This is a genomic window from Lacihabitans soyangensis (assembly GCF_024343775.1).
In the GTDB taxonomy this organism is placed as follows: Bacteria; Bacteroidota; Bacteroidia; order Cytophagales; family Spirosomataceae; genus Leadbetterella; species Leadbetterella soyangensis.
On sequence record NZ_RJUF01000174.1, the window covers coordinates 1 to 115,343 of the forward strand.

The following is a 115,343-nucleotide window of genomic DNA, read 5'->3' on the forward strand; positions in this document are numbered from 1 at the left end:
CATCCTTGCAAAACTTCGGACTGCCATCCTCTTCCTTCTTACCACTTCGCTTTTGGGCCAACTCCTCAGGCAGCCATGCCGTACAAATCTCTATATGATGCTCCGCCAACTTCGCAGCTGCCATCTTACCAGGGGCATCTATATCAGGCACATTAATCACCCGCCACGCCATTTCGGCCAACTTCTTATAAGGAAAATACTCCGGCGTTATATGCTCCCCATTCGCCCAGACAGGGAAATACCCCAACGCCGCCATATTCAACGCATCACTCCCACCCGTCGCCACCAACACCTCAGGCAGCTTATTCGGCTCATGTCCCGCATCGTAGGCCTCCTGCAGCATCTTCGCCACAAACCCATCATGCTCTTCCGGATTAATCCCCAACCTATCCATAATCTCCGCATCATTCGGCAGATCATCATACGCCGCCTTCACCTGCTCCAGCCCAAACAAATAATTCTTCGGCACCACCCCCTCATAAAAAAACCGCTGCTTCCCATACGGCTCATAAAACTTATAAGCCGTAGGCTTCTCAAAATCCCCTCCTTCCAAAGGAGGGGTGCCCGAAGGGCGGGGTGGTTTGCGTGAGCTATTGCCGCCCCCTATATGCCACACAAACATCGGATACGTCTCCGTAGCCTTAAACACATGCTTCACCTTCTGCCCCGTCTTCTTATCAATACTCACCAAACTATGCCAAGCCAACGGCCTAAACCCATACTTCAAACAAACCTCCTTAGCCCGCTCAAACGCCACAGCATCCTTCCCCGTGCCCTTGTCACCCTGAGCCTGTCGAAGGGCCGCTTCACCCTTCCCATTCCCCCCACCGGGGGTTAGGGGGCTTCTCCCCATCCACTCCCACACATGCTTAGCAAAAATCCCCTTCAGTGCTGCCATCTCAAAATCATCCAGATACCCCCACTCACGCTTCTTCACTTCCACGTCTTCCAGACCTTCCGTTATCTTCTCATACTCATAGCTGCGGCTAGCCTTGCCATTCTCTACCAGGTTAAAGTGCTGGCATATCCACTTGCAGGCGTTAGAGTAATCCAGATTCTCAAACTCCATCACCACATCAAACGCACTCCAAGTCTTATCCGAGGAGCCCCAGTCACGAATCACCCACTCCGTGCCCGCCTCATTCTTCTGCAGGCCCAGGCTAGGGTTATTCTCGACCTTCAGGTGGTCGCACTTAAACTTATAGGCATAATTCCGCACGCCATTACTAGCCTCACTCACCTTCGCCAGTATCACATCCAGACCCATGTCCGTCTGTTCCAAAATCTCCTCTCTGCTAAGACCCATATATTTATTTTCCAGAAAAACTCGTAATCAATTTTTTTATAATCCCATGTCAGGCTGAGCCTGTCGAAGCCACTTCACTACTGTCAATTAGAGCGTAGTTGAAGCCCCCATCAATCCTCAAAAGCCGACCTAATAATCCCAATCAAAATCGACAAAAACACCACCGCAAAAAACAACCCCACACAAAACGCAAAAGGCTCTGCAGTCAAAAAGAAATGAATAATCTTCTTCATAAAATCTCTATTAAGGTTAAAAAAATCAATCCTCCTGTCAGGCTGAGCTCCGTTTACCCCGAGCTTGTCGAGGGGTCGAAGCCCCAATCCGCTCCCCGCCTGGTGCCTGAGCGTAGTCGAAGGCAAGGAGGGGCTGGGGGTGGTTCCGGGGTGGTTAAAAAGGCAACTCTACCTTTTTGCCCGACTCAAACTCCACCAAAGTTCCCGTATGTCCATATTTTCCCAAAAGCTCCTCCAAATCCTTCGCAAAAGCTTCCGCAATCTCCACCTTGCGTGTCATCCTAGTACTTTTCTCAAACTCAATATCAAACACCCCACTTATCTGATAAATAGGCTTAGTACTACAAGTACTCGTTCTAAAAAAACCATCAATTATTAGCATCTCTATTTGTTATTTGTGTTTGAAAAATCAATCCCATGTCAGGCTGAGCTCCGTTTACCCCGAGCTTGTCGAGGGGTCGAAGCCCCGCCCTCCAACTAACTCCCCCACCGGGGTCCGGGGGGCTGGATTAAACTCCCCCACCGGGGGCCGGGGGGCAATACACCTGCACCTTATCACACACAGTACACTGCCATTTCGGCTTCTTACTCTCCTTCAGTGCAGGTTTCCCAATATTCGTCTTCATATCCTCCGTTACCTGCACCGGGTTCACCGACCCACATCGGTTACAAGCACACCTATCAAACTTCACCTCCAGTTGGCTATCATCAGCCACTACATCATTCCTTTTCATAAATCCTTAAGTTTTTCGTCAACCTCTTTAATATTTTCCTTACAAAGCTTTACCACAGATCCCCTGAACTCATCAAACATCGAATGACTGTCAGACAGCGTAAAGTCTTGCCTACCAGCCCCCTGTTTAGAAAAAGTAATTATATCACTCTGTGCAACCCTCTCCACTATAGATGCAAGCCTTTCCCTCTCCTCCATCAGCACCTTTACCTTGTCAAAATTCTCCGCTTTCATACCTCATTTTCTATTTTTAAGTGCGTATTCATAAGTCTCCAAAAACAACCTTTTTTGGTAAGCAAAATCCGATTCAGTACTGAATCCCTTTGAAAAACCATGCAACTCTTCACGCACCTTCCACTCATCTTCAAGCTCAGCTTTATCAGCAGCCTTGGTCTCTTTCGAAAAAGGAAAACCAAACCCAAACTTCTCCGCTATCACCTTCATCACCCCATCCTCTATAGCCTTATACTCAGGCATATTTCGCTTAATCGGCCTCGGCAAATCCATCAAATATGCCTCACTAGAATCATGCATCAGAGCCTCCAAAATATCCCCCTTTGTTCTCCAAGCCACATTCCTGCTATGCTGGGCCACAGTGTAGAATATTGGAAAATGCCCACCCCATCTCGGTATCATACTCAGTGCATGAGCTATATCCTCTATCACAAACATCTCAGGCTTAGGCTCAAACACATCCACATAAATCCCGCTAATCGTCTTAATCGTCCGTTCCGTATACAGCTTATCCATACTTTTATCATTTAAAAATTCCAAAAATCAATCTCACATGGTCAGGCTGAGCCTGTCGAAGCCCCGCCATCCAAGTCACTACCCCACGGGGGCGGTCCGACGTTTCGGGCTGGGGGGCTAAAAAAACACCCACACCATCACCCAAAACATCACCACTATCAGCGTCACCACCCCCCAGCTCCTTAGCCTCGTGGTGGCCTTTTCCAGCAGCCAATCCAGTGCATCCACCTTCACCAAAAACCAGAAGATCAACCACGTCAACCCAAAAGCCTTCAAAAAACTCCATATCCAAATCCCCACCGCCATCATTGCTTATTATTCTCTTGATCGATAACCTTGACCGTACTCATCCACGAATCCAAATCTTTTGGATTTAATTGTGTTCCCCCACCGGGGGCTAGGGGGCTTCCGGGGGCCACAGGGCTAAACCTCTTCACCGTCTCCACCAAATACCCAATCTGGTTCAAGCAATCATCCACAGGATCATGTTTCGTACCCTCAAATTTCCACTCCCTCTTCACCTCAGGCAGCAAACTCACTATCGTCCGCACATCACGCTCAATCCGTGGATTCCAAGGTGTGTGATAGCCAAATCCATCAAAATACTCCTTCAACAACACCAAATCAAAACTCGACCCATTGCCCCAAACACCAGTTTTTTCACCCATCACATCCGCAAAAAAATTCATCATCTCTGACAAAATCGTACCAGACATATTAGTAGGTACTGAAGCATTTAAAGCCTTAGCAAACACAATCTTATCTTGCTCATTCCACCATTTTACCGTCTCAGGCTCTATCACAAACCCCTTCGCTACACTCTCCGCCAAAGGAATCTTAAACACTCCTTTCTTACCAATCTCGCCCTTCCAGTTCCATTCTACCAAAGCCACGCTAAGTATCACCGCACCCGGCTTAGTACCCAGCGTCTCCAAATCCACGATCAATTGATCATACATACTTTTATCTATTTAAAAATTTAACTTTTTCAACTCCCCTCCTGGTGCCTGAGCGTAGTGGGCGGCATTCCGTTCGAAGGCTGGGGGTGGGGCTTAACTCCCCTCCTGGTGCCTGAGCGAAGTCGAAGGCCGGGGCTGAGCCTACCTCCCAATCCTAAACATCCTCCAAGCCTTCGAAATACGCTCTCTCTCCGCCACTGGGCAGTACTTCCAGTAATCCATATAGCTCACCCCACAGCTCTCTGCAGCCTCCTTCACAAAATACCCCTTCTCCACCTTCTCCCTAATCATCGGCAAGGCATCTATCACCGCCTTCTGCACCTCCAGCACCGTTCTATCTCGCTTTTTCATCACCTTCCAAGGCAATGAACCAACACCACCAACACCATCAGCCCAACCACCAGTCCCGGCATCAACTCCTCAAAAAACACCTCCATCGCCTCCTTCAAGCCACTGTCCACACTCCCGCCAACACGCAGCTTCCAGTTCAATACCCTAGCTATTCGTCTCATACATTATATTTTCTTCTGTACGCTCCCCACCGATTCTCAACAAAAATCCTATCCTTAGTACTCCTATTCCTTATCAAGCCATGAGCTATTTGCTCAACCACAATAAGTCGTTCCTCAACTTCCTTGCATTCAGCCTCAGCCTTCTCTCGGTCAGCCTGAGCTTGTCGAAGGCCAGTCCTAGCAGCAGCCTCATTAAACTCTCCCGCTATATTCAGCCCCAACAACACCACAAAAGCCAACCACTCACCCACCTCCAGCTTCCCAAAGCCCAAGCCCCACACGCTCAAACCCACAAAAATCAGCACATACCACAGCACCGAAACCTTCCCATCCCTATCCAGCCTATTCCACATAATTATTATAATTTTAAATTCAAATTTTATCTCTCCCCTCCCTGCTGGGGAGGGGTCGGGGGTGGGGCTGATGGTCACATCTCCCACTGCACCGCATACCCAAACTCCCTCCTTAGCCTGCTCAAACTCTTACTATCCTTAGCCGCCAAACTATGCTTCAGATACACCGTCCTATTCTTCGTCACCAGCCTAAACCCCTCCTTCCTAATCACATAATGCAGCCTATACCTAGCCCTATTCTCCTTCTCCGAAAACACCCCTTTATACATTTGCTAAAAAATAAATTACATCCCTTATAAATCAATCCCGATAAACTCCCCCACCGGGGGTCGGGGGCTAACTCCCCCACCGGGGGCTGGGGGGCTTGGCTAAAACCTATTCAGCACATCCCCACACTTCCTATACTCATCCAAATACCTCGACTTCGCCGACGTCTCGTCCGAAAAATACCGCTCCACCACCAGCCACATCATAGCCTTCACCACACCCTTCACAAAGCTGCTCTGGTCATCACGCATCCACACCAAATACTCCACACTCAGCCCCTTGCTAATCCTAATAGCATGTGCAATCCTCGAAACTACTCCCCCTCCTTTCAAAGGAGGGGGCTGTGGGGTGGTAACCATCTGCCTCTCTATCACCATCCTTACCTCCTTCACATAAGCCATACTATTATCAGCCAGCGTGTCCAACGCCCACATAATCACCGCCTTATCCTGCAAAGACAGTCTCCTTCCAACCTGCCCGCTATTAGCAGAGCCTCCATGCATCTTTTCCATAAAAATTATTGATTAATTATCTACTCTTGTCACCCTGAGCTCCGCCCGCACTGAGCTTGTCGAATAATGTCACCCTGAGCTTGTCGAATAATGTCACCCTAAGCTTGTCGAAGGGCCGCCATCCAAGTCAATTCCCCCACTGGGGGTTAGGGGGCTTTATCCCCCATCCTATTCTTATAATCCCACCACCACATCCAAGTCACCGTACTAATCATAAAAATGATAAGCCCACTCACAATCATCGTAGCTCCCACATTAGCACTTGGGTCTTCCACCACCGCCTTCATACAACCATCATCCATTCTTTGGGCAGCTGCCGGGGCCATCGTCAGCCCCAGCAACATTCCCCACACCACTACCAACACCACAGTTTCACTCACTAGCTTCTTTCTGGTCAAACGCTTACTCACCTTCGCCTCCGACTCCACCAACTTCTCCAAAGCCCTTGCCACCCTAACAGTCACACCAAGTCCACCACGGCTTTCCTTCACATTCTTAGCAGCCCAATATCCTTCAGTAGTTTTAAAAAACTCATCATGCTCACCAAGTTGCTTCGACAACCCCCTGGTACTACTCATTTGACCCAAAAGCACCTCAACCTTACTCCTCCATTCCTTCACATCAAGATCATTAGGTGAATTCCCTTTAAAATCACGTAATTCTACTCTTGCCTTTGTCATAATTACCCGTTAATTTTACCCGTTATAAATACCTGTTACAAATATATATTACGATAACGGAATAATCCATACGATTACGGAAAAAAATTACGTAAAATAGATAATTTAGAACTATTATAAATAATGATACCCAAAAAAATAAGAATAATTGCGTCAGAAGTATTTAAAAATCAGGCAGATATGGCCAAAAAACTTGAAGTAGGCGGCAGCCGAATAAGTGAAGCCATCAACGGCAAAACAAAATACTTAAATGGTGAAGTAATAGAAAAACTCATCATGATCTACAAGATAGACCCTGTCTGGTTATTCACCGATGACGATGAGCCATTACGTTATCGTAACGATGAAAATCAAAAACCAGAACCCAAATACTACGAAGCAGTAGAAAAAATAAACACTTTGCAGGAAGAACTCATAAAATATCAGAAAAAAGACATCGAAAACCTAAAAAATGCTCCTGTACTTCCTAACAACACCTAATTAACACCCAAACCTATCACCATTAAATCAAAAAAAAACAGGCATAAATACCCGTTTATAGTGACAAAAAAATGACAAACCAACCCCAAAATGACAACCCAAAACCCAAAAATGACAAACCCCAAAACCCCTAACCCCCTAATAATCAAGCATCCAGTTTCAAAATATCAATAAACATACAAATCTCTTCTTCGTCACGTTAACAAATTGAATAGCAGATAGTTGACAAACTTTCTGCTATTTTTTTTGAACTGCGAGATTCCCGATTATAAATTCAAGATTCAATGCCGTTTAGTTAAGTACAAATACTAAGTCCCTCTTCTGTGGAGAGGGATTTAGGGTGAGGTTTTAGAGTAAAAAAAAACTTAACTAAATGACATTGATTCAAGATTATTAAAGAAATCCCACCGAATTTTTCAACCATCTAGTACCTTCTTCTAAATCTTTTCTTGTGATACGACTGCGGATTAGCCACATTGAAGCATTTTAATGGACTACCTGGAAGCCTTTGATATAGTGGGATAAAAGCCCCGGCATATACAGATAAACCTCTTGGATTGAAGGTATTTATCCAACCTGTAATGTTATCAGAGCCAAAAAATAATCCATAATAACGAAATGCAACACCTATATTCAGGTTTTTATAATTGTTTTCTAAGCCAACAGGAATTGAAATTTCCATACTTTTCTTCTCATATCTTGGTGTAATAGAAACACCCGAATAATTAACAATTCCTCTTCTAGTTGCATTTAAGAGGGATTGACGCCAGTTTAGGTTAATATAATAGTTTTCTTTTAAATGATAATCGAATGTAAAAATACTGGTGGCTGGCATTAAAATCATGAAAGAGTTGGTATTTGCATTTGCAGAGCCAAATATTGAATTGGTGGTGGCTATTACACGCTCAAAACCCCTGAATTTCTGATACGTTTGCGGTAGTATAACATTATTTGAATTGAAAAGAGCATTTGTTTCTACATTGGAGCTAAACTTCATAAAACCCAGATCAATTACAGAGAACCCAATTTTATAAAGGTATTTGTTCTTAGTAGGATCTACGAATCTCCTTCCGTTATTATTTCTTGAAAAAGATTGAATTTCAGGCCTGTACTCATAAATTATGCCCAAATCTCCTCCAAACCCCACACCGTTGCCCTTAAATTGGAGCATCTGTCCCGTAAAGTTGGAAGCTTCTAATGAATTAAAACTTGAGGCATCTGTAAAAGTAGCCTGAGCATTTTTAATGTCAACATCTTGCCTTGTGTTATCTTGCGTATTTTGTAAAATGGTGAAATCAAAATTGTCGGATTGAATATGGTTGTAATTGCTACTGACGTAGTATTTGGCCGAAACTCCAATCTTTATAAATTTGGCATCGTCCTCTATTATTACCTTACCTATGGTGCCGTAGAATTCATTTATGAAGCTAGAATTGAGGTTGCCGTGAGTATTGGGGTATGTATTTCCGATTAATTCCGCCGAACGCGTTCCTTTTACTATTACTTTGCCAATTTCTTCAGAGGTCCTACTCAAAGAATTCATAAATCTGTACCTAACTCCACCTGCGATTCCCAAACCCCATTTTTTTACATCAAAACCAACAGATGGCCCTCGTAATTCGCCATTGGCATAAATTGATAAGTCCTTACCTCTTTCGGATGTTTTGAGGTAACTTGGTCTCCAAACTACCTTGCTCCCATCCGCATTTCTGTATTTATAAGGTGTGGTACGAGTCACAAAGCTTAGTAATGAAAATGGAGCATTCCAACGAACGAAATTGTTCTGAAAATCTATACCTACAGCTGAGAGATTTATAAAAACACTGTGACGCGTATCTACGACATTTGCTGGATTGGTTGGAATAGCGTTTGTACCAATGTAATTGCTCCCAGTGATTCCCGAAAAATTTTGAGAAAAAACACTATGGCTTAATAAAATGAAAACGTAAATTTTGTACTTTAAGGGCATCAATGCTATTTAGGCGATTTTTTTTACAAAAATATCACTATTTGTATAGTTTCTTACCATATTTTACCAAAGAAAAAATGAACAGTAATTTTAGCGACTACCAAACCAATCAGTTCTACGATGAGTTGATGGGTACTTCAAACCTTCCGCACAAGGGAATCGAGATGGTATATGATTATTTCAATGACTTGAGCATAGACGAGCTACGATCGAGGCAAAAAAATCTTGAAACTGCCATGATAAATATGGGCATAACTTTCAATGTGTACTCTGAGGAAGGTGGAACCGAACGAATTATCCCGATTGATATTATTCCAAGAATTATAAAGGCAAAAGAATGGACAAGGCTTGAAAAAGGATTAAAACAAAGGATTTTCGCTCTAAATGAATTCCTTAAAGATATTTATTCTGATCAAAAAATCCTGAAAGACAAAATTATTCCGTCTGATGTGATTTTTAGCAGTAAAGGATTTATTAAAGAATGTATGGACATTAGACCCCTCAAGGACGTTTATATACACATTACCGGTACAGACCTCATCAGAAACGATAAAGGGGAGTTTGTGATTCTTGAAGATAACCTTAGATGTCCGTCGGGTGTTTCGTACATGCTTCAAGGTCGCGAATTATCAAAACAAGGACTCTCTAAACTGATTTCAAAAGCCAAAGTAAGATCAATAAGCGAATATACTGAAAAGCTTTTCGATGTATTAAAGTACGTTTCGGGCAAATCAGACCCCACAATTGCAGTTTTAACTCCCGGAATTTATAACTCAGCCTATTACGAACATTCGTATTTGGCTCAACAAATGGGCGTAGAATTGGTAGACTACCGAGATTTGGTTGTAGAAAACGACCTGTTAAAAATGAGAACCACAAAAGGCCTCAAAACCGTAGATGTGCTATACAGAAGGCTAGATGACGTTTTCATCGACCCAAAAACTTTCAATCCAAACTCATTGATAGGTATTCCAAATTTGTTCAAAGCCTACAAAAAAGGAAATCTTGGTCTAGCAAACGCACTTGGCACAGGTGTGGCTGACGACAAGGTAGTTTACGCTTATGTACCGAAAATTATCAAATACTACCTCAACGAAGAACCAATACTTTCCAATGTAGAGACTTTTCTCTGCGAAGAACCGAAAAGTATGAAATACGTTCTTGAAAATATAGAAAAATTGGTGGTAAAAGAAGCCAACGAAGCTGGTGGGTACGGAATGCTTATTGGACCAAAATCAACCCTAGAAGAGCAAGATATTTTTAGAAAGAGAATTAAGGCCAATCCGAGGAATTACATTGCCCAACCAACTATTTCTTTATCAACAGCCCCGTGTTTAGTTGGTGATAGCATAGAAGGCAGACACGTGGATTTGAGGCCTTACATTTTGTTTGGTGAAGAAATATATGTAACGCCAGGAGGTTTGACACGAGTTGCACTAAAAAAAGGTTCCCTCGTGGTTAACTCCTCGCAGGGTGGCGGCAGTAAAGACACTTGGGTATTGAAGGAATAGAATGCTTTTTTATTGAAATGCTTTTTTGTAATTTTGTAAAAAAAAAAAAATAAATGTCGAAATCTGAAATAAAAACTGGTCTATTAATAGGCACTTTGATAATACTCGCGGCAGTCTCTAGATTAGTGGATCACCCGATGAATTTCACACCAATGACCGCCATATTGTTGTTTAGCACGGCATATATTTCAAACAAATGGTTAAAGTTGGTTTTCCCATTTGCCACCATATTGTTTACTGATATCGTCCTTGAGTCTGTAACTGGCTATGGATTTCACTCGGGCTCGGCCGTGGTTTACTTGGGATATGCATTGATTTTTGCAGTTGGATACATACTTCTTGAAAAAGTTAATTTTGGTAGAACTTTAGTTGCTATCGTACTTTCTTCAACGGTATTTTTTCTCTTAACAAACTTTGCATTTTTCTATACCGAAAGCGTTACGCCTAATCCAGCAGTAGGATCCTATCCGCACAATATGACTGGTATTTTGGCTTCTTATCAGGCTGGTTTACCTTTCTTTAAAAATATGTTAGTTGGCGATTTAGCATTTACTTCTATCATTTTTGCCATTTATTACGCTGTAAAGCACTTCGGTTTATTCGAAGAAGCAAAAAATTAATTTAGAAATTATTTTTACTCAAGGGTATTTATTTTCAATAGATACCCTTTTTTATTTACAAAAATTCATGTTGTTAGAGAATATTACATTTTCGGTCTCAAAGTCAAACTCAGCTGCATTTGAGGCCTGGATAAAGGGGGAAATCGAAGACATTAGGATTTGGGTGGAAGACATACATTCTTATAAATTACTCACAGAAATTGACCCTGAGAGTTCGAACTACTCCATCCAGTTTACTTTCAGCACTAAGGAACAGTTTGATGTTTTCAAACAATTGCATTTTGATGTTTTATTATCGAAGGCCCAAAACAAATTTTTGGGTGAAATACTACATTTCAATACCCTTCTTCAAAAATTTTAGTCAAAAATAGGCCAGTCGACCTTCAGCACAAACGAACGCGGCATAGCCAAATAATACGGCGAGGTGTAAAAACCTTGATAGCGAAAACCTTGGTTGGCATGAATTAATTTGAAGGCCAATCTGACCTTATTTATCTGAAAAGAAATGTAAGGATCCACCGTAGCCACTCCCCATACTTTAAAATCATCCTGCAAGTAAAACTGATTCAGAAGTGGTGAGTACGCATCTGCTGTGTATTTTGATTTAAAAAACACATCAGCTCCAAAATATATTTTCAGCACTTTAGCATAAGTAAAATTGCTTTCTAAATGGGTGTAATTTATCAATGTAGGCAATTTGTAAATTTCTTTTGCATTTTGAATATTGAGTATGAACTGATTAGTTGCCCTAAATTTAGCTTTATTGATTCCGACATTCAATATCAAATTGGTGATATTTATGACCGTTTCGGTTTGTACGGGTTTTAGTTTTTGGTCCAAGTATACATAATTTCCAAGAAGTGTGTTAGCAATCTCTGGCCTAAAACTGATAGATTTGAATCTGAGATTATAACCTGCATTGATATGGGTTGTCGACAAACCTTTAAAGTTATTGTTCCAACTCAAAACACCATTATCAAAGTTATCATAAAACAAAGCAACAGGGATGACAGACTGATAGAAAGTACCTTCCAAACCTTTGAAAGATAGCTTTGCATTCAACAAGAAATTCTTCAAGCTCGCAGAGAATTCAGCATCTGCATTGAGGAAATTAGAAGAATCTTTGAAGTAGTAACCAAGTGAACCACCCAAAAAAGTTTCGCTTTTTAGCTTCGTTGTAAATCTTTCAGAAAACTTATTGTCTAATCTATAAAATCGTTGCCTGGCGTGAAGAAGATAATTAAAACCTCTGTATCGGCCCTTAAAGCCCACTTTATTTGATAAAACTCCAAATGTAAAGTTCTGTATCAATGAGTCGCTAGCTAAGCTCACGATGTCAATGTTGTAGCTTGCTTGCAAGGAATTTTCAGCAAAGACGGGATCAACGAAGGTGTATTTTTGGTGTTCGTAATCCAAAGTATGAAATACCTGAAAACCACTACGAAGCATCATTTGCTGATAAACATGTACATTATTGAGACGTTCGTTGTTATAAACACCATCAGTAAACTGCGAGTCATAAAATCTCCTGTAATTACTTCTCAGGTCTTTGATATCTATCGAAAGACTGTCTTTTACCAAAATCCCACCTTGTTCTATCTGCTTGTGGTTGAAATGATAGAAGGTGGCGAGCAAAGTATATTTTTTATTTTTAGAAAGATAATTGGTTGAAAGGTCGTAATTCCAATGATCCACCAATTTTTGCTCCGAATTTGTGGCATCTATTTGCTTTGAAGAGTTGTATTTAGAAATATTAAGGGTAAAATTTAGTCTTGGATTGACGTTTTGACTATGGGTAAAGTCCAAACGAGTGTGACCAAATGAGCCTTGCATATAGAAAAGGTTGGTGTAAGGCGAACGTGTGTTATAATATCTAAAATTGGCCGGATTTGGTGCGTATAAATTGAAGGTATTAAAGCCCAATTTTGTGGCGGGATCTGTTTGTTCTTCAAAAAGTATTGATTTTGAGGAAGTTCCAATATTCCCCAAATCTTGATAAAGCCAGTTCCTTTCGTTCAAAATATCAGTTTTATAAAACTTATCCAGAAGCGTATCAGGGCTATATTGGGTATCAAAATTTTTAAGAATATCCTTTTCTAACCTGTATTTCACGGTCTTTGGGCCATAAACCTGTTTGGTGGAATCGTCCAGGATTTGAGCCAAAATATTGAAACTGATAAGGAAAAAGACAGCACTTAAAGTGAAAAACCGCATATTGGATGAAATACTGATTCAAAATACAAATAACGTCATTTTATGGCAATTAGGTAAATCAAAGAACAGCCAAAATGAGTTTTTTAAATGATTCTTCTTCAAATAACTCAACTTTTTGCCTCGAAACAAAGAATTTTGGCAATTCTAAACTAGAAAGCAAAGGTTTAATTTTTACGAAATCTTTTTCAGAACAAACAAAATTATAATCGGTAAATTCTGAAATTATTAGCTGCAGTTCGGATTTCTTAAAATTATGATGATCCTTGAATTCAAAGTGTTTCAATATATTAAAATCTTTTTCAAGACCTTTTCTAAATCCACTATTATTTGCCAATCCAGAAATTAAAACAACCTTCGAGTGTGGATCTAGTAATGTATTTTCTGAATTATTAGGAATTTGAGATTTGAAACTTGCAAAATATATTGGGATATTCTTCGAGCAGTAGGGTGCAATTTTTCCCCTGATCTCATTTTTTTGAGTCCCCGAAATGGCTTCCGGACATTTTGTAACAATCACTATATCAGCTCTTTTCGCTCCGTATCTTGATTCCCTGAGCATACCTGTAGGCAAAACATAATCATCATAAAATGGCCGATTGTAGTCACAAAGTAGCAAGTTTAATTTCGGTTTTATGTATCTGTGCTGAAAAACATCATCAAAAAGAACAATTTCCAAGTCTTTAACAGCATTTACGGCTTTGCTGTAACCTACAACCCTATTTTCACAGACAAAGAAATTCGCCTCAGGATTCATCCTCGAAAGCATAAAAGGCTCATCACCCACCTTTTCAGGGCTGGTGTTAGTATCTATTGAAATATAACCTTTGGTTTTTCTACCATATCCACGGCTTATGACGCCTATTTTTTGTTTTGACAAAATGGATATCAGATAGTCAATTATTGGAGTTTTGCCCGTTCCGCCCACTGTGAGATTTCCAACGCCAATGGTGGGCAAGGGTGGTTCGAAGCTCGGTAAAATCTTTATGTCAAACAAAAGATTCCTCAAACTTGTAATACCTTTGTACAAAAGCGAAAACGGAAATAACAAATACTTTAAAAACTGCAACATAGATGGCTTTGAAGGCTCAATATTACAAACATACGCTAAATTTTAGATTTGATGCGGGTACTTCTCGTGGAGTTTTGAAAAATAAAGATTCTTACTTTATCAAAATATTTGATGAAAACACGCCAGAAATATTTGGATTAGGTGAGGCGGGACCTTTGGAAGGTCTTAGCCTGGATTTTGGAAATCTAGCGGAAAACAAAATTCAAGAAATCACAAATCACATTAATTCAGGCATTTACAAAAATCTTGATGATTTAGAACTCGACTTAACGAATTTCTCTAGTGTCAAATTTGCACTTGAAACAGCCATTTTAGACCTTAAGAATGGTGGCAAAAGAAAGATTTTCTCAAATGGTTTCTTCGAAAAATCAGAGAGAATCAAAATAAACGGTTTGGTATGGATGGGCAACAAGGATTTTATGAAAAAACAGATTGTTGAAAAACTTGATGCGGGTTTTGACACTATCAAACTTAAAATCGGTGCAATAGATTTTAATGAAGAAATGGAATTGTTAAGATATATAAGGAAACAGTTTTCAGTATCTGAAATTTCCTTAAGAGTTGACGCCAACGGTGCTTTTTCACCCGTAGAAGCATTAGACAAACTAAAAAAACTTTCTGAATTCGAAATTCACAGTATAGAGCAGCCAATAAAAACCAATCAATGGGAGGAAATGGCGAATTTATGCGAAAAAACTCCTGTTTCTATAGCTTTAGATGAAGAACTAATCGAAAATTTCTCATCGAAAGAAACCCTTCTCAAAACCATAAAACCACAATATATCATTTTGAAACCGAGTTTAATGGGCGGAATTTCAGGTTCTTCAGAATGGATTAAAACAGCTGAGAGCTTAGGAATAGATTGGTGGATGACTTCTGCTTTAGAATCAAACGTAGGTCTGAATGCCATTTGTCAGTTCGCAGCTACTTTCAAAAACGATTTGCCTCAAGGCTTAGGTACTGGAAAACTGTATGAAAATAACTTCGATTCGCCGTTAGAAATTAAATCAGGGGAGATCTATTATAATCAAAACACCGAGTGGAATTTGGATTATTTCAAAACCAATTAGTCCCTTTTACCAACATTTTCTGAGTCTCTGCCTCTTTGGTAGAAGGTTTTACCTCAAAATTGTAGTCCCAGTCGGCGTGTGGTGGTAAACTCATCAAAATGGACTCAGTTCGGCCGTTGGTTTCAAGACCAAATTTTGTACCTCTGTCCCAGACCAAATTAAACTCAGCATATCTTCCCCGACGGATCAACTGCCACTTTTTCTCTTCCGAAGTATAAGCTTTTGAGTAGTTGGAGTGCATCAATTCAGTGTATATAGGAGCAAAAGACTCTCCTACCGATTTTGAAAAGGCAAATATTTCGTCTTTGGTATGTGTGGTCTTGGTTTGCGGTATCTCAACGTTAGGTTTCAAGTAATCATAGAAAATTCCACCGATTCCCCGGGTTTCGTTGCGATGTTGAATATAAAAATAATCATCTGCCCAATTTTTAAAGGCCTCGTAGTATTTTTCGTCATGAGTATCGCAAGCCGCTTTGAGCTTTTCATGAAACCATTTAGCTTGTTTCATGTCAATGTAATGTGGCGTAAGGTCAATTCCACCACCAAACCAAGATTGGCCATCCGAAAGCTCAAAATACCTCACATTCATGTGTATAATGGGCACAAAAGGGTTTTCGGGGTGCATAACAATAGAAACTCCAGTTGCAAAAAAATCAAGATTCTCCTTTACCTTCAGCATGGTTTTTAAAGACGTAGAAATTTGGCCCTCTACCGCCGAAAAATTCACCCCGCCCTTTTCTATTATTCTTCCTTTGTTCATTATTCTGGTACGTCCACCACCACCAGTTGCATGAGTCCAATTGTCTTCTTTGAAGCGACCTTTATCGTCAGTTGTTTCAATACTTTTGCAGATTTTATCCTGCAAATTTTTAAAGTATTCGGATATTTCTTCTTTCATAAATTTTCTTTTGGAAAAGTAAAAATATAGGATTCAGTCTAAATTCCTATACCTTTTACTTAATTTTGCAACTCATTTTTTTTATTTATATGGATTTCAATCAGTTAATACGTCCTCATATTTTAAAATTACAACCCTATGCTTCAGCCAGAGACGAATATTCGGGCAAAGAGGGTACTTTCCTAGATGCCAACGAAAACCCTTTTTCGTCTGTATCTGGCGAAAATTTCAACCGTTACCCTGACCCTTATCAGTGGGAAATAAAAAACAAACTTTCAGTTTTGAAAGGAGTAAGTCCTGAATCTATTTTCTTGGGAAATGGATCGGATGAGCCCATAGATTTGTTGATTAAGGCTGTTTGTGAGCCTTTGCAAAACAATATCGTCATTATGCCACCGACTTATGGTATGTACAAAGTTTGTGCTGATATTCAACAAGTCTACGTACAGCAAGCTCCTTTGTCTGAGGCCTTTGATATTGATTTAGATAACGTATTCGATGCCATTAACTCAGCCACCAAAATGATTTGGATTTGTTCCCCAAACAATCCGAGTGGCAATTTGGTCAATCGAGACGCTATCTATCAAATACTTAAAGCATTTCCAGAGAAATTGGTGATTGTGGATGAGGCGTACATAGATTTTGCAGACTCCCTATCGTTTATAACCGAATTGCAGAATTTTGAAAACTTGGTGGTGTTACAAACTTTCTCAAAAGCTTGGGGAATGGCTGGACTAAGATTAGGCGTGGCCTATTGTAATCCATTTATTATCAAAATTTTAAATAAAATTAAATATCCTTACAATCTAAATATCCTTACTCAGCAGAAACTGGTTGAGGCTTTAGAAAAAGTCGCAGAGAAGAATGAGTTTGTTGAGAAAATCAATCAATTAAGAGTTGAATTGGCTTCTGAATTATTGAAAATATCCTCTGTCGTTAAAATTTACCCTTCAGACTCCAACATGCTCTTGGTTAAATTCAAAGAAGCCAAAAAATTGTTTGATTATTTATTAAGTCAAAAAGTTATCGTAAGAGATAGATCAAATGTTGTACTTTGCGAAGATTGTCTGAGGTTATCGATTGGAACAAAAGAGGAAAACGAAATTCTCTTAAATGCTATTAAAAGTTCCGTTTGATAATAAAAGGCTCTTAAGAAACAAAACCTTGAAGGTCGCTCTTCAAGGTTTTTTTGTGGAGAAGATGGGGCTCGAACCCACGACCTCTTGACTGCCAGTCAAGCACTCTAGCCAACTGAGCTACATCCCCGTTTCGGTTGCAAATATATATGCAAGCATTCAAACTTCAAAACTTTACCACCCAGGTACCATAAAATTAAATCCTGTAATCACGGGCTGTTTCCTTCCGTTATACACCGGAACTGCCAAATATGGCTCCACCACCAAGTAGCCTAAAACATTGATTCTTAGGCTTAAGCCAGTAGTGAAAATAGGAGAAGTTTTGAACGAAATGGTATTATTACCAAACGATTCGTAGGGATAAGTCTGCCCTATTTTTTTTTGTTTAGACCAAACTAAACCTCCATCTACGAAGAAATTGAGGTCAGATGGTAAAAATTGAAACGGAATTAAGGCCAATTTTTCAGGTCCAGTGAAAGGAATTCTAGCTTCGAAGTTGGCCACAGCCATTTGCTCGCCTTGCAAGTTTTCTTGAGTGATAAAGCCTTGCTGTTTAGAGAGTGCATTACCCCAAAAACCATGCATATACCATGGGAAACCAATATAAAGCGGATTGATTTGATTCAAAAGCTCAATATTTCTCGGATTTAATCGGCCTTCGTACATAAATCTACCTGCCAATGTAAGCGGCTTTATGAATTTATACTTTCTAAAATCCAAAAGCACAGAATTATAACTTGCCGTACCGAAATATTTAGCCAATTCAATTCTATATCGATAACCATTCAAAGGAGCTACAGTGCCAAAAGTAGTGTTATCACCTACAAAAGCTGTGTATAACTGAGCCAAATTGAATTTGTTATAGCCTAACTCTTTTGCATTTAATTTAGTAGGTCGACCACTTTGATAAGCATTAAAATCGTATACGAAACCATCAGAACCAACTCCTATCTCCCCAAACTGCGGATATTCTTTTACATTAAATGAGTACCAATTACTCGAAAGTCCAAATTCAAGTCTTGTGCTTTTACTAAACGGACGAAAAACAAATCCAGAAACTTGATCAATAAAAATCCGAGCAATTCTTTGGTTGACATCAGCTGTATAATAGTTCAAACCATTAGCCGTTCCCAGCGTATCTTTTATTTTAAAGTTAGTGTCTCCAAAAAATCTGTAAGGAATGTGAGAGGCTGATAATCCAAATTGAAGTGGATTCTTTTGGTTCATATAAAATAATTGCCCTCCAAAATCTTGAATTTCACCATTGAGTGCCACCGTTCCCATCAATTGGTTATTATTGAGCATATCGCCAAAGAGAGCCGTTATACCCCCACCCATTCCAGTTCCAAATCTTGAAGTACTCACTCCCAAACCTGAATTAGCTAAATATTCTAGCTTAAAATTTGGTTTGTATTTCTGTTCTTTTGTGGCAAGAAATTCTAAGTTTTTTGGGTAAATTCTGTTTCTAAGATTATTATTTACAATGTCTGAACCTGAAAGGATTTTACCTGGTACCAATAAATCTGCCGCCTCTTGGTTATTTTGCTCAACCTTTTGATTCAAGAAATGAGTTTCATTGGCAATTATGATGTTGTAATCGCCTTTGTTAAAATAGTTGTAAGCTATCTCTCCTGTTCTTGATGCTACCGATATAGCTGGAGAATACATCGTAATTCCACTTATACCTGTAAAATAATTCGTCATTTTGGTGAGTGAATTATCAGTTAAATTGATTTTGTATAAATCTTTAAAACCATCAGGTGAACTTATGAAATATAGGCTATTACCGACTGATGAAACCTGTGGATTCATATTATCTGCGTTTGTGAATAATGGTAATGTTGAGATTTGCTTTGTAGTCAAGTCGAGACTTGAAATCTTGAAATTCTCCTGCTCCAACCTTGCTTTATATCCACCCCTATCGCTCACAAAATATATTTTCTGTCCGTCAGGTGCCCAAGTAGGCTGGATATCAGAATATTCATCGTTGGTGAGATTGGTCGTTTCACCGCTTCTAAAATTAAGACTGTAGATATCAGAAATGCCCTGTTTTAACCCCGAAAATACGACCTGAGTGCCGTCGGGCGACCAAGAAGGATTTGAAAAAGCTTCCACATTTTCAGGGGAATATTCTCTTTTCTCCCCGGTAATGATATCAATCACCATAAGTTTATTTTTCGCCTTAGACTGAATTACAACAGCAAATTTTCGACTATCAGGCGACCACGTTCCTGATGTTTCTATGAAACTGTAAGAATCCACATGAGCTCCAAAAGAAGTACTTTCAATTTTTCTGAGAGTTTTTCCATTGGTGGCATCTGCAATGAAAATATCGAGAGATATCACGTTTTTAGATGAAATGTAGGCCAAATACTTACCGTCTGGGCTAATTGCTGGTGAGATATTCATGTCCTCTCCCTTTTTAGAAGCCCCTAGAATTTTTCCTCTGATTTCGGTTTCTTTTCCTTGCTTTTGCGTCGTATAATATTGAATTAAATCATTTTTGAATTTAATCGAAAACGTTTCAGAATCCATTTTAAAAGACCTAATAAAGGCCTTTTCAAGACCATATATTGCAGTTTCTTTAAAAAGTGGCCTGATAATATCGTCACCATAATTGGCCGTCACATAGGCCCAAAAAACTTGACCCCAGCGATAAGGAAAATATTTATATTGTTTGACTTCTAAATCCTTGATGCTCGGAATGTCATTATTCAGCACGGCATCACGCATCCACATGCTCGTGTGCGGGTCTTTACGTCCAATGGACATGTACTCTGCCAAACCTTCAACCATAAACAAAGGAAGATTACCAATATTGGCTAGTGTAGTGGAATCACTTCCGTAAGTCATAGTTTGGTACTGAAAGGCATGGACCAGTTCGTGGCCCAAAACATGATCCGTTTGGCGTTTGGTAAACATCATGGGCATAACAACTCGCGTTCTAAGTCCCTCTGTTACACCGCCTGTACCCTCGCCTATCTCTCCCCCAATAGTCGTAGTTTCTTGAAAGTCGGGATGCGTATTATATAGAATAATTGGATTGGGCTTGATAAATGCAAGCTTAAATACTTCTTGATGCATTTTATACCAATATTCACTATTTTTAATGAATTCTTGGGCTGGAGTTGGTTCTTTGAAGTAATTATATAGCTGAAAGTGAGTACTTTCTAAAACTTTGAAGTTATTGGTCTTATTTCGTGGTTTATTCTGGCCGAAATACTGTGATTGGCCGAAGGAATTGGCTCCTAAAAAACAAAAAATTACACCTAAGGTAATGTTTCTAAGCATACTGTTAGAGAGACTTTCAATAATAACGTAAAAATCAAATCTGTGGTCTAGTAACCTTTACAAATTTAGACTTCCAATATTTAGAAAGCAAATTGTCCTCTCTAACACCAGCCGAGGTTGAGGCATGTAGAAAATAAATTTCCTCACGGTTTTCAATTCTTGAGATAATGCCTGTATGGTTTATTCTGCCACTATTGACCTTAAAATAAACCAGATCGCCTATTTTTATTTCGTCTTCTTTGATTTCTTCAAAAAACTCTGCTTGTTTGTAAGAAACCCGAGGACTTTCTTCTCCTATTTCTTTAAAAGCAGTAAAAATGAGTCCTGAGCAGTCCATTCCCTCTTTTGTAGTGCCCCCAAATTTGTATGGCGTTCCGAGGTAATTTTGGCATTTATTAACCAGTATCTTGTTGATGTGATTGCTAGAATGAGTTGTTGATTTTCTGCATGAGGCAAAAAAAACAGAAAGAACCAATACATAAAGCAGTTTTTTCATTTCACAAGGCGTTCTATTTGCTGAATTAAGGCACGACCCTCATCACCAGAGGGTTCTTCTACCTTATCAGAAATAATTGTGCCAGTTTTGTCAATCAAGATGTAATTTGGTAATTTATCTGTAAAATAATCTTTTCTAAGTTCTTGGTTTTCAAAACCATTGAGATGTTTTCCTAAGGGTTTGTTCTTTTCCAAAAAAGTCCTAAAGTCATCCTTGTTTTCCATGTTGATAAATACCAAAACCAGATTATTCTGCTCTCTAAAGTAGTTTTCAACTATTTTGAGATTTTGGAAATCTTCCACACATGGGCCACACCAAGATGCATAAAAGCCCAGCATTACGTTTTTGCCGCGGAAGTCCTTAAGCGAAATTAAATTTCCTTTCTCATCGGGTAGAATAAATGACTTCGCCTCTTTTCCAATTTTCAAGTTTTCAAATTTGCCTAACTTTTCTATCAAGAAATTGGTGTAAGTGGCATTTTTAGAAAATTCTTTGTAGGACGCCACCAGGAGTTTGGTTTCTTCACTCGCACCAAAATTATCCAAATAGTTCAATATTTTGTTGGCTAAAATCCTCTCCATTAATTGTTTCTCTACTAAATCTTTTTCTACAAAATAGCTTTTAATAGATTCATACTCTAACATGATAGACTGATTGTACTTTTGGCCGATTTTGTTATGGTTTTCCAGCAGAGTCTCTACAAAATACCCAAACTCGTAGGATTTGGTCTGCGTTTTGGCTTGAAAAGTCTTTAATTGGAATCTTTGAAATTCAGCCTCAGTGAAGTTTTTGTGATAATTCAAAAAACCAAGTTCTAGAAAACTGTATTTTCCGTATAAATCGGCCCTTTGTAGTGAATAAAAATCCTCTGAAACTTTACCTCTATATGTGGTAAGCAAAGCAATTTGTTCGTCATAGAGATATTTGGTCAGGTCAAAGTACCCTTTTCTCGAAATTTTCTTGAGTTTTTCTAATTCATAATCCCAGTCTTTCTCCAGTTCAAACTTTTTCTTTTGTTCCAAGAGATAAAGCCATTTTTCAGAACCTTTTCCAGTGAGTTTTAAGGTGTTTTCAAAATCTTGATAATCAGAACTTAAAGTAATATCGTCGTTCGGCTCAATTTTCCATAGAAAATAACCTTCATCACCAATGTTCAGGTCACAATAGGCTATGTCCTCCAATGCGATCTCGGAATAAAAACTACCTTTTTTGTCAACTTTAAGCTCCAACTCAAGTGGATTTTCTACCCAATTTCTATAAATAGTTAATGATATTTTGGGTTCACTAAAATTCTTAATGTTTCCTGAGAACTTAAAGAAAGTTTGTCCAGAAACGCCTAAAGAGGCCAATAAAGAGAGAATAGTAAAGAAGATAAAACCTTTTTTCTTCATTTTATGATTTTAGATTCTGGTACACTTCCAGCATAATTCCGTCTTTTAATCCCAAATCTGGCACAAACATTTTGGTTGATTTAGCCCATTTCATAGCAGAAAAATAAATTTCACTGGCATATTCTATGACATCTGCCCTGTCAGGATTCATTTTGAGTTTGTTTATCTTTTCTTCTATACTAAACTGACTCAAATATTCTCGAGCTTCCTCAAGCCTTTTTATGTCTGCCAGGCCATTTTCGTCTTTCTCTAAAAACTCAAACAACTTCGAAATATTGCCTCCTGTTCCAATTGCAATCACATCTGTACGATTATGCACGTTTTCTTGAATCCATGCGTGCATTTTTTTCCAAACATCTTTGTTGACCTTCCCTTCCATAAGTCGTACAGAACCAATTTTGAAAGATTGAGAAGTCTCTTTTACTTTTCCGTTGTAAAGATTAAGCTCGGTACTACCACCACCAACGTCAATGTGCAAATAAGTTTTATTGTCTTCCAACTCATGGACAATGACATTATTGATCATCTCGGCCTCCTTTTCACCAGAAATCAAGTTGATGGTCATACCAAGTTCGAGTTTTACCCTTTCGCAGATATTTAGGCCATTTTCTGCTTCTCTAAGGGCCGAAGTTGCACAAATGAGATAAGCATCCACCTCATGCAATTCCATCAGTAATTTATAAACGGTCAAGAGTTTTTTGATTCTTGCCTCGCTCTCGTAGTGTATTTTACCAGATGAAAAAACGTCGTGGCCAAGTCTGAGTGCAAATCTTACATATTCTATTTTCTTAAATGAAATTTTCCCTTCGTCGTTCAAAACCGAGGAAATTTGCATTCGGGCTGCGTTGGAACCAATATCAATGGCGGCTATCTTCATTTAAAACTTTTTTATTTCAATTGCAAAAATATGTATATTTTTGGAATACATTACCTCAAAGCAAATATTGAAGACACTCGCAAAGATTATTTCTACGGTTGGCAATCCCCTCTCCTTGGCCTTATTTTTTGGTTTTTATCTATTTTATTTGGAAAAGGATAATCCAGCCCAAAGGAATTTACCATTGGTTTTTATGCTTTCGGTGGTTATTCCGATTGCTGTTTATGTAGGTTATAATGTTAGAAAGAAGAAATTCGCCGATTATGACGTCTCTGACAGAAACAAGCGAAAAGGAGTTTACAAGGTGCTCATAACTGTATTTTTGATACTAAATGTAATATTTTATGCATTCAATTTTGACATTAAAGGTAAGCTATTAGTTACCACCTTTCTTCTGCATTCGTTGAGTAGCTATTTTATAAATCAACGAATAAAGATTTCTATGCATACCAGCTATAATTTTTTGTTTTCTTTTTTATTTTATCCTATCAATCCCCAAATCAGTATAGTTTTATTTTTGTTCGGTTTTTTGAATGCTTGGTCTCGCTTGGCCTTGTCTAGACACAAAACCATTGAGGTGGTTCTGGGTTTCATCACTGGTATACTTATCGGCGGTTTGTATTTGTATGTTTTTAAACTTTTTGTATGATAAATTTTAATGTTGAAACTGAGGGTTTCAAAGTGCTCGATATACGTAAGAAAAAATCTTGGTTGAAAGACCTAGTAAAAGAACAGGGCTTCAAATTGGGTGAGTTAAATTACATATTTTTAAACGACGAAGGCCTTCATAAAATCAACTTGGAGTATCTTAACCATGATACTTACACCGATATTATTACTTTTGATAATTCAGAAGATGAAAGCATGATTGAAGGCGATATCTTCGTGAGTGTTGAAAGAATTGCCGAAAATGCGAAGAAATTCAAAGTAGATTTTGAGTCTGAACTCACAAGAGTAATGGCTCATGGCGTACTTCACCTTTGTGGATTTCTCGACAAAAAGCCAGCAGATGTAAAGCTCATGCGTGAAATGGAGGATAAATATGTAACTAAGTATGGCGAATTTTAACATTGATTTAGATAAATCTATTACCTACGATGCCATAGTGATTGGCTCAGGTATATCCGGCGGTTGGGCTGCAAAAGAGCTTTGCGAAAAAGGCTTGAAAACACTTGTTCTTGAGAGGGGAAGAGATGTAAAGCACGTTTCAGATTATCCAACAGCCATGGCCAATCCATGGGATTTGCCACATAGAGGTCGAGAAACGTTTTTAGAGAAGGATAAAAACCCAATCGTGAATAAATGCTACGCATACGATGAGGCCACTCAGCATTTTTTTGTAAAAGACGATGAACATCCATACGTCCAAGAAAAACCATTTGACTGGATTCGTGGCTACCAAGTGGGGGGAAAATCCTTAATATGGGCGAGACAAACCCAAAGAATGTCCGATGCAGAATTTGAAGGCCCTGCGAGAGATGGTTTTGCTATAGATTGGCCTATCCGATACAAAGATTTGGCTCCTTGGTACAGCCACGTGGAGCGTTTTGCGGGTATTAGTGGCAACAAAGACGGAATTCCAACTTTGCCGGATGGTGAATTCCTGAAACCTTGGGAACTAAATTGTGTAGAAAAGCACATTAAAGAGAGAATTGAACAAAAATATAAGGATCGACAGGTTATTATTGGTAGGTGTGCTCACTTAACAGAGCCAAATCAAATCCACCTCGACCAAGGTCGCGGTAAATGCCAAGCAAGACATTTGTGTTACAGAGGTTGTCCTTATGGTGGTTATTTTTCTTCCAATTCATCTACACTTCCATGGGCTGCCAAAACAGGAAATTTAACACTAAGGCCTGATTCTGTGGTTGATTCGATTATTTATGATGAAAAAACACAAAAGGCTTCAGGTGTAAAAGTTATTGATTCCCAAACCAAAGAGGAGCATATTTTTAAAGCAAAAATCATTTTCTTAAATGCCGCTTGTTTAAATTCTAATTTGGTTCTTTTAAACTCAGTATCAAATCGATTTCCGAATGGTTTGGGCAATGATTCAGGAGTTTTGGGAAAATATATTGCTTTCCACCAATACCGTGGTCAAGGTTCCGCCACCTACGAAGGTTTTGAAAATCAATATTATTTTGGCAGAAGGCCGACTACCGCATTCATGCCCAACTTCCGTAATCTTCATAAACAAGAAATGGATTTTCAAAGAGGTTACATGGTGGCTTTTTCGGCTAGTAGAGGTCAAGGAATGCTCACTGAGGAGGATTTTGGAGCCAAATTCAAAGAGAATAAAACCAAACCAGGGCCTTGGGGCATTTATATTCAGATGCAAGGCGAATCAATTCCTAGAGAAAGTAATTATGTAAAACTTTCTGATAAAAAAGATGCTTGTGGCATTCCACAACTAGCTATAGATATTGATTATCATGAAAATGACCTTAAAATGACCAAGGATTTTATGACTACTGCTGAAGAAATGCTGAATTTGGCTGGTTGCAAAAACGTCAACATGTTCGATAGTAAGCAAAATCCAGGATTGGATATTCATGAAATGGGCGGTGCAAGAATGGGAAAAGACCCAAAACAGTCGATTTTGAACGAATGGAATCAAGTTCATGCCTGTAAAAATGTATTCGTGACAGACGGTGCGGCTATGACTTCGATAGGCAACCAAAATCCGTCACTTACTTTTATGGCTTTGACAGCTCGGGCGGCAAATTATGCGATGGATGCTTTAAAAAGGCAGGATTTATGATTCTTTCACACACCCAAAACCTCATGTGACTCTATCCTTTACAATAATTAGTAGTCTTTAAACAAACTTATTCCGCATAAAACCGTTTTTTAATAAATTGATTGGGATAAAAATGGGTAAAAATCTTATCGGGTTCGTAGTATTATCAATATTTCTAAGTTCATGTTTCAAAAAATATATTGTTACTGAAAAAGAAATCAGGCAACATTACGACACTCTGTCCTTTAAGCCGAATTACAAAATACAGAAAGGACTTGATTATAAGTTATATACAGCCACTTTCGGAGTAGATACGCTACAACCCATCTTGTTTATTCATGGTGCTCCGGGTCGTTGGGAAGGTTTTAGAAAGCAGCTGGATGATATAAGCTTTCACTCAAAATACCACCTTTTGGCACCCGATAGACCTGGATATGGATTTTCTTATTTCAAGAAAAAACACAAAAAAGTAAGCATTGAAAAGCAAGCTGAGCTTCTCGAAAAAACTTTAGAACTCAATAAGTCGGGTCAGAAACCAATCATTGTCAGCAGAAGTTATGGAGCACCCATAGGGGCATATATGGTGGCACAAAATCCTGAAAAATACGAAAAACTCATCATGATGGCTCCCGCAATTGATCCGGAAGCGGAGAAGTTTTTTAAGTTTTCGAAATACGGAAAATGGCCTGTTCTGCGATGGTTCATACCTAACAGATTCGTGACCGCTACTGATGAAAAATATGACCATATCAAAGAACTAAGGCGAATAGAGCCTATTTGGGAGAAAATTAAAATCCCGACTGTAGTGATGTATGGTGGAAAAGATTGGGTTGTAACTCCTGAAAATTTCGAGTATGCAAAGCGAAAAATTGGAATGGATTCGACCAAAAAGTATATTTTTATACCAGAAGCAGGCCATAGAATCAGCAGGTCTCATGCTGAATTGCTCAAACAAGAAATTGTGAATTAGATATTATGCAACGCTTTCAACTGACCTTGTTCACAGACAAAAATCAATCTACTGATATTGAGGAAATACGAAAAAAATACAATCCTCTACAACATAAGCTGATTGACAGTCATATCACATTATGCAGAGAAGACGAACTTTTAGACTTGAATCAACTAAAAATTAACCTTCAAAACTTAAAATTTAAGCCGCTCAAACTTCAGTTTGGTAGTCCGTTAAGGTTTTCTGATGGAAAAGGAGTTTATTTGCCAGTTTCGGATGAAGTTGAATCGTTTCATACATTGAGAAAAAGTATTCTGAAGGGAATAATTGATTACCCAAGAGAACATGAGCCTCACTTGACTTTAATGCATCCGAGGAATTCCACATGTACAGACAAGATATTTCAAGAAATCAAGGATTTTTCTCTGCCCACATATCTGATTTTTCAAAAAATAAGCCTGATTCAACAATTAAACGGTGAAAGATGGTCGATCATAGAAGAGTTTGTCCTGAATTCAAACAGATAATAACTTGATATAATTCATTGTAAATCAAACAAATCAGAGATATTTAGGTTAAAAATAAATCCATTATATTATATTTGATAAAACGATTTACAAATGAAAACTATCCTCGCCATTCTGTTTTTCAGTTGCAGTACCTCTTTCGGGCAAGAAATGAAAGAGATCGTTAAAAGTATATATTTTGGTGGCGGAAGATATCATATCGATCAAAATCAAGCCCAGCAATTGGCTGATTTGGTAAAAAGTATTAAAAATTTAGAGTATTACGAGATAAATATCATGAGCCACACCGATCCCATTGGTGGAAGAGAATTCAATGAATATTTGAGTAGAATGCGGAGCCAATCCGCAATAGAATTACTAAAAACGCTCGATATTCCACAAGAAAAAATCAGATTTAAAGACTTTGCGTTTGATGCTCCCGCATACGACAATAACACATGGGAAGGCCGAGCTCGAAACCGACGAGTCGATATTCAGTTTAAACCGATTGTGTTTTGAATAAAAAAATCAGCAGTTTTATTGGTTTGAAACTACAACAAAACACAAAAAACCGAGACAGTTCACTATCTCGATTTCTTTCTATTAGCCTTGGCATTTATTTAACTTCAGGAATTTCAACTATCTCATTGTCCATATTTTCGCCATGAATTAATTCCTTGGTATCCCACAGATACTTAAAAATAGTAACAGCTTGATTGATTCTCTTGATTTTTTCCTCGGCATGAAAATCTGAATATTCTGACAGCTTTTCTTTCATTTCATCAGCAGCAGCTAAAAACACCTGCTGTTCTGCTTCTGATTTGTACATAAACTCCACATTTGAATTTTTGTAAGTATGTATCACTCCTTTAAAAACTTCCCAAGGATTTTCTGATACCGAAATTTTAGATTTTTCAAAATTATTTGCTGCAAAAGATTGGAATCCCGCAAAACTTAAACCTAAAATAATAACGAATGATGTTGCTAATTTTTTCATGATGTAATTGTTTTTAATTGATTATTTGCTTCTTTGACCTTAGAAACAGCTTGAGGTTTAATGCCTGATAATCAACTTTCTACCAAATACATCTTTTAATCTACCAATCGGCAATTATTCTCTATGCTTATTATTTTGACTTGGGTTTAATTTCTTTCTTACCAAATTCAGACCTAAGTACTTTAATAGTATTTACTACCTTTTTCGGAAAAAAGAAGTAAAGATTTGTCTTGATGTGAACTCAAGTGCTATACAATTCACAATATTAAGACTTACGAATGTTCAATTTTGGAGAGAGAGTATAATATCTATTTGTATAAAATAATGAAAGTTGAAAAAATGCAAGCAGAATATTCGGTTGAGGCTACCCTTAGACCGAATCCGATGGCGGAGTTCAATTTGAAATCAATTTTAATTTAAATTGAAAATATTTTTTTTACAAATATTCAACCATTAAACAGAATTTCTGGAATGCAAATTGGACACACTTGTCATTTTTGAAAAATAAACAAAAAACAGCCATGAAAATTTACTAATTTTGCGTTAAATCTGATGAAACTTTAGAAATGGATAACGATTTTTTGCCCAAAATAGGAATCACAATCGGCGATATAAATGGCATAGGCCCAGAAGTACTTTTAAAAGCCCTTGCTACACAAAGAGTAAACAAAATATGTAACCCAATCATATATGGCTCAGGTAAACATCTTGCCAAATACAAGCAATTTGTGGATTTACATCAATGGCAATATGTGACCATTAACGAACCAAAGCAGGCTAATCAAAGAAACTCGAACTTAATTAATTGTGGTAAAGGTGAGTTTTTCGACATTCAATTAGGGAAACTAGACCCAAAAGCAGGTCAGCTAGCTTTTGAATGCCTAAAGAGAGCCACTGAGGATCTAAAAAAAGGAGAAATTGATGGTCTGGTAACAGCACCAATATCTAAAGAAAACATTCAAAGTGAAACCTTTAAGTTTCCAGGTCATACCGAATATTTGGCAAAAGAATTTGAAAAAAAGCAAGTTTTGATGTTCATGATCTCTGAAGACATCAGAATAGGTGTTGTGACAGGTCATATTCCGATTGATTTGGTCAAAAAGACTCTTTCAAAAGAGCTAATTACAACCAAACTCAAAATAATGATAGAGTCATTGAAGATTGACTTTGGCATTTCAAAGCCTAAAATTGCTGTTCTGGGGCTTAATCCGCATGCAGGTGAAAACGGTCTTCTGGGTGATGAAGAAATAAATATCATAAACCCTGTCATTGAGGAATTTAAGAAACAAGGAAATTTGGTGATGGGACCATTCCCGACGGACGGATTCTTTGCTACCGGAAACTTCAAAAAATTCGATGGAATTTTGGCCATGTACCACGACCAAGGCCTTACGCCTTTCAAAATGTTAGCCTTTGATACCGGTGTCAATTTTACGGCAGGTATAATGGGCATCCGAACATCTCCAGATCATGGAACCGGCTTTGATATTGCTGGCAAAAACATAGCAGATGCTAACTCTATGCTTCACGCTATTTATGCGGCGGTAGATATCTCCAAAAAAAGAAAGGAATACATAGAGCTAGAATCTAATGCACTAAAACACCAAAAAATAGATATCGATAGCCTCAGAAAAGAGAAAAACTAACCTACAATATCTATATTTTCCAATGGACTTCTGAGAGTTTCCATTTTCACTTTTACAAATTGATTGTAAACCGTGGTAGTTTGAATATTACTGTGACCCAGTATTTTCTGTAGGATATGCACGTCCATTCCCATTTCCAAAGAATGCACCGCAAAACTATGCCTTAGAGTGTTCAATGTTGCATGCTTGTCCAGACCAGCATCAGTTAAGGCTTTTTGGAAAAACAATTGAATGTTACGAGCCGAATAGTACCCTTCACCTCCAGAACCTGGGAAGAATATTTTTTTAGGATTGTGTTTCAGCTTATATTTTTCAATGTGCCAGTTGAGATTCGGCGAAAGCCTCAATACTCTGGTACGTTTGGCATTTTCGTTCTTAATCGTAATAGTGTTATTTTCGGTATCAACATCCTCTACCTCAAGATTGATTATTTCATTGACTTTCAAGCCATTATTATATACAAACATCAATAAAAGTTTATGTTTGATATTTTTCACTGCATTAAATAATTGAAACAATTCATCATGTGATAGCACATCAATCACCTGATCTTCCTTTATTTTTCCAGTAGACTTAAGATTAAGTTTTTTACTGAAAATAACCTCATAAAAAAGCTTGATGGCCTTACCAGACTGTATAGCATCGTGCTTAGAATTCTTATTATTTGATAATCCCAGAAGATAATTAGAGATAAGTTCGTCCGTAATTTTGCTTTGAGGATAGTCTCTGAAATGGTTATAAAAAACAAAAATGGCGTTTCGATAAGCAGCGATTGTGGCCGAATTATATTTTCCTTTTTTTAGATGCTCAGTAAATCGTTCAATTAAATGCGTCACTTGTAAAGAGAATATTTATAATGTTTTACTTTTGATGTCAAATTTACATTTTTTTTCTTAAAAACTTCGCTATTTCGTTTCATGTTATTAATTTTTATCGGAATATATCTGTTTATCACCATTTTAATTGGTTGGTATTCCTCCAAATTTGTTAAGAATTCTCAGGATTATGTCCTTGCCGGTAGAAAAATGCCCACCTTCGTGGTTGCCTCAGGATTGTTTGCTACATGGTTTGGTTCAGAGACGGTCATGGGTGCGAGTTCGGAGTTTCTTAGCCATGGTTTAATTGGCGTCATTGAAGATCCTTTTGGAGCGTCTTTATGTCTATTGCTCATAGGTTTATTCTTTGCAAGACCTCTTTATAAACTTAAACTGTATACATTCAGTGATTACTTCGGTTTGAGATTTGGCAAAAAAGTAGAAGTCATTTCTGCTTTTTTCATGATTCCCTCCTATTTCAGTTGGATTGCTGCACAGTTAATTGCCCTAGCCATTATATTACAAGCCATTTCTGGGCTGCCCTTTGTTTTGGGAGTACTTCTGTGTGCTTCAATAGTGTTATTTTACACATTTATTGGAGGTATGTGGTCAATTTCTATTACAGATACTATTCAAACGATGATAATAATAGGCGGTTTAATTTATCTAAGCTATTTTTTTTATACACAATCTGGCGGATTGGATGTCTTAAAATCAAACATTCCAAAAGATTTTTTCAGGATAATTCCTAAAGAAAACAATACCAACTCATGGCTTTTATATTTTTCGGCGTGGATAACAATAGGTTGGGGTTCCATTCCACAACAAGATGTGTTTCAAAGAGTATTATCTGCCAAGTCAGAGAATTCAGCTGTCAAAGGCTCGGTAATTTCGGCCTTCATGTACCTAACTGTCGCATTCTTACCTTTGTCGGTTGTGCTTTTCGGTTCTATTTCTCATCCAGAACTATTAAAAGCTGACAATCAAATGTTTATTCCGCAATTAGTATTAGCTCATTCTAATCTTTTTGTACAAATTCTCTTCTTTGGGGCTTTAATTTCAGCCATTTTAAGTACTTGCAGTGCTGCTATTTTAGCACCAGCAACAGTTGTGGCCGAAAACATTATAAAACCCTATTTTGGCCATTCATTAAAAGATCAAGATTTGTTAAAAATCATGCGGTATTCTACCATCGTTATCACCATCATCGCCGTTTCGATGACATTTGTAAAAACCAACATTTATGAATTAGTGGGCGAGGCATCTGCTTTGAGTTTGGTGGCACTTTTTGTGCCATTGGCTGCAGGTCTTTATTGGAAAAATGCCAATAAATTAGGTGCAATTTTATCTATGATTTTCGGTACAATTTCTTGGCTAATAGCACTAAATATCGATTTGGGAGTTCCTCCAGCGGTTTTTGGATTTATGACTAGCTTACTGGCCATGGTTTTGGGGAGTCTGTTGTCAAAAGCTTAGACCTTTGGCAACATGCCAGCCACCCGTCCAAGCAGCTTGAAAGTTAAATCCACCTGTAACTGCATCTATGTTTAAAATTTCCCCAGCAAAGAACAAGTTTTCATATTTTTTTGAGGCAAAAGTTTCAGGGTCTATTTCTGAAAGGTCTATTCCTCCTGCAGTGACGAATTCTTCTTTAAAAGTGCTTTTCCCATTGACTTCGTATTTTGCTGAAAGGAGATTTTCAGCTAAAGCCTGAAAATGCTTTTTGCCCGTCTCGGCCCATTTTTGATGCTCAGATATTCCGGCTTTTTCACAAATGTATTTCCAAAATCTAGCCGTAAGACCAAACATCGGATTAGCCAAAACATTTCTCTTTGGGTTTATTTCAAGATTTAGCCTGAATTCATTCAAAACCTTGTCTTTCTGTAATTCAGGAAGCCAATTTACGTCAATCCTAAAAGCATAATCTTTGGCTTTCAGTTCTAAAGCGGCCCAAGCCGAGAGCTTTAAAATGGCTGGACCGGATAATCCCCAATGTGTAATGAGTAAAGGACCAGACTGCTCAAACGTAGAATTAAGAATTTTGACCGAGCAAGCTGGGAAACTTACTCCTTGTAAATCGTTAAGTTTTTCGTCTTTAATATTGAAGGTAAAAAGCGACGGAGCTTGTGGTGCTATTCTAAAATTCAAATGGGTTAGAATCTCCCAAATTCTTTTGTCGCTTCCTGTGGCTATGAGCAGATTCTTTGCAACAAAAGTCTTCTCCGAATTGGTGGAAACCTCCCAAAAACTTCCATTTTTAACAATATTCTCCACTCTTTCTGAAGTAAAGAGCTTGATTGACTTAGATTCATACAAAAAGCAATCAATAATGGTTTGAGAAGAATTACTTTCTGGAAATACCCTGCCATCTTTCTCTGTTTTGAGTCGAATTCCCCGTTTTTCAAACCAAGTAAAAACATCTTTAGATCCAAACCTCTGGAATGGTTCTAGCAAAAACTCATGACCTCGGGGATAATTTCTTATTAACTCTATAGGCTCGGTGATGGCATTTGTTACATTACATCTCCCTCCTCCCGATACTTTTACTTTTTGCAAAACCTCACGGTTTTTTTCTAAAATAGCAACTTTTATATTGGGAAAATTCTGAGCTGCATTGATAGCCGCAAAATAGCCTGCTGCACCACCACCTATTACAAGAAAATCAAATTCAAGCATTAATATTTACTTCACGTACTTAGTATGAAGAGTTTCTCTTTCTTCGCGAAGCAATTTAATCAAATTTTCAATTTCAGGAACGGTTTTTCCATATTCAAATGTCACTTTCTTGGTTTTGTCATCGGCGGTTGTTATTTCTATCCATTCAGAACCTCCATCAGCACAGTCTGGGCAACCATAAACCTCATCAAGCTTAAAAAACTTCTCGACTTCAATCAAATTACCGATTTTGTCTAATTTTTCTTTGGTAAGAATTTCATTATAAGCGTATTCCTTGTTTTCCAATACGCCTGTTTCAAAATTACGCTCTTTGACTAAAAACTCCACATTTTGGCCTTTAATGGTCATTTCAGCATGACATTTACCTATACAAAAACCAAAACTCTGCCCAGACTTAATTGTTACGGTGGACAAATCTGTGCTTGATTTTGGATTAAGGTCAATAAAACCACAAGAAGAAACCAAAAATGTTGATAATAATTGAATCAATGTATTTTTCATGAGATGTTCATTTTATAATTTAATATCTGTCAGGCGATTGCAATTTTCTTCAAAAATAAAGCCTTCTGAGAAACTTGTTTTCGAGAAAATCTTCTGATTTTTGTAATGAAGACCAAAAATAAAAACAAATAGTTGGAATGACCGCCAAACAAATTCAATATACGAGTGAAACACTCAAACTTAGATCATCTCAAATCACAAAAACGGTAGAATTATTGCTAGACGGTGCCACAGTGCCTTTTATAGCCAGATATAGAAAAGAAGTAACGGAAAGCCTCGACGAGGTAGAAATATTAGATATAAAGAAGCTTCATGAAAAATTCATAGAAGCCGATAAAAGACGCGAGGCCATTCTGAAATCGATCCAAGAACAAGGAAAACTAACGCCTGAGCTCGAAAAATCCTTAAAGAACGCTCTATTTGTAAACGAATTAGAAGATATTTATCTGCCATACAAGCAAAAAAAGAAAACCAGAGCCACCATAGCCATTGAGAACGGTTTAGAACCGCTTGCAAAGATTATTTTTGGCCAGAAAGACCGAGATATAGAAAATATTGCAAAAAAGTACGTTTCTGACAAAGTTAAAAATACGTCTGAAGCACTGGCTGGAGCGAGAGACATCATAGCAGAATGGATAAATGAAGACATAAATGCCCGAAATAAGATAAGAACTGTCTTTGAAAAAAGCGGAATATTGACCTCAAAACTAAAAAAAGGAAAAGAAACTGAAGCAGCAAAATACAAAGACTATTTCGACTATTCAGAAGCAGGCAAAAGCATCCCTTCACACAGATATTTGGCCATAAAAAGAGGCGAAGAAGAGGGATTTTTGAAAGTGAGTATTGATATCGAGCTTGATTATGCGATTGATTTGCTAGAAAGAATTTATTTACAAGGCTTTACAGAACCTAAACAGCAAGTCGGCTTGGCCATAGAAGTTTCACTGAAAAGACTTCTATTACCCAGCTTAGAGAAAGAGTTTGACAATAAGCTGAAAGAAAAAGCCGACTTGGCGGCGATTCAGATATTTACAGGAAATTTACGACAATTGCTACTTTCAGCACCGTTGGGCCAAAAAAGGGTTTTGTCGATTGACCCGGGAATTCGGACAGGTTGCAAAACAGTGGTGTTGAATGAATTAGGTGATTTAATAGAAGATTTGGTCATTTTTCCACAAACAAAACAGCAAGAATCGGCTGCAATAGTAAGATCATTAATTGAAAAACATAAAATTGAGGCCATTGCCATCGGAAATGGTACTGCAAGCAGAGAGACTGAAAGTTTTGTAAAAAATGCACTGTCGAGCTTTGAAAAAGGAAAATCGGTGATGACAGTGGTGGTTTCTGAGCAAGGGGCATCGATTTACTCAGCTTCTGATATAGCTAGGGAAGAGTTTCCAAATAAAGATTTGACGGTAAGAGGAGCAGTTTCTATCGGAAGAAGATTGATGGATCCTTTGGCAGAATTGGTAAAAATCGATCCTAAATCTATAGGAGTAGGACAATATCAGCACGATGTGGACCAAAAAAACCTAAAAGAGTCCTTAGACGTGACCGTAGAATCTTGCGTTAACTTGGTAGGTGTAGAATTGAATACAGCGAGTAAACATTTGTTGAGTTATGTGTCGGGGATTGGACCTTCAATCGCCCAGAACATCATTGATTACAGAACTAAAAATGGTAAATTCAATAGTAGAAAAGAGCTAAAACTTGTACCTAGGCTCGGTGAAAAGGCATTTGAACAGGCAGCAGGATTTCTTCGGATTCATGGAGCAGAAAATCCGCTAGATAACTCTGCAGTTCACCCAGAAAGCTATCATTTGGTTGAAAAAATGGCCAAAAACCTGAACACCACTTTGAAACAATTGATTGAAAATCAGAATCTTCAAAAAAGTATTGACCCAAAACAATATGTTACCAAAGAAGTTGGATTGCCAACGCTCAATGACATTCTGAATGAACTCAAGAAGCCTGGTCGTGACCCAAGAGAACAACTGGAAAGCTTTGAGTTTGGAAATGTTAATGACATTAAGGATTTGACTACCAACATGGTTTTGCCAGGAATAGTGACCAACATAACCGCTTTCGGATGTTTTGTAGATATTGGCGTTCACCAAGATGGCCTAGTTCATTTATCTAATATGGCGAATAGATTCATAAAAGACCCCAACGAGGTGGTAAAAGTGCATCAAAAAGTCAAGGTGAAAGTTATAGAGGTGGATGTTCAAAGAAAAAGAATTGCTTTAAGCATGAAAGATGTTTAAATATCGCCTAAATCGCCCAAACCTTCTCTAAGTACATGAATGTTTGAACTTTCGGTAGCATCAACTACTGTGGACGGAATTACTCCACACCAACCAGCGTCTACTATCATGTCTACTTTGTGCTGATTTTGGTCAAAAAGTAATTCTATTTCATTCGGATACTCTACAATGTCGTCAATGTCGTCTTTCACCGAAGTTGTGATGATTGGATGACCCAATTTTTGAATAATCAGATTGGGAACCTTGTGGTCAGGTACTCTAATTCCGATAGTTTTTCTATTGGTTTGCAGAATCTTAGGCAAATCGCCTGTAGAAGGCATAATGAATGTAAAAGGCCCTGGAAGAAGCCTTTTCATAAGCCTAAAGGCCTCATTGGAGACTTTGGCGTAAGTTGAAATATCTCTTAAATCACTACAAACAATCGAGAATTTATTCTGACTTGGCTTTATGTTTTTGAGTTTACATAGTTTTTCTACTGCCTTCACATTGCTCGAATCACAACCCATGGAATAAACCGTATCGGTGGGATAAATAATTACCCCACCGTTTTTTAAACAGTTTACAATTTTGTCAATAACCCTATCATCGGGATTATCTGGAAACACCTCTACTAATTCAGCGGCCATTTATTTTGTTTTTTTCTTACCAGCTGAAGTTGTTGCAGGAGCTGGATTTTTAAGAGCTGGATAATTGAAAATTAAATTACAGAATGTTTTAACTCCTACGATAAAACCAGATTCATCTAAATAGAAGTCTGGTGTATGGTGTGGTGCTGCTTCACTAGATGATTTCTTTGGATCCATACCTCCTAAAAAGAAGAAAAATCCAGGTACTTTTTCTTGAAAATAGCTAAAATCTTCGGCTCCCATGGCTGTCGGAACTTCTTTCACCATACTTTTTCCGGCAGATTCGTACAAGGTCGGAATCATCATGTTGGTTAATTCTACATCATTAATAGTTACAGGATAACCGTTGACTATATCCACATCTACCTCACAACCAGCACCTTCACCAATACTTTTGGCTATGGCTGCTATTCTTTTATGTACCAATATCCTTTGCTCCCTTCCCAAAGTTCTGATAGTACCTATCATCTTTACCTCTTCCGGAATAATATTGTGTCTGATACCTCCATGAATAGCTCCTACAGTCACTACAGCAGGTGCCTCAGTAAGCTTTACACTTCTCGAAACAATAGTCTGGAGACCCATAACTATTTGCGAAGCAGTAACAATGGGGTCAATTCCTTCCCATGGATACGCCCCGTGTGTTTGTTTTCCTTTTATTTTAATGTTGAGTTCGTCTACTGCCGCCATAACCGGACCTGGTTTGTAAGCAATCATTCCAACAGGCGTTTGAGAATTGATATGTAATCCAAAAGCCACATCTACCTTAGGATTTTCCAAAACACCAGCCTTTATCATTCCATCCGCTCCAAAAGCTATGTTTTTATCTGTAACACCTTCTTCAGCTGGCTGAAAAACAAATTTTACAGTTCCAGCTATTTGGTCTTTCATTCCGGCCAAGACTGAAGCTGTACCCATCAAAATGGCCACGTGGCTATCGTGTCCACAAGCGTGCATAACACCTGTAGATTGCTCATTATAAGTCACTTTAACGTTAGACTTAAACGGAACATCCACTCTTTCGGTAACTGGCAAGCCATCCATATCTGCCCTCAATAGCATAACTGGACCGGGTTTTCCACCTTTAAGAACACCTACAACACCCGTAAAAGCTACGTTTTCTGTAACTTCGATGCCTAATGACCTTAGATGATCAGCAACAATTTTTGCCGTTCTAAATTCCTGATTTCCAAGCTCTGGATGTTCGTGAAAATCTCTTCGCCAAGCGATAACTTTTGGCTCAATTTCTTTGGCCTTCAACTCAATTATTTGTTTGATGTTGGTTTGAGCAACAGTTTGAACCTGAGTCAAGCCCAGTAATAAAGATAGGGTTAGGAGTTTTTTCATTATTTATAGTTTGTTTATTATTTCGTTTACTGCTTCCGGGCGATCTGTTGCCAAAATATCCACGCCTTGATCGATAAATGTTTTGTAATAGTCATTCCCTCTCGCAGCTGCTTTTTTGTCTAAATTGCCTAATACACCCAAGATACACATAATACCTTTCTTATGCAAAAATTCAACAAGTTCTGTTTTGGGTTCTCGGGTACCGATAAACGCCACCATGTTTTTGTCTGGAATGCCAGCTTCATGAAGACGCTCGTAATCAGATACTTGCATTATACTTACCGAAATAAGCAGATTCGGATTTAACCTATACACCTCAATAGCTTCATTGGCATTGTAGGTGATGATCAAGGCATAATTTTCTGCATCCAATTTATCTACCATTTCAACTACACTTTTGTAAGGAGTGGTTTTCTTGACATCGAGGGTAAAAATCACTTTATTCTTACCCCATTTGAGGGTATTTTCCAAAGTCGGGATTTTGAAATTGGTTACGTTACCAAAATTATCCTTTAATTTCAACTTTTGAACGGTTTCAAAGGTGTTATTTACAACCAAGTCTTTACCGGTTGAGGTCCTGTCAAGGGTTTTATCGTGCATCAAAACCATCACCGAATCTTTGGTCATTTCTATATCACACTCAATCAAACAGGGCATTTTTTTCGAAATGTAATCAAAAGATTCGAGGCAATTTTCTGGAAAACCTTTTAGTTCTCCCCCACCACGGTGAACCGAAACCATAGTTCTTTTAGATTTGTCATATTGAAAAAACTCAAAAATAGAATTTGGTGCAGCTGTATAATTTTTGTTTTTTTGAGAAACTTTGCAGGAAAACCCCGCTAACAACAACAAAATGAAACTTAACTTTTTTGTCATAACAATTGAAATGTAATTAAATATAGGCAACAAATTTAGCCAAATCAGGTTAAATTCCTCTCAAAAGCATATCAAATAACCAGGAATCCATTAAAATTTAAATCTTTAATGAATATTTTCTAGATATTTTTTTACATTCCGAAATAAATTCTTAATTTTGCACTCCAGAAAAATAGAGAATAAGAATTAATTAAATATTTCAGATGGCAAATCATAAGTCAGCATTAAAGAGAATTAGATCAAACGAAGCTAAGCGTTTAAGAAATCGTTACCAACATAAAACTACTAGAACAGCTATCAGAAAATTGAGAGCTTCTAAAGATGCAGTTGAGGCATCTGCATTGTTGAAAGCAGTTTCTTCAATGGTTGATAAATTGGCTCGTAAGAATGTAATTCACAAGAATAAGGCAGCTAACCTTAAGTCCTCATTGACTAAGCATGTAAATGCTTTGGCGGCTTAATTTTTAGAAAAATATTATTTTGAAGGCTGGCTTTTTTTGAGTCAGCCTTTTTTTGTTTAGTTTTATTCTAAAAAATAGAAGTATAAATGTCATACAACATAAAATCTGGCATAAAAGCTTGGGCCGAAGACGACCGCCCAAGAGAAAAACTACTAAATAAAGGCAAGCAAAGCCTTTCTGACGCCGAATTGATTGCAATATTAATAGGCATGGGGACGCGAGAAATGTCTGCCGTAGAATTGGCTAAATTAATTCTACAATCTACAGGAAATAATCTTAATGAACTCGCCAAATTGGGTGTAAAAGAATTGATGAAATTCAAAGGCATAGGTGAGGCAAAAGCTATCAGCATAGTGGCCGCCATGGAACTGGCACGACGCAGAAAAGACACAGACCCGCTAAAAAAAGATAGAATAAGGTACTCAAAAGAGGCCTATAACATTCTGAAACCCTATATGATGGATCTCGACCACGAGCAATTTTGGATGGTTTGCCTTAACAGGAATCAAGAAGTGGTCAAAATCATTCAAATAAGCACTGGAGGAGTAACTGGCACGATAGCTGACCCGAAAATTATATTCAAACATGCAGTAGAGCAGTTGTCAAGTTGTATAATTCTCAGCCACAATCATCCTAGTGGTAATCTCAACCCTAGTGAAGCAGATATAAAACTCACAAAACAACTTTGCGAGGGAGCACGATTGTTGGACATGACACTTTCAGACCATATTATTTTTTCAAATGACGGATATTTCAGCTTTGCCGACCAAAACATGCTTTAAATGAAAGAAATCATAGAGATTGGTTTATCTGAAATTCAGAAAATCCCGAATAGCATCATTATAGATATTAGAGAAAAGGAAGAATATCTGGAGCAAAACATTGGTGGAATAAACATACCAGCACACGAAATAACGACACGACTTATAGAAATTTCGAATAAAGAGAATCTTATAATTGTTTGTTCAAACGGCCTGAGAAGTAGTATTATGGCCAGAGTAATCCATAAAAAAATCCCAACCGCAAATGTATACCACCTGAGTGAAGGGATTTTTCAGTAAAAGTATATAAAATTACTTTCTTCCTATGCCTTTATAATCTCTATCGTTTTTCACCAACCATTTGCCTACTACAAATGCACCAGCAAGCAACACAACAAAAAACAAAATAGGTAACCAAGTGGGAAATTGATATCCAAACATATTATTCTTCTTTTTTTCTACAAATTTAGGACAAAAATATTTCTAAAGGAATACTTTGGAATAAAATTAAATTCAAAATAAGCTGTAAACAGCAAAGCCTGCCAAAACCACCACAATAACCCAAGCTACCAATTGGAGCAAAACAGGATAATTAAACCCACTAAAAATCTTTTTATTTCGGATACTTAGTAAAACGATGGCCAATCCAACTGGCAAAATAAATCCATTGATGTAACCAGCAAACAGCAATAAGTTCACGGGTTTTCCAAAAATCAATATGGCCAAAACAGATATAAGCACAAAAATCAAAGCAAAAATTTTATTTTTTTGCTCAAAAATCGGATGAAAATCTTTCAGAAAAGCCACGGAAGTATATGTAGCACCAATAACTGATGTAATTGAAGCTGCCCAAATCATAAGGCCAAAAAGTATCTTGCCAATACTGCCAAACGTTGCCATAAATACGGATGAAGTTGGATTATTGGCATCAATGCTAACGCCCGCAAGCACAATTGAAAGCGTACCTATGAACAAAAAATACCTCAAAACGCCTGTGAAAATAATGCCGATAGATGCACTTTTAGCGACCTCCCCAGAGTACTTCTCTCCTACCATTCCGGCATCCATAAGTCTCTGTGCACCAGCAAAAGTGATATAACCACCCACTGTGCCCCCAACCAGCGTAATAGTTGATTTTATGTCAAAAACTTCTGGTATTACACTAAATTCAACGAGTTTTGCGAAATCAACCTTCGCTTTTAGAAGCATTATTAGTATCAAAACCAACATCAGAATACCCAATATTCTAATGACATAATCTAGCTTTTCAAGGTTGTTTTTTGAGTAAAAAAGATAAAAAACTATCACAGCGGTTATGATAATGCCCCATTCGTTGGGAATGTCCAACATAGCATTTATGCCCATACCAGCTCCCGCAAAGTTTCCTATATTAAAAACTAATCCGCCAAATGCCACACAAACCGCCAAAAGGTTGCCTAAGTCGGGAAGTAAAATATTCCCCAACTGTTGAGCCTTTAGGTTAGAAAAGGTCAACGTTCGCCAAATTGTAACTTGTGCCACAACGTCAATTAGAATTGAGACAACTATGATGAATCCGAAATTATAAAGAAGTTTTTCCGTAAAAACAGTGGTCTGTGTTAAAAATCCAGGACCAATGGCGGAGGTGGCCATCAAAAAAGCTGCCGCAAATATCTCTTTTCCTGACTTTTTAAACATAAATGGCCGATTTTAAGCTTACAAAAATCAAATAAAACCAAAAAATGACAAATAAAAAATACGCCTTGTGATTAGTTTCTTAATAACTTATTTTTGTCTATAAAAATACATACCTTATCCATTAGAGATTTATGTATGAACATTTTTCATTCTATTTGTAACAAAAACCATTTAAGACAACATTTATGCGTCCTCTTTTAATAGCAGCTGGCTTAATTTTAGCCTTGATTTTAGGTAAAATTTTCTTCTTCAATGATAGCTCAGAACCAAAATCCGATAAACCAGGTGATAAAAAATCAGGCAATGCAGGTATGGGCGGTAAAGGCGGAGACGCGAAACCGATGAGGGTAACTACCACTGTTGTGGGCCTAGGTGATTCTCAAAAGACTGTATTTTCATCTGGTACTACCATTGCCAACGAAGAAGTGGAGGTTAAAAGTGAAATTTCAGGGAAAATTGTAAAACTAAGTATTCCAGAGGGCTCGGTAGTTCCTAAAGGTTACCTTATCGCAAAAATCAAAGACGACGATATTTTGGCTCAATTAAGAAAAGTAGAATTGGAGGAAAAATTAGCCGATCAAATAGAGGCCCGTCAGAAAAAACTGTTGGACATCAACGCTATAAGTAGAGAAGAATACGAGATTTCTCAAAACAGAGTTTTCACCTTGAAAGCAGATAAAGACTTATTAAAGGTTCAATTGGAAAGAACTGAGATCAGGGCTCCTTTTTCAGGAAAAGTTGGTTTAAAAAACATTTCATTGGGTGCTTATGTTACACCTGCAACTGTCATATCTACAATTGTACAGTTAAATCCTATAAAGTTAGATTTTACAGTTCCAGAAAAATATGTTTCTGAGGTTAAGCTTGGAAAAATAATTAAGTTTCAAACCGACGGTTCAAATAATGAGTATACGGCTAAGATTGTAGCTATTGATCCTAAAGTAGATGAAGCATTGAGAACCTTAAAAGTTCGTGCCATTTCACAAAATGGAGGTAATAATTTGATGCCAGGTATGTTTATAAAAGTTTTACTGAATTTGAGTACCTCACAGTCAATAATGATTCCTACCGAAATGGTAATACCGGTGGCTGATGGTAAAAAAGTGTTTGTTAAAAGAAATGGCAAAGCAGAAGAAGTTAGTATAATCACAGGATTAAGAGATGCCAATAACTTACAAGTTTTAAGTGGCCTGAATATTGGGGACTCACTGATAACTAGTGGATTAATGACAATAAAGGCAGGAAGTCCAGTATTTACAAAAAATAATTAATTATGTCAATATCAACCTTATCGATCAAAAGGCCAGTTTTGGCGATTGTAATGAACCTACTCATTCTATTGTTTGGGTTCATTGGTTATCAATATCTAGGTGTTAGGGAATATCCTTCTATTGACCCCCCAATTGTAAACGTTGGCACGAGCTACCCGGGTGCAAATGCGGATATCATAGAATCGCAGATCACCGAACCACTCGAAAAAGCACTAAACAGTGTTGAAGGAATTAGATCTGTGAGTTCGAGTTCAAACCAAGGAAATTCGAATATTACGATAGAATTCAACCTTGATGTGGACATGGAAAAAGCCACCAATGATGTTAGGGATAAAGTTTCGCAAGCTGCATTTATACTTCCAAGGGACTTAGATGGCTTGCCAACGGTAAGAAAAGCTGATGCCAATGCTGAAACTATACTCTCATTATCACTAAACAGCGACACAAGAAATATACTGGATGTTTCTGATTATGCTGAAAATGTGGTTTCCCCGCGATTAGAAACAATTGAAGGTGTCAGTGAGATACGTATTTGGGGTTTCAAAAGATACGCAATGCGTCTTTGGATGGACCCAAATAGATTGGCCTCGATGGGTGTAACCACACAAGATGTTAAGGCGGCTCTTGACCGAGAAAACGTTGAATTACCTTCTGGAAAGTTACAAGGTACAAATACTGAACTCGTCGTTAAAACAGTTGGACGATTTACAAATGCAGACGATTTTAACAACATGATTGTTAAAAACGTTGGAGATAGAATCATCAAGTTTAGAGACATTGGGTATGCAGAAATAGGTGCCGAAAACCTAGAAACTATCCTTCGATGGAATGGTGTACCTATGTGTGGTATTGCAGTTCAGCCCCAGCCAGGTGCTAATTACCTAGACATTGCTAAAGAAGTCTACAAAAGAAAGGCAGATATAGAAAAGACCTTACCGCCTGATATTAAGCTCGGTACAATTTTAGACTATACTACTTTCGTAAAACAATCTGTCGAAGAAGTAATAGAAACTTTGGCCATCGCTATCATTTTGGTGGTAATCATTATCTTCTTATTCTTTAGAGACTGGATTGTAGCCGTACGTCCTTTGATTGACATACCAGTTTCATTGGTGGGTACATTCTTTATTATGTACATTTTTGGTTTCTCCATAAACGTGCTAACACTATTGGCCATCGTATTGGCCACGGGTTTGGTTGTTGATGATGGTATTGTGGTTACAGAGAATATCTTCAAGAAAATTGAAGAGGGCATGAACCCTATAGAAGCCTCAGTAAAAGGTGCAAATGAGATTTTCTTTGCTGTTATTTCTACATCTATTACGCTAGCTGCGGTGTTCCTACCTGTAATTTTTATGGAAGGTTTTGTTGGAAAGCTTTTCAGAGAATTTGGTGTGGTACTCTCCAGTGCTGTATTGATTTCGGCATTTGTGTCACTCACATTGACGCCTATGCTAAACGCCTATTTGAACAGGAAGACCATTAAAAAGTCCAAGTTTTATAACATGACAGAGCCTTTCTTTGAAGGCATGGAGTCGAATTATAAAAGTAGCCTTTTGAACTTCTTAACCAAAAAATGGCTCGTAATGCCTATCATGGTGGTCATTTTTGGAATGGTTTACTTCTTCTGGGGTGAGTTAAAATCCGAACTGGCACCATTAGATGACAGAAGTGCTTTGCAAGTACAGTTCACCGGCCCAGAGGGCTCCTCTTACGACTACATGGATAAGTACATTCAGAAAGCCGGTAAAATGATGAAAGATTCTGTTCCTGAGCTGGCTGGAGTAATGACCATGACAGCACCATCATTTGGAGGTTCTGGGGCTGCTAACACTGGATTTAGTAGAATAGCTCTTTATCCAAAAAATGAGAGAACCAAATCACAGGCAGAGGTAGCCGAGACAGTTTCTAACCTACTTAAAAAATTACCTGATGCCAGAGCTTTTGTAAATCAACAACAAACAATTGCTGTAAACAAAAGAGGCGGATTACCAGTAGGTTATGTAATACAGGCACCAGACTTTGCTAAGCTAAGAGAATACCTTCCTAGATTCATGGAGGAAGTTCAGAAAAGCCCTGTTTTCACTACATCTGATGTTAACTTGAAATTCAGTAAGCCAGAGCTTTCAATCAAAATAGATAGAGAAAAATCGAAGAGTCTTGGAGTTGCTGTGGCCGATGTTGCCCAAACTATGCAGTTGGCTTTTGCTGGTCAAAGGTTTAGCTATTTTACGATGAACGGCAGGCAGTACCAAGTAATTGGACAGTTTGAGAGAAGCGACAGAAACGAACCTCTTGACTTGAAGAGCATGTATGTAAAAAACAGTCAGGGAGAGTTGGTGCAGCTTGATAATATCGTAAAAGTAGAAGAAAACAGCAGCCCACCTCAGTTGTATCATTATGACCGTTATATGAGTGCGACTGTTTCGGCAGGTTTGACTCCAGGCAAAACTATTGCAGACGGCATAAAAGCTATGGACGAAATTAGAGATAAATTGGGTGATGAGAAAATACGAACAGCTCTTACCGGTTCCTCAAGAGACTTTGCCGAAAGTTCATCTAATACACTATTCTCATTTGGACTTGCCCTCATATTGGTATTCTTGATTCTTGCTGCTCAGTTTGAAAGCTTCGTGGATCCATTAATTATCATGTTTACAGTACCTTTGGCCATCGCTGGTGCTGTTTTATCCCTATGGTTATTTGACCAGACTGTTAATATATTCAGCCAAATTGGAATGATTATGTTGATTGGCTTAGTGACCAAAAACGGTATCTTGATTGTGGAATTTGCAAATCAGTTACAAGAAAAAGGATATCCAAAAGCTAAGGCAGCAGTCGAAGCGGCCACCTTGCGTTTGAGACCAATTCTAATGACCACATTGGCAACCACCTTTGGTGCATTACCAATAGCATTGGCCTTGGGATCTGCTGGTTCAAGTAGACGTTCAATGGGTATAGTAGTTATTGGCGGTTTAGTTATGTCATTGATATTGACACTTTATGTTATTCCTGCCATGTACATTTATTTAAGCAAAAAGAAAAACTTTGAAAGAATGAAAGCCATCGAAGAAATGGCTGAAGTTTGATATAATTTATGAAAAAATCAATCGTAAAAGTACTATTTTTAGTTCTCGTTGGATACACCGCTTCGTCGCAAGGTTTATTAAAATTGACAGATGCTCAGAAATATGCCTTAGAAAACAATTTTAGTCTGAAAGTATCTGAAAAACAGGTAGAACTTGCTCAAAACCAGATATTCAAAGCCAACGCTGGAATGACGCCTACCATAGACTGGAATACAAGTTTTAACTCGACTTTCAACCAAGTTAATCAAAACTTCGTGGACGGTAGGGTTATCAATCGTTTCGGTAGATCTTTGTCTCCCGTTAGCAATTTAGCTCTAGCGTATACACTCTATGATGGTCGAAGAATGCAAACCGCTTACGAAAGACTAAAAACCCAGGGTCAGCAGTCAAAAATACAGCAGCAATTGGCTATTCAAAATACCTTGAGTAACGTTATGCAGATTTATTTCGATATTCAAAGGCTGCAAAACACTGAGGAATATCTAAATGAGATAATAAAATACTACGAAGAAAGGCTCAAAATCACTGAAGAAAGATGGCAAATTGGTAGAGGCTCAAAATTGGACTACTTGCAGTCCAAAGCTGACTTAAGTACGCAATTGACAAATCTAACCAACAACAGTAATCAACTAAAAAACGCCAAAATTAGCCTAAACGGTGTACTAGGAAGGGACCCAAAAATAGATTTTGAGGTTGAAAAAGATCAGATTGCAAGTCCAATGTACGATTTGTCATTTCTAATAGATCAGGCCAAGTTGCAGAATCCAGAATTTTTAAATTTGAAAAAAACGGAAGAGATAAACCTTCTAAACCAAAAAGAAGCGAGCTCATTCAAGAAGCCAAGAATTAACTTGAATAGCTCGTTCGGATACAATTTTAACTCAAACAATGCAGGTTTGATAACTTTCAACCAATCTGTTGGATTAAATGCAGGTGTTTCGGCCACTTGGAGAATTTTTGATGGTCAGCTGATCAATAGGAACATTCAGTCATCCAAAATCAATGGAGAAATAATCCAAGCCCAAAAGGCCGATTTACTCAATAGGATTGAAAATCAACTTACTACCTCCTATTTTCAATACGAAACCGACAAAAAACTTCTTGAGTTAGAGAAAGAAAACAAAGAAATAGCGGCAGAAAACCTTTCTATTTCATTAGAAAAATTCAAGCTAGGTTCATCAACTATTTTAGAAATAAATGATGCCCAAACCCGCTACAATACAGTTTTGAATCGATTGGTAAGTGCTCAGTTCAATGTTAAAATATCTCAACTTGAACTGTTGACCATTAGCGGTCAGTTAATGAAATAATCAAGAATTTACGACATCGTAAATGGCTTTAGCGAATTCTATTGCATTAGGCGTATCACTATGAATACAAATAGTATCACACTGAAGTTCGATTAACCTACCATCTAAAGTATTAATAGCAGACCCATTCACGAGTGAGTGGGTCTGTTTTTTTATGTCTTCTATATCTGATTTTAAAGCATTTGGCAAACTCCTATTTGCTAATGAACCATCGGACTGGTATGACCTATCTGCAAAACACTCTGCATAAGTTTTTAATCCCTTTTTTTGGGCTTCAGAGATGCTTACACTACCAGACAAACCAAATAGAATTAGGTCATTATCAAACTCATAAACGGCTTCGGCAATTGCTCGGGCATATTCCGTGTTTTTTGCAGACATATTATACAAAGCACCATGAGGCTTCACATGATTCATCTTTATTCCTTTCGCTTTCAATACTTTATCAATAATAAGTAACTGAGCACTTACTAGTTCCTTAACCTCAGCGAAAGATAATTCCATTTCGTTTCTTCCGAAATTTGGTTTATCATCAAAACCAGGATGAGCTCCAATATTTAAATCATATTTGTGGGCATTTTCTATGGTCCTCTCCATAATCTCTTGACTTCCAGCATGAAACCCACAGGCAATATTGACTGAATTAATGAAAGCCATTAGTGCCTCATCATGCCCTGAAAAGAGAAAATCGAGTGATTCCCCCATATCGCAGTTTATATCAATTTTCCTTTTCACGAAGCTTTAGAGATTTTTGGATTAAGTCAATAGTTTTTTTGGTTTGAAGCATGATTTCAACGGCATTTTCATAGCTAATCCTCTCAAATTCAATTTTAGTCTGTGAACCTAGCTGTGATAATTTAGAAATATCATTTTCTATAACAAAGCCTAATTTAGGATATCCGCCACTCACTTGTGCATCAGCCATCAATATGATCAATTGTCCATCAGGAAGCAGCTGAATGGTACCTTTGGTGACTGAGGCTGATACCAATTCCTTATTTTGATTCAGATGCAATGGCTCGCCACTTAGTCTATAACCCATTCTGTTTGAATCTTTTGAAATAAGAAACTCGGAGTTTAGCAAATGATGGACCGAATCCTCAGTCAACTGATCAAACTCAAAACTTGGCACGAACTTGATTCGTTTTTCTGTGTAATCAGGAGCAAAATCTACTCCATAATTAGTTTGAGTGATAGTCGACTGGACTTTACTTTTCAGCTTTATTTTTCCCGAAAAAGTAGGATAATTCAGCTGAGAATTAGTTGATTTTGAATTCAGCCAATCTAAACTTTCAAAACCACCTTTTACTCCGAAATATAATCTTTCACCCTTAATTTTATTCCTAAAAACTATTATGTCCCCGGGCTGAACCCCGTACATTTTATTATTTCGAATCAAACTCGAATTCAAGCTAGCGTTGAATTCTGCACCCGTTATGGCAAAATAACAGGATTCCTCAAATTCAATTTGTGGCCCGGGAAAATGAATTTCTATTGCGGCCTCGTTTTCATTATTACCTAATATAAAGTTTAACAATCTAAAACTTAAACTGTCCATTACCCCACCAATATTCACTCCCATGGATTGATAACCTATCCTTCCTTGGTCTTGAAATGAACTTAAAATACCCTTCTTTAGAATTTTCATTTTTTCTTCAAATAGGTTTAAGTTTTACTTTATCACCAATAGTTAGATAGCTTAAATGTTCTAAATCGAACAATTCCAAGTCCGTTGTTCCGATTATTTGCCAGCCGCCCGGGCTCTCTGATGGATAAATACCTGTTTGAAAACCACCGATACCCACGCTTCCTTTGGCCACTTTTAATCGAGGAGAACTCCTTCTTGGCACAAATAGCCGCTCGTCCATTCCCAACAAATAAGGAAAACCTGGTAAAAAACCAACCATAGCAACCGTATAAATCGAGCTAGAATGCACATTAATTACCTCATCAATAGACAATTGACAATAATTGGAAACAAACGACAAATCTACACCTGCATATTTCACGGGAATCTCTTTGGCCAATTCATTTCCAATGTTTGTAGGATTTTCAGTGAAGGAATATTTCGATAACCAATCATCAAAAAAAGTCACTAAAGAATTCTGCGAAAAGTAAAAACTGACGTCAACAAAGATGCTAAGGGAATTATAAGAAGGTACGATTTCGAGTAACCATGGCCAATTTTGAGTTTCTAATGCATTTTTCAAACACAGAACTTCATGATGCGACTCCAAACCTATTTCTTTATTCAAAAAAACGCTAATAGCTTTTTCTGATAAAATAGATAGTGTGAAGATATTTTGCATCGTTATTTCAGTAATTTTAGAGCCTCTTGGGCTGTTTTCACTGGCAAATGACAAGATTTGTCAACACAGACATAAATATTAATCTCTTTCGGATTGCCCATCCTTCCTTCAAATTCTGGAAGAATTGACGGTTTGTCCGCTCCAAAATAAATAACGTTAGGATTAAAATAGCTCATTTGAATTTCTGATACTATTTCTCGATGGCCTTGACCAAAAACCGTAATTTCGACTGGACTTGTCGACATTAACAAACCGACATCCGTCCAGTTACTTAACCATTGCGGATCTTTAAGAGACAAAGGCTTTATTTTTGAAAAAATACTTTTTGCTAGCTCAGAATATGCTGAATTATTTAGAAACCGGCCTAAAAAATAGAGATTTTTAATCATCATAGAGTTGGAGGCTGGAATCACATTATCAAAGATTTCCTTTTTTCGAGCAATTAATTTTTCTCCTTCAATATCCGTGAAATAAAACAATAATTCCTCTGGATCGAAAAAATTTGCCAAGGTATACTTCAAAAGGCTGTCGGCCTTAAAAAGCCACTTTTCTTCAAAACTGACTTGATAATATTGAATAAAAGCTTCAATTATGGCTGCATAATCATCTAGAAACGCTGGTATTTTCTTTACATCGTATTGATGCCAAAGCCCAAAAGCCTGAGCTCCGTCCACATTCCTGAATTCTGAAATCAGATACCTTTCAATAAATCGGATATTGTTCTCTATTAAATCCAGACCTACTCCAAATGTTTTATAGGCTTCAATAAGACCAGTAAGCATCAATCCATTCCAACCACAAATTATTTTATTGTCCAAGCCAGGTCTAATTCTTGCCTTTCTATAATTCTCTAATTTTTTATGACAAGCTAATAAAAACTCCCAGTTCTTAGGTAAGGCTTCCAAATGCAAAACGTTGTTGCCATGTTCCCAATTACCTTCTTGTGAGAATTCATAGCTCTGCTGAAATTCCTCAGAGTCTCTGCTCAATACCTCCGTAATTTCTTCACTTGTCCAAACATAATATTTGCCTTCTTCGCCCTCAGAATCAGCATCAAGGGCTGCATAAAAACCTCCCAACTCTGAAGTCATTTCGGTTTTTAGCCAGTTAATACTCAATTCTACCGCCCATTTATAGAGTTCAAAACTTTCGGTAAAAGCTTTTTTCGAACTAAAAAAAAGAAAAGTTTTGGTATATAAACTTAATAATTGGCCATTGTCATAAAGCATTTTTTCGAAGTGTGGAATTTTCCACCTTTCGTCCGTGGAGTATCTGGTCCAACCTCCGGCCAAATGGTCATAAATCCCTCCCAAAGCAATCCTATCCAATGTGTTTTGTAGTTGAACTATTGTTTCAGCATTATTCAATTGATAAGACAAATTCAAGACTAAATTCCAAACACTGGGCATCGGAAACTTCGGGGCTCGGTTCATTCCACCTAACTCTCTATCAAAGTCTTTCGATAGTTTTTGTTCTATATGATTCAGTTCTTCAGAATCGTAACGAAAAGCGGTTTGGTCATTTCCAAACAAATATTTTTCTGAGTCTTTGTTATTCAAACTTTGAGCAAAACCTTCTGCTGATTCTTCTAAGGCCTCTCGTTTTTCTTTGAAAGACTCTTGAATACCGTATAGGAGATTTATCCAGTTTTTTTTCGGAAAATAGGTACCTCCATAGAAAGGCTTTGTATTTGGCATTAAAAATACATTCAGCGGCCAACCACCTCTAAGCCCCATATTCTGAAGGGCTTCCATATAAATACCGTCGATATCAGGTCTTTCCTCTCTATCGACTTTTATATTTACAAAAAAGGTATTCATAACTTTAGCTACTTCATCATTTTCAAATGATTCATGCTCCATAACATGGCACCAATGACAAGCCGAGTAACCGATGCTAAGAATTATTACTTTATCTTCATCCAAAGCCTTTTGTAAGGCTTCTTGGCCCCAAGGATGCCAATCAACCGGATTGTTTTTATGCTGGAGAAGGTATGGACTCGTTTCCTTTGCTAAATGGTTCATTGAGCTATAATTATTTTCTTCGAAATTACGGAGTTGTCATCTTGAATACTCACGATGATTTCAGAGGTATTAAAATCTGAAACATTTATTAATTTATCAAAAACCTGTTCTTTGGACTCAACTTCTTCATTGTAAAGTGATTTACCAAGGATATCCGTAATTTTCAATCTAAACTTTGTAGCCGATTTTAACCCCAATTGTATTCTTATTTGATCAGATGTTGGGTTCGGAAAGCAACTTAAGTCTGTAAAGTTTATATTTGGCTCTGTACCGGTCGGAAGCGAAAGATCAAATTGACAAAGAAAAACTTCAAAACCTTTAAGCGTAATTTCTTTGTTAAAATTCCCATAATTAACCAATACTTTCACCTCTTCAGTTTCAGATTTGGCGTTCGGATTATGGGCCACCACCAACAATTTATTATCTTTAAAAACCCCTCTCCAAATCGGTTTCTTGGTTTCGTTGTATTCTCTTGCAGATATTGTCTCTATGAGTTTATAATCACCTTCAAACATGTTTTTAAACTTCGACAGTCTATACAAACCCTTCGTAAAGTACTCATAATTTGACATATCATTTTCAGTTATGGTTGGATCCTCCCACAACCATAAGCCTTTGGCACCGGCAAAAAACGGAAAAATAGCCATGGATTCTGCCATCCATGGTTTTATATTTTTTAGCACAAATTCTTTGTTGAAACTGTATTTTCCCCATACAAAAACCATTTGATCTTTGGAGGTCCAGGCCCTATTGGCTTCAATTTGAAACAATAAATACGACAAATACTCACCCGCAAAAGGATGTGGATAGTCGTAATAAAAATATGCTGAGGGAGTCATGAAAGTCTGGGTGTTGTAAGCTAAACCACCCACCTGGTTCTTATCAAAATCGTAACATACATAGTTTACCGCAGATTTATCTGTTTTCCAAGCATCCCAAGACCTTCCCTGAATATTTATGAATGTATTGAGAATGGGGGCATCAGAATAGGAACTAATATTTTGAGCGGTAATTTTCCCCTTATCCAGCATATACTGCATGGCTTTCCCGTACAAATCCTGAATTCCACGTTTGTATTGTTCAATAAACTGTTGATTGGATAAATTCCTAATTTGTTGGGGAACCACGCTTGAATTCTTCAAAACCAAAATTGAGTCGTCCGACTTTAGCTGTGTTTCCACATCAAAAACATAAATATCTGCCGCGATTCTATCTTTACCATTCGTTTCTCCGATTATTCTTGTGATTTCTGTGTCCCAATATCTCTGATATACGCTAAAATCGTTGTTAAAAGGTGATTTGTGTGTCATCCAAGGTTGACCAGGATTGGAATATGCAACGCTATATTGTATAAACGCCCTATTTTTCTCGGGAATGAGGTGAATCAAATTTGGATTGGAAAGATGGGTAAAGCCTCGCTTAAACATGAGCTCAGTACTTACAAATCTCGAGGGACCGCCATAGACTATTTTAAACGGCAAATCAAACTCTGGAAACTGCAACCAATTGATTCCATTGCCCGGTTGAGAGGGTTTAAAGTCGAAATCCAGTGTTTGTGGGCAGGCCTGAGAAAAGGCGGAAATTGAAAAAAGACTAAAAATAAATATATAAAATTGCCTATTAATATATCCTAAATATTTCTTTCCTAAATTTGTAGGCATTCTAATTCGTTTTATTACAAAATTAATTCAAAAAAAATGAAAAAAGTTTTAATAATCGCAATTGTTGTTTTCATTTCTTTAGCTTGTAAGGAAGACAAAGTAGAACCCACCAACCTAAGTCAATCGGAATTACTATCTTTAAATAGCTGGCAATTAAGTAGATACATTAACACAAGTGGCAAAACATTAAGCAATTCTGAACTGAACATTTCTGCCGTGGCATTGTATGGTCTACAGTTTGAATTCAGAGCCGATAAAGAGACCAGAGCCGTTGATAAAATCACAAAAACCATACTCAATAGAGGCACCTGGGATTTAATATCAGGAGAAACAGTATTAGACATAAACATCACCAGTTTCAAAGGCCAATTTAAGATAGTTACGCTCTCTAAAGGTAAATTAACTTTACAAGCGAGTACCGGAAACTTCCTTTCTGGGGTGGGCTCTGAAATAAACATGGAATTTACAGAGTCAAAAAACTGAGTTCTTATCCGATAAAAAACGTTAGCCCGAAAATCATAATGAGCCTCAATACTGATCATATTAAACTGATATTTGGCCTAAAACTTAAACAATTACGCCAAGAAAAGGGATTTTCTTTGCAGGACCTGTCGAACATGTCGGGTCTGTCGATGTCGTATATCAACGAAATAGAAAAAGGCAAAAAATACCCCAAAACAGACAAAATATCGGCATTAGCAGAGGCACTGGGAATAGAATATGATAGTTTGGTTTCGCTAAAGTTGAACAAAAAGCTACAGCCAATCTCCAACTTACTAAAGTCAAATTTCCTAACCGAAATACCGTTTGATTTTTTTGGAATTGACCCTGCCAACCTATTAGAAATGCTCTCTGACGCACCTACTAAGCTGAGTGCTTTTATAAATACCATCATAAAAATTGGTAAAAGCTATAGTATGAGTGTAGAGCAGTTCTATTTCGCAGTACTCCGCTCCTACCAAGAAATGCATAACAATTACTTTCCAGAACTTGAGCAAATAGCTGAGGATTTCTTGAAAAATAATAAAATTGCAGAGGATACTGTTGTTGACGAATTCTACTTATCCAACTTACTATCAGACAAATACGGAATAATCATTGAATTCTTTGACGAGAAAGATTACCCGATTTTGGGTTCAATAAGATCTGTTTTTGTTCCAAAATCAAAAAAACTCCTTATAAATAAAAGAATATCTTCTGATCAAAGGGCATTTACCCTTGCTAGAGAGTTGGGCTTTATTCACATGAATCTAAAGATGAGACCAATGACCTCATCTTGGATTCAAGTAAATTCTTTTGAGGAGGTCTTCAATAATTTTCAAGCTTCTTATTTCGCTGGGGCCATTTTGATTAAGAAAGATCCACTGGTTCAAAGTTTAAAACAACTTTTTTCTCAAGAAAAATTCTCAGAGAAAAAACTAATCGAGATAATCCAGAAATTTCAAACGACGCCAGAGACTCTACTACACAGAATTTTCAGCATTCTGCCTGATTGTTTTGATATTGACAAGTTATTTTTCCTCAGATTCGAGGCTCCAGTAGGCTCAAAAGACTACTTTTTAACAAAAGAGCTTCATCTTTCGAAACTACATGACCCTCAGGAGAGCAAAAACGAAAATTACTGTCGACGCTGGGTATCTTTAAAAATACTGGATGATTTATCGTCTTTGCAAAAAAACAAAAAGGAGGATTTAATTGTACAGGCTCAAGTATCTGACTACGAAGATGCTGGTAATCAATACTTTGTAATTTCAATCGCAAGACCCCTAAATATTCTAGAAAGCACCAACGTAAGTGTAAGCATTGGTTTTGAAATTTCTCCAGAAGTAAGTCAAAAAATTGCATTCCTCAACGACAGCAAAGTAAAACACCAAAAGGTTAATCAAACGTGCGAGAAATGCTCAATTTTCGACTGTAAAGAACGTGTTGCCGCACCAACCATTCTTCAGAAGAAAAGACAAATCAAGCTGATGAAAGAAGCAATTGCCAACCTCAACTAAATCTTAGATTTCTTCAGCTTCGACAAGTTTGACCTCAGGAACCATAGAAGTTAGCAAACGCTCAATGCCTGATTTTAAGGTAATAGTGGCAGAAGGACAACCACTGCATGACCCTTGCAAATAAACCTTGACAAGGCCAGATTCCTCGTCAAACGATGAAAAATTGATTGCCCCACCGTCAGATTCAACTGCCGGGCGAACGTACTGATCAAGTGTAGCTTTTATTTTGGCAACGATTGTAGAATCATTGGCATCAACGATCAAAGTGTTTGAATCAATTGTTTTTTGGGCAAAAACAGAGTTGTTTTCATCAAAAAATATCTTTAAGAATTTTTTGAGGTCGAAAAGACACTCTTCCCATTCAATATCTGAGTCTTTGGTGATGGTTATAAAGTTGGAAGATAAAAATACTCTTTGCACAAAATGAAATTGGAAAATATCAGAGGCCAAAGGAGATGCCTTTGCTTCATCCAAGGTAGAGGCCATGTCTGGATAGTCAAAAGACAAACCTTCGGGTACAATTTCAAAATTTAGCACAAACTTCATTGAGTTAGGATTGGGACTCAATTCAGTGTAAATCATCGTATTTCTCTTCAACATGTTTATTCTTTTTTACTAACCTTTAAAACACCAGTTTGATAGATTAAGTTTGATTTTTAGGCATAAAAAAAGAGGCTGAGCCTCTTTTTAATGAATTTCTTTTCGGAAATTAAGCTTCCACTGGTGCTGGAAGCACGTGAACGAAAGATTTGCCGTCGCGACCTTTCTTGAAAGTCACTAAGCCATCTGTCAAAGCAAACAAAGTATGATCACGACCTAAGCCAACATTTTGACCTGGGTTGTGCTTTGTTCCACGCTGACGAACGATGATGTTACCAGCAATAGCTGACTGACCACCATACAATTTCACGCCTAAACGCTTGCTTTCTGATTCACGACCGTTTCTAGAACTACCGACTCCTTTCTTATGTGCCATCGTCTTTTAATGTTTTAAATATTAATTAATTAAGCTGCAATTATTTCGTCAATCTGAATCTTTGTCAACGACTGACGGTGTCCATTTTGCTTCTGATAACCTTTACGTCTTTTTTTCTTGAAAACGATGACTTTCTCACCTTTCAAGTGTTCAATGATTGTGCATTTTACGGTTGCACCTGCCACGGTTGGAGCTCCTACTGAAACTGCACCGCCATTATCAACAAGGAGCACCTTGTCAAAAACAAGCTCAGCGTTCGTTTCTCCCGCCAAACGGTGGGTATAAATGAAACGACCCTTTTCAACTTTAAACTGCTGGCCTGCTATCTCTACGATTGCGTACATCTTAGCTAAATTTAAATGATAATAAAAAAATTGGAGTGCAAAATTAAGATTTTATTTCTAATAAACAAACTGAAACGCAAATAAAACCCTCATTTCACTGCAAAAAACTTACTTTTCCCAATTTTCAAAAATGATTTCGCTTATCTTCTCGCATCCAGCATCCGAAAAATGCATATCGTCAAAAAAGTATTTACTGTCCTTAGGCAAAAGTTTTGCCAAATCAATCATCTGTATTTGTGACTCGGTGCATACCTGACGAAGCGTTTGGTTATAAGGCTCGAGCTTTTGACTATACTGCAGCCCACTAAAAATATAAACCTGATATTTCGCCAAATCTAACCCGGTGGTTGGGTCGATACCTTCACCAAAAAGTAGAGGTTGCGTCAAAAAAACTGGCTTTACATTATTGGATTTGCAAATATTTATGATTTCCAGAATCCTTTTTTTGTAGCCCTCCTGGGCATTTTTATGCTTCTTGAGAATCTCATCCATCTCATTTTGAGGCAGAGATTTCAACTCCTTTTGAGACTCTAAATGCCACTCAGCATTGTCCTTAACCCCTAATTTAAAGGCCTGATAACTTCTGTAAAATGAATGCAGTAAATTAACAAGTCTAGAATATTCTTCAATTTGAAGTACGAAGTACTCCATGTTTTTTTCAACTAACTTACTGTCAAAACTATTTCCGCCGTTGTCAGTAGTGGCCAAATCGTTAATTCCAATCAAAAAAAAGGCATAATCGGGTTTCAACTGAGCTAGGTAGCCATTTAACAATGAAATATGACCAACAGTAGAATGTCCGTTTAGTCCGGCATTATTGACCAAAAAATTGGGTCCCAGTTTCTGTGAAAGCAAATAGGGCCAATGTTTTTTATCATCTATGTAGAAACATTCAGTTGTACTGCCACCAACAAAAAGCATTTTGGTCCTTTTAGAACTTAAATCCCACTCCTCGCCTCTAAAACCTATAGAATTTTTAGTATGAACCGCATTTTTTGAAATCTTGGTGAATTTTTCGTTTGGCAGATTATATTGTTGATTTTTGGGTAAAACGATGTTGTTGCCTTTAAGTCTTACAGGCACTGGCGAGAAAAAACGAAGGAATATCTCTAAACCAATACCTACAATTATCAAAACATAAAGTAAGTAGGTTAATTTAGAGAAAATATTTTTAAGCATTGAGATTCTGTTTGAAAACCAGTAGAATATTAACTAAGCAAAGTAAAGTTTCCGAAAATTTAAAACCTTAGAAAACCTTCACAAAGATAGCAAATGGAGTCCGTTATTTCTAAAAACCGATAATTTGAACGGACGACATTCAAAAAAACTAAGTCAAAACAGAAATATGTAGTAATTTTGAGGGGATTTTTATTTTTTGAGAAAGCAACGGGCTTCAAATATTCTTTATGATTTCGAAAACCAAACTTGTGGTATTTACCCTACTCTATATTTGCTTGGGGACAATTTTTATACATTGCGTTTACTTAAAGGACTGGAATCACTCCATTTTTGAGATTAGTTTTAACTTTGGCGACGTTGTAGAAAACATTATCAAACACAACAAATTTGAAGGCCGATATGCCGACAATATTTCGATTGAATTCAGGGCTCATCGCCTTCCTGCTATTCCTTATTTTATAGCATATTTGAGCAAGATATTTGGTACGGAGAAAATATTGTTTGTCACACTTCTTAAAAACCTGGTTCTCTCCCTTTTCTGGATTCCTGTTTTACATGAAGGTATTAACAAACGAAACATCAGGCCACTGCACAAAATAATTTTGGCGGTTTTTCTTTTGAGTTTCCCTCAGATTTTTCTTCATGGATTACAAATCGATTTAGAAGAATCTTATATCATTCCGATACTGGCCTACTATTGGTTTTTGGTGATTAATGATAAACCATTTACAAAATGGCAGAAGGTTTATTTCGTAGTCTTACCATCTCTTCTGTTTTTCTCGAAAAATACATTTCTTTATATTATACCTATTTTATCCACCATTATACTTCTTACCGATATAAAAAAGGCCAAGCTAATTTTTGTAAGTATTTTATTATTAGGCATTTCGACATATTCACTTGCAAGCTTTAATTTAAAGAACTCCGGAAGATTCACTTTGAAATATTCTTTGGAGTGGTTTAATATTTATAAAGGAAACAACGAACTTACAGCTAATTTTTACCCCAAATACTCTTTGGATATTTTAGACTATTTTGACTACTACAAAATACCAGAAAGCGTGAAGACGGAATGGGAATTTAATGAGTTTTTTAAGGAAAAAACGGTTAAATATTATGAGGGAAATCTGGACAAAATCATAGCATTTCTACCTACAAAAATTTTGACAATTTGGTTTGATATAAGGCCGAACGGGATATTTCCACAAAATGAAGACAGCCATTATTCACCAATAAAAATTCTCGGCATGGCTTACATGCTGATTTTCAGAACATTGCAGTGGTTTTGTTTGATTAATTTATTTCTAAAACTTTTTGGCAAAAAAAGAAAGAAATACGCTTCCTTAAGCCTAAAGTATATCAGTCTGATTGGTCTTTACTTTATTCCATACACCATTGCATTCGGATTTGAACGCCATTTGTTGCCTGTCATCATACCAACTATTTTAACTTTGATTGCGATTTTAGAGAAAAAAACAAACCTAAGTGGTTCAAAATAATTTCTTAACCTCTTGGTCGAATAAACTACAAACTTTGTTGGTTTCAAAGCGTTCTAATACAAGTTTTCTGCCATTTTGAGCGATTTCTTTCGCCTTCTCGGCATTTTTCAATAGGTCGATGATGGCATATGAAATAGAATCATCGTTAAATTCAATTACAATTCCGGCCTCAGATTCTTTTATTTCATTAGAAAGTCCTGTCTCGGTAGAAACCACTACTGGAATTTGATAAACCAATGCCTCCAAAACAGCAATAGAAAAACCTTCTGAGTACGAAGGCAATGCGAATACCTTCGATGAAAGTAAAAGATCGGTTTTGGCTTGTCCGTTAACAGTACCGATATATTTTATTGAATTCTCAAGCTTATTTTTCAGTATAAAATCCTGAACAAAATCTAACATACCAAAGTCAGGGCCAGCAATAATCAGTTCAGCATCAGGAACTTGAAGCAAAACTTTTTTAAATGCAGGTAAAAGTAAATCTAAACCTTTTTTTTGATGCAACCGACTTAAGAACAACACTCTTTTACCTTCATCGGGTCTATTGTTTGGAATTTCGGGAATATCGATTCCGTTCGGAATAATCCGAATGTTAAGGGATTTAGCTCCCATGTAGTCTTCCACTTCGTTTAATTCACCATGATGAAGAACATGAATCATTTTAACTTTTTTGAGGAAGTTCTTTTGAAAACTGAAGGTAAAAAGGGCTCTTTTGAGTCGATTCCCCATAAATGTATAAGGATGAGCACAACCGTGAACAGTAACTATGCTTTTTTGATGTAGTCCGAGTAAGTGAGCCGCCAAAAGGGTAAAATTCCAAAGGCCATGAAGGTGAATTACATCAAAACCCTGTTTATTCTCTTTGAGAATTTTCCAGAGCTCAACTGAAAAAAGTGGAAAAAATCTCGTCAACAAATGGGGTTGAACACTTATAAATTGCACTCCCTCAATATCCTTATAGCGTTTATGACCAGGCATATCCATGGTTATAACGGTGGCTTTGTCCCCATTCTCAACTTGAAATTTTGCCAAATCATAAACCACTTTTGAGGCACCTCCGTTTTCCCAAGTGTATGACAATATGTGTACAAAATGCATAATTACGCTTGTTGATATATTTTTTGAAAGCCACTAATAATTCGTTTTGCCACCAACTCGACCTTGAACTGCTCAATAATTTCTAGGGAGTTTTTCTTCATAGATTCCCTCCTATCTACATTTATAACGAAATTTATCATGCATTCTTTCAGTTCATTTTGGTTGTTAGCCTCAAATACAAAGCCATTGCCTGCGACCAAATCATCTTTACATCCACAGGCATTTGAAACAATTACCCCTAGGCCACAAATCATGGCTTCGTTGACCACTAAACCCCATGGTTCAGACTTACTAGGAAGCACCAAACAATCAGATTTGCTGAAATACTTCGGAACTGTTTGCCAATGCACCGCATCGAATTTGTAAATATCTTGATCTCCTTTTGATATCTCCAGTTTTATTTGTTCATCCAAAGTACCATTACCCAATATAATCAAACCCCAATCTTTAGCCTCGGCTATAGATTGTTTTATTTCTTGAAAAGCTCTTATGAGTATTGGAATATTCTTTACCCCGATAATTCTACCGACAAAAATAAAATTATGAGATGTTTTAACCTCTCCTGCCAGAAACTTTTCTATTCGGGCCGTTTCATAAATTTCTCGAATTTTTTTGTCATCTACTACAGCACCTTTCTCCTCAATAAACTGACTTTCATTCGCTCCGAGATTCAACAAATACTCCTTTGAGGTCTTCCCAAAAACGATGAAACCATCGGCCATTTTTACAAGCGTCTTTTTCACTAACTCCTTGATAAAAGACCTTTGATGATCGAATGAGGTAGATTCATTGGAGATTATGATTTTTTTTCCTAAAAAAAATGAAAAAATTATTGACAAAGTTAGAGACAAATCACCTGCCCAACCCGTTACGTTTACCACATCAGGATTATAGTTCTTAATAAACCTCAAAACGGCCAAAACTTTCTTCACAGAAGGAATATTCTCGATGAAATCATCAAAAAGTAAGTGATAATTGTAAGCATAATTCACCTCTGAACTGGCCATGTTTTTCCGAGAAATATCATTCTTTGCTATTTGCAAAACGCATATTTCCATATCTCTAGCCTTGTTTTGCTCAATAGCTTCAAACAAAACCGATTTATAATGTGTCCAGAGAATATTATGAATTATTAATATCTTCATACTTTACAAAAGTAGTTTCTTCTGATAATGTTTGCTTTTGTTTGTTGGAATTTTGAGACTTCAAAAACGGCACTTCTACCAAAAAATGACTAAAATAGGCAAATACAATGGTGATTAATGCTCCTACCAAAATATAAAATGAATGCTGTGGAAGTTGATTTTGATTATACTTTGAAATCATTCCAGAAACGAAAACCAAAATAGGAAAATGAGTAATATACAAGGTATAGGAGAAATCACCAAAAAACTTGAAACGCTCTATATACCTTAAATTGAATTGCTTCTGATTTAAAAACAGTAAAATAGCTATTACACTAGTAAAGAGAAGGGCAATTTTGAAATCATAGAAATTCTGATCTATTGAAATAAAATTTAGTAGGATAAACCCAAAGATCACCACGCCAATAAAAATCATCAAACTAACTTTTATTCGCTCTGCATATACCTCTGCCAACAAAACACCTAACCACCAGCACATTAGGCCTCCAAAAACTTCGATGGAGAGTTGTTCTGACCACCAAGTGCTGTAATTAGAAAAATAGAATAGAACAATCAACAAAACTGTAGAGAGAACGATATTCTTCCTTGAAAACAGTAAAAAGAATGGATAGAGTAAATAAAACCAGGATTCCAACTTTAGCGACCAAGTGGGTCCGTTAGTTCCAAAAACGGGTACATACTGATGAAAAAGGAAAAATACATTGCCAATATAAGTAGATAAACTGTGTGAACTGTTGCCTATTGTCGTATTGATACCTGCATTGATCGTTTGGGCTGAGTAAATGGTATAACCTAAAGAACGTCCAACAAAATCGAGAACCGCAGTTAAAACCAAAGCAAACAAAAATGGTGGATATATTCTTCGCACTCTTTTCAAATAAAAATGCCCAAAATTAATCTTTTGGTCGCCGTTCTTCTGGAATTTCCTCACAAAACCGTTGTGAATGACGAAGCCCGACAAAACAAAAAATAACAAGACAGCTTCATGACCGTATTTAAATAAAGTAAAAAAATACATTTCAATTTTTTCGAATATCGAGTAAGCCTGCGTATGTTTTAAAAAACCTTCCGAGTAGCCCTCCCAAAGTAACCATCGAGCGTGGCCAATCATTACGTATATGGCCGCCATACCCCGAAGACCGTCTAAAAACTTAATATTCATCAAAGGTTATTATAGTGGTTTGATTTTTTCGACAAAATTTGCCTTTAAATCAAAAACTGGAATTAAGATAAACTCTCGTTTTGCGAGAATTTGTTTCGCAAAGATAGAAAAACTTATTGATTTTGCCTTTTGGCAAATTTGACAAATAAAATCATTTATCCCTCTACAAAAGGCCTCATTTAGATGTAGATAAGTGTATTTCTGAAAAAATGGTTGTATTTTTGATTTTTAAGTAAATTTATAAACCATAGAAAGTCCTCTAAAACCTTTCCAATGAGCATTACGGCAGTCATTCTCACGTATAATGAAGAAATACACATAGAAAGGTGCATAAAATCTCTGCAACCTATATGCGACCGGATATGCATTGTTGATTCCTTTTCCAACGACCGAACACTTGAAATCTGCCGAAACCTTGGAGTAGATGTTTACCAAAATAAATGGGAAAACAATCATTCAAAACAAATGAACTGGGCCATAGACAACTGCGACATTACATCAATGTGGACCATGAGAATGGATGCGGATGAATATATTTTACCAGAGCTTCAGGCCGAAATCATAGAAAAAATACCCACTCTAAAACCAGAGATTTCCGGAATAGAACTTAAAAGACGAGTCTATTTTAAAGGAAAATGGATCAAAAATGGAGGTTTTTACCCTATAAAGTTGATAAGACTCTGGAAAACTGGCAAAGGCTACAGCGAGGAGAGATTCATGGATGAGCACATCGTAGTCAACTCTGGTGAAATTGTGTGTTTTGAAAACGATATGGTGGATGAAAACTTAAATGATATCAATTGGTGGACCGTTAAGCACCTCAACTATGCCAGACGAGAGGCGGTTGACTTTTTGTCGAACAAATATGACTTAGGAGTTAACACTGAGAAAGAGGTAAATATCACGAAACAAGCCGAAAGAAAAAGAAAGCTAAAAGATAATTTTTATTACAAACTGCCTTACGGCCTGAGACCTTTAATGTACTTTACTGGTCGATTTGTGTTTCAGTTAGGTATTCTAGACGGATTAAAAGGCTGGATTTTTCATTTTTTACAGGCCTTTTGGTACAGAATTTTGGTAGACATCAATATTTACGAAATAGAGAAGGCAACGAATAAAAAACCAGAGGAAATAGAGAAATATATTTCGGAGAAATGGAAAATTAAGCTTTAACCTATTTCCGAACAAACCTGACCAATAAGATATACATACCCAGTCGGGTGTAATCTATCACAACTCCAGCCACGAAATTGGCCACAAAATAGTATATAAAGGCATAAGCTATAAACTCAGTGCCCATGCTTTCAGGATTCCTGATTTCTCGCCATGCTATTTTTACTAAATAGAAAAACATCACAGAGTAAAAAATAAATATAAAAATGCCGTAAGAATCAAGAACCTCCATGTGTGGTACATCCACATACAAACTCTGGTAGCCATTCCCAAAAAGTACATATCTTACTTTACCTTTTTCTAAATTCTTTTCAAAACGTTCAAAAACCTTACCTACAAGCATAATTCTTGTATTGGCAGAATCATCGCCTTTAACTTTGGCCTTTTTACCCCCTTCGTTGCCAGCCAACGAGTTCAAAATGTTATTAAACCTGTAGGTCGTATACTTTGTAATTGGAGTAATAAAATCAGAATCCTTATCTAACGAAGAAATACCTTTTACTATTCCCAAAGTTAGGGCAAGTAGAACATACCACTTTGAAAATAAGAACTTTATGGTTGAACCTATTTGCCTCAGACTGTAATTAAAATAAAAAAACAAACTCAAAAATATAAAGGCTGACAAAATTGCAAGCATGGTTTGCGTTAGAAACAATACCACAAAAAGCAGTAAAATGGTCAACAAAGGAATAATGAAACCAATCTTAAATCTTTGGTGGTATTTTAACACTAAAACACTAGCTACCAAACCATAAAATGCCCCTCGGGAGTTAATATGAGGGTTTCCGCCGGTGGCACCTTTTTCGTCAAGAGCTATGGATGCCCTTTGACCAAACTGGTAAAGAGGATTGGTGAAAGTAAAATATATAAGCGAAACAGCCCCTAGAATAGAAAGAAAAATTACGAAATAAAAGAAGGTTTCGTTGAGCGATTCCCTTCTGAGAAAAAGTGTCGCAAAAAACAGAATAAAAATAAGAATGAAGTTCAAAAACTCCCTTGTGCCGTTTACAGCAGTGTATCTATCCCTAAGTAGAAAATAAGAAAAACCTATCAAAATAAAAATAGATAACATCGTGATGCCCACCTTGTTGGGCATATCGAATGTCCTTAAATCCTTAAAAAGAAAGGAAAGAACATATGGAAAAAAAAGTAGAAAAATAGCAAAAAAAGTATTCGCTGGTGCGAGCTTAATACCATCACGAAGGAAATAAATAAACGGTAAGCCTGCCAAAAAAGTGGCAACGGCCAGGCCATCTCTATTTGCTAAAAACTTATTAAGTAGATACTTCATTCAATAAAATTTCACAAAAATACAATGAAATATCTTGACATAGACGTTTTGCTGAGCAAATATGCCTTTAAAAAAGGAAAATTGTGTGGACTATATAATTTATTTGACTTCTATCTGAAAGTCAATATTGATGTCATCACTGCCTGGAGCAGCAGTACCATCTTTGGATTTTTTACCATTAATCGGTGGCTGATGTCTTAATTGTATCTTCAAAGAACCTGCGGCCGCTGATTTTGAAGTGAATTTGCCCATTAACCCAATAGGCAGCAGATTCACATCTTTATCTGCATAAGTATATGTTCCAATAGTAGTACTTGAAGGGGTGATTACTACCAAATGCTCATCCCCTTCTTCTTTTACCTCTTCTGTAATATTCAAGGCGGGGGTTTTACTTTCATCCAAAAATTCAACACTTAGGTCATAGCTTGTGTTTGGCTTTAAGTTTATTTTCTCCACTGTAGGAGCCATACCACCGTCACCATCTAGGTCTTTATAAGCGAATGACCTGGTTTCATTTCCATTCTTAAAATTGAGCTTTACAGTAGTAATTAACTCATTCTCCTCACCTATTTCGTCTTCTTTTTTACAAGCCGACAAACCTAATACAACGCTCAAAACGAAAATACCTAAATTTTTCATTGAAATAAAATTATTGATTAAATGCAACTATGTTGCAAATATAATAACAATTTAGAAAATGATATTCGTTCTTACCGAAAAATTTCTTCCGATTTCGTCAGAAAAGTATCTAAAACGATTGAGATAGTCGCGATAGACGGTATTCAAAATGTTTTTACATTCTAGGCTTACTTTGAAAGAATTCGTTTTTTTTAACTTAAAATCCTTCGACAGCATTACATCAAACAGATTATAGCCCTCCGGAGCAGCCATATAATCTCCGTTTATAAGATTCAAAAATGAAGAATCTGAGGCCTTCTCAAAAATAGATGCCTGTGGAGTACGATTTTGTTTAAAAACCAATCGATGATTTAAGGTTATTTCATTAACCCAAAAGTCATTAAACCTATAGGTCAGGTTGGTTTCAGACCTATTTGCTGGCATAAAAATCAAGGGTTGATTTCGATTTAGATCATCGGCCCAGAGTAAAGAAAGCTGATTTGAAATAGTAAATCTCTGAAATTTAGACCATGTATTTGAAATATCAAAACCAGCAAACCGTGCATCGGTTTGGGTATATTTAAACTCAGGAAACGCACCACGAATAGTCAATATGGAATTACCAGTTGGTGCCAAGAATATGTAATTATTCAAATGGTTAAAGTAAGCCAAAACCTCAAGCTGATAGAATTTACTAGTGAAATTTAATACAAAAGAGTTTTCTAAAACCTTTTCAGTCTTTAAGCTCAATTCTCCGACCTCATAGGCCGCAGAACCATGATGTACCCCATCGCTGTACAATTCGCTCACCACCGGTGGCTTCCAGGCCGTGGCAAAATTATACCCAAGTTTTAGCCTATTATTAAAATTCCTGCTGACACTGAATGTATTGGTAATGCTTTGATTATTAAATTCATCTCTTGTAACCTGTGTTTGGAGTCTTTTTAGATAAAAAACATCGAGATATCTTTTGTCCCATCGTATTCCCGCCTCAAGCTCAAAATCCCCTTTAACATATCGCTCAATCCAAAAAGCTCCCATCGTAAAATTGGTATAATTCGGAATCAAAACATTTGATTTTTGCGGTTCTCGAATATTTCCTGTTGAGATATTATATTGATAAAGACCATTTAGGCCAATATTTCCTGCAATATTTTTAAAAAAAGGTTTGTGGTTAAACAACACCTCCAAAGTATTTGTGTTTATTTTAAAAATCTGAGCGGTATTTCTATCTCCCCTTAAAGCGTCAACCTCAGCCCTAAAGTTATATTGCTGACCAAAGGTAATCTGCAGGCTTTGATTATTTCGAAGCTGTTGATTCAATTTTAGCTTCAATAAACTATGCTGAATATCTTGATAAGGTTTATTAATTTTATAAGTAAATTCCTCTGGCGTGTAAATATCTAAAGGTTTATCTCGTCCAATTGCTTGGGCCAAATCCGTTGTGTTCCCGATATGCGAACCAGAGAAAATGCCGATTTTTGAGTTAAACTGACTAAAAAACACATTTAAGTCTGTCCGCCTTCTTGAATATTTAGCTCCGATAGAAAAATTGAATTCTTGAGAACCGGTGTTGGCCAACTTATAATTCGGAGTTGCAACATCGCCGCCTTTCTTCGTACTGGCTTGTAGCCTCCAATCCAAACCTTTTATTTTATGGGTACTACTCTCTACAATTGCCGAAAGTCCATTTTGCCAGCCATTTGACATAGAATACTGGTTTATTTCGGTCTGAATTCTATCTAAATGTTTGAGCTCATTGGGTTCTATAATAATTACTCCACCAATGGCATCCGGGCCATAACGTACACTTTTTGCTCCCTTTATCACCGTGATTTGTTTGGCCAAAAACGGATCTATCTCAGGTGCGTGCTCATTTCCCCACTGCTGAGCCTCATGTCTAATGCCATTATTTATGGTCAAAATACGATTAGAATGCATGCCATGAATAACTGGCTTTCCTATAGAAGAACCTGTTTGAATAATCGAAACGCCTGAAATCGAGTTAAGTATGGTGGCCAAATTTTGACCTGTTAGCTTTTTAAGCTGTTCGACATCTAGTTGTTTCTCATTCCCAGACACACTTTCAATTCTTTTGGCTGAAATATTTATGCCATCTAAATGAATCTCTGATTCGTTCAGTTTGAAGTTATGTGTATTTTCATGAATAAGGTTTACCTCCAGTTTTTGGGCATCATACCCCAAAATCCTGATGTTCATTTCATATTTACCCTCACAAACATTCTCAATCTTGTAGTCTCCATTTTTGTCGGAAAAAGTGGCTTTTTTTTGTGCACTTATCTCTATCAGAGCCCCGACTATGGGCTCACGAGTTTGCTTATCCGTGACTTTGCCCACCACGAAACAATTACAATTAACCTCTTGAGCTTGAAGTAATTGAAACGAAAAAATAAAATTCAGAATCAAGAAATTCTTGATGTAAAATCCTTTTTGCAACATGATTGCAAAAGTAACAAAAAAGCCCTGAATATGTGCTATTCAGGGCTTTTTTATGATAAAATCGTCGACTATTGAATTTTGGCTAAGTGACCATCATATATTTTCTTGAATTTTTCGGAAAGTGGTTTATCATATTGCTCTGCAGCCGAATAAAGCATTTGAATGGTACGCATATTGGACTGGATAAACTGCTGAATATTCCCATCACCCCATTGTCTATTTCCAGGAGTTTTGTTTTGCTCAATGAAATAGTTCAATTCTTGATCAGCTCTATTTACCATCAATTCAGCAATTTTCTTGGCTTTTTCAGGCTTACCTATTTCGTAATAAAATATTGGATAGTTGCTCACCAATTGGTCGTAAGGAACGGTATTGTCTGGCATTAATTCAAGTGACTTATCCAAAAACTTCTCCGCTTCCTCTTTTTTACCTTCTCTAACCAACTCGTCCACCAACCTCAAAAACGCAAACCTAGCTGTCACCATTGGCACTTTTAGATAGGTTTCTGAATCATAATAAACATTCGGATTATTAAGATTTCTCCAGGCCATTTTGTTGGTAAGCCTATCTTTCATGATGTCAGTGTTCACAAAACCATCTCTTGCACCAGCCACTTTGAAAGGCATAAGTCTGTAGGCATATCCTTCAAGTTGACAATACTCCTTAAGATTCATATATGAAGATGGTGATAATGTACCCGAAAAATATATTGGTCTTTTCCAATTGTTCTGAGCTATGATGTCTAACACTAGAAGGTCGTTTTTCAGAATATCTCTCTCACCAAAATTCCACTCAATTCTGTCTTTCACCAAAGCCTTGTATTTTTCAGGAACGAAGTTAGCCCTTGCGATTTCTTCCGAATTCTGATCCATATAGAAATTTGGAGAAGGCAATACGCTTATCATTTCACCAGAACTAACTTGCATTTGTATCGCAGGATCGTTCTTTTTTACCAAATTCAAATATTCTTTAAGGTTAATGCCCGCTTGAATCTGTGGATTTGGATTTTTTACATAAGGAATCTGGTCGTTGATACCCTTGTAATAATTTTCACTATTCATCGAAATCGGCAAAGCTTCAGATTCATAAGTTTTGCGTTTCATTTGGTCTATATACCAATCAGTACCCAAAAGACTCAAATTACATACTCTCACGTCAGTTCTAAATCCTTCTACCTCCTGAACATACCATAGTGGGAAGGTATCGTTATCGCCACCAGTAAATAGTATGGCGTTCTTTTCACAAGAATTCAAAAGGTTTTTGGCAAAATCTATCTGGTGGTATCTGTCTGACCTATCGTGACCTGGCCAAGCTTCTTTAGCCATAATTACCGGAATAGCAAGCCCAAGAACCGTGGCAATTCCCGCTTTAGCCGAAAGGTTTTTGATAAATTTCAACACATACTCGGCCAGACCCATTACTCCTATTCCTACCCAAATAGCAAAGAAATAAAACGAACCCACATAAATGTAATCACGCTCACGAGGCTCAACGGGTGGAGAATTGAGGTAAATAACCAGACCTAAACCCGTAAAGAAGAACAACAGGAACATTACAATAGCATCCTTACCTCTTTTAAGATACATAAAGAAAAAGCCCAGAATACCCAATATCAGTGGAAGTCCATAATAATTTGTACGGCCTTTATTATTTGCAAATGATGCAGGAAGCTCCGACTTAGTTTCAAAAATATTTGTACCAGCTACATCCGAAATATCAGAAGCTCTACCCCAGAAATTCCAAATAAAATACCTCCAATACATGTGTCCAAACTGGTGGCTGAACATAAACTTGAGATTATCGAAAAGTCCGGGACGTTGACCTTCGGCCAGATTTAGTTTACTCCTGTATAGGCTGATGTGAGCAGGATCCTGACTCCAAACACGTGGAAGCAACATTTTACCGTTGTTATCCCAAACGTACTCAGGGTTATAATCGTAAGCCTCATATTTATCTTTTCCAACTTTATAATTTGGCTCACCTTTTTTTATTTCGTTCAATTGAGCGGTGTATATCGGTCCATAAAGCAATGGTCTAGAACCATACTGCTCTCTTTTTAGATAATACGTAAAGTTTAGTACATCACTCGGGTTATTTTCGTTGATTGGCGGATTATAATTTGACCTAATTAAGGCGATAGTATAAGTTGAATATCCTATCAGAACAAAAGCAAATGATAACAAAATGGTGTTGGCGATAGCCTTGCCTTGCTTTTGGGTGTAATGAATTCCGTAAGCCAAAGATGCTATGAGCACGATAATGAAGAAAATCATACCAGATGCGAACGGCAAACCAAATGAATTAACGAATAGCTTATCGAATGAGAAACTCAAGGTTGGTAAACCGGTAATTAAACCTACCATTATCACACCCAAAACTACTAAACCTGTTGAGAAAGCTATAAATCCTCCTTTGAAAGATACTTTATCGGTATTTTTAAAGTAAAACAAAATAGCAAGAGCTGGAATAGTTACCAAGTTTAATAAGTGAACTCCAATGGACAAACCCACCAAATAAGCAACAAATAGCAGCCATTTATTTTGTGCAGCAGGATTTTCGATCAATTCCCATCTGAATGCAGCCCAAACAACTATCGCCGTAAAAAACGACGACATGCCGTAAACCTCTGCCTCAACAGCTGAAAACCAGAAAGACTCCGAAAAATTATAAACCAACGAGCCTACCAAAGCCGCACCAAGAACTAAAATGGTCTCTGGAGTGGTGATATTGTCAGCATTTTTGCCCACCATTTTTCTTCCAATCAAGGAAATGGTCCAGAACATAAAGAGTATGGTAAAAGCACTTGCCAAAACTGATACCATGTTGACCATTAAAGCGACCTTGGTTACATCCGAACCAGCGAACATTGACGCAATGCGGCCGATTAGCAAGAAAAACGGTGCACCTGCTGGGTGAGGAACCTGCAATTTATAAGCACAGGCTATGAATTCACCGCAATCCCAGAAACTGGCCGTGGGCTCAACAGTTAGCGTGAATGTAATCAACGAAATCGCAAAAACGAGCCATCCGCCAATATTGTTTAAATTTTTAAAATTCATAAGTGATTAATATTCAATTGATTAATTTTATATATTAGGACTTTTTTCTAATTTATTTTCAAAATAACAAAATTCAAGCCAATAAAAGGATAATAATTATTATAAATAAAGTTAAATTTTGAGTTGTGTTCCCAAATTTATAGTTCGGTCTATCTTGTCCACAATACTCTTAAAATCATCTGCTTTTGCAACAAAATCTAAATTATTGACATCAATCTCAATCAATTTTCCGTGCTGATATTGTTTTGTGAAACCTTCGTACAACTTATTTAGACTGATTAGGTAATTGGGGTCTATATTTTGTTCAAAATCTCGGTTTCTCTTTTTTATCTGTGAAGTTAGCTTGTCAATATCGGCTTTTAGGTAAATCATCAAATCAGGTGGAGAAATGGCTTTCATAATGGTATTGAATAACCCTCTGTATGTTGTGTAATCAGTTTCATTCATTTGTCCGTTCTCGTAGAGATTTTGGGCAAAAATATAAGCATCCTCATAAATAGTTCTGTCTTGAATTATGGTTTTCTCTTGTTGATTGATGATTTTCAGAACTTGTTCAAACCGTGAATTCAGAAAAAATATCTGTAAATGGAAAGACCACTTGGGCATATCAGAGTAAAAAGGTGCAAGATAAGGATTACCATCAACCGCCTCATAATAAACCTCCCAGCCATAATGATCTGCGAGTTTTTCAGCCAATGTAGTTTTACCAGCTCCGATATTGCCAGTGATAGCTATATGCATTTTAATCGTTTAAGTTTCTGCAAAAATAACATAAAATGGGAACTTTTTCACCAAATAACATAAGTTTGAGGCTGTCTATTCAAGTTTTTTTGCGTTCTTTGAATAGAAGAAAAATAAATATCCTACCTTTGATTAGCGAAAAAAAATTGAATCAATTTCATCAGAATTAAAATGACAAAACCATTAATATTAGTAACCAACGACGACGGCATAACTTCCAAAGGCATAAAAGTATTAATAGAGGAAATGTCGAAAATAGGCGAAGTGTACGTAATGGCTCCTGATAGCCCTAATTCGGGTATGGGTCATGCCATAACTGTGGATTCAACTATACATATTAAAAAATCGCCTATTTTTGGAGAGGTAGAGTCTTTTGAATGTTCTGGCACACCAGCCGACTGTGTTAAATTAGCCAAACATGAGTTTCTGAAAGGTCGAAAGATAGACCTATTGGTAAGTGGAATTAATCACGGTCTGAACTCTTCTATATCGGTCATTTATTCAGGAACAATGTCAGCTGCCATCGAAGGTGCTATTGAAGGTATTCCTGCCATTGGTTTTTCCTTGGACGACTTCCACTATGATGCTGATTTTGAACATACAAGACCATACCTTGGGCAAATTGCTAACTTTGTTTTGAAAAATGGCCTAACTAAAGGAACAGCACTAAACGTCAATTTCCCGAACCAGAAAAAAGGTGAAATAAAAGGCATAAAAGTCTGTCGTCAAACCAACGGTTATTGGCAGGAGGAATTTGACTCTAGAAAAGACCCACATGGTAGGCCATATTACTGGATGGGAGGTTATTTTGTAAACCGAGAGCCTGAGGCATTAGATACCGATTTATGGGCTTTGGAGAACAATTACATCTCTATTGTACCTTGTCAATATGATTTAACGAACTATGCTGCCTTAGATTCATTGACGAAAGGAGGAATAGAATCCTGACTAAATACCTTTCAGTCGAGCTACTTTTAGTAAACCTGCAATCGAAATAGAATCGGTAATTTGGTTGTTCATTACCAATTCAACCGCTTCTTTTAACGTTACTTTCTTGATTTTCAAGTCTTCTGTCTCTTCAGGTGATGCCTCGTCCTGTGTTAAGTTTTCGGCAAGAAAAATAAAACCCACCTCGTTGCAAACGGAGTTAGAGGTATGAATTCTTGAAATCATCGTCCAATTCTTAGCCAATAAGCCTGTTTCTTCAAGCAGCTCACGTTTAGCAGCGGCTAAAACGTCCTCACCTAACGGACATCCTCCTTCAGGAATTTCCCAAGAATATTCTTCCAAAGGAAAACGAAACTGTCCTACCAAATAAGTATTGCCCTCAGCATCAACAGGAACAACACCCACTGCAATGTTCTTGAAATTTACTTGTCCATAAATTCCCTCACCTCCAGAAGGATTTAAAACCTCGTGGTGCTGAACTTCAATCCAAGGATTAGAATACTGGATAGTGGTGGAAAGTTTCTTCCAAGTATTTTTATGTTTTTCCATTCTTTAGGAAATAAAAAACGAGGAATTGGGGCTCAATTCCTCGTTTAGGTTTTAATTCTCAACAGTACACTTCACAAACTCTTCTTGACCTGCAACAGTAATGTCAGACCCAAAAAGTGAAATTTCGACACTTTTCTCAGAAAGATTTTTGATGATTACGCCTTCTTTTCCAATGCCAATTTCAAGAAGATTATCTTTCAAACCAATTCTAAATGTCAATGATTGCCAATTATCAGGTAAAATTGGGTTTAAATGAAGTTTGGTATTTTTCACCCTCATGCCACCAAAACCTTTTACTACAGACATCCAAGTGCCTGCCATAGAGGTGATATGAAGCCCGTCTTCGGTATCATTGTTGTAATCGTCTAGGTCCAATCTTGCCGTGCGAACATACATTTCGTAAGCTTTTTCGATTTTATCCAATTTACAGGCCAAAATAGTATGCACACAAGGTGATAGAGATGATTCATGAACAGTCATTGGTTCGTAAAAGTCAAAATTTCTTCTTTGCGTATCCATATCGAAGTCGTCTTCGAAGAAATATAGCCCTTGTAAAACATCGGCTTGTTTGATGAAACAAGAACGCAGAATTCTATCCCAAGACCAATTTTGGTTAATTGGTCTATGTTGCACGATGTCGTCAACACTTAAGAGTTCTTTGTCTAAGAAACCATCTTGTTGTAGAAAAACCTGCCTCTCCTGGTCATAAGGAAAATGCATTTTCTCTATTATATCCTTCCACCTATCCGTTTCTTCTTTTTCCTGAAAATGCAATTCAGACTTAACTTTTACATAGTCTTCAGCATTTTCTTTTACCTTCTCAATGGCCTCCAGCGTGTATTTTAGAGTCCAAACGGCTATATAATTGGTATACCAGTTATTGTTTACGTTATTTTCATACTCATTGGGCCCGGTGACGCCCAACATTACAAATTTGTCCAAGTTTTGCGACCAAGTGATTCGTTGCGACCAAAATCTTGATATAGAAATCAGAACCTCTAAGCCGAACTCATTGAGATACGACTCATCACCAGTATAATTGATGTAATCGTGAATGGCATAGGCAATGGCACCATTTCTGTGAATTTCTTCAAATGTAATCTCCCATTCATTGTGACACTCTTCCCCATTCATGGTTACCATCGGGTATAAGGCAGCTCCTTTGGAAAAACCCAATTTTTGACCATTCAAAATGGCTTTTTGCAAGTGATTGTGTCTGTACACCAACAGATTACGGGCGACAGAATGGTCTGCTGCAGACAAATAGAAAGGTATACAATAAGCCTCTGTATCCCAGTAAGTTACACCACCGTATTTTTCACCAGTAAAACCTTTAGGACCTATATTTAGACGGGCGTCTTGACCAGTATAGGTTTGTAAAAGATGAAAAATATTGAATCTTATACCCTGCTGGGCCGACTCGTCTCCTTCAATTTTGATATCACAATTCTCCCATTTTGCTTTCCAAGCTGCACGTTGAAGTGTTTGCATTTTGAGACCAACAACAGCATCCAAAGATTTGGTACATTCTGATACCAAATAATCTGGGAAGAAATTGTTAGAGTTGTGAAGTGCAACTTTTTTCAAAACTCTGACAGATTGCATGGCTTTTGCTTCAATTTCGAAGGTCAAACCCACATATTTTTCGCTTTGAACAGGTTCAAACGAAATTTCTTGTTTCTGGCCAGCCAAACAAATCTCTAGGTCCATTCCCGTGGCAACATCGAACTGTTCAACACCAAACTTATTTCCTTTGGTCTTAACATGCAAAAATGCCCTATTGGATGCGGAACTTTTTGAGATTTCATCCCAAAAATATTCATTGTAGTTGGAATCTCTATTTTGTACGTTACCGTCTAGATAAGGAGTTATTTTAATTTTTCCATCAAAATTTACTGGAATAATTTCATACTCGATGTGGCCAATTTCGTCATGCGTAATACTGCAAAATCTAATGCTTTCTATACGAATTTCTTTACCATTTTGAAGACGAACTTTACAAAAACGCATTAAATGGCCATGCTGCATATGTAATTCACGGTAAAACTCTAGAATTTCACACTTGGCTAAATCAACCATTTCACCATCAATTTCAACATCAATACCTATCCAATTGATGGAATTAATTACCTTGGCAAAATAATTGGGATAGCCGTTTTTCCACCAGCCAACACGAGTTTTATCAGGAAACCATACCCCAGCCACATAGTTCCCTTGTAGTGTTTTACCAGAATATCTTTCTTCAAAATTGCCCCTTTGGCCCATTTTACCATTACCGAGACTCATCAAACTCTCTGTAATCTCATTAAATTCCGCATGAAATCCGCTCTCAACTACCCTCCACTCATCATGCTTGATGTAATTTTTCATTTCTGTTTATGTTCGTTTTTAAAGTATTTTCGTAATTATTTCGCTTGGACTCATTTCATTCAGTCCTTTCGTGATTAAATCAGCATTGTGCAAGACCTCTTCACTTCCAATGCCAACAGCCAACATATTCGCTGCTTTGGCGGCTTGAACTCCCGCATAAGCATCTTCAAAGACTACGCAAGCATCATTTTCTACTCCCAATGCTTCCGCACCTTTGAGAAACACCTCAGGATCTGGTTTACTTCTTGACACATGATTCCCGTCAATAATCGCATCAAAAAGAACAAGAATTCCGGTTTTTTCTAATATTAAACTTGCATTTTTGGAAGCTGAACCCAAGGCAATCTTTATTCCTATAGACCTTGATTCTTTTAGAAATGTTTCAACACCGGGTAATATATCATTGACAGTCATTTGATTAACCAATTCGAGATACCAATCGTTTTTGATTTTGGCATATTTCTCTTTTTCTTCCTGGCTCAGACTAACTCCGCCGTGTTTTAAAATGGCATCAAGCGAATCCATCCTACTTATACCTTTGAGGGTTTCGTTGAATTCTTCATCAATATCAAATCCAAGTTGGTTAGCTAATCTTTTCCAAGCTTTGTAATGAAATACAGCTGTGTCTACAAGTACACCATCCAAATCAAACAAAAAAGCCTTAATCATTATTTCTTACTTTGGTTTATTTCTAGAATCATTACCCCTTTTGCGGGTATTTTTAAATTTGATATGTCTGCAATATTGACATCATCAATAATATTTTTCGCAGACTTTGATCCTTTCAAAATCTCTTCAAATCTACTGGTATCAATATTTTTTTCGGATTTTGATGTATTGGAAACCACCATTATGATTTGTTTCTCAGTATGTCTAAAATACACATAGACAGCATCTTGAGGCACAAACTGCATAAATTTACCGTTGGCAATGGCGTCGGAACTTTTTCTAAAATTCGCTAATTTCTTTACGAACTCGAAAGCTTCATTCTCCTTCTCATTTCTGCCTGATTTTTCAAACTTATTAACTTCGTCCTCTTTCCATCCACCCGGAAAATCTCTACGTACCTCAGCATCTGAAGGATTTTTAAAGTTCTTCATCAGAATTTCTGTTCCGTAATAAAAATGCGGAATACCTCTTAATGTCATCAACCACGCAATTCCCATTTTGTATTTTTCAAAATCCTCACCAATCACCGAGAAAAACCTATGGTGGTCATGATTTTCAAGAAAGTTAACATTTTTGCTTGGATCTGCATAGGCCAAATCTTGAGCCAATACTGAATATAACCTGCTCACACCATCATTCCATCCAAAATCATGATTTAATGCTTCAAAAATGGCCTCTTCCACCACAAAATCTAAAGCCCCTGGCAAATTACTTTTGAAAGGAATCGCCAAATTATTCTTGGTAAAATATGCTTGGCTGATAACTGTATTGACCGCCGATTCCCCAAAAATATGTATTTTAGGATATTCGGTAAGCAAAGCCTGATTACATTTATTCATAAAGTACAAATCATTATAGATATAGGTATCTATTCGCCAAGCGTCAAGGTCAAAAGTTTCGACCGACCAAAGAGCATGTTGTATCAGAAAATTGGCAACGAATGGATTGTTTTGATTCAAATCTGGCAAAAATGAAGTAAACCAGCCATTTCTAACTTCTTTGGTATCCTTGGCCGAGGCATGGATATCAAATAACGGTTGATCTTTATAGGTGGTATTGGTGTATTTATCCCATTGGTTGAGCCAATCCTTAGAAGGCATATCTTTTAAAAACCAATGATTTATGCCAACATGGTTATAAACAGCATCTTGCACCAATTTTATACCCTTTTTGTGAGCTTCATTGGAGAGTTTCTTGTATGCCTCGTTCCCTCCCAATCTTTTATCCACATTATAATGTTCAGTAAAACCGTAGCCGTGATATGCACTTCTCATGGCACCACCTTCGTCGGTAAGATATTGATTATTTTCAATCACAGGTGTCATCCAAATTGCCGTTACACCGAGTTCTTTTAAATAGTCCAGATGTTGTGTAACCCCTTGTAAATCACCTCCATGACGAAAAAACGGATTTTTTCTATCATGATTAGGATCTGCCATGTCAGCAAATTTATCGTTAGAATAATCTCCATTGGCGAATCGATCAGGCATCAATAAATAGATAAAATCGGCCTGAGAAAGTCCTCGTGGTTGGGCTGATTTGGCTTTAAGTTCATACGAAAAACTGGTTCCGTTGCAACTAAACTGAAGGTTGCCGGCCTTGGTGTTTTTGGCAATTTCCAAATCCACAAACAAATAATTGGGATTTTCAACCGTATGTACTTTTTTAAGTTTTACTCCTGCGTGAGGCTTAAGAGAAAGTTTGTTAGATTGAAGATTTTTCCCATAAATCAATATCTGTAAGTTAGGATTTTTCATTCCTACAAACCAATTGGTGGGATTTACCTTTGTTATTTCGGCCTTTTGTGCCTGTACTGTAAAAACACAGCAAAGTAGTATTATTCCAAGATAATACAAATTGGTTAAACATTTCTTCATCAGGTTAATAGTATTTTTTTTACAAAATAAAGCATTATGAGGCTTTATTCATAAAAAAAACATATTTACCTTTGAAATTATACTTTAACCTAAAATGAAGTTTTTATCTTCAATTCTCATTGTTTTAATGCCTATTATGAGTATTGCCCAAAATCAAACTAAAAATTCGGATAAAATAGCCGTATATCAGATTTTCACCAGGTTATTTGCTAACCAAAACACCACCAATAAATTTAACGGAACCCTTGAAGAAAACGGAACGACCAAGTTTAAAGACATAAATACTAATGCTTTAAAGTCTATTAAGGAGCTGGGCATCAGTCATGTTTGGTACACAGGCATTATTGAACATGCCACCATGACTGATTTTAGTAAATATGGTATCAAAAAAGATCATCCTCAAGTAGTGAAAGGTATTGCAGGATCTCCCTATGCCATTAAAGATTATTACGATGTAAATCCATATTTGGCTGAAAATGTGGAGAATAGAATGACTGAATTTGAAGATTTGGTAAAAAGAACGCATGAATACGAATTAAAAGTCATCATCGATTTTGTACCGAATCATGTTTCAAGAGAGTATCATTCTGACGTAAAACCAAAAGGAATTGCAGATTTTGGAGAAAAAGATGACAAAACCAAGACTTTCGATGCACAAAACAACTTTTATTATCTTCCAAATCAAGCATTTGAAATTCCTGTAGGTATAAATCCTCCAGTTGCGTTTAAAGAAAAATATACCGAATATCCTGCGAAAGCCACCGGAAATGATGTTTTTTCTGCCAAACCAAGCATCAATGACTGGTTTGAGACTTTAAAACTCAACTACGGTATGGATTATCTAAATGGTAAAGCAACCTATTTCAATCCTATACCTGATACTTGGCTCAAAATGAAGGATATCCTTGTTTACTGGACTAAAAAAGGTGTTGACGGATTCCGTTGTGACATGGCGGAAATGGTACCAGTGGAGTTTTGGGGCTGGGTAATTCCTGAAATAAAAGCGGTAAACCCAAATGTAATTTTCATTGCTGAGATTTATAATCCGAATGAATACGGCAGCTATCTTTTCAAAGGCAAATTTGACTATTTGTATGATAAAGTAGGTCTTTATGATGCTCTTAGAAGACTGATTGAAGGTCAAGGAAACGCCAATGACATAACGGCTGTTTGGCAAAAAGAATCAGGGAATTTTTCTAACAGAATGTTGAGATTCCTCGAAAACCACGACGAACAGCGAATAGCCTCTGAGGAATTTGGCAAAAATCCGGAGTCTGCCCTTGCTGCCATGATGCTATCTGCTACCTTGCATACAGGGCCGATAATGGTTTATTTCGGACAAGAACTTGGTGTAAAACCGGCTCAAGCGGAAGGTTTCCAAGGCAATGATGGTCGCACCACAATTTTTGATTTTTGGGGAGTGACCGAACTTCAAGACTGGATAAATAAAGGCAAATTTGACACCAAAAAACTAAGTAAAGAGCAAAAAGCACTTCGAGATTTTTATCAAAAAACATTAATTTTTTCACAAGATAACCCTGCCGTTTCTGATGGAGAATTTCACGACTTACAATACCTGAATTTTCATTCAGAAGGATATGATTCCTCGAAGGTTTATTCATATTTGAGGTTTACGAAAGGTCAATTACTACTTTTTGTATATAACTTCGATCTAAATAACGAAAAAAACATCCAAGTTTCTCTCCCTAGAAATGTTTTGGAAAATCAATGTGGGAGTGTAAATGAAGTAAAACTAAAGCAAGTTTTCGAAGGGAAGGAAAAGCAAAAAATTGCTCTGGATAGGTCCCAAACAGATTTCATAAATCTCAAACCCAATTCATTTAAGATTTTCGAGATCACAAAACCTTAGATTAAACATTAACCTTAACCTTAAATATAAAAATGGCTTCTTCAGGATCAATTTCAAAAAACACAAGTTCGAAAAAACCGAATTTGTCAACGGCCGCTATCTGGAACATGAGTCTCGGATTTCTGGGCATTCAAATGGGCTTTGCTCTTCAAAACGGAAACGCCAGTAGAATTCTATTGAACTTTGGAGCTGATGTACATCAATTATCTTGGTTTTGGATAGTTGCTCCTTTAACAGGCATGATTGTCCAGCCAATCATAGGTAAAATGAGCGACAATACTTGGACTAGTTTGGGCAGACGAAGACCCTTCTTTCTGGTTGGAGCTATTTTAGCGGCTTTAGGCTTATTCCTGATGCCCAATGCGGGAAATTTTACCAAATATTTACCAGCTCTTTGGGTAGGTGCGGGCTTTTTGATGATTATGGATGCTTCGTTTAATGTGGCTATGGAGCCTTTCAGGGCTTTGGTGGCAGATAAACTCAATTCCGCCCAAAGAACTAAAGGTTATGCTATACAAACTGCCCTGATTGGAATAGGTGCAGTAGTGGGTTCATGGTTACCTTATATTTTAACCAATTGGCTCGGTTTTGATACTCCAACAGCTGAAGGTAAAGTACCTTCAAATGTAATCTGGTCATTCATCATTGGTGGACTTGTTCTATTGGGAACCATCATTTGGACCATTAGCACCACTCCGGAATATTCTCCAGAGCAACTTAAAAGTTTCGATGAAGCGGAAGAGGTTAATGAATCTTCTAACATTTTATCAGATATTTTGGCCATGCCCAAGACTATGCTGCAGCTCGGTGTGGTTCAGTTTTTCTCTTGGTTTGGCTTGTTTAGTATGTGGGTTTATACCACCTCTGCGGTGGCTCAGCATATTTATGGTCTACCAGAATCTGATCATTCCTCGGTGATGTTTAACAAGGCTGGCGACTGGGTGGGCATTATTTTCGGTGTTTATAATGCTGTGAGTGCCGTATTTGCCTTTATTCTGCCCAGTATTGCAAAAAAATATGGACGAAAAAAAACACATGCATTTTCACTAATTGCTGGAGCCGTTGGATTGATTTCGATCTATTTTGCTCCAAATGAAAACTTCCTGTTGCTATCAATGGTTGGAGTTGGAATAGCGTGGGGAAGTATTTTAGCGATGCCTTATGCGATTTTGGGAGGTGCCCTTCCTTCACACAAAATTGGTGTTTACATGGGTATTTTCAACCTATTCATAACCATACCACAGATTTTAAATGCCATTGTAGGAGGTTTATTGGTGAAATACCTTTTCGGAGGTCAAGCCATATTTGCATTAATTCTAGGTGGAATCTGTTTCTTAATTGCAGCAATAAGTGTTAATTTTGTGGAAGATAAAGACGAGATTGTTACTACAGCTTCATGACCAAATCACAGAAATACCTCATTGGATTATTATTTTCGGTTCTTTTATTTGCCATCATTGTTTTTCGCGGCGAACTATTGAGTTTTCCTAATCGCCCTAGAGTCAATGCATTCATGCAGGATTTTTTTTCTGTTTGGGGTATTTCTTTGTCTATTCTATTATTTGGATATTTTCTGGCCAAAGCATTCAAAACCAAATGGTGGCTTTTTATTGCCCTCTTTTTGTTTTGGGAAATTACGTATCTAGTAATCTTTAATTTGGGCCCAAATTTCCTACCTGAAAGTGTGAAAGGCAAAGGTTTTTTTGGACATTTTAAGCGTGTTTCTTTGGCCAACAGACCATTAATTCAATTTGAAGCAGATTGTGCGAGATTTGACTCCACCCTATTTTATACCTTAAAACCAGGTAATTCGAGCTTTGCGAGTTATGAGTTTAATAATCGTTATGAGGTCAATTCTGCCGGATTTAGAGACTCTGAGTCAGATTTAAACCATCCAGAGGTTCTGTTTTTGGGAGACTCATTTACGATGGGCTGGGGAATCGACCAGGACAAAACTTTCGCTCAAGTATTTGAAAAGCAGTCAAAATTAAAAACACTGAATTCTGGAATTTCTTCTTACGGAACAGCAAGAGAGTATTTTAATTTCAAAAAAGTAAGTCCTGATTCTCTCAAGCTTATTGTAATTCAATTTCACGATACCGACTTGGAGGAAAATAATTACTGGATTAAAAACAAAAAACTTGGTGACAAAACTGTCGCGGATTTTGAATCTCAGGTAAAAAACAATAACAAGGTCAAAAAATATTATCTTTTCAAACACGTAAAAGCTGCTTTGATTGACTTTATAACTCCGAGTCCTAAGTTAGATCCAAATGCAAAAGGCGATGATCTAGGGGCGGAATTTAAAAAATTCCCAAGCTATTCAAAAGACTTCTTCGGGATTGTAAATCAAATCAGAGAAAAATACACTGGCCCTATCATTTTTACTTATTCCGGAAGCTTTTATACTGAACCCAAAGTAGTTCAAGCATTTGAGAAATATGCTATGGATAACAAAGTCGAAAACATTTACTTTGTCAACATGGGCGGAAAACTTAAAACTGAGGATTATTATTTTCTAGACGACCACATCAATACCAAGGGGCATGAAAAAATTGCCACTGAACTTTTAAAGAAATGGAATGCTATTCGGCAATAACTGTCTCTTTGAGCATTTTACGCAGTTCAAAATAAAATAATCCGACTACTGGCAAATATTCTAGAAAAAGAAAAAGTGGTTTTTCAGAAAATTGATTGGTAGTATAAGCCGAATAACTCAATATTATGAGGTAAGACCAAACCCAAATGGATTTTACATTCAGAAAAACACCAAAAAATATCATAGAAGTTAGATACCACGGATGGATGGTGGTGGATACAAGAAAATAGACCATCAAAGCCATAAATTGATTTTGAAGAAAATCTTTCTTCTTCAACGCCATGCAGAAGATAGTCACAATTATTATAACTGGCGTTACTTTTCCAATTACCCCAATTAGATTATACCCTGTTATCCAAAAGCCAATTTCTCTTAAAACATAATAAATACTAGCATTAAATTCAAAATTGGTAAACCATAAACCCACAGTTTTGGAATAATTGGCCACTAAATTTTTATCGAAAAATAGCAAAAATGCTCCTAAGCAAATTATCCCAATTAAAAAATAAAATATCAGAAGATTGCGTAAAGACATTTTTTTGATGAAAAAAGGCAGCAACATCAAAGGCACGAGTTTGGTCAAAATTGCCAATGCTATAAAAACGGCAGAAGCAAAATATTTAGACTTGTAGAAAAAGTAGAAGGCCAAACAAAGGAAAAACATCATTACACCTTCAAAGTGAAGATTACCAGTTAGCTCAATGATAATCAAAGGATTAAGAAAGTAAAGATAAATTTTATCCTTTTCTAAATTAAAAATATCAAGAATTTTTCGACCGAAAATGTAAATACCAATATCCGCCAGAATGATTACAAGTCTGAAAACCAATGCATTGCCTAGAATATCCCGTGGTGAAGCAAAGGCACCAATGGCAAAAATCAGTTGATTAAAAGGCGGATAATTACTGTGGTTATGAGCACTCAAATCACCCATTTTACCAATCAAAAAATCGCCTTCAAAAACGCTATTAACAATATCTACTGGTAAAAATGAGTAGGGATTTAATCCGTTTATTATCAATCTTCCATCCCAAATAAACCGATAAAAATCCTGTGAGAGATTCGGTATTTGACATACAAGTACTAATCGAAAAACAAGTCCCAGAAGAAATTTGTATTTGAAATCTGAAAAAATTATGAAGAAATAACCCAAGAAAAAACCAGAATAAAGACCTAAAAGAATTCCAAAATCAGATCTCTGAAGAAGATATCCAAAATAGTAATAAAGTAAACACGAAAGTGAGGCGATGGCAACAATCCAAGGAGTCGATATCTTCGGTTTGTTATTCATCAAATGACTTGATTACAACTATGAAATAACCCAAAACCAAAAGAAAGTGAAAAGGTAAATAGCTGTAAAGTTGATTTTTGAACCCCAAGTAAATTCCAAACGAGAAATAAAAAACGAGAAAAATCTCAATTAATAAACTAAAAGTCAACTTTTTACCAAGGTATTGATTATTTTTCCAAGAATCGGTCGGCTTTAAAATATTAAACTTAGGGGTTCGGATAAAGTCAGATTTAATCCCAAAATATCCCTCCAGAACGGCCATGGAATTGTGAAACGTTAGACCTAAAATGACAGGAAAGAATATCAGAAATTGAAATAAAAACCGAGGAAAATCTTTAAGTTTTTTGCTCTGAACTTTTCTAAAAGTAGCATAAAACACAAAAAATAATATCAACACCGTATACTTCAATCCAGTACCGAAAATAAGGAAAGCATCAAATTTGGTAGCGGGTATAACCACCAACGGAACGCTCAAGATGGACATCAAAAATACCCAAACAAACACTGAACTATTTAAAAGATGTGCGAAAGCCTGAATTTTAGTAATTAGGCCAATTGTTTTACTTTTTATGACCTCAAAACCATATTTGCGAAAGTTTTCGGCTCCACCTTTGTTCCATCTAAACTGCTGAGAGCGTATCGCAGACATCACCACGGGCAATTCAGAAGGAGTAGCCAAATCCTCTAAATAAACGAATTCCCAGTCTTTCATTTGGGCTCTGTAGCTAAGGTCCAAATCCTCCGTCAAAGTGTCTCCTTGCCAATTTCCGGCGTCTAGAATACAAGTTTTACGCCAAATGCCCGCTGTGCCATTGAAGTTTATAAAGTGATGACTTTGATTTCTGCCCACTTGTTCAATGGTGAAATGGTGATCAAGTGCCATTCCCAAAACTTTGGTCAAAATTCCATAGTTTCTGTTAATGTGTTTCCATCGGGTTTGAACCACACCCACCTCTGGATTCGTAAAATAGTGTATGGTTTTGATGAGCCAATCTGGCTCAGGTAAAAAATCTGCATCAAATATGGCTATAAACTCACCTTTGGCAGTCTTCAATCCATTTTTTAGTGCACCAGCCTTGAAATTTGAGCGGTCCGTTCTATGAATCAGTTCGATATCCAAACCCTTTTGCTGAAGGGCGGAGACCAATTTTTGTGAAATTTCGAGACTTTCATCTGTGGAATCATCCAAAACCTGAATTTGAAGATTTGGATAGGTAATTTTCGAAATATTGTCCAAAAGCCGCTCAACCACATATTTTTCATTGAAAATAGGTAGCTGAATGGTCACAAAAGGAAGATGCTCAAAAGTTGCTAGAGGTTTAGGATCACTTTTTTTTAGGTAATTTACAAAAAGAAAAAACTGCGATATGCTGTAGGTCAGAACCAGCAAAGCGGCGATTCCATATACAATCACAGTTATAATTGACAAAAAAATCACTTAAAGCTATATTTAAAAATCCAACCCAAAATCTTTACCCCTGCCATTATGGTGCCTTTTATGGTACCAGAAACTTTGCTCACTCCAATTCTCTTTCTATATCTCACAGGTACTTCTACATACGAAAGATTTTGCTTAAGGGCTTTTAATTGCATTTCTACTGTCCATCCATAGGTTTTGTCTTCCATTTTTAAATCGAGCAACTTCTGATACTTTATGGCCCTAAAAGGTCCCAAATCTGTAAATTTTGCGTCAAAGAATACTTTCATCAAAAAAGTAGCCAACCAATTGCCAAAAACCTGCTGTGGGGTCATAGAATTGGGTAAACGCAAATGTGCCACCCTTGCTCCTATTACCATATCAATCTTATCTGCTATTATTGGCTTAATTAATAGCAAAAGTTCTTCGGGGTAATCTGAATAATCTCCATCTAAAAAAACAACGATATCGGTATCTGGAGCATTCTTGGCGATGTGATCCATTCCCAACAAACAAGCATAGCCATAACCTTTCTGATTTTCTTTAAGCACGGTAGCCCCAGCATTTTTCGCCACCATTTCGGTATTATCCGATGAATTATTACTCACCACGATAATTTCACTGACCATTTCTGGAATTTCGGCAATTACCTTTCCGATAGATTCTTGCTCGTTGTAGGCCGGAATGATTACTCTTATTTTGGGGGTCATATTTTATGATTCTAATACAAATTTACCCTTGAAAAAGGGTATTTTCAAACTTTAAGGAGAATGAATGAAAATTGAATTATTAATATTTTTTAAAAATGTAGAATTTTCAAAAGTCAATCCGTAATTTAGCCAAAAATCAACCTTGAATGGAAAGAAGAAATGTAATAAAGTCCTTGGGAATTGGGCTTTTAGGGCTCGGTAACCTACCAAGTTGGGCAAATAACTGGAATTCTGGCAGTTTTGAACATTTTGAATTTGAGAATTCAGAAATGTTTGCCAAAATAGTAGATTGTATTATTCCAGAGACAAATACTCCAGGAGCTAAGTCGGTAGGAGCTCATAAATATCTTGAAAAGGTCATAAAAGACTGTTATTCCGAACAAATTCAAAGCGAAGTGAAACAAACTTTGAAAAATCTAGAGAAAGAAGCGATGGTCAAACACCAAAAGTCTTTTGAAAAACTGGATAACCTTCAGGCTTTGGAAATCTTGAAAAATAATACTGCCAACAAAAAAACAGTAGATTTTTTTAAAAACCTGACCATCAGGTCCTATACAAGCTCCGAGTATTATTTAACCAATCATAAAAACTATCAAATGGCCCCGGCATATTTCCATGGCTGTGTAGCGATTTAATCAGAATTATGGCAAATTTTAATATAGATTCTAAAAAGAAAAGAACTTTTGACGCCATAGCGATTGGCTCAGGAATAAGTGGCGGATGGGCCGCTAAAGAACTCAGCGAGAAGGGCTTAAAAACCCTGGTTTTAGAACGGGGCAAAGAAGTCAACCACGGCGATTACCCCACCACCATGATGCAACCTTGGGAATTTGAACACCTCGGTCAAATCACCAAAGAAATGAAAGATGCCAATCCCATTGCCACCAAATGCTATGCGTTTGGGGAGGATTCTAGTCATTTTTTTGTAAAAGACGCCGAGCACCCTTACATTCAAGAAAAACCATTCGACTGGATAAGAGGCTATCAATCAGGGGGTAAATCACTACTTTGGGCGAGAGGAACACAACGCTGGAGCAAATACGATTTTGAGGGACCAGCCCGTGATGGGTTCGATGTGCATTGGCCTATTGGCTATGAAGATTTGGCTCCTTGGTACAGTCATGTAGAGATTTTTGCAGGTATTTCTGGAAATAAAGACGGATTGGAATCATTGCCTGATGGAGAATTTCTAAAACCACATGAACAGACTTGCGTAGAGAAGCACTTTACCGACCAAATGCGTAAACATTATAACGGAGCAAGACCAGTTATCATCGGTAGATGTGCACATTTGACTGACCCACAACCTATTCATTACCAACAAGGTAGAGCCAAGTGTCAGCAAAGAGACTTATGCCAAAGAGGTTGTCCTTATGGCGGATATTTCAGTAGCAATGCCTCAACACTACCATGGGCCAAAATGACCGGAAACATGACCATGAGGAATAATTCAGTTGTGCATTCTATCATTTATGATGAGAAAAAACAAAAGGCAATTGGGGTAAAAGTAATAGATGCCATCACCAAACAAGAAATAGAATATTTTGCTAGAATTATTTTTGTAAATGGTTCAACGGTAAATACGAATATTATTCTTTTAAATTCTAAATCGAGCAGATTCCCTAATGGTTTGGGCAATGACAATGGTTTAATGGGCAAATACATTCATTTCCATAATTTCGAAACTACAATTTCAGGAGAATATGAAGGCTTTTTGGATAAAAAAACAGATGGAATTCGTCCTAATGGAAGCTATATTCCACGTTTTAGAAATGTTAAAAAGCAAGAAACAGATTTCCTAAGGGGCTATGCTTCAGGCTTTAGTGCTAGCAGAATGGAGGTAACCAACAGAGAAGGCTGGGGTGAGGAACTGAAGAAGAACCTGTTCGAGAAAAAATATGGCAATTGGCGTGTGGGCTCACATTTTATGGGCGAAACCATTCCGAAAATAAGTAATTACGTTAAACTGGACGAAACCCTAAAAGACCAATGGGGCGTTCCACAAGTAAGGATTCACGTAGAAATGGATGGCAATGACGCCAAAATGGCCAAAGATTTCAGAGAACAATTGACAGAAATGTACACTTTGGCTGGTTTTACAAATATCAAAACACATTCGAGAAATGGGTGGAATCCTGGATTGGATATTCATGAAATGGGTGGCGTAATAATGGGTAATGACCCCAAAAACTCTCAGTTGAACGAATGGAATCAATTGCACCACTGTAAAAACGTATTTGTAACAGACGGTGCTTGTATGACCAGCAATTCAACCCAAAATCCTTCTCTAACTTATATGGCATTGACTGCCAGAGCGGCAAATCATGCTGTGGAGGAGTTTAAGAAGGGGAATTTGTAGGAACTATTTGTTGTTTATTCAGAATTATTGATTTGAAATGAATAGAGCAAGAAAACATACAGGAGTTCTCATCTCAAGCTTAAAAGAGCATATACCAGAAAAAACAAAAGAGAATATTTCCAAAAGAATGGGTTTGGCCGCTCAAATAGATGATGCCCTTCAGAAAAGAGGTTTTACTAATCAGGAGTTTGCCTTTATGTTGGGTAAGAAACCTTTAGAAATTAGCAGATGGTTGAGTGGTACACATAATTTCACCACAGAAACGCTATGGGAAATTGAAAGATTACTTAATATACAGCTCTTAACAAGTTCAAAACATTATGAGGTTCATGCGACTGATTTGAAATCATATATTGTTGGTGAGGTTAAAACGGCATTTGAGAATTATTCAAGGAAGGAATCTCTTGACAATATTTTATAGCCATTTATCAGTATTCACGGAAGTGTGTAAAACCGCTAAAATATGAATTTCTAAACTTTTGCTGTCAACAAAGTAATGAATCATGTAAGGGAACTTTTTTAGCGAAATTGTTCGAAACTCTTTATATCGAACTTGAAAAGCCTCGGGAATGTCTGAAATTATTTCTAATTTATTTTCAATTTCTCGAAGAATTCTAATTGCTAATTTTTCTGAAATCCGTAAATAATACTCAAAAGCTTCTTCAATATCTCTTTAAGCCTTTGGCTCAAGAATTACCTGAAATCTTACCATTTGATAATAGTCTCGACTTTAGTTCCTGGAAATAACTTCCATTGTTTTGATTATTTAAAAATTCAGTATATCTACTGTCTAAAATATCTTTATGCCATTCTGGGATATCGTCTTCTTCATTCAATAAAACATTTGGAATTTGCTTTAATAGATTCACAACAGAATCATAAATCTCGTCAGGAAGTGATATAGTTAAATCTTTCATTTCATTCAATTTGAAAGCCAATTTAGCTCAAATTTTGTATTTTTTGAATTAAAAGGGAATAATTCTTCTCAAATCTCCACTCTACCATTTTCCAATTTCAAAACCCCGCGAGGACATACCGCCGAACAAACTCCACAACCAACGCACGATGAACGTACGATATCTTCACCTTTTTGGGCATAAGCACGTACGTCGATGCCCATTTCACAATAAGTAGAACAATTGCCGCAGGAAATACATTGAGAGCCATTTGTTGTAATTCTAAATCTCGACAACAGTTTTTGTTGAAATCCTAAAATGGCGGCCATTGGGCATCCAAATCTGCACCAAACTCTACTGCCCAAAATAGGGTAAAAACCAACTCCAACTACTCCACTAAATGCTGCTCCGATGAAAAAACCGTACCAAGAACGTAAAGTATAAGAATCTATAAAAAATACGTTGGTATTGCCGATGGCCATATTGATGACCAAGAAAGCTGAAATTATTCCTGATGCCCAATAAATGCCTTTTCGGGCATCTAGAGCTAGCTTTTTATAGCCAATTTTGAAAATGTACCAACTAAATACTCCCAAAAAAAGAATTACCCCAACCAAAAAAAGCTTGGGATCTAAAGCTGCCTTTTCATTGATTAAAAATGAATAAATGACTGCTACCGTAGTGATAAATACAAACAACAAAACCGAGTGAATCAACCATCGTTCTATTTTCCAGGCTTTTACGGATTTATCTGAAAGTTGACGAAACGAATCCCCAGCAGTTTCGGCCAAACCACCGCAGCCACAAACCCATGAGCAATACCACCTTTTACCGAAAAAATAGGTAAGTATGGGTGAAATTAAAAAAATCATTCCTATACCAAAGAATAGCATAAACATTCCTAGATTTCCGCCTCCCAACATGGCCTTCAAGTGCCAATCCTCAAAGAAATAGTAGTTCAATGGCCACATATTTTTGAGATCTTTTGCAAAATAATCCAAGTCAGGATTAAGCTTTGCCAAAAACTCAGGCAATAAAAATGCGAACGCCAACTGAAAAAACATCACAGATAAAGTTCTGATTATCTGATAGTTGCTGTGGCGATATTTAAGAATAAATTTCACCCCAAAACCCAAAATAGCAACTGTATAAAGCGTTCCATAAACAAACCACTGACTAGCACCGTGGCCATTTAATGCAAAACTCAAAGGGTCAAAAAAGGCAACTAAACCAGTATTAACCCCTTTTCTATTTAACCCCAAATACGTTGGAAACCAATAAATTACAACATAAAAAGCAGTAAGCACAAAACCAAGAATCCAAGCCACCACTCCTTTAGAAGAAACACTTTTAAACCAAACCTCATTGTTTTTTATACCTGACAATTCTCCTGTGTATTCACCAAATGAATACACGACAATTCCCGCCAAAATCATACACAAAGAGATGTATAACAAAGCTGAACCATTCAGAAGATTGAAAAGTGCTGCCATCAGAATTAGCATTCCGCCAAAACCTAGGCTTAAACCTGTCTTTTTACTTATATCTAAATTCATAATTATCTATATTTAAGCATTTTGTAGATTAAAGTTGCTTTTAATTTCATTTTCATACTTTCTGAAAAACTCTGGATCAAAATTGGCCTTATCGAGATTTTTCATTACAAAATCTACACTTTCTTTTCTATTCAAAACTTTTTCAAAGAAATCCTGACGCATTCTGATTCCGAAAGTATTTATTCCTTCAAAAACTCTGTTTTCTTTGTTAAATACTATTCTAACCGCTTTATTTTCTTTCTCCCAATAATATTCCCCTTGATATTCATTCAGTTTAGCTGGTGCTAGTCCATAAGTTTGATATTCAATGTCAAAAAACTTGGCAGAGTTAAACCAATTTCCCGGAATATAGGCAGTTTTTTGTCCCGCCAATGTTTTCGCAAGGGTTTGTCCCATTATTTTTCCCGTATACCAAACAGCTTCAATGGGCCTTCTTCCGGGCTGAGGCTGTTGAATTTCGGCACAATCACCGATGGCATAGATGTTGGGAATATTGGTTTGTAAAAATTCATTGACCAAAATGCCTTTATTGATTTTTAAGCTTGAATTTTGAAGAAAACCAACATTGGGACTTACACCGACAGTTAATCCAACAAACTGACATTCAATACTTTCACCATCAGAAGAAATGACAGATTCCACCGATCCCTTTCCTTTTATTTCTTTGAGTTCGGTCTTTAGTTTAAGTTGAATTCCGTGAGACAAAATATGCTTTTCAAGCATTCTGCCCTCATTTTCAGATAAAACCATGCTCCAAAAACTATTTTCCCTGACCAAAAAAGTAACCTCAATGCCTCTCGAATTTAGCATTTCTGCCAGCTCCAATCCTATCAATCCACCGCCGACGACCACGGCCTTTTTTATTTTTGAAGAATATTTTTCCAGATATTCCAAATCTTGTTTGTGATATAAACCCGAAACCCCATCTAAATCTTGCCCTGGCCAATTGTATTTGTTTGGTTTAGAGCCCGTTGCCAAGACCAAATAGTCATAGCTAAGAATTCCACCGTTTTCAAAAGCAATTTCATTTTTTTCTGGAAATACAGTATTTACCCTTCCTTTTTTAAGTGTTATATTGTTTTTCGCCCAAAAACTATTTTCGAACGGTTGTGTATGTTCAAACTTCATGTGGCCCATAAAAACATACATCAATGCTGTGCGGGAAAAGAAATATTCAGACTCTTCTGACACAACGGTTATCTCACAATCCGAAATCTTTCGAAGTTCTATTGCGGTGGTGATTCCTGCCACACCATTGCCTATAATTACTATTTTTTTTGACATATAATTGTTATTCAAATCCCAGAACTAGTTGTCACTTTTTCGGTGATAAAACGCAACTCAATATTTTTAATCGGATTTTTTTTGATTACCCGCACAAGTTTCTGATTTTCATACACATACTTGTCAATGTTATTTTCTATCTGACAAGTAAATGTACCATCTTTATTCTTCTTTACGTTGTTGAATAGAGCATAATATTCAGCATAAAACTTCTGATTATTTGTTGGTTCATCAAAAAATAAACGACTTGAAGACCAAGTGATGTCTGAACTTATAGTTTTTTCAAACTCCTTCTTCTCTTGCTTCGATTTCACCTCATAAATTCCATTTTTCAGTAAAGTCGTCGTAAAAAAATCGCCCTTGTTTGAATTCACCTTTGCTTCAGAATATACTAAGCCATTTTTATCAAACTGACTTATAACCTCATATTTTATCTTTAAAGTGTAAACCAGTAAGTTCACCTTGACATCACTTTTTACATGGTATTTCACCAAACCTTTACCCAACGACTGTTTAGTTGCGTGCATCTCCCCCACCTTGATTCCGGCCACTTCTATGGCGTATTTCTTGATTTCGGTGGTATTTTGACAATAAACAGAAGACGAAATAATTAATGCACCAAGAAGAAATAATTTATTCATAATTTATGGAGTTTCAAATTCTCAATCATAATTTAGCGAAAGTACGTAATTAAGCCGCAATCAGATTGTCATTTAAGATACAAAATATAATGTTTTAATTGTTTTTGCCTCTAGAAAATGTCTAATTTGCTTTCAAAATTTCAAACTTTGAAACAAATCATTCTAATTCTCCTTTCTCTGGCACCTTTTCTTTGTAAATCACAAGAAAAGCCAAATAGTTTAGTTTTTTGGGAAAATCTAAAAAAACAGTGTGGCAAATCCTATGAAGGAACACCCATTGCAGGAGCAGACAATGACACTTTCAAAAACAAACGGCTGGTAATGCAAGTCATAAGTTGTCAAGAAAACGTCATCAAAATCCCATTTTATGTTGGAGAGGATAAATCCCGAACTTGGGTTTTCACTTTAAAAGGTGATAAAATTGAACTCAAACACGATCACAGACACGAAAATGGCGAACCAGACAAAGTAACCATGTATGGCGGCACAAGCTCCAACATTGGGCAAGCAGGATTACAGATGTTTCCTGCAGATGATGAAACTGCCAAAATGCTTCCATTAGCCGCAACAAATGTTTGGTGGGTGGAGCTCAACGATGATTTTTTCAGCTATAATCTACGAAGAATTGGCTCCGATAGACTTTTTACCGTAAAATTTGACCTAAAAAATCCCATCCAAATAAACTGGAAACCGTGGGGTTGGAAATGAAATATTAAGGAGATTTTTTTCTGCCTTATATAATCTTAGCGACTTTGCGTCTTTGCGAGAAAATGTTAACAACCTAAGGCTTCGCAAGTTTCGTAATCAACCAACCTACTCCTACAATTGTCAATGTACCAAATGCCACGGTCATTTTAGGCTCCAAATTGGTCTTAAAGTTTTCTGGCAAATAAGTTTGTAAAGACAAATAGGCAATTACGACCACTCCGACCAAAGTAGCACCGATGGCCGCTGCCTTACCAGCATTTTTAACCAAGAAGCCCAATAAAAAAATACCCAGCATGCCTCCTGCGAAAATGCCAGAGAGTTTCCACCAAATATCTAAAATACTTTTGGCTCCAATCATGGCTATGCCGAAGCTGATTCCTAATAATCCAAAACATACCGTGGCAATTCTTAAGACCCTTAGTTCTTGCAAATCATTCAAGTTTTTTTGGAAATATCTGGTGTAAAAATCTTTCAAAAAGACAGTTGCTGAACTATTCATACTGCTACTCATGGTACTCATAGCAGCTGAAAGTAAAGCCGCCATCAACAATCCCAAAAGACCCGTCGGGATTTTGGTTTTGATAAAATGTGGTAAAACTCTGTCACCATAATCTGCTGGTTGTAAATCAGTAAATGCGATACTTTTTTCAAGAGAAACAACTTCCTTCAAGCTTTGAATTTGCTCAGGAAAGTGTTGATAATAAACAAACAAAGCAGTACCCACAAAGAAAAACATGAAGGAAACTGGCACATAATAAATCACACATTGCCAAATACTTCTTTGAGCATCCTTGGTGCTTTGGGCGGTATGGTAGCGTTGGATATAATTCTGATCTACACCAAAATTGACCAAGTTTATAAAGAAACCATAGATAAAAACCACCCAAAAAGAACTCTGTGTAAAATCAGGTTTGAAAGTACCCAAACTAAACTTATCTTTTGCAAGGCCTTCACTTACAATCGTTTGAATATCTATGGCATACAAAATAATTCCTAAAATAAGCAATGCTCCCATGGTTTTCAGTACCGCTTGCACTACCTCTGTCCAAATCACCGCTTCCATTCCACCAAAAACCGTATAGACCATCACACAAATACCTGAAAATAAAATAATTAGAGGAATATCAAAGCCCGTAAAAGCGTTGATAGCGATGGCGATGGCATAAAAAATGGTACCCATTCTGGCCAATTGCGTAAGAATGAAGCAAAGCATGACATAACTTCTTGCCCATGAACCAAACCGTTTTTCGAGATGCGTGTAAGCACTGATTTCTCCGGTATTTCGATAAAAACTTACAAAAAATTTAGAAGAAAAATAAGCTGCAAAAGGCATTGAAATACTAAAAACGAAGGGATTCCAGTTGCTCCCAAATGATTTGCCGGGATCTCCCAAAAAAGTGATAGCACTAAGAAAAGTAGCATAAAAACTCATTCCAATCGCCCAACCCGGAATGGTGCTAGAGGCCGTAGTAAACTGAGCCGTACTTTTATTTTTTCTGGAAAAAAAGACGCCTATGCCTACCATAGCAAGCAGATAAAGGACAATTATGGAAATGTCTAAAATGGCCATTTTTTATTTTTATAGGGTTGAATATTAAATTTGGGTTTTGTCATTGACTCATTTCGGCAAGCTCAATGACCATCGCTCAGACATCGAACTTCGGTCACTGAGGAGAGCCGAAGTGACGTGACGTTTTTGTCTTCTGCTAATTTCGGCAAGCTCAATGACCACCGCTCAGAAAACGCATTGGATACTGTGAGGAGCCGAGGTGAAGTGCCGCTTTTGTCTTCGACTCCTCTCAGACAACGTATCGGACACTGAGCGGAGCCGAAGTGTGGTCACTGAGCCAAGCCGAAGTGAAGTGGCCGTCATTTCACATCCAGCACCACATATCTCACTTTCTTTCTTTTCCAAGTATAAGTGATATGTACCTTACCGTCAGACGTTTGTATAACCGAGGGATAGGAAAATTCCATTTTGGGTTCATTTTCCAAAACAGCCAAAGAACTCCATTTTTTACCATCGGCTGAAATCGCCACATTCAATGGAGAGCGGCTTCCTCCCCAAAACTCATCTCCTTTCCCGACATGGTTGTAAACAATCAATTGTCTGCCATCTTTAAGCGTGACGGCATCTGTCCCAGAATTTGGATTAGGCAATGTTGTTGGTTTCAATGCCGACCAGGTTTTTCCATTATCTTTCGAAAAAGCCTCTAAAACATAGCTATTCTTGCTTCTACATAAAATCTGCAATTGGCCATCTTTGGTAAACAAAATACTTGGCTGTATAGCCGAAAACTCTTTTCCATCATTTATGGCAGCAGTTTTTGTCCAAGTTTTACCTGCATCTTTGGTCATTTCAAAATGCACCCGCCAGCCATTATCCTCAGAACTGGTTGGACAAAGCAAAGTACCATCGCTCAACAACTCAGGTTTGTTTTTTATCGGCCCATAGATTCCATCAGGCAGTTTTTCAGCTGCTGACCAAGTTTTTCCTCCGTCAAAAGACCTTTTCAGCATTCCCCACCAAGTAGATGGACTTGGACCCACTTTGTAAAATAAAATCAGCTCGGCTCCAGGCATTTGAAACAAAACGGGATTCCAGGTCGGATATCTTTTCTTTGGACTTTCCACCCCATTGGCTACTTCAACTGGTGTGGTCCATTTGCCATTTTCTATTCTACTCACCCAAATACCCACATCTGGGTCTCTTTCTGCTGTTCCACCAAACCATGCTGCAACTATTCCATTGGGTGTTTCGGTCAACGAAGATGCATGGCAAGAAGGAAAAGGAGCATTTTCGTAAATAAATTCGGATTTGACAATCGGGCTTTGGGCTGCTGAAAATAGAATTCCTGCACAGAAAACAAGGAGATATTTCATTTTTAAGATTATGGTTGAATTTTATGAAGTTAAATCTAAAGAAAAAATTTCTTTAAGGAAAGAATTGGGAACGGAAAGTAGTGTTTGGTTTGATAATTACTATTTTTGATGTCTGTAGGAAATGTTTTTTTGAAAGATGTTAAAATTTTTCTCAATTTGAAATCTAAAGATATTCCCAAAAAAAATAATTCTATCTAAATTTTAATTCTTATACTATATTCAAATAAGGTTTAAAGTTCACACTTAATCCCTAGTTTTATACGGTGAAATACATACTAATAACTCTAATTACTTGCTACTCTTGTTCATTTAATTTACAAAAAGAAAAACAGTTCGATTCTGCTTTTTTCGAAAATTTGAAATCTCAACACTGAAAAGTGAGGATCAATTTGAACGAGAAGTTTGGATCTCACTGACTTTTGTCAAATATCTCCCCAGTCAAGGTGAGCATTAGACGTTTTCTCTAAATTTTAATGTCATTCCTGAACTCACATTAACCAAGGATCTGAATAATATTTGCCAAAACTTGTTTATTTACAAATTTTCTTACGTTTTTTGTAGAATTAACAAATTTTTTAACCAATTAAATTCAAATGAAGAAAAGATTACTCTTTGCATTATTGAGTTTTCTAATAGCGAGTTCCTCGCTATTGGCTCAATCCAAAACTGTTAGTGGAACAGTAAATGATTCTGGGGGTCAGGGTATTCCTGGCGTAAGTGTACGTGTTAAAAACTCGAATAAAGGTATTAGCACCAACGGTGATGGTAAATTCAGCCTCGAAGTTGGGAGCAATGCAGTTTTAGTTTTTAGTGCGGTAGGATATACCTCAAAAGAGGTAACCGTAGGTAATAGCTCTACAATCAATGTTGAGCTTTCTGAAGATGCTGCAAATTTGGACGAAATTGTAGTTTCAGGTCTTGCTACCAATGTTAAAAGAAGTAATTTGGCTAACGCCGTTTCTAGACTATCTTCTAAGGATTTAACTGGGACCACCACACCAGTTACAACTGATGGAGCCATACAAGGGAAATTAGCAGGAGCCAATATTGTAGCCAATGGTTCTATGCCTGGTGGCGGGTTTAATATGCAGTTTAGAGGTGTTTCTACCTTAGGTTCATCTGCATCTCAGCCACTATTTATTGTTGATGGTGTTTACATTGATAACAGCCAAAACTCCAATGGTAGATCACAAGCCAATAAAGCTGTTGGTGGTTCTGCAGCTTCAGCTCAAGACAATAACGCTAACCGCTTGGCCGACCTTAACCCTGACGACATAGAAAGTATTGAGGTATTAAAAGGAGCCTCTGCTGCTGCAATATATGGTACTCGTGCTAATGCCGGTGTTGTAATTATCACCACTAAAAGAGGTAAAGGAGGAAAAACCAAAGTAAGTTTTGGTCAGGATCTTGGCGTTGCAAATGCATACGCTTATTATGGCGGTGCTGCCTGGACCGCAGACAAGGCCAAGGCTATCAATGGTGACGCTGGTCTAGCTGCATTTAATGCCGCCGCTGGTAAATATACCAATTGGGAAAAAGAAATTTTTGGTTCTACCGGTCAGATTAAGAACTCAAGATTAAGCCTTACTGGAGGAAATGATAAAACAAGTTTTTACGTAAATGGGTCGTATTCTGATGAAACTGGCATCGTAAAAAACACAGGTTTTACTCGAGCATCTTTTAGAACAAACCTTGACCATAAGTTAACCTCTTGGTTAGACTTGGCAGTGAATGCCAATTTTGTAAACTCTGACAATGACCGTGGCTGGACAGGTAATGACAACTCAAGTATAAACTATGGGTACAACATTCCTTACACACCATCATATCTTCAATTATTTCCTGATGCTAACGGAAACTATCCAAACTCACCGGTAGGCGAAAACCCTCTAGCCATAAGAGATAGAGCCTTAAATAATCAAAAAGTCAACAGATTTATTGGTGGCGTTAATTTAACCGCGAGGGCTTTAAATACTGAAAACAGCTCTTTAACTTTCAAACTATCAGGTGGAACTGACTACCAAAATGGTTTAGCCAAAATATGGTTACCGTCTGACCTTCAGTCTCAAAAAGCAGAAGCCAACCCGGGTTACGCTCAAGATACCAGGGCCGAAGTAACTAACTATAACATTCAGTTGGCGGCCGTGCACACCTATGCCCCTACTGGCTCAGCTTTTAACTTCACTACATCAGCGGGTATAGTTCAACTTGGTACAAACGCAGCTTCTAACTTCATTCGTGGTAGAGGTTTACCTGCAGGTGTTTCTAATGCCTCGCGTGCTAGGGCTTTTGAGCAAGATGTCGATTACAGAAGAAATACTGACCAAGGTGTTTTTGCTCAAGAGGAAGTGAATTTTGGAGACAAGATTATAGCCTCAGCTGGGGTTCGTTTTGATAGATCTACCTTAAATGGCGACCCTAATAAATGGTATGCCTTTCCACGTGCGTCGGTTGCGTCTAATTTCCATAAATTCGGATCATGGGCCTCAGATAGCCCGATTTCTCAACTAAAGGGTAGAATAGCCTATGGTCAAACGGCAGGATTGCCTACTTGGGGTATTTTATACTCTCAACTTGGCGTAACAGGAATTGGCGGTCAAGGTGGACTTACACCTTCTACTGTATTGGGCAATACACTCATACAGCCAGAAAGAGCCACTGAGTTAGAGTATGGAGTGGATTTTGGCTTATTTAAAAACAGAGTAACTGCAGAAGTGACCTTTTACAACAAAAAAGTGTTTGACCTCATTCAACCACTTGTTACAGCACCTACTACAGGGGTTACGTCAACAAACGTAAATGCAGCTGACCTTACCAATAAAGGAGTAGAAATTACATTAGGGGCGGATGTTGTTAAAAGTAGCAATTTGACTTGGTTTGTACAACCTATATACTGGTTCAACCGTTCTGAAATTACCCGTTTAACTGTACCTGAGCGTTTAACAGGCGGATTCGGTGCCACTTTTGGACAATGGAGAATTAAAGAAGGTTTATCTCCTACACAAATAGTAGGTCAGCCTCGTACAGATCCTGCAAACCCAACTTCTTGGACAGTTTACGGTGATCAACAACCTAAGTTTGAGTTTTCTTTAAATCAAAGAATTACTTTTTTCAAGAATTTCGAATTCTCGGCATTAGCTCATTATAGACATAAATTTGCTGTGGTATCATTGGCTCGTGTACTTTGGGACGAAGGCGGTAATACTTCTGACTGGAATGAAACTAACCAAGCTGGTGACGGTAAAACAGAAAACGGTAATTATAGACAAAATGTGAATGGCCTTGACGAAAATGGAAAACCAAAACCTGGCTACAACCCAGTGGTAACTTCTTTCTTAAAACTAAGAGAGGCCTCGCTTTATTATAGAATTCCAAAATCTATTATCGGTAAGAAATTAGACGGTTTAAAAGTTGGAGTTTCGGGCAATAACCTTTTCAGATGGACAGACTACACGGCTGGATATGACCCAGAAAACTCAAACTTCGGCTCGGCGGCTTTGGGTAGTGGGGTTGATATTGGCTCTGCACCTCTTGTTAGACGTTTGATGTTTCATATAAGTGTAGATTTATAATTTAAAAATGAAAAATTTATAAAATGAAAAATTTAAAATATAAAATATTTGCAGCAGTACTAGGTTTAAGTACCATGCAGTCATGTGAACTCGAAGTAGTCAATGACCCTAACTTCCCATCTGTTGGTGGTGTTTCAGAAAACGCATCCAAGGCTCAGCTAGATGCCCTTGCATTGGGTTCTTACTCTTTAGCAAGAAATGGTTTAGCCACCTATACCCAAGTAGTAGGTGTAGTTGGAAAGGAAGTTTTTAACTTTAACTCTACCGAGTCACGTTGGTGGACAGAGCTAAATGGACTTAGACCAATAGATAACTCGGCTTTTTATAATGGTGCAACTACAGGGTTTGGGCTTCCAGTAAGACAGGCCAACATCATTTTGGCTGCTTGTGATAAAACCACTCAAGTAACCGATGCCCAAAAAAATGCTTACAAAGGCGTAGCCAATACCTTTAAAGGATTGGCCTATCTTTATATGGTTAATGCTCAAGGCAAAAACGGGATAAGATTAAATGTAGAAGACCCATTTAACCCCTCTAAGCCTGCATCTTACACCGAATCCTTGGCTGGTATAGCAAAAATATTGGATGATGCCGCTGGACAATTAGATGCTGCCGGTTCAAGTTTTCCGTTTACTTCTCCATCTGGATTTGGTACGGGAGTAGCCGGTAGTAATTTCGGCACTCCGACTTCATTCAAGAAATTTAATAGAGCTATAGCGGCTAGAGTTGCACTTTACCAAGGTGACTACACTAAAGTTAAAACTTTATTGGGTCAAAGCTTCATGGACCTAGCTGGAGACCTAAACCTCGGACCAAAGCATACTTTTAGTCCATCATCTCCTGATTTTGCAAATCCACTATTAAATACCTCATCTGTGCGTGTTGTAGGTATAACCTCCGAGTGGGATGCACTAGACAAAGCTGACAAAAGATGGTCAAAAGTAGCTGTTCAAAATCCAACGATAGCATATTCAGCTGGTGGATCAAGCTATGAGGGCAAGTACCTTTCGAATATTTGGAAAGCTGCAACAGATCCTGTAGCTATAATAAGAAACGAAGAATTAATTTTGATGCTAGCTGAAGTCGAGGCACAGACAGGATCAGCTACCGAGGCTCTTAAATTAATAAATCTTATTAGAACTACCAATGGCAACAAAGCCTTGGATAATGTTACGGGAAAAGATAATTTGGTTAATGCAATTTTAGACGAACGCTATTTCTCACTTTGGTATGAAGGCCATAGATGGGTAGATATGAGAAGGCTCAATAAATTGGCTCAAATAAAAATACCTGTGGTAGGCATGAAAGTGCTCGAGAATATGGAAAGACCTGTTCAAGAAGTAAACTGGGATAATAGAATAGTTAAATAAGCTATTGAAATAAACAATTTAGAAACGTACCTCTCCAAAAGGGGTACGTTTTTTGGTATATATGGGTCAAATTTATCTAAGACCTAAAACATCAAAAAAATAAAAAAAATAAAAGATCTCCAAAAAATTGCTTAATTTTTCCAATCAAAATAAGCCAATACCAAACCAATTATGAAGATTTTCAAATTACTATTTAATTTTTTCCTCCTTTTTTCCTTAAACCTTGAAGCTCAGAATGTCGTTTGGCAAGAAAACGACTATTTTACGATAGAATCAGGCGAAATTCAAAAATATACTTTGCCTGAAAACAAAAAATCGACTTTTGTAGATAAAGCTGCCCTAATACCAAAAAATTCGAACAGCCCAATTGAACCCAAAAGCTTTTCTTTTTCGGAAGACGGAAACAAAATTTTGATTTTTACCAATACTCAAAGGGTTTGGAGACAAGAAACCAAAGGCGATTATTGGATTTTGGACCTTAAAACTAAGGCTATAACGCAGTTGGGAAAAGGACGACCTGCTTCTTCACTGATGTTTGCCAAGGTCTCACCCAACGGCCAAATGGCAGCTTATGTGAGTGAAAGAAACTTGTATATAGAAGACCTCAAGACACAAAAAATAAGCCCACTCACCCAAACCAAAGGCAAAATAATCAATGGCACATTTGACTGGGCTTATGAGGAAGAGTTCGACTGCCGAGATGGATTCAGATGGAGTCCAGACAGCAAAAGCATTGCTTTTTGGCAAATAGATGCCACCAAAATCAAGGATTTTTTGATGATCAACAATACCGACGAAATTTATGCGAAGAACGTGCCTGTAGAATATCCAAAAGTAGGCGAAAGTCCATCGGCATGTAAAGTGGGTGTGGCCAATATTGCTACAAAAAAAACAATTTGGATGAACGTACCGGGCGATCCGCAGCAACATTATATTCCAAGAATGGAATGGGCCAACAATGCTGATGAGCTGATTATTCAACAGCTCAACCGAAAGCAAAATGAAAGCAAATTGATGTATTGCAACGCCAAAACAGGTGCATCTAGGACATTTTACCAAGAAAAAGACGCCGCTTGGATAGATGTAAGAAACAGTTGGAGTTATGGAAATATTGAAGGTTGGGATTGGGTAGAAAACGGAAAGTCTTTTATTTGGGTCAGTGAAAAAGATGGGTGGAGGCACATTTACAAGGTTTCGAGAGACGGGAAAAATGAAACTTTGCTAACCGAAGGAAACTATGACATACAGAAAATCATGAACGTGGATGTGGCAAATGATTATATCTACTTTATGGCTTCGCCCGACAATGCCACCCAATCTTATCTCTACAGAACCAAAATCAGCCAAGTTACAAAAGCCGAAAAAGTTAGTCAAACCGAACTTAAGGGAACACACAATTACAGGATTTCGGATAATGGAAAATATGCCTTTCATAACTTTTCCAATTATTTCACCCCAAGAGTATCAGAAATAATAGCTCTGCCTTCTGGAAAACCGATAGATGAATCAAAATCAATTTTGGCAAATCAAAAACTTCAAAAAAAGGACGTTGAGTTTTTCCAAGTTACCACAACGGATGGTACAACAATGGAGGGCTTTATCGCGAAACCGCAGAATTTTGATCCCAAAAAGAAATATCCCATTGTGTTTTACGTCTATTCCGAACCCGCAGCAACAGTTGTAAATGATGTTTATGGTGTTGATAGAAACAGACTTTACACAGGAAATATGGCAGCGGATGGCTATATCTATGCTGCCCTAGATGGCAGAGGTACTCCTGCTCCCAAAGGTAGAGAATGGAGAAAATCGATTTACAGAAAAGTGGGCATTGTCAACATCCGGGACCAAGCCATGGGAGCATTGGCGATGTTCAAAAAATACGAATTCATAGATACTTCCCGTGTAGCCATTTGGGGTTGGAGTGGTGGCGGATCTGCTACTTTAAACTGTCTTTTCCAGTTCCCTGAAATTTACAAAACGGGCATTTCGATAGCCGCAGTAGCCAACCAACTTACCTACGACAACATCTATCAGGAAAGGTACATGGGCCTACCTCAGGAGAACAAAGAAGATTTTGTAAATGGCTCTCCAATGCATTTTGTGAAGAATTTCAGAGGAAATCTGCTCTACATACACGGCACAGGCGACGACAACGTGCACTACCAAAATGCCGAACTGCTCATAAACGAAATGATAAAATACAACAAACAATTCCAATTTATGCCCTACCCCAACCGAAGCCACGGCATTTACGAAGGCGAAGGCACCACTTTACACCTTTCTACGCTCTATACTAAATATTTGAAAGAACATTGTGCGGCTGGGGGGAGGTGAGGGTTTTTGCTGTCTGTTATATAAATTGTAACAAGCTAAGCATCAGCTATTTCGTTTATCAAGAGTTGGGAGCAATATTATTTGAGCAGTTTTAACTGAATCAAATCTTGCGTCACAGGTTATTAATGGGATATTAGAAAATTGGGAGGTAGCTGCGATAATAGAGTCCATCAACTTCATTTTGGTTGATAATCTAATTTTTATTGCGGATTCTCGGATTTCTTCATTTAAACGAATAACAAAAAGAGTTGATAGAAATAGTTTAAGTTCTTTTCTTTGGCTTTTGGAAAAATTAGAATTACACTGGATTTCCATTTCTGTTATTTCTGAAATGTAGATATCTTTATTTTCGGTTAATTCTAATTCTAATCTTTCACCTCTTAGGAAATTAATAAGTGTATTGGTATCTAGTATTATCGCCCTTTCATTCATTATCTCAAATCTTCTTGAAATTTTAAGCTATCACCTTTAAAGGGGAATTTACCTATAAAATCCTGCGGTTTTAAAGTTTTTTTATCCTTTTGAAGATTTTTGAACACCGCCTCAATTTCTGCTTTTTTTGCATTCGCTGGTATTTTTACGGTCATTTTCTTGTTGTTTAATCAGCAAATATAAAAAAATCTGATTGAATTTCGCAGAATTAGCCAAACAACTGAAAACTAACTATATGGCAAAATCCATCAAAATTTCACCTATTAAGAATTAAGAAAAACTTGAGGTCGTCTGAAAGATAAATTTTTAAAGATAAAAATTTAGAATAAAGGACTTGTCTTTTGTGATTCAAGTTATCCGGCCTGAAGACCGAAATACACTCTAAGGTCAGTCTACAGCGAATGAAATGAGTTGATTTTCAAGAAAAATCCTTTATATTATCAAATAGAAATATCAAAAACTCCCTGCAGTTTGGTGCATTAATTGAGAGAATTCTTTCAAGAACTTCTTGAGAAACTGCAATTTTACGATACATACTATTTCTAAGTGCTATTTCAAGAATTATCAAGGTTTCAAGAAAAGTTTCCAAAGAATTAAATGCCTTAACCACCATTCCTGGATAATCCAAATAGTAAAATCCTGGCTTTTGGACAAGAATTTCGCCACTTACAGTATTGTAATACACAGGATCCGATTCTAAAAACACTGCAAACTCAATTAGATTTTCACCAACAGGATTATGATTCAAAAAAGTAAAGAAGGCAAGTCTTTCAAAAAACTTATTAACAATTATTGAATCAAACAGACTTTTCTCGAGTTTTTGATCGTACTTTGTATAGCTATTGTGAATTTCCACTAAAGCTTCATTATTAGTTAGTTCTAAATCATGACGGTGATAAAAACTTATTAGTTCTTCATTTGAGGGAAGTGAATCATTAAGTTGTTTAACTAATTCTACAATTTTCATCTTAAGTAATTATTAATCATATTATTATGTATTTTTTCTGTAACCATGAAAGAATAGAATGCTTTAAATTACCTATCAAAATAATGCACAAGAGCAGAGTTCATGCATGGTTTTTCTATCACTAATCTTTTTTAAATAAGACTGGCATATTATAATATACTCTTACCAATTTACCGTTTTGACTGCCAGGGTTCCACTTAGGCATTAACTTTATAACTCTTACCGCCTCTTCGTCACAACCATAACCCAAACCTTGCCTTACTTCAACATTCCCAATTGAACCATCTTTTTCAACAACAAATTTTAAAAATACCCTACCAGAAATATCATTCCTTTGAGCCTCAAAAGGGTATTTAATGTTATCATTTATAAAATTGTACATAGCTTTCTGGCCTCCCATAAACTCAGGGTTTTGCTCAACCGCTGTAAATATTTCATCAACCTCTAAAGGAATTTTTATTGATATAGTTGACTCAACAGCAATATTTTTTTCATTAAAAGCGGGATGCCAAGAACCTAATGAGATTATTATCGAAATTAATTGTTCAATTAATGCTGAATTTGAATTATTGGAGCTGGAAAATTTTGAAAGGGAGCCATCCATTCCAACAGTGAATTTAAGATCGATGAACGCGTTTGTATTTATATCCTTTTCAGTTACAAGAAACTTTTCTTGCAAAAGCCTTAAGAATTCAGACTTATCATTTGAAAAACGTGGCAAAACTTTAATCTCTTCTTGTCCTGGAGTCGGTAAAAGAACTAATTCTTGGGCATTAGATTGAGAAGATTGAAATAGGAAAATAAATATAACGAAACAATAAAAAATACTTCCTTTTATTTTTCTAAAATAATAAACTTTTATGGACATAGTTTAATGTTTTCGTTATTTATATAAGTTAAAAAATAATTTACATCTAGGTTTATGAAGTATTCAATTATCTAAATAGTGCCCTTGAGCAGAAACGACAGTTACAGTTACAATAAATTCTTCAGCTGAATAAACCAATATTTCTTTTTTTGTATCTACGAGACCAAAAACCAGCAAGATCAAATCTTAGTTTTTCTGGATTTCCAATTCCAGTGTAGGAAGTTTCTGAAAGTTCACTCTTCGACATCTTACCGTTGTCGAAGCGAGATAGGGAGGATTTCCAATCCGACATTATGATATTGCTAGTTCAAACGGTTCCCTACATATTCACAATTTCGAAACTAAATAGCCGAGGTTTTCCACTCTAATTATCAACAATTCTATATCAATTAATTCAAGACCCCTTTTCATGGTAGCGGATTAAAAGTAATAGGGAAGGATGTTAAGAAACTGGGTGTATAAAACTTTGTTCGAAATCCTTAAACAAAATCTTCCATCGTCAAATTTGATTGCCTCACAATTGAACGAAAAGTACCAAAAGGTATTTCCTTTTTATTCATAGGTACTATTACAGTTAAAACAGGATTAATTCCTTTTCTAAATTTTGCATGACTTCCTTTCTGGAAACATATTCAAATCCCATTCGCATTAAAACTTTTACGATATATTCGGAAGAATATAATTTAGGCATGAGAAAATGTAGTATGAATAATTTCAAGTTGCTCTATTTCTTGAATAGAACTAGGACTACTGTCTTCAAAATAAAGCTCTAGGGCTTCCTGAAGGTTTTCTAATGCCTCTTTTTTAGTTTCACCAAAACTAGATACATCTACATTTAAACATTGAGCAACAAAATGCTTCCCTTCTTTCCAAACAATATTTTCAAGATTTATCATTTTATTCAATTTTGTTTACAAATTTAATCTTTTTTTATCAATAACACTTAATTCGATATTTTGATTTTCTGTGGTAAATCAAATGATAAAAATTTACTGCCGTTGTTTTCAAATAATTTAAGCCCTATAATTAAAGCCCATTCCCAGTTCAAAAAGCTATATATCGATTTTCCACCAAAAATCGCTAATTTTGCGGAAAATTTGATTTAAAAAACGCAATGGCAGAGTACAGACACCGAGAGATAGAGAAAAAATGGCAACAATATTGGGAAAATAACCACACCAACAAAGTTGAAATAGACACCACAAAACCTAAATGCTACGTTCTGGATATGTTTCCATATCCATCTGGGGCAGGTTTGCACGTGGGTCATCCACTCGGGTACATCGCTTCTGACATCTATAGCAGATACAAAAAACTCAAGGGCTTCAATGTATTGCACCCTATGGGTTTTGACTCATTTGGTTTGCCTGCCGAGCAATATGCCATCCAAACGGGGCAGCATCCGGCCATTACGACAGAGAAAAACATCGAAACTTATATCGGCCAGTTAAAAAACATCGGTTTTTGCTACGATTGGTCGCGTGAAGTGCGTACTTCTGACCCTGCTTACTACAAATGGACACAGTGGATTTTCATGGAATTGTTTAATGCTTGGTACAACAAGGAGACCGACAAAGCCGAAAATGTGGCTACTTTGTACGATTTGTTTGCCAAAGGCGGCTCAAATGCAGCCAAAGCGGTTTGTGACGAAGAATTGCCAGAATTTACAGCCGAAGAATGGAATTCATGGTCGAAAGAAAAACAATATGAGGTTTCTTTAAACTACCGTTTGACCTATTTGGCAGAGTCGGTGGTCAATTTCTGTCCTGAATTGGGCATGGTTTTGTCAAACGACGAAGTGAAAGACGGCGTTTCGGAACGTGGTGGCTATCCGGTGATTCAGAAAAAAATGAGTCAGTGGATGATGCGTATCACCGCTTATTGCGACAGATTGATTTCTGGCTTGGATACCATCGACTGGTCGGAATCTTTGAAAGACCAACAACGCAACTGGATTGGAAAATCCAATGGTGCTTCGGTAAAATTCGAAGTGGAGAATTCTGATAAAAAAATTGAAGTTTTCACTACAAGAATTGACACGATTTATGGCGTTTCGTTCCTTGTTTTGGCTCCAGAACACGAATGGGTGGCCGATTTGACCACTTCTGAGCAAAAAGCAAGCATAGAAGAATATATCCTAGAAACCCAAAAACGTTCGGAATTGGACCGTATGTCTGATGTTAAGAAAGTTTCGGGTGCGTTTACGGGTTCATACTGCATAAATCCATTCAATGGCGAGCGAGTGCCAATTTGGATTGCAGATTACGTATTGGCTGGCTACGGAACAGGTGCTGTGATGGGTGTACCATCTGGCGATCAACGTGACTGGAATTTTGCAACGCATTTCAGTCTGCCCATCATTCCGATTTTAGATGCTCAAGCAGATATCGAAACCCAAGCAGATGCCACAAAAGAAGGAAAATACATCAATTCGGGCATGATAAATGGCTTGGATTACAAAGCAGCAACTGCGAAATTGGTGGCTTATTTGGAAGAAAATAAAATTGGACGTGGAAAGGTAAATTACCGTTTGCGTGATGCCGTTTTTGCTCGTCAACGTTATTGGGGAGAGCCAGTTCCGGTTTATTTCAAGCCGAATGCAGAGGGAACGCTAGTGCCTCATTTGGTAGATAAAAAGGATTTGCCTTTGATTTTACCTGAAATAGACAAATACCAACCTACAGAAACAGGTGAACCGCCTTTAGGGAGAGCTAAAAATTGGACTTATACACCCGAAGGTTCAACAGAAGCTTATCCACTAGAAATGAGCACCATGCCAGGTTGGGCAGGAAGTAGCTGGTATTGGTACCGCTACATGGACGCCAACAACGACACCGATTTTGCATCAAAAGAAGCATTGGATTATTGGCAAGATATTGATTTGTATTTGGGCGGAACCGAACACGCCACGGGTCACCTTTTGTATAGCCGTTTCTGGAACAAAGTTTTGAAAGATTTGGGCTATGTAAAACAAGAGGAATTTGCTAGGAAATTGATCAATCAGGGGATGATTCAGGGTCGTAGTAACTTTGTTTACAGAGTTAAAGATGCCGAAAAACCAACTTTTGTTTCCTTGGGTTTAAAGGATCAATACGAAACCGTAAAACTTCATGTAGATGTAAACATCGTTGAGGCGGACGTTTTGGATTTAGAAAAATTCAAAACTACCAGAAACGATATTGGCGATGAACCACAATTCATCCTAGAGGACGGGAAATATATTTGCGGTTCTGAGGTTGAAAAAATGTCCAAATCCAAGTTCAATGTAGTCAATCCTGACACCTTGGTAGAAAGATACGGAGCAGACACCTTGCGTCTTTACGAGATGTTTTTGGGGCCTTTGACAGAGTCGAAACCTTGGGATACGCGTGGAATTGAAGGAACTTATAGATTTTTGAGGAAATTCTGGCGTTTGTTTTTCGATCAAAACGGTAATCCGATTTTCAAAGATGAAGAACCTACCAAAGACGAATTAAAATCTTTGCACAAAACCATCAAAAAAGTAGCAGAAGATGTGGAGAATTTCTCTTTCAATACTTCAGTGAGCTCATTCATGATTTGTGTAAACGAATTGACGGATCTAAAATGCCACAAATTGGCCATTTTGAAAGATTTGTTGATCATCATTTCTCCTTATGCTCCGCATATTGCAGAAGAACTTTGGGAGCAAATTGGCGAGACAGAGAGTATCACAAAAACTACTTTTCCGACTTTTAATCCTGCTTATTTGGTAGAAGATAGTTTTGAATATCCTATCCAAATCAATGGAAAAGTGAGGGTGAATATAAACTTCCCAGCAGATATGCCAAAAGAAGAAATAGAGAAGCAAGTATTGGCTAACGAGCAGGTTATCAAATGGATGGAAGGCAAAGAATTGAAAAAGATAATCGTAGTGCCGAAGCGTATTGTGAATGTGGTTGTTTGAGGTGGAATGGTACACAGATAACACGGATTGAATCGATTTACGCTGATATCTAATTTTGAAGCCTGAGGATTTGAAGTCTTCAGGCTTTTTTTTAGGCTAAAATAAAAAAGTGCTTCTTAAATAATTGGCAAAAATTAAACAAGCAAAAAGGACAGTAGGGTGGTCAAAGTATATTAACAACAAATAAAATCACGAATGAATCGACCTCATAGAGGTCGGACTTCGGCTGGTCGTTATATCTCAATCTAAAATCCTTCGACCGCTCTGCGGTCGGATTGGTGAAAACTAAATCGTTTTAAATTTCTAAAATATTTCGACCTCTCTGAGGTCGGATAGGCCAACTCGAAACATTTTTTAAATTTATGATTTACATTGATTTTTAATTATTTGAACCTGAGGATTTAATGTCTTCAGCTTTTTTCAATCTCCTAAAATAAAAAAGTGCTTCTTAAATAATTGGCAAAAATCAAACAAGCAAAAAGGACCGTAGAGCGGTCAAAGCATATTAACAACAAATAAAATCACGAATGAATCGACCTCAGAGAGGTCGAACTTCGGCTGGTCGTTATATCTCAATCTATAATCCTTCGACCTCTCTGAGGTCGGGACAAGACAAACTAAACCTTTTTCAAATTTCTAAACAAAAAAATACAAAAAAGCCAGTTTGAAGATTCAGACTGGCTTTTTTGTTTATAAATTTAATTGGGTGATGACTGCGTTTACAGTAAAATTCCCGTTGACTGTGCCATCTTTGTAAACACCAGTTTCGTAATAACCACTCTCTGCTGTACCTACCACCAATCCACCAGTAGATACCGTAAAGTTTCCTCCTTTTATCAATTTTGAAGAAGAGAAAATAAATGAAAAGTAATTGATTTGCGGCCTAAAAGTCACTAGGCTCTCTCCTTTGGCATTACTGATATTGATCAATTTTCCCGCCTCATTTCCTTTTTTAAAGTTTATGAGAACCGAATTTTGGGGTGAAATAGCACTTGGTGCTTGTAGAAACCGTGAGTTAGAACCAGAGGCTATAATTAGACCAGCAATCATTCGAAAAGTACCATTGTAATCCAATGGCACTTCGGCTGAAATCGGCCCGTGCATAATCATGGTTCCACCACTCATTTCCACATTACCATTACTATCCAAAAGATCGCCAGAAGTACTTCTCAAAATCAGGGTACCATTTTTTATGTAGACATACGAACCATCATTTTGTTCTGAATCTCTAATAGATGAGGCACTAATACAGTCATTTAGCGTGCTTAATTCATACTTTCCAGCACCGATATTGATGGTTTTGGCTTCAAAACCTTCAAAAGCATAAAGGACTGTTATTTTGCAATTTTCTATGGTAAGTGAGTTGTCGCCATGAAAAGCGTCATCACCCGTCTGTACTTTGTATTCACCGCCAAGTATTCTAAGGTCCGAATTAGAATGAATGGCGTCATCTGCACAATTGAGACTCAATTGTTTTGCTATTACATTAACCTCATTCTCGGCCTTTATTCCTTTTGCGGAGTTTCCATTGGGCAAAAAAGCTGCAAAGCCTCCCCCAGCTTTAATATTATAAACACCACCATTTATATTAACTTTTGAATAAGCCGAAATTCCATCACCCTTGGCAGTTATATCAAACAGACCATCGTTTATTTCTATAAAACCAGAATTCCTATTGACCTCATTATCAGACTTAAGAGCGTCACCACCAGCTATCAAATCGAATTCTCCGCCTCGAATTACTACAAAATCTTTCCCCCTGATAGCCTCATCTTTGGCATCGACTTTTATTTTACCGTTTCGAATCAACAAACCATCTTTTGACGAAAGACCATCTTCAAAATTTGACTTTACATTCAAAACCCCTTCACCATCAACAATCGTGAAGGTTTGGCTGTAAATGGTAGCATTTTGTCCATCTTGGGTCAATAAGTAATTTTCATTATCACTGAAATTATTGACAGTTCCTTTCTCTAAAAAAATCAAAACCCTTTCCGCTTTATCAATAAACAAGGACGAACCTTTGTCAGAATGCACCTCTACCCCATTCAAAATTAGCCTTACAATATCATTTCCGGCCGATTGAACTATAATCTGGCCATTACTTAGCTTTCCAGAGATTCTATAAGTGCCTGGTGCTGAAATTTTTAAATTTCCTTGTGAAAAATCCACTCCTGAACCAACTATTTCAGCTGAATTATCCTTGAGAATGATTAATTTTTCCACATTGGCCTCCCATTTATAGTCTTTTTCAGTTTCCAAATCTTCCAAAGTTTTGAAAACCTCCGTCGTTGGTTCAATGACCTCAGCTTCCTTTTTGCAAGAAACGAGGCTAACGATACCAACAAATAAGATTGTCCAAAAACTTTTCATTTTTTAAGAATGTTAGTTGCTCATGTTATAATTCTTGAAATTACGTAAATTCAAAGTCAGAGTTGCAATTTTTTGCCTGATTTTAGGTCTTACCATTATTATCGGACCTAAAAAAACAGATTAATCCAATATTTAGGAACAAAATTTGTTAATAGATAGTAAACCATTTTCGTTTTAATGAAAAAATTAATTGTTCTACTTTTTATAAGTTTTAAGGCCTTCGCTCAGTTTCCTGAGGGATTATTGGCAGATAGCTCTGACATTTATACTAAATTCAAATTCGCCAAATATGACTCCTTATTGACAGAACTGAAATCACCTGAAAATGAAGATTTCATAAAAGATTTCAATAAGAAATTCGGAGCTTTTTTTGATACAAAAAAACAATACGAGTATCTCCTTACTGCCAATATCGACCAGTTAGAAATGGATCTTTATGACCAAAGAAAGGCTCAATTGGATTTCCTCAAAAAAGCCAAAGTGTCAAAGTTTTTAGCAGAACATCTCGAAAAAGAAATCAAATATAACTATTGGCACCTGATATTTGCTTATCCCATAGAGCGGGGAAATAGTGACCAAAAGCTGAGAAGGGTAATTTCTCTGCCAAATGTGATGGTCGAGGCCCTAAAAGCAGATATGATGAAGGATGCCAGTCTCATGCACAATAAGTCTTACAGGAATCTTTTGATGTATTATATCACCTACAAAAACTCAGAGGAGAAAGATTTTGTAAAATATGCCAACCAACTTCAATCCGTGACCGATAAGGCCGATTTTGCTCAGAAAAATTTTGGAGGCGATATACTGGATTATTCATTGGCCCAACTTCTTATCAATAACAAAAAATATTTGGGTGTTAGAACAACTAGAAATATTGCTCGCAACATCAAAAATAACAGTGTAAGGTATGTATTTGAGGGTGATTTTATGAAAGATATCATCGCGAATGAAGCAATAGCCATTGCCAAAAAGAAAGAGGAAGATGAGAAAGCAGCTAAAAAATCAGCGATACAGTTCACCGATATTAACGGCAAAATGTTTGACTTCAGCAAATTTGCTGGCAAAGTGGTTTATGTAGATTTTTGGGCGAGCTGGTGTGGGCCATGTAAAGCCGAATTTCCGTATTCAAAAACCATGCATTCTGGACTATCGGAAAAAGACAAGAAGAACATAGTTTTCCTTTATATTTCTATCGATGACACCGAAGACAAATGGCGTAACGGCATAAAATCCAACGGTTTAGAGGAATTTGAAAACGCATGGGTATCGCCAGAATGGTCAGTTAAAGCTTCACAGTTATATATGATAAGAACCATACCTAGATACATGATAATAGACAAAACAGGCAAAATTGTAAGTCCTGATGCAAAACGGCCTAGTAACCCTGATACGCTGGGGCAATTGCTTGACCTTGCAAAATAATTGGTAACATTAAAGCCATGAATAGCAAAAATTTAATAATTTTGAATCAATAACGATTTCTGTTCGTTTTGTTTAAAAGAATCAAGTAAAAGCATGTTTAAGTTCATATTTCTCATATTGTTATTGTTGGTGTTTGTGGCACCGCTGAGGAGGTTTTTGTTTTGGTTAATTGTTGGAAGACAAATAGTTAAAGAACAAAAAAAATATCACCAACCCTCAGCTCCTATTCGTCCTGAAGGTGAAATCAAAGTGGAATACAAACCCAATAGAAACGACCGCCCTAGCGATAATGGTGGCCAGTATGTTGATTACGAAGAAGTTAAATAATTATGCTCAAAAAGAGATTCAACATTCCCATATCCATAGATTTTGCTGTTTTATTACTCCGAGTTGTTCCCTCTCTTTTTATGATGGGTCATGGTTGGAGCAAACTATCTAATGTCCTCAATGGCGATTGGTCTTTTGCTGACCCAATCGGTGTAGGTGAACCCATTTCTTTGGTACTTACTATTTTTGCAGAATTAGTTTGTTCCATATTGGTGATAGTAGGATTTTTTACTCGTCCTGCTTTGGTAATTCTAATGGTTTTGTGCACGGTCATAATTTTCATTATTCACGGTGCTGATCCCATAGGAGACAAAGAACATGCGGCCCTATTTTTCGCTATTTATGCGGCAATTTTCATTACAGGCCCGGGCAGAATGTCGATAGATAACAGACTATTTAGCAGATAATATTTCCTTGTGAATAACTTCAGGGAAATATTGATACTCCAGTTGATGAATTTTTTGTGCCACATCATCTGCGGTATCGTTTTTTGTAACCTCGCATTTGGCCTGAAAAATGATTTTCCCCTCGTCGTAATGCTCATT

107 protein-coding genes, 1 tRNA gene and 1 pseudogene (1 of these 109 running past the window's edge) are annotated in these 115,343 nt (G+C 37.2%); 40 read left to right on the plus strand and 69 right to left on the minus strand.

Annotated elements, in window-relative coordinates; all coding sequences use genetic code 11:
* From EGI31_RS16090 to EGI31_RS16145, 12 genes and pseudogenes are all read right to left on the minus strand, one after another.
* Positions 1-1,306, minus strand: a pseudogene (locus EGI31_RS16090) (hypothetical protein); the annotation flags it as partial.
* Between the two features lie 110 nt (positions 1,307-1,416).
* Complete coding sequence (locus EGI31_RS16095) at positions 1,417-1,539, minus strand: hypothetical protein (RefSeq protein ID WP_255038175.1); 123 nt, start codon at positions 1,537-1,539, stop codon at positions 1,417-1,419.
* Between the two features lie 154 nt (positions 1,540-1,693).
* Complete coding sequence (locus tag EGI31_RS16100) at positions 1,694-1,921, minus strand: hypothetical protein (protein ID WP_255038176.1); 228 nt, start codon at positions 1,919-1,921, stop codon at positions 1,694-1,696.
* Between the two features lie 348 nt (positions 1,922-2,269).
* Positions 2,270-2,506 carry a hypothetical protein gene (locus EGI31_RS16105; RefSeq protein ID WP_255038177.1) on the minus strand — a complete coding sequence of 79 codons (237 nt, stop codon included), beginning with the start codon at positions 2,504-2,506 and terminating at the stop codon, positions 2,270-2,272.
* A gap of 3 nt (positions 2,507-2,509) precedes the next feature.
* Positions 2,510-3,022, minus strand: a complete 513-nt coding sequence (locus EGI31_RS16110; protein ID WP_255038178.1) for a hypothetical protein — start codon at positions 3,020-3,022, stop codon at positions 2,510-2,512.
* Between the two features lie 7 nt (positions 3,023-3,029).
* Positions 3,030-3,308: a hypothetical protein gene (locus tag EGI31_RS16115; protein WP_255038179.1), complete on the minus strand. Its 279-nt coding sequence runs from the start codon at positions 3,306-3,308 to the stop codon at positions 3,030-3,032.
* 19 nt (positions 3,309-3,327) lie between these two features.
* On the minus strand, positions 3,328-3,981 hold the full coding sequence (locus EGI31_RS16120; RefSeq protein ID WP_255038180.1) for a 3'-5' exonuclease: 654 nt from the start codon (positions 3,979-3,981) through the stop codon (positions 3,328-3,330).
* A 141-nt stretch (positions 3,982-4,122) separates the two neighbouring features.
* A complete protein-coding gene (locus tag EGI31_RS16125) occupies positions 4,123-4,332 on the minus strand; it encodes a hypothetical protein (protein WP_255038181.1) in 210 nt (69 codons plus the stop codon).
* Entirely contained in the window at positions 4,332-4,493 is a 162-nt protein-coding gene (locus EGI31_RS16130) for a hypothetical protein (protein ID WP_255038182.1), read from the minus strand. Before EGI31_RS16130 ends, EGI31_RS16125 begins: the two co-directional genes overlap by 1 nt.
* Entirely contained in the window at positions 4,490-4,846 is a 357-nt protein-coding gene (locus EGI31_RS16135; RefSeq protein WP_255038183.1) for a hypothetical protein, read from the minus strand. Before EGI31_RS16135 ends, EGI31_RS16130 begins: the two co-directional genes overlap by 4 nt.
* Before the next feature lie 368 nt (positions 4,847-5,214).
* Positions 5,215-5,625, minus strand: a complete 411-nt coding sequence (locus EGI31_RS16140) for a hypothetical protein (protein ID WP_255038184.1) — start codon at positions 5,623-5,625, stop codon at positions 5,215-5,217.
* Positions 5,626-5,771: 146 nt separating this feature from the next.
* Positions 5,772-6,305 (minus strand): hypothetical protein, encoded by a 534-nt coding sequence (locus EGI31_RS16145; protein ID WP_255038185.1) that lies wholly within the window; start codon positions 6,303-6,305, stop codon positions 5,772-5,774.
* 123 nt (positions 6,306-6,428) lie between these two features.
* On the opposite strand from EGI31_RS16145, the gene EGI31_RS16150 reads away from it, so the two are divergent.
* Entirely contained in the window at positions 6,429-6,785 is a 357-nt protein-coding gene (locus EGI31_RS16150; protein WP_255038186.1) for a helix-turn-helix domain-containing protein, read from the plus strand.
* Positions 6,786-7,209: 424 nt separating this feature from the next.
* Here EGI31_RS16150 and EGI31_RS16155 read toward each other — a convergent pair whose 3' ends face one another.
* Entirely contained in the window at positions 7,210-8,754 is a 1,545-nt protein-coding gene (locus tag EGI31_RS16155) for a DUF5723 family protein (protein ID WP_255038187.1), read from the minus strand.
* A 77-nt stretch (positions 8,755-8,831) separates the two neighbouring features.
* Between EGI31_RS16155 and EGI31_RS16160 the strand changes: the two genes are divergently transcribed.
* The 3 genes from EGI31_RS16160 (at position 8,832) to EGI31_RS16170 (ending at position 11,246) form a co-directional block, all read left to right on the plus strand.
* Positions 8,832-10,265 carry a circularly permuted type 2 ATP-grasp protein gene (locus EGI31_RS16160; RefSeq protein WP_255038188.1) on the plus strand — a complete coding sequence of 478 codons (1,434 nt, stop codon included), beginning with the start codon at positions 8,832-8,834 and terminating at the stop codon, positions 10,263-10,265.
* A 53-nt stretch (positions 10,266-10,318) separates the two neighbouring features.
* A complete protein-coding gene (locus EGI31_RS16165) occupies positions 10,319-10,885 on the plus strand; it encodes a DUF6580 family putative transport protein (protein WP_255038189.1) in 567 nt (188 codons plus the stop codon).
* Positions 10,886-10,952: 67 nt separating this feature from the next.
* Positions 10,953-11,246: a DUF4286 family protein gene (locus EGI31_RS16170; protein ID WP_255038190.1), complete on the plus strand. Its 294-nt coding sequence runs from the start codon at positions 10,953-10,955 to the stop codon at positions 11,244-11,246.
* Here the strand turns inward: EGI31_RS16170 and EGI31_RS16175 are convergent.
* Both EGI31_RS16175 and lpxK read right to left on the minus strand, forming a co-directional pair.
* A complete protein-coding gene (locus tag EGI31_RS16175) occupies positions 11,243-13,048 on the minus strand; it encodes a putative porin (RefSeq protein ID WP_255038191.1) in 1,806 nt (601 codons plus the stop codon). The two genes, EGI31_RS16170 and EGI31_RS16175, sit on opposite strands and share 4 nt — an antisense overlap.
* Before the next feature lie 109 nt (positions 13,049-13,157).
* Positions 13,158-14,168 (minus strand): tetraacyldisaccharide 4'-kinase, encoded by a 1,011-nt coding sequence (lpxK, locus tag EGI31_RS16180; RefSeq protein ID WP_255038192.1) that lies wholly within the window; start codon positions 14,166-14,168, stop codon positions 13,158-13,160.
* A 2-nt stretch (positions 14,169-14,170) separates the two neighbouring features.
* On the opposite strand from lpxK, the gene EGI31_RS16185 reads away from it, so the two are divergent.
* Positions 14,171-15,238, plus strand: a complete 1,068-nt coding sequence (locus tag EGI31_RS16185; protein ID WP_255038193.1) for an o-succinylbenzoate synthase — start codon at positions 14,171-14,173, stop codon at positions 15,236-15,238.
* Here the strand turns inward: EGI31_RS16185 and hemF are convergent.
* Positions 15,225-16,136, minus strand: a complete 912-nt coding sequence (gene hemF, locus EGI31_RS16190) for an oxygen-dependent coproporphyrinogen oxidase (RefSeq protein ID WP_255038194.1) — start codon at positions 16,134-16,136, stop codon at positions 15,225-15,227. The two genes, EGI31_RS16185 and hemF, sit on opposite strands and share 14 nt — an antisense overlap.
* An 89-nt stretch (positions 16,137-16,225) precedes the next feature.
* Here hemF and hisC point away from each other — a divergent pair, with 89 nt between their 5' ends.
* Positions 16,226-17,272 (plus strand): histidinol-phosphate transaminase, encoded by a 1,047-nt coding sequence (gene hisC / locus EGI31_RS16195; protein WP_255038195.1) that lies wholly within the window; start codon positions 16,226-16,228, stop codon positions 17,270-17,272.
* Between the two features lie 56 nt (positions 17,273-17,328).
* Here hisC and EGI31_RS16200 read toward each other — a convergent pair.
* From EGI31_RS16200 to EGI31_RS16220, 5 genes are all read right to left on the minus strand, one after another.
* Positions 17,329-17,402: transfer RNA gene (locus tag EGI31_RS16200), tRNA-Ala, on the minus strand.
* 44 nt (positions 17,403-17,446) lie between these two features.
* On the minus strand, positions 17,447-20,563 hold the full coding sequence (locus tag EGI31_RS16205; RefSeq protein ID WP_255038196.1) for a TolB family protein: 3,117 nt from the start codon (positions 20,561-20,563) through the stop codon (positions 17,447-17,449).
* Positions 20,564-20,597: 34 nt separating this feature from the next.
* A complete protein-coding gene (locus tag EGI31_RS16210) occupies positions 20,598-21,059 on the minus strand; it encodes a C40 family peptidase (protein WP_255038197.1) in 462 nt (153 codons plus the stop codon).
* Complete coding sequence (locus tag EGI31_RS16215; protein WP_255038198.1) at positions 21,056-22,450, minus strand: TlpA family protein disulfide reductase; 1,395 nt, start codon at positions 22,448-22,450, stop codon at positions 21,056-21,058. The genes EGI31_RS16210 and EGI31_RS16215 overlap by 4 nt, the downstream gene beginning before the upstream one ends.
* A 1-nt stretch (position 22,451) precedes the next feature.
* A complete protein-coding gene (locus tag EGI31_RS16220) occupies positions 22,452-23,327 on the minus strand; it encodes a Ppx/GppA phosphatase family protein (RefSeq protein WP_255038199.1) in 876 nt (291 codons plus the stop codon).
* Positions 23,328-23,394: 67 nt separating this feature from the next.
* On the opposite strand from EGI31_RS16220, the gene EGI31_RS16225 reads away from it, so the two are divergent.
* The 6 genes from EGI31_RS16225 (at position 23,395) to EGI31_RS16250 (ending at position 28,044) form a co-directional block, all read left to right on the plus strand.
* A complete protein-coding gene (locus tag EGI31_RS16225; RefSeq protein ID WP_255038200.1) occupies positions 23,395-23,976 on the plus strand; it encodes a hypothetical protein in 582 nt (193 codons plus the stop codon).
* Positions 23,973-24,395, plus strand: coding sequence for an rRNA maturation RNase YbeY (gene ybeY, locus EGI31_RS16230; RefSeq protein ID WP_255038201.1), 423 nt, complete (start codon positions 23,973-23,975; stop codon positions 24,393-24,395). The genes EGI31_RS16225 and ybeY overlap by 4 nt, the downstream gene beginning before the upstream one ends.
* Complete coding sequence (locus EGI31_RS16235; RefSeq protein ID WP_255038202.1) at positions 24,382-26,088, plus strand: GMC oxidoreductase; 1,707 nt, start codon at positions 24,382-24,384, stop codon at positions 26,086-26,088. Before ybeY ends, EGI31_RS16235 begins: the two co-directional genes overlap by 14 nt.
* A 112-nt stretch (positions 26,089-26,200) precedes the next feature.
* Positions 26,201-27,037 carry an alpha/beta fold hydrolase gene (locus EGI31_RS16240; RefSeq protein WP_255038203.1) on the plus strand — a complete coding sequence of 279 codons (837 nt, stop codon included), beginning with the start codon at positions 26,201-26,203 and terminating at the stop codon, positions 27,035-27,037.
* A 5-nt stretch (positions 27,038-27,042) separates the two neighbouring features.
* Complete coding sequence (locus tag EGI31_RS16245) at positions 27,043-27,546, plus strand: 2'-5' RNA ligase family protein (RefSeq protein ID WP_255038204.1); 504 nt, start codon at positions 27,043-27,045, stop codon at positions 27,544-27,546.
* 93 nt (positions 27,547-27,639) lie between these two features.
* A complete protein-coding gene (locus EGI31_RS16250) occupies positions 27,640-28,044 on the plus strand; it encodes an OmpA family protein (RefSeq protein WP_255038205.1) in 405 nt (134 codons plus the stop codon).
* A 97-nt stretch (positions 28,045-28,141) separates the two neighbouring features.
* Here EGI31_RS16250 and EGI31_RS16255 read toward each other — a convergent pair whose 3' ends face one another.
* Positions 28,142-28,522, minus strand: coding sequence for a hypothetical protein (locus tag EGI31_RS16255; RefSeq protein ID WP_255038206.1), 381 nt, complete (start codon positions 28,520-28,522; stop codon positions 28,142-28,144).
* A gap of 566 nt (positions 28,523-29,088) precedes the next feature.
* On the opposite strand from EGI31_RS16255, the gene pdxA reads away from it, so the two are divergent.
* Entirely contained in the window at positions 29,089-30,168 is a 1,080-nt protein-coding gene (pdxA, locus tag EGI31_RS16260) for a 4-hydroxythreonine-4-phosphate dehydrogenase PdxA (protein WP_255038207.1), read from the plus strand.
* Here pdxA and EGI31_RS16265 read toward each other — a convergent pair.
* The gene (locus EGI31_RS16265; RefSeq protein WP_255038208.1) at positions 30,165-31,004 is read right to left on the minus strand and encodes a tyrosine-type recombinase/integrase; all 840 of its coding nucleotides are present in this window, start codon (positions 31,002-31,004) and stop codon (positions 30,165-30,167) included. The two genes, pdxA and EGI31_RS16265, sit on opposite strands and share 4 nt — an antisense overlap.
* 81 nt (positions 31,005-31,085) lie before the next feature.
* Between EGI31_RS16265 and EGI31_RS16270 the strand changes: the two genes are divergently transcribed.
* Entirely contained in the window at positions 31,086-32,459 is a 1,374-nt protein-coding gene (locus EGI31_RS16270; RefSeq protein WP_255038209.1) for a high affinity choline transporter 1, read from the plus strand.
* Here the strand turns inward: EGI31_RS16270 and EGI31_RS16275 are convergent.
* Complete coding sequence (locus EGI31_RS16275) at positions 32,448-33,659, minus strand: BaiN/RdsA family NAD(P)/FAD-dependent oxidoreductase (RefSeq protein ID WP_255038210.1); 1,212 nt, start codon at positions 33,657-33,659, stop codon at positions 32,448-32,450. The genes EGI31_RS16270 and EGI31_RS16275 overlap by 12 nt on opposite strands.
* A gap of 6 nt (positions 33,660-33,665) precedes the next feature.
* Positions 33,666-34,160: a hypothetical protein gene (locus EGI31_RS16280; protein ID WP_255038211.1), complete on the minus strand. Its 495-nt coding sequence runs from the start codon at positions 34,158-34,160 to the stop codon at positions 33,666-33,668.
* Between the two features lie 137 nt (positions 34,161-34,297).
* Here EGI31_RS16280 and EGI31_RS16285 point away from each other — a divergent pair, with 137 nt between their 5' ends.
* Positions 34,298-36,424 (plus strand): Tex family protein, encoded by a 2,127-nt coding sequence (locus EGI31_RS16285; RefSeq protein ID WP_255038212.1) that lies wholly within the window; start codon positions 34,298-34,300, stop codon positions 36,422-36,424.
* On the opposite strand, the gene EGI31_RS16290 is transcribed toward EGI31_RS16285, so the two are convergent.
* The 3 genes from EGI31_RS16290 to EGI31_RS16300 are packed head-to-tail and all read right to left on the minus strand — an operon-like array spanning position 36,421 to position 39,273.
* On the minus strand, positions 36,421-37,050 hold the full coding sequence (locus EGI31_RS16290; RefSeq protein ID WP_255038213.1) for an L-threonylcarbamoyladenylate synthase: 630 nt from the start codon (positions 37,048-37,050) through the stop codon (positions 36,421-36,423). The two genes, EGI31_RS16285 and EGI31_RS16290, sit on opposite strands and share 4 nt — an antisense overlap.
* Positions 37,051-38,397: an amidohydrolase gene (locus EGI31_RS16295; protein ID WP_255038214.1), complete on the minus strand. Its 1,347-nt coding sequence runs from the start codon at positions 38,395-38,397 to the stop codon at positions 37,051-37,053.
* A gap of 3 nt (positions 38,398-38,400) precedes the next feature.
* On the minus strand, positions 38,401-39,273 hold the full coding sequence (locus tag EGI31_RS16300; RefSeq protein WP_255038215.1) for a glycerophosphodiester phosphodiesterase family protein: 873 nt from the start codon (positions 39,271-39,273) through the stop codon (positions 38,401-38,403).
* A gap of 203 nt (positions 39,274-39,476) precedes the next feature.
* Between EGI31_RS16300 and rpsT the strand changes: the two genes are divergently transcribed.
* The 3 genes from rpsT to EGI31_RS16315 all read left to right on the plus strand — a co-directional run bounded on the left by rpsT (position 39,477) and on the right by EGI31_RS16315 (position 40,795).
* Positions 39,477-39,734: a 30S ribosomal protein S20 gene (rpsT, locus tag EGI31_RS16305; protein WP_255038216.1), complete on the plus strand. Its 258-nt coding sequence runs from the start codon at positions 39,477-39,479 to the stop codon at positions 39,732-39,734.
* A gap of 86 nt (positions 39,735-39,820) precedes the next feature.
* Entirely contained in the window at positions 39,821-40,516 is a 696-nt protein-coding gene (radC, locus tag EGI31_RS16310; RefSeq protein WP_255038217.1) for a RadC family protein, read from the plus strand.
* A complete protein-coding gene (locus tag EGI31_RS16315) occupies positions 40,517-40,795 on the plus strand; it encodes a rhodanese-like domain-containing protein (RefSeq protein WP_255038218.1) in 279 nt (92 codons plus the stop codon).
* Positions 40,796-40,807: 12 nt separating this feature from the next.
* On the opposite strand, the gene EGI31_RS16320 is transcribed toward EGI31_RS16315, so the two are convergent.
* The gene (locus tag EGI31_RS16320; RefSeq protein WP_255038219.1) at positions 40,808-40,936 is read right to left on the minus strand and encodes a hypothetical protein; all 129 of its coding nucleotides are present in this window, start codon (positions 40,934-40,936) and stop codon (positions 40,808-40,810) included.
* Between the two features lie 72 nt (positions 40,937-41,008).
* Complete coding sequence (locus tag EGI31_RS16325; protein WP_255038220.1) at positions 41,009-42,172, minus strand: NRAMP family divalent metal transporter; 1,164 nt, start codon at positions 42,170-42,172, stop codon at positions 41,009-41,011.
* A gap of 185 nt (positions 42,173-42,357) precedes the next feature.
* Here EGI31_RS16325 and EGI31_RS16330 point away from each other — a divergent pair, with 185 nt between their 5' ends.
* Genes EGI31_RS16330 through EGI31_RS16340 form a run of 3 tightly spaced genes read left to right on the plus strand, consistent with a single transcriptional unit; the run spans position 42,358 to position 47,842 of the window.
* Positions 42,358-43,443, plus strand: a complete 1,086-nt coding sequence (locus EGI31_RS16330) for an efflux RND transporter periplasmic adaptor subunit (RefSeq protein ID WP_255038221.1) — start codon at positions 42,358-42,360, stop codon at positions 43,441-43,443.
* 2 nt (positions 43,444-43,445) lie between these two features.
* Positions 43,446-46,532 (plus strand): efflux RND transporter permease subunit, encoded by a 3,087-nt coding sequence (locus EGI31_RS16335; protein WP_255038222.1) that lies wholly within the window; start codon positions 43,446-43,448, stop codon positions 46,530-46,532.
* An 8-nt stretch (positions 46,533-46,540) separates the two neighbouring features.
* On the plus strand, positions 46,541-47,842 hold the full coding sequence (locus tag EGI31_RS16340) for a TolC family protein (protein ID WP_255038223.1): 1,302 nt from the start codon (positions 46,541-46,543) through the stop codon (positions 47,840-47,842).
* Here EGI31_RS16340 and EGI31_RS16345 read toward each other — a convergent pair whose 3' ends face one another.
* From EGI31_RS16345 to EGI31_RS16365, 5 genes are read right to left on the minus strand one after another with little or no spacing between them, the layout of a single operon-like run.
* Positions 47,843-48,547 (minus strand): 5-oxoprolinase subunit PxpA, encoded by a 705-nt coding sequence (locus EGI31_RS16345; RefSeq protein ID WP_255038224.1) that lies wholly within the window; start codon positions 48,545-48,547, stop codon positions 47,843-47,845.
* A gap of 13 nt (positions 48,548-48,560) precedes the next feature.
* Complete coding sequence (locus tag EGI31_RS16350; protein WP_255038225.1) at positions 48,561-49,490, minus strand: 5-oxoprolinase subunit C family protein; 930 nt, start codon at positions 49,488-49,490, stop codon at positions 48,561-48,563.
* 7 nt (positions 49,491-49,497) lie between these two features.
* A complete protein-coding gene (pxpB, locus tag EGI31_RS16355) occupies positions 49,498-50,151 on the minus strand; it encodes a 5-oxoprolinase subunit PxpB (RefSeq protein ID WP_255038226.1) in 654 nt (217 codons plus the stop codon).
* Positions 50,152-50,153: 2 nt separating this feature from the next.
* The gene (locus EGI31_RS16360; RefSeq protein ID WP_255038227.1) at positions 50,154-52,175 is read right to left on the minus strand and encodes a thioredoxin domain-containing protein; all 2,022 of its coding nucleotides are present in this window, start codon (positions 52,173-52,175) and stop codon (positions 50,154-50,156) included.
* Positions 52,172-53,836 (minus strand): T9SS type A sorting domain-containing protein, encoded by a 1,665-nt coding sequence (locus tag EGI31_RS16365; protein WP_255038228.1) that lies wholly within the window; start codon positions 53,834-53,836, stop codon positions 52,172-52,174. The genes EGI31_RS16360 and EGI31_RS16365 overlap by 4 nt, the downstream gene beginning before the upstream one ends.
* Positions 53,837-53,872: 36 nt before the next feature.
* Here EGI31_RS16365 and EGI31_RS16370 point away from each other — a divergent pair, with 36 nt between their 5' ends.
* Positions 53,873-54,319, plus strand: a complete 447-nt coding sequence (locus EGI31_RS16370; protein WP_255038229.1) for a hypothetical protein — start codon at positions 53,873-53,875, stop codon at positions 54,317-54,319.
* A 38-nt stretch (positions 54,320-54,357) separates the two neighbouring features.
* Entirely contained in the window at positions 54,358-55,836 is a 1,479-nt protein-coding gene (locus EGI31_RS16375) for a helix-turn-helix domain-containing protein (RefSeq protein ID WP_255038230.1), read from the plus strand.
* Between the two features lie 3 nt (positions 55,837-55,839).
* On the opposite strand, the gene EGI31_RS16380 is transcribed toward EGI31_RS16375, so the two are convergent.
* The 4 genes from EGI31_RS16380 to EGI31_RS16395 all read right to left on the minus strand — a co-directional run bounded on the left by EGI31_RS16380 (position 55,840) and on the right by EGI31_RS16395 (position 58,335).
* Entirely contained in the window at positions 55,840-56,436 is a 597-nt protein-coding gene (locus EGI31_RS16380; RefSeq protein WP_255038231.1) for a NifU family protein, read from the minus strand.
* 109 nt (positions 56,437-56,545) lie between these two features.
* On the minus strand, positions 56,546-56,812 hold the full coding sequence (rpmA, locus tag EGI31_RS16385; RefSeq protein ID WP_255038232.1) for a 50S ribosomal protein L27: 267 nt from the start codon (positions 56,810-56,812) through the stop codon (positions 56,546-56,548).
* A 29-nt stretch (positions 56,813-56,841) separates the two neighbouring features.
* The gene (rplU, locus tag EGI31_RS16390; RefSeq protein ID WP_255038233.1) at positions 56,842-57,156 is read right to left on the minus strand and encodes a 50S ribosomal protein L21; all 315 of its coding nucleotides are present in this window, start codon (positions 57,154-57,156) and stop codon (positions 56,842-56,844) included.
* Between the two features lie 108 nt (positions 57,157-57,264).
* Entirely contained in the window at positions 57,265-58,335 is a 1,071-nt protein-coding gene (locus EGI31_RS16395; protein WP_255038234.1) for an SGNH/GDSL hydrolase family protein, read from the minus strand.
* Positions 58,336-58,562: 227 nt separating this feature from the next.
* On the opposite strand from EGI31_RS16395, the gene EGI31_RS16400 reads away from it, so the two are divergent.
* Positions 58,563-59,834 (plus strand): hypothetical protein, encoded by a 1,272-nt coding sequence (locus tag EGI31_RS16400; protein WP_255038235.1) that lies wholly within the window; start codon positions 58,563-58,565, stop codon positions 59,832-59,834.
* On the opposite strand, the gene EGI31_RS16405 is transcribed toward EGI31_RS16400, so the two are convergent.
* The 3 genes from EGI31_RS16405 to EGI31_RS16415 are packed head-to-tail and all read right to left on the minus strand — an operon-like array spanning position 59,826 to position 63,239.
* A complete protein-coding gene (locus EGI31_RS16405; RefSeq protein WP_255038236.1) occupies positions 59,826-60,932 on the minus strand; it encodes a glycosyltransferase in 1,107 nt (368 codons plus the stop codon). The two genes, EGI31_RS16400 and EGI31_RS16405, sit on opposite strands and share 9 nt — an antisense overlap.
* A 2-nt stretch (positions 60,933-60,934) precedes the next feature.
* Positions 60,935-62,077 (minus strand): glycosyltransferase family 4 protein, encoded by a 1,143-nt coding sequence (locus tag EGI31_RS16410; protein WP_255038237.1) that lies wholly within the window; start codon positions 62,075-62,077, stop codon positions 60,935-60,937.
* Positions 62,055-63,239: an acyltransferase family protein gene (locus tag EGI31_RS16415; RefSeq protein ID WP_255038238.1), complete on the minus strand. Its 1,185-nt coding sequence runs from the start codon at positions 63,237-63,239 to the stop codon at positions 62,055-62,057. The genes EGI31_RS16410 and EGI31_RS16415 overlap by 23 nt, the downstream gene beginning before the upstream one ends.
* A 273-nt stretch (positions 63,240-63,512) precedes the next feature.
* On the opposite strand from EGI31_RS16415, the gene EGI31_RS16420 reads away from it, so the two are divergent.
* On the plus strand, positions 63,513-64,412 hold the full coding sequence (locus EGI31_RS16420) for a glycosyltransferase family 2 protein (RefSeq protein WP_255038239.1): 900 nt from the start codon (positions 63,513-63,515) through the stop codon (positions 64,410-64,412).
* 1 nt (position 64,413) lies between these two features.
* On the opposite strand, the gene EGI31_RS16425 is transcribed toward EGI31_RS16420, so the two are convergent.
* The 5 genes from EGI31_RS16425 to EGI31_RS16445 all read right to left on the minus strand — a co-directional run bounded on the left by EGI31_RS16425 (position 64,414) and on the right by EGI31_RS16445 (position 72,581).
* Positions 64,414-65,703 (minus strand): hypothetical protein, encoded by a 1,290-nt coding sequence (locus EGI31_RS16425; protein ID WP_255038240.1) that lies wholly within the window; start codon positions 65,701-65,703, stop codon positions 64,414-64,416.
* A 99-nt stretch (positions 65,704-65,802) separates the two neighbouring features.
* Positions 65,803-66,342 carry a hypothetical protein gene (locus tag EGI31_RS16430; RefSeq protein ID WP_255038241.1) on the minus strand — a complete coding sequence of 180 codons (540 nt, stop codon included), beginning with the start codon at positions 66,340-66,342 and terminating at the stop codon, positions 65,803-65,805.
* Positions 66,343-66,393: 51 nt separating this feature from the next.
* A complete protein-coding gene (locus EGI31_RS16435; RefSeq protein WP_255038242.1) occupies positions 66,394-68,781 on the minus strand; it encodes a TonB-dependent receptor in 2,388 nt (795 codons plus the stop codon).
* 68 nt (positions 68,782-68,849) lie between these two features.
* Complete coding sequence (locus EGI31_RS16440) at positions 68,850-71,840, minus strand: protein O-mannosyl-transferase family (RefSeq protein ID WP_255038243.1); 2,991 nt, start codon at positions 71,838-71,840, stop codon at positions 68,850-68,852.
* A gap of 111 nt (positions 71,841-71,951) precedes the next feature.
* A complete protein-coding gene (locus EGI31_RS16445; protein WP_255038244.1) occupies positions 71,952-72,581 on the minus strand; it encodes a deoxynucleoside kinase in 630 nt (209 codons plus the stop codon).
* Positions 72,582-72,752: 171 nt separating this feature from the next.
* Between EGI31_RS16445 and surE the strand changes: the two genes are divergently transcribed.
* A complete protein-coding gene (gene surE / locus EGI31_RS16450) occupies positions 72,753-73,529 on the plus strand; it encodes a 5'/3'-nucleotidase SurE (protein WP_255038245.1) in 777 nt (258 codons plus the stop codon).
* On the opposite strand, the gene EGI31_RS16455 is transcribed toward surE, so the two are convergent.
* From EGI31_RS16455 to EGI31_RS16470, 4 genes are read right to left on the minus strand one after another with little or no spacing between them, the layout of a single operon-like run.
* Positions 73,530-74,078, minus strand: coding sequence for an NUDIX domain-containing protein (locus EGI31_RS16455; RefSeq protein ID WP_255038246.1), 549 nt, complete (start codon positions 74,076-74,078; stop codon positions 73,530-73,532).
* 51 nt (positions 74,079-74,129) lie between these two features.
* Positions 74,130-76,448, minus strand: a complete 2,319-nt coding sequence (locus EGI31_RS16460) for a family 65 glycosyl hydrolase domain-containing protein (protein WP_255038247.1) — start codon at positions 76,446-76,448, stop codon at positions 74,130-74,132.
* Positions 76,449-76,466: 18 nt separating this feature from the next.
* On the minus strand, positions 76,467-77,117 hold the full coding sequence (gene pgmB, locus EGI31_RS16465; protein ID WP_255038248.1) for a beta-phosphoglucomutase: 651 nt from the start codon (positions 77,115-77,117) through the stop codon (positions 76,467-76,469).
* Entirely contained in the window at positions 77,117-78,994 is a 1,878-nt protein-coding gene (locus EGI31_RS16470) for a glycoside hydrolase family 13 protein (protein WP_255038249.1), read from the minus strand. Before EGI31_RS16470 ends, pgmB begins: the two co-directional genes overlap by 1 nt.
* A gap of 94 nt (positions 78,995-79,088) precedes the next feature.
* Here EGI31_RS16470 and EGI31_RS16475 point away from each other — a divergent pair, with 94 nt between their 5' ends.
* From EGI31_RS16475 to EGI31_RS16485, 3 genes are read left to right on the plus strand one after another with little or no spacing between them, the layout of a single operon-like run.
* A complete protein-coding gene (locus EGI31_RS16475) occupies positions 79,089-80,864 on the plus strand; it encodes an alpha-amylase family protein (protein ID WP_374760700.1) in 1,776 nt (591 codons plus the stop codon).
* 32 nt (positions 80,865-80,896) lie between these two features.
* Positions 80,897-82,264, plus strand: a complete 1,368-nt coding sequence (locus tag EGI31_RS16480; RefSeq protein ID WP_255038250.1) for an MFS transporter — start codon at positions 80,897-80,899, stop codon at positions 82,262-82,264.
* Positions 82,261-83,463 (plus strand): SGNH/GDSL hydrolase family protein, encoded by a 1,203-nt coding sequence (locus EGI31_RS16485; protein WP_255038251.1) that lies wholly within the window; start codon positions 82,261-82,263, stop codon positions 83,461-83,463. Before EGI31_RS16480 ends, EGI31_RS16485 begins: the two co-directional genes overlap by 4 nt.
* On the opposite strand, the gene EGI31_RS16490 is transcribed toward EGI31_RS16485, so the two are convergent.
* From EGI31_RS16490 to EGI31_RS16500, 3 genes are read right to left on the minus strand one after another with little or no spacing between them, the layout of a single operon-like run.
* A complete protein-coding gene (locus EGI31_RS16490) occupies positions 83,450-84,754 on the minus strand; it encodes an MptA/MptB family glycosyltransferase (protein WP_255038252.1) in 1,305 nt (434 codons plus the stop codon). The two genes, EGI31_RS16485 and EGI31_RS16490, sit on opposite strands and share 14 nt — an antisense overlap.
* Complete coding sequence (locus EGI31_RS16495) at positions 84,747-86,183, minus strand: cellulose synthase family protein (RefSeq protein WP_255038253.1); 1,437 nt, start codon at positions 86,181-86,183, stop codon at positions 84,747-84,749. Before EGI31_RS16495 ends, EGI31_RS16490 begins: the two co-directional genes overlap by 8 nt.
* Positions 86,184-86,188: 5 nt before the next feature.
* Positions 86,189-86,881, minus strand: coding sequence for a glycosyltransferase family 2 protein (locus tag EGI31_RS16500; protein ID WP_255038254.1), 693 nt, complete (start codon positions 86,879-86,881; stop codon positions 86,189-86,191).
* A gap of 146 nt (positions 86,882-87,027) precedes the next feature.
* Here EGI31_RS16500 and EGI31_RS16505 point away from each other — a divergent pair, with 146 nt between their 5' ends.
* From EGI31_RS16505 to EGI31_RS16515, 3 genes are read left to right on the plus strand one after another with little or no spacing between them, the layout of a single operon-like run.
* Positions 87,028-87,516 (plus strand): gluconate 2-dehydrogenase subunit 3 family protein, encoded by a 489-nt coding sequence (locus EGI31_RS16505; protein ID WP_255038255.1) that lies wholly within the window; start codon positions 87,028-87,030, stop codon positions 87,514-87,516.
* 8 nt (positions 87,517-87,524) lie between these two features.
* Entirely contained in the window at positions 87,525-89,240 is a 1,716-nt protein-coding gene (locus EGI31_RS16510; RefSeq protein ID WP_255038256.1) for a GMC oxidoreductase, read from the plus strand.
* Positions 89,241-89,277: 37 nt separating this feature from the next.
* A complete protein-coding gene (locus tag EGI31_RS16515; protein WP_255038257.1) occupies positions 89,278-89,661 on the plus strand; it encodes a helix-turn-helix domain-containing protein in 384 nt (127 codons plus the stop codon).
* 265 nt (positions 89,662-89,926) lie between these two features.
* Here EGI31_RS16515 and EGI31_RS16520 read toward each other — a convergent pair whose 3' ends face one another.
* The 4 genes from EGI31_RS16520 to EGI31_RS16535 form a co-directional block, all read right to left on the minus strand.
* The gene (locus tag EGI31_RS16520) at positions 89,927-90,157 is read right to left on the minus strand and encodes a hypothetical protein (protein ID WP_255038258.1); all 231 of its coding nucleotides are present in this window, start codon (positions 90,155-90,157) and stop codon (positions 89,927-89,929) included.
* Between the two features lie 68 nt (positions 90,158-90,225).
* A complete protein-coding gene (locus EGI31_RS16525; RefSeq protein ID WP_255038259.1) occupies positions 90,226-91,692 on the minus strand; it encodes a 4Fe-4S binding protein in 1,467 nt (488 codons plus the stop codon).
* 12 nt (positions 91,693-91,704) lie between these two features.
* Positions 91,705-92,976 carry an NAD(P)/FAD-dependent oxidoreductase gene (locus EGI31_RS16530; RefSeq protein ID WP_255038260.1) on the minus strand — a complete coding sequence of 424 codons (1,272 nt, stop codon included), beginning with the start codon at positions 92,974-92,976 and terminating at the stop codon, positions 91,705-91,707.
* 11 nt (positions 92,977-92,987) lie between these two features.
* The gene (locus tag EGI31_RS16535; RefSeq protein WP_255038261.1) at positions 92,988-93,617 is read right to left on the minus strand and encodes a DUF6134 family protein; all 630 of its coding nucleotides are present in this window, start codon (positions 93,615-93,617) and stop codon (positions 92,988-92,990) included.
* A 147-nt stretch (positions 93,618-93,764) separates the two neighbouring features.
* On the opposite strand from EGI31_RS16535, the gene EGI31_RS16540 reads away from it, so the two are divergent.
* Entirely contained in the window at positions 93,765-94,325 is a 561-nt protein-coding gene (locus EGI31_RS16540) for a hypothetical protein (protein ID WP_255038262.1), read from the plus strand.
* 73 nt (positions 94,326-94,398) lie between these two features.
* Here the strand turns inward: EGI31_RS16540 and EGI31_RS16545 are convergent, their stop codons facing one another.
* Together EGI31_RS16545 and EGI31_RS16550 are read right to left on the minus strand one after the other, a co-directional pair.
* Positions 94,399-95,895 (minus strand): sodium:solute symporter family protein, encoded by a 1,497-nt coding sequence (locus EGI31_RS16545; protein ID WP_255038263.1) that lies wholly within the window; start codon positions 95,893-95,895, stop codon positions 94,399-94,401.
* 299 nt (positions 95,896-96,194) lie between these two features.
* Positions 96,195-97,208 (minus strand): sialidase family protein, encoded by a 1,014-nt coding sequence (locus EGI31_RS16550; protein ID WP_255038264.1) that lies wholly within the window; start codon positions 97,206-97,208, stop codon positions 96,195-96,197.
* 593 nt (positions 97,209-97,801) lie between these two features.
* Here EGI31_RS16550 and EGI31_RS16555 point away from each other — a divergent pair.
* From EGI31_RS16555 to EGI31_RS16565, 3 genes are all read left to right on the plus strand, one after another.
* Positions 97,802-100,780 (plus strand): SusC/RagA family TonB-linked outer membrane protein, encoded by a 2,979-nt coding sequence (locus EGI31_RS16555; RefSeq protein WP_255038265.1) that lies wholly within the window; start codon positions 97,802-97,804, stop codon positions 100,778-100,780.
* A 23-nt stretch (positions 100,781-100,803) separates the two neighbouring features.
* Positions 100,804-102,150: a RagB/SusD family nutrient uptake outer membrane protein gene (locus EGI31_RS16560; protein WP_255038266.1), complete on the plus strand. Its 1,347-nt coding sequence runs from the start codon at positions 100,804-100,806 to the stop codon at positions 102,148-102,150.
* A gap of 171 nt (positions 102,151-102,321) precedes the next feature.
* Positions 102,322-104,484: a S9 family peptidase gene (locus EGI31_RS16565; protein WP_255038267.1), complete on the plus strand. Its 2,163-nt coding sequence runs from the start codon at positions 102,322-102,324 to the stop codon at positions 104,482-104,484.
* Between the two features lie 42 nt (positions 104,485-104,526).
* Here the strand turns inward: EGI31_RS16565 and EGI31_RS16570 are convergent, their stop codons facing one another.
* The 7 genes from EGI31_RS16570 to EGI31_RS16595 all read right to left on the minus strand — a co-directional run bounded on the left by EGI31_RS16570 (position 104,527) and on the right by EGI31_RS16595 (position 107,647).
* Positions 104,527-104,916 carry a PIN domain-containing protein gene (locus tag EGI31_RS16570; RefSeq protein ID WP_255038268.1) on the minus strand — a complete coding sequence of 130 codons (390 nt, stop codon included), beginning with the start codon at positions 104,914-104,916 and terminating at the stop codon, positions 104,527-104,529.
* Entirely contained in the window at positions 104,916-105,071 is a 156-nt protein-coding gene (locus tag EGI31_RS16575; RefSeq protein ID WP_255038269.1) for a hypothetical protein, read from the minus strand. Before EGI31_RS16575 ends, EGI31_RS16570 begins: the two co-directional genes overlap by 1 nt.
* A gap of 263 nt (positions 105,072-105,334) precedes the next feature.
* Entirely contained in the window at positions 105,335-105,883 is a 549-nt protein-coding gene (locus EGI31_RS16580; protein WP_255038270.1) for a hypothetical protein, read from the minus strand.
* Positions 105,884-106,004: 121 nt separating this feature from the next.
* Positions 106,005-106,751, minus strand: coding sequence for an energy transducer TonB (locus EGI31_RS16585; protein WP_255038271.1), 747 nt, complete (start codon positions 106,749-106,751; stop codon positions 106,005-106,007).
* Between the two features lie 121 nt (positions 106,752-106,872).
* Positions 106,873-107,043 carry a type II toxin-antitoxin system YoeB family toxin gene (locus EGI31_RS16590; protein WP_255038272.1) on the minus strand — a complete coding sequence of 57 codons (171 nt, stop codon included), beginning with the start codon at positions 107,041-107,043 and terminating at the stop codon, positions 106,873-106,875.
* Between the two features lie 187 nt (positions 107,044-107,230).
* Complete coding sequence (locus EGI31_RS25470) at positions 107,231-107,383, minus strand: type II toxin-antitoxin system HicA family toxin (RefSeq protein ID WP_374760701.1); 153 nt, start codon at positions 107,381-107,383, stop codon at positions 107,231-107,233.
* Between the two features lie 51 nt (positions 107,384-107,434).
* Positions 107,435-107,647 (minus strand): type II toxin-antitoxin system HicB family antitoxin, encoded by a 213-nt coding sequence (locus EGI31_RS16595; RefSeq protein WP_255038273.1) that lies wholly within the window; start codon positions 107,645-107,647, stop codon positions 107,435-107,437.
* A gap of 218 nt (positions 107,648-107,865) precedes the next feature.
* Between EGI31_RS16595 and leuS the strand changes: the two genes are divergently transcribed.
* Positions 107,866-110,676, plus strand: coding sequence for a leucine--tRNA ligase (leuS, locus tag EGI31_RS16600; RefSeq protein ID WP_255038274.1), 2,811 nt, complete (start codon positions 107,866-107,868; stop codon positions 110,674-110,676).
* Between the two features lie 690 nt (positions 110,677-111,366).
* Here leuS and EGI31_RS16605 read toward each other — a convergent pair.
* Positions 111,367-113,049: a carbohydrate-binding domain-containing protein gene (locus tag EGI31_RS16605; RefSeq protein WP_255038275.1), complete on the minus strand. Its 1,683-nt coding sequence runs from the start codon at positions 113,047-113,049 to the stop codon at positions 111,367-111,369.
* Positions 113,050-113,226: 177 nt separating this feature from the next.
* On the opposite strand from EGI31_RS16605, the gene EGI31_RS16610 reads away from it, so the two are divergent.
* From EGI31_RS16610 to EGI31_RS16620, 3 genes are all read left to right on the plus strand, one after another.
* Entirely contained in the window at positions 113,227-114,471 is a 1,245-nt protein-coding gene (locus EGI31_RS16610; protein ID WP_255038276.1) for a TlpA family protein disulfide reductase, read from the plus strand.
* Positions 114,472-114,564: 93 nt separating this feature from the next.
* Positions 114,565-114,798 (plus strand): DUF4834 domain-containing protein, encoded by a 234-nt coding sequence (locus tag EGI31_RS16615; protein WP_255038277.1) that lies wholly within the window; start codon positions 114,565-114,567, stop codon positions 114,796-114,798.
* Between the two features lie 2 nt (positions 114,799-114,800).
* A complete protein-coding gene (locus tag EGI31_RS16620; RefSeq protein ID WP_255038278.1) occupies positions 114,801-115,205 on the plus strand; it encodes a DoxX family protein in 405 nt (134 codons plus the stop codon).
* Here the strand turns inward: EGI31_RS16620 and purN are convergent.
* Positions 115,191-115,343, minus strand: partial view of a phosphoribosylglycinamide formyltransferase gene (gene purN, locus EGI31_RS16625; protein ID WP_255038279.1) — the 3' portion only. Its footprint extends 420 nt past the window's final position; only the last 153 of its 573 coding nucleotides appear in the window; its start codon lies beyond the right edge, outside the window — the gene reads right to left on this strand; it ends in the stop codon at positions 115,191-115,193. The genes EGI31_RS16620 and purN overlap by 15 nt on opposite strands.

Bases quoted from the DNA above. Each gene is read 5' to 3' on its own strand.
- EGI31_RS16095 (WP_255038175.1), bottom strand. From the start codon at position 1,539: ATGAAGAAGATTATTCATTTCTTTTTGACTGCAGAGCCTTTTGCGTTT.
- EGI31_RS16100 (WP_255038176.1), bottom strand. From the start codon at position 1,921: ATGCTAATAATTGATGGTTTTTTTAGAACGAGTACTTGTAGTACTAAG.
- EGI31_RS16105 (WP_255038177.1), bottom strand. From the start codon at position 2,506: ATGAAAGCGGAGAATTTTGACAAGGTAAAGGTGCTGATGGAGGAGAGG.
- EGI31_RS16110 (WP_255038178.1), bottom strand. From the start codon at position 3,022: ATGGATAAGCTGTATACGGAACGGACGATTAAGACGATTAGCGGGATT.
- EGI31_RS16115 (WP_255038179.1), bottom strand. From the start codon at position 3,308: ATGGAGTTTTTTGAAGGCTTTTGGGTTGACGTGGTTGATCTTCTGGTT.
- EGI31_RS16120 (WP_255038180.1), bottom strand. From the start codon at position 3,981: ATGTATGATCAATTGATCGTGGATTTGGAGACGCTGGGTACTAAGCCG.
- EGI31_RS16125 (WP_255038181.1), bottom strand. From the start codon at position 4,332: ATGAAAAAGCGAGATAGAACGGTGCTGGAGGTGCAGAAGGCGGTGATA.
- EGI31_RS16130 (WP_255038182.1), bottom strand. From the start codon at position 4,493: ATGAGACGAATAGCTAGGGTATTGAACTGGAAGCTGCGTGTTGGCGGG.
- EGI31_RS16135 (WP_255038183.1), bottom strand. From the start codon at position 4,846: ATGTGGAATAGGCTGGATAGGGATGGGAAGGTTTCGGTGCTGTGGTAT.
- EGI31_RS16140 (WP_255038184.1), bottom strand. From the start codon at position 5,625: ATGGAAAAGATGCATGGAGGCTCTGCTAATAGCGGGCAGGTTGGAAGG.
- EGI31_RS16145 (WP_255038185.1), bottom strand. From the start codon at position 6,305: ATGACAAAGGCAAGAGTAGAATTACGTGATTTTAAAGGGAATTCACCT.
- EGI31_RS16150 (WP_255038186.1), top strand. From the start codon at position 6,429: ATGATACCCAAAAAAATAAGAATAATTGCGTCAGAAGTATTTAAAAAT.
- EGI31_RS16155 (WP_255038187.1), bottom strand. From the start codon at position 8,754: ATGCCCTTAAAGTACAAAATTTACGTTTTCATTTTATTAAGCCATAGT.
- EGI31_RS16160 (WP_255038188.1), top strand. From the start codon at position 8,832: ATGAACAGTAATTTTAGCGACTACCAAACCAATCAGTTCTACGATGAG.
- EGI31_RS16165 (WP_255038189.1), top strand. From the start codon at position 10,319: ATGTCGAAATCTGAAATAAAAACTGGTCTATTAATAGGCACTTTGATA.
- EGI31_RS16170 (WP_255038190.1), top strand. From the start codon at position 10,953: ATGTTGTTAGAGAATATTACATTTTCGGTCTCAAAGTCAAACTCAGCT.
- lpxK (WP_255038192.1), bottom strand. From the start codon at position 14,168: ATGTTGCAGTTTTTAAAGTATTTGTTATTTCCGTTTTCGCTTTTGTAC.
- EGI31_RS16185 (WP_255038193.1), top strand. From the start codon at position 14,171: ATGGCTTTGAAGGCTCAATATTACAAACATACGCTAAATTTTAGATTT.
- hemF (WP_255038194.1), bottom strand. From the start codon at position 16,136: ATGAAAGAAGAAATATCCGAATACTTTAAAAATTTGCAGGATAAAATC.
- hisC (WP_255038195.1), top strand. From the start codon at position 16,226: ATGGATTTCAATCAGTTAATACGTCCTCATATTTTAAAATTACAACCC.
- EGI31_RS16205 (WP_255038196.1), bottom strand. From the start codon at position 20,563: ATGCTTAGAAACATTACCTTAGGTGTAATTTTTTGTTTTTTAGGAGCC.
- EGI31_RS16210 (WP_255038197.1), bottom strand. From the start codon at position 21,059: ATGAAAAAACTGCTTTATGTATTGGTTCTTTCTGTTTTTTTTGCCTCA.
- EGI31_RS16215 (WP_255038198.1), bottom strand. From the start codon at position 22,450: ATGAAGAAAAAAGGTTTTATCTTCTTTACTATTCTCTCTTTATTGGCC.
- EGI31_RS16220 (WP_255038199.1), bottom strand. From the start codon at position 23,327: ATGAAGATAGCCGCCATTGATATTGGTTCCAACGCAGCCCGAATGCAA.
- ybeY (WP_255038201.1), top strand. From the start codon at position 23,973: ATGATAAATTTTAATGTTGAAACTGAGGGTTTCAAAGTGCTCGATATA.
- EGI31_RS16235 (WP_255038202.1), top strand. From the start codon at position 24,382: ATGGCGAATTTTAACATTGATTTAGATAAATCTATTACCTACGATGCC.
- EGI31_RS16240 (WP_255038203.1), top strand. From the start codon at position 26,201: ATGGGTAAAAATCTTATCGGGTTCGTAGTATTATCAATATTTCTAAGT.
- EGI31_RS16245 (WP_255038204.1), top strand. From the start codon at position 27,043: ATGCAACGCTTTCAACTGACCTTGTTCACAGACAAAAATCAATCTACT.
- EGI31_RS16250 (WP_255038205.1), top strand. From the start codon at position 27,640: ATGAAAACTATCCTCGCCATTCTGTTTTTCAGTTGCAGTACCTCTTTC.
- EGI31_RS16255 (WP_255038206.1), bottom strand. From the start codon at position 28,522: ATGAAAAAATTAGCAACATCATTCGTTATTATTTTAGGTTTAAGTTTT.
- pdxA (WP_255038207.1), top strand. From the start codon at position 29,089: ATGGATAACGATTTTTTGCCCAAAATAGGAATCACAATCGGCGATATA.
- EGI31_RS16270 (WP_255038209.1), top strand. From the start codon at position 31,086: ATGTTATTAATTTTTATCGGAATATATCTGTTTATCACCATTTTAATT.
- EGI31_RS16275 (WP_255038210.1), bottom strand. From the start codon at position 33,659: ATGCTTGAATTTGATTTTCTTGTAATAGGTGGTGGTGCAGCAGGCTAT.
- EGI31_RS16280 (WP_255038211.1), bottom strand. From the start codon at position 34,160: ATGAAAAATACATTGATTCAATTATTATCAACATTTTTGGTTTCTTCT.
- EGI31_RS16285 (WP_255038212.1), top strand. From the start codon at position 34,298: ATGACCGCCAAACAAATTCAATATACGAGTGAAACACTCAAACTTAGA.
- EGI31_RS16290 (WP_255038213.1), bottom strand. From the start codon at position 37,050: ATGGCCGCTGAATTAGTAGAGGTGTTTCCAGATAATCCCGATGATAGG.
- EGI31_RS16295 (WP_255038214.1), bottom strand. From the start codon at position 38,397: ATGAAAAAACTCCTAACCCTATCTTTATTACTGGGCTTGACTCAGGTT.
- EGI31_RS16300 (WP_255038215.1), bottom strand. From the start codon at position 39,273: ATGACAAAAAAGTTAAGTTTCATTTTGTTGTTGTTAGCGGGGTTTTCC.
- rpsT (WP_255038216.1), top strand. From the start codon at position 39,477: ATGGCAAATCATAAGTCAGCATTAAAGAGAATTAGATCAAACGAAGCT.
- radC (WP_255038217.1), top strand. From the start codon at position 39,821: ATGTCATACAACATAAAATCTGGCATAAAAGCTTGGGCCGAAGACGAC.
- EGI31_RS16315 (WP_255038218.1), top strand. From the start codon at position 40,517: ATGAAAGAAATCATAGAGATTGGTTTATCTGAAATTCAGAAAATCCCG.
- EGI31_RS16320 (WP_255038219.1), bottom strand. From the start codon at position 40,936: ATGTTTGGATATCAATTTCCCACTTGGTTACCTATTTTGTTTTTTGTT.
- EGI31_RS16325 (WP_255038220.1), bottom strand. From the start codon at position 42,172: ATGTTTAAAAAGTCAGGAAAAGAGATATTTGCGGCAGCTTTTTTGATG.
- EGI31_RS16330 (WP_255038221.1), top strand. From the start codon at position 42,358: ATGCGTCCTCTTTTAATAGCAGCTGGCTTAATTTTAGCCTTGATTTTA.
- EGI31_RS16335 (WP_255038222.1), top strand. From the start codon at position 43,446: ATGTCAATATCAACCTTATCGATCAAAAGGCCAGTTTTGGCGATTGTA.
- EGI31_RS16340 (WP_255038223.1), top strand. From the start codon at position 46,541: ATGAAAAAATCAATCGTAAAAGTACTATTTTTAGTTCTCGTTGGATAC.
- EGI31_RS16345 (WP_255038224.1), bottom strand. From the start codon at position 48,547: ATGGGGGAATCACTCGATTTTCTCTTTTCAGGGCATGATGAGGCACTA.
- EGI31_RS16350 (WP_255038225.1), bottom strand. From the start codon at position 49,490: ATGAAAATTCTAAAGAAGGGTATTTTAAGTTCATTTCAAGACCAAGGA.
- pxpB (WP_255038226.1), bottom strand. From the start codon at position 50,151: ATGCAAAATATCTTCACACTATCTATTTTATCAGAAAAAGCTATTAGC.
- EGI31_RS16360 (WP_255038227.1), bottom strand. From the start codon at position 52,175: ATGAACCATTTAGCAAAGGAAACGAGTCCATACCTTCTCCAGCATAAA.
- EGI31_RS16365 (WP_255038228.1), bottom strand. From the start codon at position 53,836: ATGCCTACAAATTTAGGAAAGAAATATTTAGGATATATTAATAGGCAA.
- EGI31_RS16370 (WP_255038229.1), top strand. From the start codon at position 53,873: ATGAAAAAAGTTTTAATAATCGCAATTGTTGTTTTCATTTCTTTAGCT.
- EGI31_RS16375 (WP_255038230.1), top strand. From the start codon at position 54,358: ATGAGCCTCAATACTGATCATATTAAACTGATATTTGGCCTAAAACTT.
- EGI31_RS16380 (WP_255038231.1), bottom strand. From the start codon at position 56,436: ATGTTGAAGAGAAATACGATGATTTACACTGAATTGAGTCCCAATCCT.
- rpmA (WP_255038232.1), bottom strand. From the start codon at position 56,812: ATGGCACATAAGAAAGGAGTCGGTAGTTCTAGAAACGGTCGTGAATCA.
- rplU (WP_255038233.1), bottom strand. From the start codon at position 57,156: ATGTACGCAATCGTAGAGATAGCAGGCCAGCAGTTTAAAGTTGAAAAG.
- EGI31_RS16395 (WP_255038234.1), bottom strand. From the start codon at position 58,335: ATGCTTAAAAATATTTTCTCTAAATTAACCTACTTACTTTATGTTTTG.
- EGI31_RS16400 (WP_255038235.1), top strand. From the start codon at position 58,563: ATGATTTCGAAAACCAAACTTGTGGTATTTACCCTACTCTATATTTGC.
- EGI31_RS16405 (WP_255038236.1), bottom strand. From the start codon at position 60,932: ATGCATTTTGTACACATATTGTCATACACTTGGGAAAACGGAGGTGCC.
- EGI31_RS16410 (WP_255038237.1), bottom strand. From the start codon at position 62,077: ATGAAGATATTAATAATTCATAATATTCTCTGGACACATTATAAATCG.
- EGI31_RS16415 (WP_255038238.1), bottom strand. From the start codon at position 63,239: ATGAATATTAAGTTTTTAGACGGTCTTCGGGGTATGGCGGCCATATAC.
- EGI31_RS16420 (WP_255038239.1), top strand. From the start codon at position 63,513: ATGAGCATTACGGCAGTCATTCTCACGTATAATGAAGAAATACACATA.
- EGI31_RS16425 (WP_255038240.1), bottom strand. From the start codon at position 65,703: ATGAAGTATCTACTTAATAAGTTTTTAGCAAATAGAGATGGCCTGGCC.
- EGI31_RS16430 (WP_255038241.1), bottom strand. From the start codon at position 66,342: ATGAAAAATTTAGGTATTTTCGTTTTGAGCGTTGTATTAGGTTTGTCG.
- EGI31_RS16435 (WP_255038242.1), bottom strand. From the start codon at position 68,781: ATGTTGCAAAAAGGATTTTACATCAAGAATTTCTTGATTCTGAATTTT.
- EGI31_RS16440 (WP_255038243.1), bottom strand. From the start codon at position 71,840: ATGAATTTTAAAAATTTAAACAATATTGGCGGATGGCTCGTTTTTGCG.
- EGI31_RS16445 (WP_255038244.1), bottom strand. From the start codon at position 72,581: ATGCATATAGCTATCACTGGCAATATCGGAGCTGGTAAAACTACATTG.
- surE (WP_255038245.1), top strand. From the start codon at position 72,753: ATGACAAAACCATTAATATTAGTAACCAACGACGACGGCATAACTTCC.
- EGI31_RS16455 (WP_255038246.1), bottom strand. From the start codon at position 74,078: ATGGAAAAACATAAAAATACTTGGAAGAAACTTTCCACCACTATCCAG.
- EGI31_RS16460 (WP_255038247.1), bottom strand. From the start codon at position 76,448: ATGAAAAATTACATCAAGCATGATGAGTGGAGGGTAGTTGAGAGCGGA.
- pgmB (WP_255038248.1), bottom strand. From the start codon at position 77,117: ATGATTAAGGCTTTTTTGTTTGATTTGGATGGTGTACTTGTAGACACA.
- EGI31_RS16470 (WP_255038249.1), bottom strand. From the start codon at position 78,994: ATGAAGAAATGTTTAACCAATTTGTATTATCTTGGAATAATACTACTT.
- EGI31_RS16475 (WP_374760700.1), top strand. From the start codon at position 79,089: ATGAAGTTTTTATCTTCAATTCTCATTGTTTTAATGCCTATTATGAGT.
- EGI31_RS16480 (WP_255038250.1), top strand. From the start codon at position 80,897: ATGGCTTCTTCAGGATCAATTTCAAAAAACACAAGTTCGAAAAAACCG.
- EGI31_RS16485 (WP_255038251.1), top strand. From the start codon at position 82,261: ATGACCAAATCACAGAAATACCTCATTGGATTATTATTTTCGGTTCTT.
- EGI31_RS16490 (WP_255038252.1), bottom strand. From the start codon at position 84,754: ATGAATAACAAACCGAAGATATCGACTCCTTGGATTGTTGCCATCGCC.
- EGI31_RS16500 (WP_255038254.1), bottom strand. From the start codon at position 86,881: ATGACCCCCAAAATAAGAGTAATCATTCCGGCCTACAACGAGCAAGAA.
- EGI31_RS16505 (WP_255038255.1), top strand. From the start codon at position 87,028: ATGGAAAGAAGAAATGTAATAAAGTCCTTGGGAATTGGGCTTTTAGGG.
- EGI31_RS16510 (WP_255038256.1), top strand. From the start codon at position 87,525: ATGGCAAATTTTAATATAGATTCTAAAAAGAAAAGAACTTTTGACGCC.
- EGI31_RS16515 (WP_255038257.1), top strand. From the start codon at position 89,278: ATGAATAGAGCAAGAAAACATACAGGAGTTCTCATCTCAAGCTTAAAA.
- EGI31_RS16520 (WP_255038258.1), bottom strand. From the start codon at position 90,157: ATGAAAGATTTAACTATATCACTTCCTGACGAGATTTATGATTCTGTT.
- EGI31_RS16525 (WP_255038259.1), bottom strand. From the start codon at position 91,692: ATGAATTTAGATATAAGTAAAAAGACAGGTTTAAGCCTAGGTTTTGGC.
- EGI31_RS16530 (WP_255038260.1), bottom strand. From the start codon at position 92,976: ATGTCAAAAAAAATAGTAATTATAGGCAATGGTGTGGCAGGAATCACC.
- EGI31_RS16535 (WP_255038261.1), bottom strand. From the start codon at position 93,617: ATGAATAAATTATTTCTTCTTGGTGCATTAATTATTTCGTCTTCTGTT.
- EGI31_RS16545 (WP_255038263.1), bottom strand. From the start codon at position 95,895: ATGGCCATTTTAGACATTTCCATAATTGTCCTTTATCTGCTTGCTATG.
- EGI31_RS16550 (WP_255038264.1), bottom strand. From the start codon at position 97,208: ATGAAATATCTCCTTGTTTTCTGTGCAGGAATTCTATTTTCAGCAGCC.
- EGI31_RS16555 (WP_255038265.1), top strand. From the start codon at position 97,802: ATGAAGAAAAGATTACTCTTTGCATTATTGAGTTTTCTAATAGCGAGT.
- EGI31_RS16560 (WP_255038266.1), top strand. From the start codon at position 100,804: ATGAAAAATTTAAAATATAAAATATTTGCAGCAGTACTAGGTTTAAGT.
- EGI31_RS16565 (WP_255038267.1), top strand. From the start codon at position 102,322: ATGAAGATTTTCAAATTACTATTTAATTTTTTCCTCCTTTTTTCCTTA.
- EGI31_RS16570 (WP_255038268.1), bottom strand. From the start codon at position 104,916: ATGAATGAAAGGGCGATAATACTAGATACCAATACACTTATTAATTTC.
- EGI31_RS16575 (WP_255038269.1), bottom strand. From the start codon at position 105,071: ATGACCGTAAAAATACCAGCGAATGCAAAAAAAGCAGAAATTGAGGCG.
- EGI31_RS16580 (WP_255038270.1), bottom strand. From the start codon at position 105,883: ATGAAAATTGTAGAATTAGTTAAACAACTTAATGATTCACTTCCCTCA.
- EGI31_RS16585 (WP_255038271.1), bottom strand. From the start codon at position 106,751: ATGTCCATAAAAGTTTATTATTTTAGAAAAATAAAAGGAAGTATTTTT.
- EGI31_RS16590 (WP_255038272.1), bottom strand. From the start codon at position 107,043: ATGTCGGATTGGAAATCCTCCCTATCTCGCTTCGACAACGGTAAGATG.
- EGI31_RS16595 (WP_255038273.1), bottom strand. From the start codon at position 107,647: ATGATAAATCTTGAAAATATTGTTTGGAAAGAAGGGAAGCATTTTGTT.
- leuS (WP_255038274.1), top strand. From the start codon at position 107,866: ATGGCAGAGTACAGACACCGAGAGATAGAGAAAAAATGGCAACAATAT.
- EGI31_RS16605 (WP_255038275.1), bottom strand. From the start codon at position 113,049: ATGAAAAGTTTTTGGACAATCTTATTTGTTGGTATCGTTAGCCTCGTT.
- EGI31_RS16610 (WP_255038276.1), top strand. From the start codon at position 113,227: ATGAAAAAATTAATTGTTCTACTTTTTATAAGTTTTAAGGCCTTCGCT.
- EGI31_RS16615 (WP_255038277.1), top strand. From the start codon at position 114,565: ATGTTTAAGTTCATATTTCTCATATTGTTATTGTTGGTGTTTGTGGCA.
- EGI31_RS16620 (WP_255038278.1), top strand. From the start codon at position 114,801: ATGCTCAAAAAGAGATTCAACATTCCCATATCCATAGATTTTGCTGTT.